The organism is Tsukamurella sp. NPDC003166, assembly GCF_040611135.1.
Classification (GTDB): Bacteria; Actinomycetota; Actinomycetes; order Mycobacteriales; family Mycobacteriaceae; genus Tsukamurella.
The window spans coordinates 1-82,928 of record NZ_JBEXNL010000021.1 but is presented as its reverse complement, the minus strand read 5'-3'; the positions used below and the strand labels follow the sequence as shown (position 1 = coordinate 82,928).

Annotated in this window: 81 protein-coding genes, 1 tRNA gene and 2 pseudogenes; 44 read left to right on the top strand and 40 right to left on the bottom strand. The window is 70.3% G+C overall.

Features of this window, described 5'->3' with window-relative positions; genetic code table 11:
- Nucleotides 1–228: 228 nt before the first annotated feature.
- Nucleotides 229–1,541 (bottom strand): annotated as a pseudogene (locus ABZX10_RS19760) (alanine/glycine:cation symporter family protein).
- A 309-nt stretch (nt 1,542–1,850) separates the two neighbouring features.
- Between ABZX10_RS19760 and ABZX10_RS19755 the strand changes: the two are divergent.
- From ABZX10_RS19755 to ABZX10_RS19745, 3 genes are all read left to right on the top strand, one after another.
- Entirely contained in the window at nt 1,851–2,621 is a 771-nt protein-coding gene (locus ABZX10_RS19755; protein WP_355543861.1) for an SDR family oxidoreductase, read from the top strand.
- A 45-nt stretch (nt 2,622–2,666) separates the two neighbouring features.
- The gene (locus ABZX10_RS19750) at nt 2,667–4,307 is read left to right on the top strand and encodes a long-chain fatty acid--CoA ligase (RefSeq protein ID WP_355543858.1); all 1,641 of its coding nucleotides are present in this window, start codon (nt 2,667–2,669) and stop codon (nt 4,305–4,307) included.
- A gap of 253 nt (nt 4,308–4,560) precedes the next feature.
- Entirely contained in the window at nt 4,561–6,147 is a 1,587-nt protein-coding gene (locus tag ABZX10_RS19745) for a molybdopterin-dependent oxidoreductase (protein ID WP_355543855.1), read from the top strand.
- A gap of 15 nt (nt 6,148–6,162) precedes the next feature.
- Here the strand turns inward: ABZX10_RS19745 and glsA are convergent, their stop codons facing one another.
- Nucleotides 6,163–7,431 (bottom strand): glutaminase A, encoded by a 1,269-nt coding sequence (gene glsA / locus ABZX10_RS19740; protein ID WP_355543852.1) that lies wholly within the window; start codon nt 7,429–7,431, stop codon nt 6,163–6,165.
- Between the two features lie 156 nt (nt 7,432–7,587).
- Between glsA and ABZX10_RS19735 the strand changes: the two genes are divergently transcribed.
- Nucleotides 7,588–8,973: an aspartate aminotransferase family protein gene (locus tag ABZX10_RS19735; RefSeq protein ID WP_355543849.1), complete on the top strand. Its 1,386-nt coding sequence runs from the start codon at nt 7,588–7,590 to the stop codon at nt 8,971–8,973.
- Nucleotides 8,974–9,016: 43 nt separating this feature from the next.
- Nucleotides 9,017–9,508 (top strand): SRPBCC family protein, encoded by a 492-nt coding sequence (locus ABZX10_RS19730; RefSeq protein ID WP_355543846.1) that lies wholly within the window; start codon nt 9,017–9,019, stop codon nt 9,506–9,508.
- Between the two features lie 34 nt (nt 9,509–9,542).
- On the opposite strand, the gene ABZX10_RS19725 is transcribed toward ABZX10_RS19730, so the two are convergent.
- Together ABZX10_RS19725 and ABZX10_RS19720 are read right to left on the bottom strand one after the other, a co-directional pair.
- Entirely contained in the window at nt 9,543–10,364 is an 822-nt protein-coding gene (locus ABZX10_RS19725; RefSeq protein ID WP_355543843.1) for an S-methyl-5'-thioadenosine phosphorylase, read from the bottom strand.
- Complete coding sequence (locus ABZX10_RS19720; RefSeq protein ID WP_355543840.1) at nt 10,361–10,684, bottom strand: hypothetical protein; 324 nt, start codon at nt 10,682–10,684, stop codon at nt 10,361–10,363. Before ABZX10_RS19720 ends, ABZX10_RS19725 begins: the two co-directional genes overlap by 4 nt.
- A 76-nt stretch (nt 10,685–10,760) precedes the next feature.
- On the opposite strand from ABZX10_RS19720, the gene ABZX10_RS19715 reads away from it, so the two are divergent.
- Entirely contained in the window at nt 10,761–11,132 is a 372-nt protein-coding gene (locus ABZX10_RS19715; protein WP_355543837.1) for a PLD nuclease N-terminal domain-containing protein, read from the top strand.
- A 44-nt stretch (nt 11,133–11,176) separates the two neighbouring features.
- On the top strand, nt 11,177–12,019 hold the full coding sequence (locus ABZX10_RS19710; protein WP_355543834.1) for a hypothetical protein: 843 nt from the start codon (nt 11,177–11,179) through the stop codon (nt 12,017–12,019).
- A gap of 11 nt (nt 12,020–12,030) precedes the next feature.
- Here the strand turns inward: ABZX10_RS19710 and ABZX10_RS19705 are convergent.
- Both ABZX10_RS19705 and ABZX10_RS19700 read right to left on the bottom strand, forming a co-directional pair.
- A tRNA-Gly gene (locus ABZX10_RS19705) sits at nt 12,031–12,104 on the bottom strand.
- A 77-nt stretch (nt 12,105–12,181) separates the two neighbouring features.
- Nucleotides 12,182–13,543: an amino acid permease gene (locus tag ABZX10_RS19700; protein WP_355543831.1), complete on the bottom strand. Its 1,362-nt coding sequence runs from the start codon at nt 13,541–13,543 to the stop codon at nt 12,182–12,184.
- A 66-nt stretch (nt 13,544–13,609) separates the two neighbouring features.
- Between ABZX10_RS19700 and dcd the strand changes: the two genes are divergently transcribed.
- Entirely contained in the window at nt 13,610–14,176 is a 567-nt protein-coding gene (gene dcd / locus ABZX10_RS19695) for a dCTP deaminase (protein ID WP_355543828.1), read from the top strand.
- A gap of 57 nt (nt 14,177–14,233) precedes the next feature.
- Here dcd and ABZX10_RS19690 read toward each other — a convergent pair whose 3' ends face one another.
- Genes ABZX10_RS19690 through ABZX10_RS19680 form a run of 3 tightly spaced genes read right to left on the bottom strand, consistent with a single transcriptional unit; the run spans nt 14,234 to nt 18,451 of the window.
- A complete protein-coding gene (locus tag ABZX10_RS19690) occupies nt 14,234–16,063 on the bottom strand; it encodes a YibE/F family protein (RefSeq protein ID WP_355543825.1) in 1,830 nt (609 codons plus the stop codon).
- Between the two features lie 9 nt (nt 16,064–16,072).
- Nucleotides 16,073–17,329 (bottom strand): pyridoxal phosphate-dependent aminotransferase, encoded by a 1,257-nt coding sequence (locus ABZX10_RS19685; protein WP_355543822.1) that lies wholly within the window; start codon nt 17,327–17,329, stop codon nt 16,073–16,075.
- A 33-nt stretch (nt 17,330–17,362) separates the two neighbouring features.
- Nucleotides 17,363–18,451 carry an ABC transporter permease gene (locus ABZX10_RS19680; RefSeq protein WP_355543819.1) on the bottom strand — a complete coding sequence of 363 codons (1,089 nt, stop codon included), beginning with the start codon at nt 18,449–18,451 and terminating at the stop codon, nt 17,363–17,365.
- Nucleotides 18,452–18,550: 99 nt separating this feature from the next.
- Between ABZX10_RS19680 and ABZX10_RS19675 the strand changes: the two genes are divergently transcribed.
- Entirely contained in the window at nt 18,551–19,132 is a 582-nt protein-coding gene (locus tag ABZX10_RS19675; protein ID WP_355543816.1) for a TetR family transcriptional regulator, read from the top strand.
- Nucleotides 19,133–19,206: 74 nt separating this feature from the next.
- Here the strand turns inward: ABZX10_RS19675 and ABZX10_RS19670 are convergent, their stop codons facing one another.
- Both ABZX10_RS19670 and ABZX10_RS19665 read right to left on the bottom strand, forming a co-directional pair.
- The gene (locus ABZX10_RS19670; RefSeq protein ID WP_355543813.1) at nt 19,207–19,887 is read right to left on the bottom strand and encodes a hypothetical protein; all 681 of its coding nucleotides are present in this window, start codon (nt 19,885–19,887) and stop codon (nt 19,207–19,209) included.
- Between the two features lie 46 nt (nt 19,888–19,933).
- Nucleotides 19,934–23,137, bottom strand: coding sequence for a (Fe-S)-binding protein (locus tag ABZX10_RS19665; protein WP_355543810.1), 3,204 nt, complete (start codon nt 23,135–23,137; stop codon nt 19,934–19,936).
- A 209-nt stretch (nt 23,138–23,346) separates the two neighbouring features.
- Here ABZX10_RS19665 and ABZX10_RS19660 point away from each other — a divergent pair, with 209 nt between their 5' ends.
- Together ABZX10_RS19660 and ABZX10_RS19655 are read left to right on the top strand one after the other, a co-directional pair.
- Nucleotides 23,347–23,868, top strand: coding sequence for an ElyC/SanA/YdcF family protein (locus ABZX10_RS19660; protein ID WP_355543807.1), 522 nt, complete (start codon nt 23,347–23,349; stop codon nt 23,866–23,868).
- Nucleotides 23,869–24,309: 441 nt separating this feature from the next.
- Nucleotides 24,310–24,816, top strand: coding sequence for an FBP domain-containing protein (locus tag ABZX10_RS19655; protein ID WP_355543803.1), 507 nt, complete (start codon nt 24,310–24,312; stop codon nt 24,814–24,816).
- Nucleotides 24,817–24,822: 6 nt separating this feature from the next.
- Here the strand turns inward: ABZX10_RS19655 and ABZX10_RS19650 are convergent, their stop codons facing one another.
- Together ABZX10_RS19650 and ABZX10_RS19645 are read right to left on the bottom strand one after the other, a co-directional pair.
- A complete protein-coding gene (locus tag ABZX10_RS19650) occupies nt 24,823–26,079 on the bottom strand; it encodes an oxygenase MpaB family protein (protein ID WP_355543800.1) in 1,257 nt (418 codons plus the stop codon).
- Between the two features lie 69 nt (nt 26,080–26,148).
- On the bottom strand, nt 26,149–27,045 hold the full coding sequence (locus ABZX10_RS19645; RefSeq protein ID WP_355543797.1) for an exodeoxyribonuclease III: 897 nt from the start codon (nt 27,043–27,045) through the stop codon (nt 26,149–26,151).
- Between the two features lie 60 nt (nt 27,046–27,105).
- Here ABZX10_RS19645 and ABZX10_RS19640 point away from each other — a divergent pair, with 60 nt between their 5' ends.
- The 3 genes from ABZX10_RS19640 (at nt 27,106) to ABZX10_RS19630 (ending at nt 29,425) form a co-directional block, all read left to right on the top strand.
- The gene (locus ABZX10_RS19640) at nt 27,106–27,924 is read left to right on the top strand and encodes a squalene/phytoene synthase family protein (RefSeq protein WP_355543794.1); all 819 of its coding nucleotides are present in this window, start codon (nt 27,106–27,108) and stop codon (nt 27,922–27,924) included.
- A gap of 179 nt (nt 27,925–28,103) precedes the next feature.
- A complete protein-coding gene (locus ABZX10_RS19635) occupies nt 28,104–29,102 on the top strand; it encodes a hypothetical protein (RefSeq protein WP_355543791.1) in 999 nt (332 codons plus the stop codon).
- Complete coding sequence (locus tag ABZX10_RS19630) at nt 29,099–29,425, top strand: PadR family transcriptional regulator (RefSeq protein WP_355543788.1); 327 nt, start codon at nt 29,099–29,101, stop codon at nt 29,423–29,425. Before ABZX10_RS19635 ends, ABZX10_RS19630 begins: the two co-directional genes overlap by 4 nt.
- A 220-nt stretch (nt 29,426–29,645) precedes the next feature.
- On the opposite strand, the gene ABZX10_RS19625 is transcribed toward ABZX10_RS19630, so the two are convergent.
- The 4 genes from ABZX10_RS19625 to ABZX10_RS19610 are packed head-to-tail and all read right to left on the bottom strand — an operon-like array spanning nt 29,646 to nt 33,487.
- Entirely contained in the window at nt 29,646–30,554 is a 909-nt protein-coding gene (locus ABZX10_RS19625) for an alpha/beta fold hydrolase (RefSeq protein WP_355543785.1), read from the bottom strand.
- Nucleotides 30,551–31,447, bottom strand: a complete 897-nt coding sequence (locus tag ABZX10_RS19620) for an alpha/beta fold hydrolase (protein ID WP_355543782.1) — start codon at nt 31,445–31,447, stop codon at nt 30,551–30,553. The genes ABZX10_RS19625 and ABZX10_RS19620 overlap by 4 nt, the downstream gene beginning before the upstream one ends.
- A 10-nt stretch (nt 31,448–31,457) precedes the next feature.
- Complete coding sequence (locus ABZX10_RS19615) at nt 31,458–32,594, bottom strand: PDR/VanB family oxidoreductase (protein ID WP_355543779.1); 1,137 nt, start codon at nt 32,592–32,594, stop codon at nt 31,458–31,460.
- Complete coding sequence (locus ABZX10_RS19610) at nt 32,591–33,487, bottom strand: metal-dependent hydrolase (RefSeq protein WP_355543776.1); 897 nt, start codon at nt 33,485–33,487, stop codon at nt 32,591–32,593. The genes ABZX10_RS19615 and ABZX10_RS19610 overlap by 4 nt, the downstream gene beginning before the upstream one ends.
- A gap of 157 nt (nt 33,488–33,644) precedes the next feature.
- Here ABZX10_RS19610 and ABZX10_RS19605 point away from each other — a divergent pair, with 157 nt between their 5' ends.
- The 3 genes from ABZX10_RS19605 (at nt 33,645) to ABZX10_RS19595 (ending at nt 34,836) form a co-directional block, all read left to right on the top strand.
- Nucleotides 33,645–33,995, top strand: a complete 351-nt coding sequence (locus tag ABZX10_RS19605) for a metalloregulator ArsR/SmtB family transcription factor (protein ID WP_355543773.1) — start codon at nt 33,645–33,647, stop codon at nt 33,993–33,995.
- Between the two features lie 20 nt (nt 33,996–34,015).
- Nucleotides 34,016–34,498, top strand: coding sequence for an SRPBCC domain-containing protein (locus ABZX10_RS19600; RefSeq protein WP_355543770.1), 483 nt, complete (start codon nt 34,016–34,018; stop codon nt 34,496–34,498).
- A gap of 128 nt (nt 34,499–34,626) precedes the next feature.
- Entirely contained in the window at nt 34,627–34,836 is a 210-nt protein-coding gene (locus ABZX10_RS19595) for a hypothetical protein (protein ID WP_355543767.1), read from the top strand.
- Between the two features lie 61 nt (nt 34,837–34,897).
- On the opposite strand, the gene crtI is transcribed toward ABZX10_RS19595, so the two are convergent.
- Nucleotides 34,898–36,421: a phytoene desaturase family protein gene (crtI, locus tag ABZX10_RS19590; protein WP_355543764.1), complete on the bottom strand. Its 1,524-nt coding sequence runs from the start codon at nt 36,419–36,421 to the stop codon at nt 34,898–34,900.
- Nucleotides 36,422–36,503: 82 nt separating this feature from the next.
- Between crtI and ABZX10_RS19585 the strand changes: the two are divergent.
- The 6 genes and pseudogenes from ABZX10_RS19585 to ABZX10_RS19560 form a co-directional block, all read left to right on the top strand.
- Nucleotides 36,504–36,755, top strand: a pseudogene (locus ABZX10_RS19585) (heavy metal translocating P-type ATPase); the annotation flags it as partial.
- Between the two features lie 242 nt (nt 36,756–36,997).
- Nucleotides 36,998–39,328: an endopeptidase La gene (lon, locus tag ABZX10_RS19580; protein WP_355543761.1), complete on the top strand. Its 2,331-nt coding sequence runs from the start codon at nt 36,998–37,000 to the stop codon at nt 39,326–39,328.
- Between the two features lie 324 nt (nt 39,329–39,652).
- The gene (gene dnaK, locus ABZX10_RS19575; protein WP_355543758.1) at nt 39,653–41,488 is read left to right on the top strand and encodes a molecular chaperone DnaK; all 1,836 of its coding nucleotides are present in this window, start codon (nt 39,653–39,655) and stop codon (nt 41,486–41,488) included.
- Nucleotides 41,488–42,060, top strand: coding sequence for a nucleotide exchange factor GrpE (gene grpE, locus ABZX10_RS19570; protein WP_355543755.1), 573 nt, complete (start codon nt 41,488–41,490; stop codon nt 42,058–42,060). The genes dnaK and grpE overlap by 1 nt, the downstream gene beginning before the upstream one ends.
- A 17-nt stretch (nt 42,061–42,077) precedes the next feature.
- Nucleotides 42,078–43,328: a molecular chaperone DnaJ gene (gene dnaJ, locus ABZX10_RS19565; RefSeq protein ID WP_355543752.1), complete on the top strand. Its 1,251-nt coding sequence runs from the start codon at nt 42,078–42,080 to the stop codon at nt 43,326–43,328.
- Nucleotides 43,329–43,330: 2 nt separating this feature from the next.
- Entirely contained in the window at nt 43,331–43,729 is a 399-nt protein-coding gene (locus ABZX10_RS19560; protein ID WP_355543867.1) for a helix-turn-helix transcriptional regulator, read from the top strand.
- Between the two features lie 48 nt (nt 43,730–43,777).
- On the opposite strand, the gene ABZX10_RS19555 is transcribed toward ABZX10_RS19560, so the two are convergent.
- A complete protein-coding gene (locus ABZX10_RS19555; protein WP_355543749.1) occupies nt 43,778–44,926 on the bottom strand; it encodes an FAD-binding oxidoreductase in 1,149 nt (382 codons plus the stop codon).
- Between the two features lie 229 nt (nt 44,927–45,155).
- On the opposite strand from ABZX10_RS19555, the gene ABZX10_RS19550 reads away from it, so the two are divergent.
- The 3 genes from ABZX10_RS19550 to clpB all read left to right on the top strand — a co-directional run bounded on the left by ABZX10_RS19550 (nt 45,156) and on the right by clpB (nt 49,719).
- Nucleotides 45,156–45,953 carry an SGNH/GDSL hydrolase family protein gene (locus tag ABZX10_RS19550; protein WP_355543746.1) on the top strand — a complete coding sequence of 266 codons (798 nt, stop codon included), beginning with the start codon at nt 45,156–45,158 and terminating at the stop codon, nt 45,951–45,953.
- 89 nt (nt 45,954–46,042) lie between these two features.
- Nucleotides 46,043–46,666, top strand: coding sequence for an SGNH/GDSL hydrolase family protein (locus tag ABZX10_RS19545; RefSeq protein WP_355543743.1), 624 nt, complete (start codon nt 46,043–46,045; stop codon nt 46,664–46,666).
- 500 nt (nt 46,667–47,166) lie between these two features.
- The gene (gene clpB / locus ABZX10_RS19540) at nt 47,167–49,719 is read left to right on the top strand and encodes an ATP-dependent chaperone ClpB (protein ID WP_355543740.1); all 2,553 of its coding nucleotides are present in this window, start codon (nt 47,167–47,169) and stop codon (nt 49,717–49,719) included.
- Between the two features lie 154 nt (nt 49,720–49,873).
- Here the strand turns inward: clpB and ABZX10_RS19535 are convergent, their stop codons facing one another.
- Both ABZX10_RS19535 and ABZX10_RS19530 read right to left on the bottom strand, forming a co-directional pair.
- Nucleotides 49,874–50,803: an alpha/beta hydrolase gene (locus ABZX10_RS19535; RefSeq protein ID WP_355543737.1), complete on the bottom strand. Its 930-nt coding sequence runs from the start codon at nt 50,801–50,803 to the stop codon at nt 49,874–49,876.
- 109 nt (nt 50,804–50,912) lie between these two features.
- Nucleotides 50,913–52,385 carry a 4Fe-4S binding protein gene (locus ABZX10_RS19530; RefSeq protein ID WP_355543734.1) on the bottom strand — a complete coding sequence of 491 codons (1,473 nt, stop codon included), beginning with the start codon at nt 52,383–52,385 and terminating at the stop codon, nt 50,913–50,915.
- A 64-nt stretch (nt 52,386–52,449) separates the two neighbouring features.
- On the opposite strand from ABZX10_RS19530, the gene ABZX10_RS19525 reads away from it, so the two are divergent.
- A complete protein-coding gene (locus ABZX10_RS19525) occupies nt 52,450–53,478 on the top strand; it encodes an alpha/beta hydrolase (protein ID WP_355543731.1) in 1,029 nt (342 codons plus the stop codon).
- On the top strand, nt 53,475–53,849 hold the full coding sequence (locus ABZX10_RS19520) for a PPOX class F420-dependent oxidoreductase (protein ID WP_355543728.1): 375 nt from the start codon (nt 53,475–53,477) through the stop codon (nt 53,847–53,849). Before ABZX10_RS19525 ends, ABZX10_RS19520 begins: the two co-directional genes overlap by 4 nt.
- On the opposite strand, the gene ABZX10_RS19515 is transcribed toward ABZX10_RS19520, so the two are convergent.
- Complete coding sequence (locus tag ABZX10_RS19515; RefSeq protein WP_355543725.1) at nt 53,850–54,128, bottom strand: hypothetical protein; 279 nt, start codon at nt 54,126–54,128, stop codon at nt 53,850–53,852.
- Nucleotides 54,125–54,511: a DUF202 domain-containing protein gene (locus ABZX10_RS19510; RefSeq protein ID WP_355543722.1), complete on the bottom strand. Its 387-nt coding sequence runs from the start codon at nt 54,509–54,511 to the stop codon at nt 54,125–54,127. Before ABZX10_RS19510 ends, ABZX10_RS19515 begins: the two co-directional genes overlap by 4 nt.
- A 95-nt stretch (nt 54,512–54,606) precedes the next feature.
- On the opposite strand from ABZX10_RS19510, the gene ABZX10_RS19505 reads away from it, so the two are divergent.
- The 4 genes from ABZX10_RS19505 to ABZX10_RS19490 are packed head-to-tail and all read left to right on the top strand — an operon-like array spanning nt 54,607 to nt 57,033.
- Nucleotides 54,607–55,068: a hypothetical protein gene (locus ABZX10_RS19505; RefSeq protein WP_355543719.1), complete on the top strand. Its 462-nt coding sequence runs from the start codon at nt 54,607–54,609 to the stop codon at nt 55,066–55,068.
- Nucleotides 55,069–55,100: 32 nt separating this feature from the next.
- Nucleotides 55,101–55,790 carry a hypothetical protein gene (locus tag ABZX10_RS19500; protein ID WP_355543716.1) on the top strand — a complete coding sequence of 230 codons (690 nt, stop codon included), beginning with the start codon at nt 55,101–55,103 and terminating at the stop codon, nt 55,788–55,790.
- The gene (gene pyrE, locus ABZX10_RS19495; protein ID WP_355543713.1) at nt 55,787–56,326 is read left to right on the top strand and encodes an orotate phosphoribosyltransferase; all 540 of its coding nucleotides are present in this window, start codon (nt 55,787–55,789) and stop codon (nt 56,324–56,326) included. Before ABZX10_RS19500 ends, pyrE begins: the two co-directional genes overlap by 4 nt.
- A 59-nt stretch (nt 56,327–56,385) precedes the next feature.
- On the top strand, nt 56,386–57,033 hold the full coding sequence (locus ABZX10_RS19490; protein ID WP_355543864.1) for an RNA methyltransferase: 648 nt from the start codon (nt 56,386–56,388) through the stop codon (nt 57,031–57,033).
- A 2-nt stretch (nt 57,034–57,035) separates the two neighbouring features.
- Here ABZX10_RS19490 and ABZX10_RS19485 read toward each other — a convergent pair whose 3' ends face one another.
- Nucleotides 57,036–57,407 carry a type II toxin-antitoxin system VapC family toxin gene (locus ABZX10_RS19485; protein ID WP_355543710.1) on the bottom strand — a complete coding sequence of 124 codons (372 nt, stop codon included), beginning with the start codon at nt 57,405–57,407 and terminating at the stop codon, nt 57,036–57,038.
- Entirely contained in the window at nt 57,404–57,643 is a 240-nt protein-coding gene (locus ABZX10_RS19480) for a type II toxin-antitoxin system prevent-host-death family antitoxin (protein ID WP_355543707.1), read from the bottom strand. The genes ABZX10_RS19485 and ABZX10_RS19480 overlap by 4 nt, the downstream gene beginning before the upstream one ends.
- Before the next feature lie 117 nt (nt 57,644–57,760).
- On the opposite strand from ABZX10_RS19480, the gene ABZX10_RS19475 reads away from it, so the two are divergent.
- Both ABZX10_RS19475 and ABZX10_RS19470 read left to right on the top strand, forming a co-directional pair.
- Nucleotides 57,761–58,876, top strand: coding sequence for a glycoside hydrolase family 76 protein (locus ABZX10_RS19475; protein ID WP_355543703.1), 1,116 nt, complete (start codon nt 57,761–57,763; stop codon nt 58,874–58,876).
- 4 nt (nt 58,877–58,880) lie between these two features.
- Nucleotides 58,881–59,105, top strand: a complete 225-nt coding sequence (locus ABZX10_RS19470; RefSeq protein WP_355543700.1) for a type II toxin-antitoxin system RelE/ParE family toxin — start codon at nt 58,881–58,883, stop codon at nt 59,103–59,105.
- Between the two features lie 124 nt (nt 59,106–59,229).
- Here the strand turns inward: ABZX10_RS19470 and ABZX10_RS19465 are convergent, their stop codons facing one another.
- From ABZX10_RS19465 to ABZX10_RS19450, 4 genes are read right to left on the bottom strand one after another with little or no spacing between them, the layout of a single operon-like run.
- The gene (locus ABZX10_RS19465) at nt 59,230–60,891 is read right to left on the bottom strand and encodes an ABC-F family ATP-binding cassette domain-containing protein (RefSeq protein ID WP_355543697.1); all 1,662 of its coding nucleotides are present in this window, start codon (nt 60,889–60,891) and stop codon (nt 59,230–59,232) included.
- A 31-nt stretch (nt 60,892–60,922) separates the two neighbouring features.
- Nucleotides 60,923–61,558 (bottom strand): DedA family protein, encoded by a 636-nt coding sequence (locus ABZX10_RS19460; protein WP_355543694.1) that lies wholly within the window; start codon nt 61,556–61,558, stop codon nt 60,923–60,925.
- An 8-nt stretch (nt 61,559–61,566) separates the two neighbouring features.
- Nucleotides 61,567–62,283, bottom strand: coding sequence for a VTT domain-containing protein (locus ABZX10_RS19455; protein WP_355543691.1), 717 nt, complete (start codon nt 62,281–62,283; stop codon nt 61,567–61,569).
- 31 nt (nt 62,284–62,314) lie between these two features.
- The gene (locus ABZX10_RS19450; RefSeq protein WP_355543688.1) at nt 62,315–64,186 is read right to left on the bottom strand and encodes a Na+/H+ antiporter; all 1,872 of its coding nucleotides are present in this window, start codon (nt 64,184–64,186) and stop codon (nt 62,315–62,317) included.
- A gap of 50 nt (nt 64,187–64,236) precedes the next feature.
- On the opposite strand from ABZX10_RS19450, the gene fbaA reads away from it, so the two are divergent.
- Nucleotides 64,237–65,265 (top strand): class II fructose-bisphosphate aldolase, encoded by a 1,029-nt coding sequence (fbaA, locus tag ABZX10_RS19445; protein ID WP_355543684.1) that lies wholly within the window; start codon nt 64,237–64,239, stop codon nt 65,263–65,265.
- An 18-nt stretch (nt 65,266–65,283) separates the two neighbouring features.
- Here fbaA and ABZX10_RS19440 read toward each other — a convergent pair whose 3' ends face one another.
- Both ABZX10_RS19440 and ABZX10_RS19435 read right to left on the bottom strand, forming a co-directional pair.
- The gene (locus ABZX10_RS19440) at nt 65,284–65,775 is read right to left on the bottom strand and encodes a hypothetical protein (protein WP_355543681.1); all 492 of its coding nucleotides are present in this window, start codon (nt 65,773–65,775) and stop codon (nt 65,284–65,286) included.
- Nucleotides 65,772–67,847, bottom strand: a complete 2,076-nt coding sequence (locus ABZX10_RS19435) for a hypothetical protein (protein ID WP_355543678.1) — start codon at nt 67,845–67,847, stop codon at nt 65,772–65,774. The genes ABZX10_RS19440 and ABZX10_RS19435 overlap by 4 nt, the downstream gene beginning before the upstream one ends.
- A 98-nt stretch (nt 67,848–67,945) precedes the next feature.
- Between ABZX10_RS19435 and ABZX10_RS19430 the strand changes: the two genes are divergently transcribed.
- Complete coding sequence (locus tag ABZX10_RS19430; protein ID WP_355543674.1) at nt 67,946–68,365, top strand: DUF3151 domain-containing protein; 420 nt, start codon at nt 67,946–67,948, stop codon at nt 68,363–68,365.
- Nucleotides 68,325–69,506, top strand: a complete 1,182-nt coding sequence (locus ABZX10_RS19425; RefSeq protein WP_355543671.1) for an FUSC family protein — start codon at nt 68,325–68,327, stop codon at nt 69,504–69,506. Before ABZX10_RS19430 ends, ABZX10_RS19425 begins: the two co-directional genes overlap by 41 nt.
- On the opposite strand, the gene ABZX10_RS19420 is transcribed toward ABZX10_RS19425, so the two are convergent.
- The gene (locus tag ABZX10_RS19420; RefSeq protein WP_068574019.1) at nt 69,499–70,134 is read right to left on the bottom strand and encodes a hypothetical protein; all 636 of its coding nucleotides are present in this window, start codon (nt 70,132–70,134) and stop codon (nt 69,499–69,501) included. The genes ABZX10_RS19425 and ABZX10_RS19420 overlap by 8 nt on opposite strands.
- Before the next feature lie 81 nt (nt 70,135–70,215).
- On the opposite strand from ABZX10_RS19420, the gene ABZX10_RS19415 reads away from it, so the two are divergent.
- Nucleotides 70,216–71,502: an adenylosuccinate synthase gene (locus ABZX10_RS19415; RefSeq protein ID WP_355543667.1), complete on the top strand. Its 1,287-nt coding sequence runs from the start codon at nt 70,216–70,218 to the stop codon at nt 71,500–71,502.
- 2 nt (nt 71,503–71,504) lie between these two features.
- Here ABZX10_RS19415 and ABZX10_RS19410 read toward each other — a convergent pair whose 3' ends face one another.
- The 3 genes from ABZX10_RS19410 to ABZX10_RS19400 all read right to left on the bottom strand — a co-directional run bounded on the left by ABZX10_RS19410 (nt 71,505) and on the right by ABZX10_RS19400 (nt 74,435).
- The gene (locus ABZX10_RS19410; RefSeq protein ID WP_355543664.1) at nt 71,505–71,909 is read right to left on the bottom strand and encodes a hypothetical protein; all 405 of its coding nucleotides are present in this window, start codon (nt 71,907–71,909) and stop codon (nt 71,505–71,507) included.
- A gap of 161 nt (nt 71,910–72,070) precedes the next feature.
- Nucleotides 72,071–73,021, bottom strand: coding sequence for a PfkB family carbohydrate kinase (locus tag ABZX10_RS19405; RefSeq protein WP_355543661.1), 951 nt, complete (start codon nt 73,019–73,021; stop codon nt 72,071–72,073).
- 1 nt (nt 73,022) lies between these two features.
- Nucleotides 73,023–74,435: a sugar porter family MFS transporter gene (locus ABZX10_RS19400; protein WP_355543658.1), complete on the bottom strand. Its 1,413-nt coding sequence runs from the start codon at nt 74,433–74,435 to the stop codon at nt 73,023–73,025.
- A 142-nt stretch (nt 74,436–74,577) separates the two neighbouring features.
- Here ABZX10_RS19400 and purT point away from each other — a divergent pair, with 142 nt between their 5' ends.
- Complete coding sequence (gene purT / locus ABZX10_RS19395) at nt 74,578–76,338, top strand: formate-dependent phosphoribosylglycinamide formyltransferase (protein ID WP_355543655.1); 1,761 nt, start codon at nt 74,578–74,580, stop codon at nt 76,336–76,338.
- Nucleotides 76,339–76,358: 20 nt separating this feature from the next.
- Here purT and ABZX10_RS19390 read toward each other — a convergent pair whose 3' ends face one another.
- Entirely contained in the window at nt 76,359–77,081 is a 723-nt protein-coding gene (locus tag ABZX10_RS19390; RefSeq protein WP_355543652.1) for a siderophore-interacting protein, read from the bottom strand.
- Between the two features lie 9 nt (nt 77,082–77,090).
- Nucleotides 77,091–77,789 carry an SDR family oxidoreductase gene (locus ABZX10_RS19385; RefSeq protein WP_355543649.1) on the bottom strand — a complete coding sequence of 233 codons (699 nt, stop codon included), beginning with the start codon at nt 77,787–77,789 and terminating at the stop codon, nt 77,091–77,093.
- A gap of 93 nt (nt 77,790–77,882) precedes the next feature.
- Between ABZX10_RS19385 and ABZX10_RS19380 the strand changes: the two genes are divergently transcribed.
- Both ABZX10_RS19380 and ABZX10_RS19375 read left to right on the top strand, forming a co-directional pair.
- Nucleotides 77,883–78,194 carry a helix-turn-helix domain-containing protein gene (locus tag ABZX10_RS19380; protein ID WP_355543646.1) on the top strand — a complete coding sequence of 104 codons (312 nt, stop codon included), beginning with the start codon at nt 77,883–77,885 and terminating at the stop codon, nt 78,192–78,194.
- 75 nt (nt 78,195–78,269) lie between these two features.
- A complete protein-coding gene (locus ABZX10_RS19375) occupies nt 78,270–78,650 on the top strand; it encodes a hypothetical protein (protein ID WP_355543643.1) in 381 nt (126 codons plus the stop codon).
- On the opposite strand, the gene ABZX10_RS19370 is transcribed toward ABZX10_RS19375, so the two are convergent.
- A complete protein-coding gene (locus ABZX10_RS19370) occupies nt 78,629–78,781 on the bottom strand; it encodes a hypothetical protein (protein ID WP_355543640.1) in 153 nt (50 codons plus the stop codon). The two genes, ABZX10_RS19375 and ABZX10_RS19370, sit on opposite strands and share 22 nt — an antisense overlap.
- A gap of 109 nt (nt 78,782–78,890) precedes the next feature.
- A complete protein-coding gene (locus ABZX10_RS19365) occupies nt 78,891–80,279 on the bottom strand; it encodes an FAD-dependent oxidoreductase (protein ID WP_355543637.1) in 1,389 nt (462 codons plus the stop codon).
- Nucleotides 80,280–80,423: 144 nt separating this feature from the next.
- On the opposite strand from ABZX10_RS19365, the gene ABZX10_RS19360 reads away from it, so the two are divergent.
- Genes ABZX10_RS19360 through ABZX10_RS19350 form a run of 3 tightly spaced genes read left to right on the top strand, consistent with a single transcriptional unit; the run spans nt 80,424 to nt 82,507 of the window.
- On the top strand, nt 80,424–80,885 hold the full coding sequence (locus ABZX10_RS19360) for a hypothetical protein (RefSeq protein WP_355543634.1): 462 nt from the start codon (nt 80,424–80,426) through the stop codon (nt 80,883–80,885).
- The gene (locus tag ABZX10_RS19355) at nt 80,882–81,295 is read left to right on the top strand and encodes a rhodanese-like domain-containing protein (protein ID WP_355543631.1); all 414 of its coding nucleotides are present in this window, start codon (nt 80,882–80,884) and stop codon (nt 81,293–81,295) included. Before ABZX10_RS19360 ends, ABZX10_RS19355 begins: the two co-directional genes overlap by 4 nt.
- A 9-nt stretch (nt 81,296–81,304) precedes the next feature.
- Nucleotides 81,305–82,507 (top strand): O-succinylhomoserine sulfhydrylase, encoded by a 1,203-nt coding sequence (locus ABZX10_RS19350; protein ID WP_355543628.1) that lies wholly within the window; start codon nt 81,305–81,307, stop codon nt 82,505–82,507.
- Nucleotides 82,508–82,545: 38 nt separating this feature from the next.
- On the opposite strand, the gene ABZX10_RS19345 is transcribed toward ABZX10_RS19350, so the two are convergent.
- Nucleotides 82,546–82,821, bottom strand: a complete 276-nt coding sequence (locus tag ABZX10_RS19345; RefSeq protein ID WP_355543625.1) for a hypothetical protein — start codon at nt 82,819–82,821, stop codon at nt 82,546–82,548.
- Nucleotides 82,822–82,928 lie beyond the last annotated feature (107 nt).

Here is an 82,928-nt window from a genome sequence, read left to right as displayed (position 1 = left end):
CGCCTTCAACTCAGCCGGATACCGATTCGATGTGCTCCCTGCCATGACTCCAACCTTCCAACATTCGGAGTCTCCGGACTACCCGGGGCGGTTCACCCCACCGTCGTGTGAGGAGCGGGCGAGCCGTATGGCGAGACTTCTGCCGCCAACCTCCGGTGATGTGTCCCAGAAGCGGTGGTTTCTGGGACAGGGGCAGTGTGGCCATCGACGGGTCTGCTGAGTCGCCAATCAGCGGGCGGTGATGGTCGCCTCGTCGACGGGGTCCCACACATCACCCGGGAGGTCGCCGGGGAGGTTCGGGTTGCCGCGGCCGACGAACCGGTCGTCCACGCCGCGCTTGGTCATCGCGTCGTAGTCCCGCAGCGCGCCGAAGGCCCACTTGCCGAGCAGGGCGATCGCGATCAGGTTCACCGTGGCCATGAGCGCCATCGCCACGTCGGCGAGCATCCAGACGGTGTCGAGCTCGGCGAGGGTGCCGACGCCGACGGCGGCGAGGACGAGGGTCGGCAGGACGCGCAGGCGCTGCCCCTCTAGGCCGAGGAAGTTGACGTTGATCTCGGCGTACGAGTAGTTGCCGATGATCGACGAGAACGCGAAGACGAAGACCAGCAGGGCCATCGGCACCGTCGTCCAGGTACCGAGGACGGCCGAGATCGAGTCCTGTGTGAGGACGGCGCCGCCGGACTCCGGCGTCGTTCCCGGCGCGCAGATCCCGGAGACCAGCACGATGAAGGCGGTCGCGGTGCACACGACGATGGTGTCGACGAAGACGCCGAACGACTGGATCAGGCCCTGCTTCACTGGATGCGAGACGGTGGCGGTCGCCGCGGTGTTGGGCGCGCTGCCCATGCCGGCCTCGTTCGAGAACAGGCCGCGCTTCACGCCGTTGAGCAGGGCGGCCAGGATGCCGCCGGCGGTGCTGGCGAGGGCCTCGTCGAGCCCGAACGCCCCGGCCACGATCTGCCGGATCACCTCGGGGAAGGCGGTGATGTTGAGGGCCACGATCACCAGCGCGATGGCGACGTAGATCAGCGCCATGACGGGCAGGATCACCTCGGCGACCCTCGCGATCCGTCGCACCCCGCCGTAGAGGATCGGTGCCGTGATCACCATGAGGCCCACGCGATCCACGCACTGTCGACGTGGAATGTGGCGGCGAGGGAGCCGCCGATGGTGTTGGCCTGCACCATGTTGAAGGCGAAACCGAAGGCGAAGATCAGCAGCACGGCGAAGACCATGCCCCACCGACGCGAGCCGAGTCCGCGCTGGATGTAGTACGCCGGTCCGCCGCGGAAGCTGCCGTCGGCGTTGCGCACCTTGAACATCTGCGCGAGCGTCGCCTCGACGAACGCCGTCGCCATGCCGACCAGCGCCACGACCCACATCCAGAACACCGCGCCCGGGCCGCCGAGGACGAGCGCAACGCTCACGCCCGCGATGTTGCCGGTGCCCACGCGCGAGGCGAGGCCCACGCAGAACGCCTGGAACGACGAGATGCCGCCCTCGGCGTCCGAGCGGGACGAGCCGATCGCGCGGATCATCTTGGGCAGCAGTCGGACCTGGACGAACCGGGTGCGGATCGTCATGTAGGCGCCGACGCCCAGCAGCAGGTAGATCAGCACGTAGTTCTACAGGTTCGTGCTGAGCCAACCGATGCCGGCGTTGACGTGGTCGAAGAGCGAGGTCATCCGTTCCTCTCGTGGAGCGTGCGGTGAAACGATGGTTTCACGCGCGCGACGGCGGCACCGTCGAACCACCCGAACGCGGGCCGAGGGCCGGTACGCACCGCTAATTGAGTGCTGTTCAGTAGGGGGTTTACGGAGGCCTGACCAGCGGGTAGGTTAGGGCGCATGCCATCGATCTTCATCTCCGGCGGTGCTTCCGGCATCGGCCGGGCCACTGCCCTGCGCTTCCTGTCCGAGGGGTGGACGGTGGGCGTCTACGACGTCAACGAGGTCGCGCTCGCGGAGCTGCGGTCGGCGCACCCGGAGATCGTGACCGGCACGCTCGACGTGACCGATTACGACCAGTGGGAGGCCGCGCTCGCGGACTTCACGCAGCACACGGGCGGCGGCCTGACGGTGCTCGACAACAACGCGGGCGTGCTCTTCGGTGGCGACCTCGAGGAGATCACGCCGCAGCAGATCAAGCTGCAGATCGACATCGACGCGCTCGGCGTGACCTACGGCGCGAAGGCGGCGCTGCCCTACCTCAAGGGGCAGCCGGACGCGCACCTGGTGAACATCAGCTCGGCCTCGGCGATCTACGGCCAGCCCGGCATCGCGACGTACAGTGCCGCCAAGTTCTACGTCTCCGGCTTCACCGAGGCGCTGGAGCTGGAGTGGGAGAAGCACGGCATCCGCGTCGTCGCGATCTGGCCGCTGTGGGCGAAGACGGCGCTCGCCGAGACCGACGCCAAGAGCACGCGCACCCTCGGCGTGAACATCACGCCCGAGGAGGTCGCCGAGCAGGTGTGGAACTCCGTGCACCCGGGGATCCAGGTGCCCTTCCTGCCCCGGATCCACTATTCCGTCGGAACCCTGACCACGCTGCTGTCCAATTCGAGTAAATTCGCCCCGAGGTCGGTCGTGCGGCTGATCAACCAGATCACCAGCCAGTAGTACCCGCCGGCTGCATTTCCCATCCGAGAAGGAGTCTCCACCACCGTGATTGCGACCACCATGCAGGACGGCGAGCTGACGATCGCTCGTCTCGTCGAGTACAGCCGCCGCGTCTTCCCCGAGGCGAAGATCACCACGTGGACCGGTGACGGCCTGCGCGATCTCTCCTTCGCCGAGGTCGGCGACAAGGCTGCGCAACTCGCGCATGCGTTGACCAAGCTGGGTGTGCAGCGCGGTGAGCGCGTCGCCACGTTCATGTGGAACAACAACGAGCATCAGGTGGCCTACGCCGCCGTGCCCGCGATGGGCGCCGTCCTCCACACCCTGAACCTGCGCCTCTCGCCGGAGCAGGCGGTGTTCATCATCAACCAGGCCGACGACAAGGTCATCCTCGTCGATGCCTCGGTCGCGCCACTGCTCGGCAAGTACCTCGCCGGCACCCCGAACGTGCAGCACGTCATCGTCGTGAACGGTCCGAAGGAGGCGCTCGAGGCGCCCGCGGGCATCACCGTGCACGGCTTCGACGAGCTCATCGCGGGTGAGCCGACCACGTTCGAGTGGCCCGAGATCTCGGAGCGCGACGCGGCGGTCATGTGTTACACCTCCGGCACCACGGGTGATCCGAAGGGCGTCGTGTACAGCCACCGGAGCATCTGGCTGCACTCGATGCAGGTCAACTCGAGCTCGGGCATGGCGCTCGGCAACGCCGATTCCGTGCTCGCGATCGTGCCGATGTTCCACGTCATGTCGTGGGGTCTGCCCTACGCCGCGATGATGGGCGGCATCACGCTGATCATGCCCGACCGCTTCCTGCAGCCCGAGCCGCTGCTGCAGATCCTCGACGCCACGAAGGCCACCTTCGCCGCCGCCGTGCCCACCATCTGGGCCGGTGTTGCCGCGCAGCTCGCCGCGAAGCCGCAGGACATCTCGCACCTGCGCGAGGTCGTCGTCGGCGGCGCCGCCGTGCCCCCGTCGATGATCCGCACCTTCGATCAGCTCGGCACCCGCATCGTGCACGCCTGGGGCATGACGGAGACGTCCCCGCTGGGCTCGGTCTCCCGGCCTCCGTTCGGGGTGTCCGACGATGCCGAGTTCGGCTACCGCGTCACGCAGGGCCGCTTCCCCGCGTCGGTGCAGGCCCGCCTCATCGACGACGAGGGCAACGAGCAGCCCTGGGACGGCGAGGCTTCCGGCGAGCTCGAGGTGCGCGGCCCGTGGATCACCGGCGCCTACTACTCGCCCGAGGGCAATGTCACCGATCCGTCGAAGTTCCACGACGGCTGGCTCCGCACGGGCGATGTCGCATCGATCAGCCCCGATGGGTTCATGACCATCCGCGACCGCACCAAGGACATGATCAAGACCGGCGGCGAGTGGATCAGCTCCGTCGAGCTCGAGAACACGGTCATGAGCAACCCGACCATCGCCGAGGCCGCCGTGGTGGCCGTGCCCGACGAGAAGTGGGACGAGCGTCCCTTCGTGCTGGCGGTGGTCAAGGATCCCGCCGACGCGGATGTCGAGAAGCAGCGCGCCTACCTCACGGACCTGCTGCCGAAGTGGCAGATCCCCGAGCGCTGGGCCTTCGTCGCCGAGGTCCCGAAGACCTCGGTCGGCAAGTTCGACAAGAAGCTCATCCGCGCCGAGTACGCCGACGGCACCTACCCGGTGGTCGACGCGCGCGCCTGACGCACCTTCCGCGTTCGACGGGGCCGTAATCGCCCCGCTCGTCGGCTCGGGCGCCGTCAGGGTTGCCGCTCTTGCGTGACACTCGGATTCCGGCCGTATCGGACACGCTGTCCGTATCGGTCAGAATCCGAGTGTCGTCCGCAGGTCGGTCACGTCCTGCACGGACGCAGCCGAGACGACGCGAATTCTTACGGATCGGTGAGCTGTCCGGACGATCGCCCCGGGCCGGGCTGCGAGGTGCCAATCTAGAACCGTGACGCAGACGACCGAGAGACCCGCCGCGAGCCCAGCGGCTGGTCGCGCGCCCGCGTGGGTCACCGCGCTGGCGGGCGTGCTGGCAGGCGCCGTCGGGCTGGCGGTGGCGGAACTCGTGGCGGCGGTCGTCGCGCCGGGCGCGAGCACGTTGTTCGCCGGCGGCGCGGCGGTCATCGACGCTGCCCCGCCGTGGCTCAAGGACCTCGCGGTCGAGTTCTTCGGCACCGCCGACAAGGCGGTCCTGCTCGGATCGATGGGGGCGGTGCTCGCCCTGGGCGCCGCGGCCGCCGGTCTGCTCGAGCGCCGGCGCCCGCCCTGGGGTGCAGTGTTGATCGCGGCGGTCGGGATCGTCGGGGCGATCACGGCGGCGCTGCGCCCGGACGCCACGGCTCTGTGGGCGGCGCCGAGCGTGGTGGGCATCGGCGCGGCGGTTCCGGTGCTGCGCACGTTGATCCGACGGCTGCCAGCGGCCGAGTCCGTCGACGCGTCGAAGCACGGCCGGCCGGCGGAGCCCCCGACGATGGACCGCCGCGGCTTCCTCGTGGCCTCGGGGCTCGCCGCCGGCGTCACCGTGCTGGCGCTGGCCGGCGCCCGCGTGCTGTCCGCGGGGACACGCGCCGTGCAGGCGGCTCGGGAGACGCTGCGACTGCCGGTGCCGCGCAGCCCGGCACCGTCGGTCCCGACCGGCGCCGACCTGCGGATCGGCGGCCTGACGCCCTACATCACGCCCGCCGCCGACTTCTACCGCATCGACACCGCGCTGCGCGTTCCGCAGCTCGACCCCGCGCACTGGTCGCTCGAGGTCCACGGCCTGGTCGACGCGCCCTTCACCCTCACGTGGGACGAGCTGCTCGCGCTGCCGCTCGAGGAGCACCACGCCACCCTCGCCTGCGTGAGCAACGAGGTGGGCGGCGATCTCATCGGCAACGCGCTGTGGCTCGGCTACCCGATCCGCGCGCTCCTGGAGCGGGCGAAACCGCGGGCCGGCGCCGACATGGTGCTCTCGCGCAGCCACGACGGCTTCACCGCGGGAACGCCGCTCGACGTGCTGCGCGATCCCGCCCGCACGTCGTTGCTCGCGATCGGCATGAACGGTGAGCCGCTGCCCGTGGCGCACGGCTTCCCCGCCCGGATCGTCGTGCCCGGCCTCTACGGCTACGTCTCGGCGACCAAGTGGGTCACCTCGCTCAAGGTCACCACCTTCGCCGCCGACCAGGGCTACTGGACCCCGCGGGGCTGGTCCGCGCTCGGCCCGGTCAAGGTGTCCTCGCGCATCGACGTGCCGGGCGGATCCGTCTCCGCCGGGGCGGTGACGGTGGCCGGGGTCGCCTGGGCGCAGCACACCGGGATCGGCAAGGTCGAGGTCCGCGCGGATTCCGGCCCGTGGATGCAGGCCGAGCTCGCGGACACCGTCGGTCCCGATACGTGGCGGCAGTGGCGGACGTCCCTCCCGCTGGCCCGCGGCGCGCACACCCTGGAGGTCCGCGCCACCGACGCGAACGGGCGGGTGCAGTCGGAGACGGAGGCGCCGCCCGCCCCCGACGGTGCCACCGGGTGGCACCGGGTCGTCGTCAGTGCTCGGTGAAGACGCCCGAGACCCTCAGTCCCGCAGGTGTTTCGTGCCGCACAGGCTGGACGGGTCCTCCATCACCACGCGCACGCCGTAGCCCACGTCGGAGGCGAGCTGGGTCAGGAGGTAGGCGGACACCGTCGAGATGCGGGTGACGTCGGTGAGGTCGAGGACGATGGTGCTGCCGTTGTGCGCGCGCCCGAGGCTCAGCGCCTCGTGCACGACCTCCTCCACCGCCACGAAGTCCACCTCGCCGCGCAGCCGCAGCACCGTCCGCCCGGACGACGGATCCGTGGTGACCGAGGCGACCGCGCTCACCGGGGTCATCGGCCGGTTCAGCAGGTGCAGACCGAACTCGCCGCTCATCCGCTGCAGCACCGCGACGCCGCGGCTGGAGTTGCCGGCCTCGTCGAGCGGCGGGCTGAAGACGCCGATCCCGTACTCGCCCGGCGTCGCCGCCACGATGCCGCCGCCCACCCCGGACTTGGCGGGGATGCCCACCGAGACCATCCACGCGCCGGACCGGTCGTACATGCCGCAGCCGGTCATCACGGACAGGACGTGCCGCGCGACGTCGGCACTGACGACGCGCTCCCCGGTGATCGGGTTGACGCCGCCCGCCGCGAGGGTGCCACCCATGACGGCGACGTCGTGTGCGTCCACGAGCAGCGAGCACTGCCGGAAGTACGGGTCCAGCGCGTCCTCGATGGGGACGCGCAGCGCGTCGGTCGAGCGGGCGAGCGCGGCGAGGGCGAGGTTGCGGAAGCCGGTCTCCGACTCCGACCGGTAGACGGCCTCGTCCAGCTCCAGCTCGCGGCCGGCGAAGCGGGACAGGCCCTCCCGGATCGCGGCGAAGCGCTCGGCACCGTCGGCGCCCGGGATCAGCGAGGTCGTGACGATCGCGCCCGCGTTGATGAGCGGGTTCTCCGGCCGGCCCGACGGGTCGAAGCTGATCGCGTTGAAGGCCTCGCCGCTCGGCTCGACGCCGATGCGCTGGCACACGGCCGCCACGCCCAGTTCCTCCAGCGCCAGGGCGTAGACGAAGGGCTTGCTCATCGACTGGATCGTGAAGGGCGTGCGGTAGTCGCCGGTGCCGTACGAGTGGCCGTGCACCGAGACGGCGGCGATGCCGAAGGCCTCCGGATCCGCCGTCGCCAACTGCGGGATGTAGTCGGCGACGGCGCCGGGATGATCCCCACGGCGCACGTCGTCGAGCACGCGGGCCATCGCCGCGTTGACGGGGTTGTCGGTGAACCCCGTGACGCCGCCGGGCTGCTCGTCCGTGCTCGTCTCGCTCATACCCGCCAAGCTATCCGACGGTCCGCCGCCGCGCCCGGCTCCGCGAATCGGCGGCGGGTATCGTTGCAGTCACCGTGACGTGACCAGGTGAGCAGCGCATACCCGCGGACATCGCCAGTGAAGCATTGCCGCAGACATCTTCTTGGAGTAACAGCTATGACGAACACGCTGCCCGACGGCCGGACCGTCGACGACGCCATCGCCGCAGGGGCCCGCGCCTACGAGCTCGACCGCGCCCACGTCTTCCACTCGTGGTCGGCGCAGGCGCAGATCACCCCCATGACGGTCATCGCGAGCCAGGGCTCGTACGTGTGGGACGGCGAGGGGCGCAAGCTCCTCGACTTCAGCTCGCAGATGGTCAACACCAATATCGGCCACCAGCACCCCAAGGTCGTCGCCGCCATCGCGGAGCAGGCCGCCCGGATCTGCACGATCGCGCCCCAGCACGTGAATGAATCCCGCAGCGAGGCCGCGCGGCTCATCGCCGAGCGCACCCCGGGCGACCTGAACAAGGTGTTCTTCACCAACGGCGGCGCCGACGCGGTGGAGCACGCCATCCGCATGGCCCGCGTGCACACCGGCCGCCGCAAGGTGCTCAGCCGCTACCGCAGCTACCACGGCGGCACCGAGCTCGCGATCAACGTCACCGGCGACACCCGCCGGTTCGCCAACGACTTCGGCGGCGAGTCCGTCGCCCACTTCGACGGTCCCTTCCTCTACCGGAGCTCCTTCTACGCGGAGACCGAGGAGCAGGAGAGCCGGCGCGCGCTCGAGCACCTGGAGCGCACGATCGTGCTCGAGGGCCCGAACACCATCGCCGCGATCATCCTCGAGGCCATCCCCGGTACGCCCGGCATCATGGTCCCGCCGCCCGGCTACCTGGCCGGCGTCCGCGAGTTGTGCACGAAGTACGGCATCGTCATGATCGCCGACGAGGTGATGTCGGGCTTCGGTCGCGCCGGGAAGTGGTTCGCCATCGAGCACGCCACCACCGCCGCCGGGCCCGTCGTCCCCGACCTGCTGACCTTCGCCAAGGGCTCGAACAGCGGCTACGTGCCGCTGGGCGGCGTCGCGATCAGCGGTGAGATCGCCGCCACCTTCGCCGACAAGCCCTACCCGGGCGGCCTGACCTACTCCGGCCACCCGCTGGCCACGGCGGCGGCGGTCGCGACCATCACTGCGATGGCCGAGGAGGGCATCGTCGAGAACGCCGCGACGATCGGCGAGGAGATCATCCGGCCCGCGCTGGAGGAGTTCAAGGCCAAGCACCCGTCCGTCGGCGACGTGCGCGGCGAGGGCGTCTTCTTCGCCATCGAGCTGGTGCGCGACAGGGAGACCCGTGAGCCGCTCGCGCCCTACGGCGGCAGCAGCCCGGCGATGAACGAGACCGTCGCCGCGCTGAAGAAGGGCGGCCTGCTGCCGTTCGCCAACTACAACCGGATCCACGTCGTCCCGCCGTGCAACATCTCCGCCGAGGAGGCGCGCGAGGGTCTCGCCATCATCGACGAGGCGCTGAACGTCGCGGACGCGCACACCGTCTGACCCGTCACCGCCCGACCCGTCATCCCGAGGCCGAGGAGGCCCCATGCCCGCTCTCAAGCCCGTCCTGCCCGCCGAACTGCAGGCCGGCCGTCCCGGCGTGTACGAGTTCTCCGTGCGCTCGGCGCGCCCCGTCGACTGGGTGTGGGGTGAGCTGACCTCGGACCGGCCCCTGCACTGGTGCAAGGGGATCCGCAAGATCGAGTGGACCAGCCCGCGGCCCTTCGCCGCGGGTTCCACCCGGCGGGTGCACATCGGCCCGGGCGTCAGCGCCGACGAGCTCTTCTACTCCTGGGAGGAGTCGGAGACGCTGTGCGAGAAGGCCTTCTACGTGCAGTCCGCCACGGCCCCCGGGCTGTCCCGGATGGCGGAGAAGTACCGCGTCGAGGCGCACCCCGACGGCGGCTCCGTGTTCACCTGGACGCTGCTCATCGAGCCCGTCGGTGGTGACCGGGTGATCGGCCTCAGCGCCTTCCCGGCCGGCTTGATCGTCAAGTGGCTGCAGCGCGACACCGAGCGCTACCTCGGCTCGGCGTAGCCCCGACCATCCCGGCTGACCCCGGCAGGCCCCGTCAGACCCGGACCGGACCGGCGTCGAGGCCGTCGGGGAGGTCGTGGTCACCCCGGGCGCAGTCGCACGGGGCGGCCGGGTCGACGGTGGCGATGGTCCGCGCGAGCACGTCCGTCAGGCGCGGAAGGTTCGCGCGGAACTGCGCGAGCACGTCCTCGGTGTGCACGCCCTCGCCGGCCTCGATGCCCGCGTCCAGGTCGGTGACCAGCGCGATCGAGGCGTAGCAGAGCTTCAATTCCCGGGCCAGGGCGGCCTCGGGCAGTCCGGTCATGTTCACCAGGTCCCAGCCCTGCGCCGCGTACCAGCGGCTCTCCGCGCGCGTCGAGAACCGCGGGCCCTCGATGACCACCATGGTCCCCGAGGTGCGGTCGGCTCCCGGCGCGGCGGCGGCCCGAAGGACGGGACAGTACGGATCGGCGAAACTCACGTGCACGCCGTGCCCGTCGAAGAAGGTCGTGGCCCGTCCTCCGCCCTGCGGCCCGCTCACTCCGTTCCCGGCGCCGGTCGTGCGGTCCACGAGCTGGTCCGGGACGGTGATCGTCCCGGGCCCGGCCGCCGGGTCGAGACTGCCGACGGCGCACGGCGCGAGCACCTTCGTCGCCCCGAGCCGGCGCAGTGCCCACAGGTTCGCTCGGTACGGCACGGTGTGCGGCGAGTACTCGTGGTTCCGGCCGTGCCGCGGCAGGAACGCCACCTCGCGCCCGGCGATCTCGCCCAGGGTCACCGGGGCGCTCGTCGGCCCGTACGGGGTGTCGACGGTGACCTCCTCCGTCGCGCCGGACAGGAAGCGGTAGAGCCCCGTGCCCCCGATGACGGCGATCATGCGCGGCCGCCGAGTCGGCTACGGACGGCCTCCGCGACCTCAACAGGTCTGCTCACCTCGAAGAACTGCTCCGATCCGTCGCCGAGGGTCACGCACAGCCGCTGCCGCGTCCGCTTGAACACGCCGACCACGTCCTCGACGGTGCCGGCGCCCACGATGTGCCGGAACTGGACGGCGAACGGCGTGCCGTCGAGCTTCGAGGCGAGCCCGGCCGGGCGGAACCGCAGGTGCGTCTGCGTCAACTCCAGGTGCCCGCGAACGGCGCCGGAGCGCTTCCCGATACTGAGTAGACGGGTCGCGGGCCAGCTGAGATCAGTCACGGTGACACACTATGTCGAGACCGCGTGAGGTTCGCGGTAGCATCTGTTATCCGTTTTCCTATGGTGGGAGTTTGAGATGCCGTACTTCGGTGCGATCGTGATGCTGCTGTGGGTAGCGGCGCTCGTCGACGTGATCGCCTCGGACGAGTTCCGGGTGCGCCACCTGCCCAAGGTCGGTTGGCTGATCATCGTGATCATCATCCCCTTCGCGGGTTCGTTGATCTGGTTCCTGATGGGCCGGCCCGTGGGCGGCGGCGGGCGGGGCGGCGCACCGTCGCGCACGGCGGGGTTCCCCGAGTACGAACGCCCGGGACGCCACATCGCCCAGTACGCCGACGATGACGACGAGTTCCTCCGGCAGTGCCGCGAGCGGGCCGAACAGCAGCGTCGCCGCGCGAAGGAACTGGACGCGCGCAACCCGTCCGACGCGCCCGAGGACAAGGACTGAACGCCGGCCCGCCCCGCCGGTTGGGAGAGATCTACCGATCCGCGGTGGGCGTGATCCGCGCGAATCCCACGCCCACGCTGGTGCTGGCCGCGGTGTCGGTCGGCACCATCGCCGGCCTCGGAGTGCTCGCGCGCCTGCCGCTGCTCAGCGGTGAACGGGTCGCGCCCGACGCGGACCGCGACATCCGTCAGGTGGTCGTGACGCTCGGTTTCTACCCGGCGAGCACGATGCTGGTGACGCTGGTCTGGATGCTCGCCAGCGTCGGCGTCACGGCGATCGGGTCCATCGTGGCCCACCGGTACGCCACGGACCGCACGACCTCCCTGCGACGCGCGTGGGCCGACGCGCGCCCGCGGCTCGCTGCAGCGGTCGGGCTCGGCGTGCTCGATGTCGTCGTCGTCCTCACGCCGATCGTGTTCGCCGCCGCGGCCGCGATCGGTCTCGCGGTCCGGACGGGTCCGGACGTCGCGCGGTTCACGACGACGGTGCTCTTCACGCTCGCGGGGCTCGCTGTGCTCGCGGTGCTCCCGACGCTGGTGATCGCGGGGCCGATGCTCGTGATCGAGAAGCTGCGGCCCGTCGACGCGCTGTGGCGTGCCGCAGCCCTGCAGCGCACGGGTTACTGGCGGCTGTGGCGCCGGGTGATCTGCACGTACCTGGTGCTCACCGTGGTCTCGACCCTGGTCGCGCTGCCGTTCTCCCTCGCCGCCAACGCGACGCGCCCCGCGGACGGCGACGTGGCCGCGCAGACGCTTGCGAGCCTGTTGTTCTCGACCAGCGGGTGGGTGCTCGGCCAGATCGTGGTGCTGCCCTTCCTCATTGTGACGAACGCACTGCTGTACAGCGATCAGCGGCTGCGGGCCCAGGCCGCCGGTGTGACGCCGTAGCGGAGGAACTGTGGAGCCGATGACGGGAATCGAACCCGCGCTACCTGCTTGGGAAGCAGGAGTTCTACCATTGAACTACATCGGCAGTCGCGGCACCGTCGTCCGACGGAGCCGCGCGTACTGGCAACACTAGCACGGCGCACCGTCGGACCACGGGACCGGTCAGGGCTTCGCGGACGCGCGCGGGACCACCCACAGGCGGTACGCGACGAGGAGCGCCGCGAGCCACACGAAGCCCACCACGAGCGCGACGAGGGTGTCGTGCTCGAAGGCCATGAGCACGGTCACGAACAGCAGGAATCCGATGGCGAACAACTGCCCGTAGGGCCACAGCGGCACGGGGAAGCGCAGCTGCGCGACCTCCTCGGCGGGGAGCGAGACCCGCTGGCGGTACTGGGAGGCCAGGATCATCAGCCACACGAAGACCGTCGCGAAGGTGGCGATCGAGGCGATCACCACGAACACGTTCTCGGGGATCAGGTAGTTGAGCAGCACACCCACGAGCAGCGCGCCGGTCATGATCACCACGGTCATCCAGGGCACGCCGTTCGCGGTCGTGCGCCGCATGATCGCGGGCGCCTGCCCCTGCTGGGCCATGCCGAACATCATCCGGCCGGCACCGAAGATGTCGCTGTTGATCGCCGACAGCGCGGCGGTGATCACCACGACGTTGAGCACGTGCGCCGCGGGCGCCACACCGAGGGCCTGGAAGATCTGCACGAACGGGCTGGACTCGCTGCTGATCTGCGTCCAGGGGATGACGGCCATGATCACCGCCAGTGCGAGGACGTAGAACAGCCCGATCCGCACCGGCACAGTGTTGATCGCCTTCGGGATCGTCCGCTCCGGATCCTCGGCCTCCGCCGCGGTGAGGCCGATGATCTCCGAGCCGCCGAAGGCGAACACGACGAGCACGAAGCAGCTCAGGAAGCCGCCGAAACCGGTCGCGAAGAAGCCGCCGTGCGCGTACAGATTGCTCACGCCCTGACCGGTGTCGTGCAGGCCGAAACCGAAGATCAGCACCGCGACGCCGCCGGCGATCATGGCGACGATCGCCGCGATCTTGACCAGCGTCAGCCAGAACTCGACCTCGCCGAACACACGCACCCGCAGCAGGTTCAGCGCGGCGATGAAGAAGATCACCGCGAGCACCCAGATCCACTTCGGCACGTGCGGGAACCAGGTGCCCATGTAGACCGCGAACGCCGTGACGTCCGCGATGCACACGAAGACCATCTCGAAGACGTACATCCAGCCGGTGACGAAACCCGCCCCCGGGCCAAGCGCAGACGAGGCGTAGTCGCCGAACGAGCCCTGCGGCCGGCGCACCGCCATCTCGCCGAGGGCCCGCAGCACGAGGTAGATCACCACGCCGCCGATGAGGTAGGCGAGCAGGACCGCAGGGCCGGCCGCCCGGATCGCGGCGGCGGAGCCGTAGAACAGGCCCGTCCCGATCGCCGAGCCGAGCGCGATGAACCGGATGTGCCGCGCGGTGAGTCCGCGGCGGAGGGGAGAGTCGGTCACGAAGAGGCAGTATCCCCGATCCGGGGTGCACTCTCGCGCACCGCCGCCCTGCCCTACGCTGAACCCGTGCTGCTCTCCGATCGCGACATCCGCGCCCACGTGGAATCCGGCCGCCTGGGGATCGACCCGTTCGACCCGCAGATGGTGCAGCCGTCCAGCGTGGATGTGCGGCTCGACGGCCTGTTCCGGGTGTTCAACAACACCCGCTACACGCACATCGACCCCAAGCAGCGGCAGGACGAGCTGACCTCGCTGGTCGAGCCCGCTGAGGGTGAGCCCTTCGTGCTGCACCCCGGCGAGTTCGTCCTCGGCTCCACGCTCGAGGTCTGTTCGCTGCCCGACGACCTGGCGGGCCGCCTCGAGGGCAAGTCCTCACTCGGCCGGCTGGGCCTGCTCACCCACTCGACCGCCGGTTTCATCGACCCGGGCTTCTCCGGCCACATCACGCTGGAGCTGTCCAATGTCGCGAACCTGCCGATCACGCTGTGGCCGGGCATGAAGATCGGCCAGCTGTGCCTGTTCCGTCTCACCAGCCCCGCGGAGAACCCGTACGGCAGCTCGGCTGTGGGCTCGAAGTACCAGGGCCAGCGCGGCCCGACCCCGTCGAAGGCGTACCTGAACTTCCAGAGCTGATTCCGCGGTCGGTTTCCGACGGATACCGCAGGAAACCGACCGCAGTCGCGGGCCCGGTCAGTCCGCGGAGTGCCTGCCCCGGCGGCGCGGCACCTGCGGATCCTGCTGCGGCGGGACGGACGGCGGGTCCGGCAGCACCGGTGGGCGCGGCTGCGGGCGCGGGGGAGCGGGGATCGGCTCGTCCGGCAGCCGTCGGCGGCCGGACCCCGGCGCCTCGGGCGCCTGCTGCTGAACCGGACGCGGAGCCGGGCTCTGCGCCGGAACCCGCCGGGTCGGGTTCTGCGCCGGACCGGGCTGCGGGCGCACCGTCGGGTCCGAGGGACGCAGGACGGGCAGGTGACCGGTCTCGGGGCTCGACGGTCCGCCGTCGTCCGGATCCGCCTCCGCGGCGGCCTGGGCCGCCGCGGTCGCGGCCCCGTCGAGGTTCTGCGTGGCCGCCGCCGTCGACCGGGTGGTGCGACGCTCCCGGACGCGGATCTCCGACGGGTCGGTATCGGGGTGGCTCTCGGTGTACCGCTTGGCGGCCTCCGCGCTGACGGCGGCCCGCTTGGGCTTCGCCAGCAGCACCGCGATCGCGGTGGTCAGCGGCACGGACAGCGCCAGGCCGATGCCGCCGACGAACGCGCGGACCAACTCGATCGCCACGGAATCGGACGTGAGGACCTCACCCAGCGGCCGGCCCGCGATGGAGAACAGCAGGAGCAGCGGCAGCGCGGTGCCGACGTAGGCGAACACGAGTGTGTACACGGTCGAGGCGATGTGGTCGCGGCCGACGCGCATGGCCGCGAGGAAGGTCCGGCGCCGCGAGGACTTGGGCGAGAGCTTCGCCAGCTCGAAGGTCGCCGAGGCCTGGGTGATGGTCACGTCGTTGAGCACGCCCAGGGCGCCGATGATGAAGCCGGCCAGCAGGATGCCGGAGATGGACACGGTGGTCGCGTACGCCTGCAGGTTCGTCGAGTCCTCATTGCTCAGGCCCGTGACCTGCGTGGTCAGGGTTGCCAGCCACGCGAGCACGCCGCACACGGCCAGCGCGCACAGCGTGCCCAGCAGCGCCGCCGAGGTTCTCAGCGACACCCCGTGCGCCAGGTAGAGCACCACGTACAGGATCACCGCGGAGGCCACCATCGCGACCCACACGGCGGAGTTTCCGCCGAGGATCGAGGGCAGGGCGAACAGCACGATCACGGCGCCCGACAGCGCGAGCCCGATGAGTGCGCGCAGGCCGCGCCACTGCGCGACCGCGATGACGACCGCCGCGAAGACCAGGCCCCACACCCACAGCGACACGCCGCGCGAGTAGTCGTAGAAGGCGTAGTTCGAGGGCGAACCCGCCACACCGCCGCCGTTGGCGCTGATGAGGATCTTGGTGCCCGGCGACAGGTCGGGCTGCCCGGTGCCCGGGGTGGCCGGACGCGTGAGGTCGATGCCGGACGGCTGCCCCGACGAGCTCTGGCCCGGCACCGCGGACACGTTGGTGCGCTGCGTGCCGATCGAGAACATCGTCCACTTGCCCGAGTCCGGGCCGCTGGTGATCTGCACCGAGCTGTTGAGGCAGCCACCGTCGGCGTTGAGAAGCGGATGCGGCTGCGTCTCAATGACCTGGCCGTTCCCGGCCGGCGTGAAGTCGCAGTCGCCGACCATCTGCTCCGCGACGACGCCCTTCGACAGGTTCGGCGCCTGCGGGCCGCCGGGCACGCTGACTCGCAGGTGCGACGGCCACAGCACGATCAGGCCGGCGAGGACGGCGACGCCGACGACCGCGAGCATGCCGACCACGATCCGTGAGGCCCATTTGCCCAACGAGATGTTGGCCAGCGAATGGCTGTGCACGTGCGCGGCGGCCTCGTGCACGTCGTCGTGGGCGTCGTGATCGTGGTCGGCTGTCACGCCGCCACCCTACTTCTGCTTGTACGAACTCAGGAAGTTGCCGAACCGATCGAGCGCCTCGGCCAGGTCACGGGCCCAGGGGAGCGTCACAACGCGCAGGTGGTCGGGCGTGGGCCAGTTGAAGCCGGTGCCCTGGACCAACAGGATCTTCTCCTGGTTGAGCAGGTCGAGGACCATCTGCTCGTCGTCGCGGATCTCGTGGACGTTGGGGTCCAGCTTGGGGAAGGCGTACAGCGCGCCCTGGGGCTTGACGCAGCTCACGCCGTCGATGGCGTTGAGCTTCTCGTAGGCCACGTCGCGCTGTTCCAGCAGCCGCCCGCCGGGCAGGATCAGGTCGTTGATCGACTGGTAGCCGCCGAGCGCCACCTGGATCGCGTGCTGCGCGGGGACGTTGGGGCACAGGCGGGTCGACGCCAGGAGGGTCAGGCCCTCGATGAAGCCGGAGGCGTGGTCCTTGGGGCCCGTCAGCACCATCCAGCCGGCGCGGTAGCCGCACACGCGGTACGCCTTGGACAGGCCGTTGAACGTGCACACCAGCAGATCCGGGGCTAGCTCGGCGATGGAGATGTGCTGCGCGCCGTCGTAGAGGATGCGGTCGTAGATCTCGTCGGCGAGGACGAGGAGCGAGTGCTTGCGCGCCACCTCGACGATCTGCTGCAGCGTCTCGCGCGAGTAGACGGCGCCCGTCGGGTTGTTCGGGTTGATCACGACGATCGCCTTGGTGCGCGGTGTGATCTTCGCCTCGATGTCCTCGACCGACGGGTTCCAGCCGTTGTCCTCGTCGCACAGGTAGTGCACGGGGGTGCCGCCGGAGAGCGACGTCATGGCGGTCCACAGCGGGTAGTCGGGCGCGGGGATGAGCACCTCGTCGCCGTTGTTCAGCAGGGCCTGCAGCGTCATGGTGATCAGCTCGGAGACGCCGTTACCGAGGTAGACGTCGCCGATGTCGAAGTACGGGAAGTCCTGGACCTCCTCGTAGCGGGTCACCACGGCCCGTCGGGCGGAGGCGATGCCCTGCGACTCGCTGTAGCCCTGCGAGGTGGGCAGCGCGTGGATCATGTCGCGGACGATGGAGTCCGGCGCCTCGAAGCCGAAGCTGGCCGGGTTGCCGATGTTCAGCTTGAGGATGCGGTGCCCCTGCGCCTCGAGTCGAGCCGCCTGTGCCACCACGGGGCCACGGATCTCGTACAGCACGTTCTGCAGCTTGGCGGACTGCTCGAGCGGCTTGAGTTCGGTGCGGATGTGGGGCACATGCGGTCGGCTCATGGGTTATATCGTCGCAGGCTGCAGCAAATCCATTTATTGGGGCACGGCACTGACCGGGGTCGCGGCGGTGACGATCGCCGGCGTGGCCGCGGAATTCGTCACCTCGCCCTTGTCCGACGGTGCGCCGCTGGTCGCGCCCTGCGCCGATGCGTGGCTCGCGCCACGGTGCTTCGCCGCGCCGATCACGAGCAGGGCGTAGCCCACGACGATCCAGGCGCCCAGCACCGCGAACGCCGCGCCGGCCCCGGCGCCGACCAGGGAACCGTCGGCGAAGAAGCCCGCGCTGCGCAGCGCGGTGCCCGTCGCGCCGATCGGCAGGCTCTGGCCGAGGACCGCCCAGACGTGCGGCAGGAACTCCGGCGGGGCGCCGATTCCGGCGAGCGGCATCCCGACCAGCATGAACAGCAGTGCCGCGGGCGCGATGCCCTTGGTGCCGAGCAAGGAGACCAGGCCGGCCACCGTCGCGCCGATGGCGAGCATGCCCGCACTCATCGCGAGCCACTGGGCCTGGAAGCCGCCGGGCAGGACGCCGATCCACATCGCCGCGCCCACCGCGGCTGCGCCCACGACCGCCGCGCCGATGGGCAGGGCCACGGCGACGATCTTCGGGTGGCCGCCGATCATCACGGTGGCCAGCGCCAGCACCATCCCCGAAAGGAAGACCGGCATCACGATGGAGCCGAAGCCGGCCCCGCGCGGATCGTCGGCCGACAGCGGCGCCACCTCGACGGTCTGGACCTTCTGGCCCTGCGCCGCGGCCGTGGCGAGCTGGGTGATCATCGGCGCGACCGCGGGGGAGGCGCCGCTCGCGACGACGGCCGTGGTCCGCGCGCCCGACGTGGCCGGACTCGCGGGCACGATGCCGCCGTAGACCTTGCGGTCCTTCGCGGCCTGCACCAGGTCGGCTTCGGTGCCGTAGGAGTGCACCTCGAACCCGCCCGGCTGCTGCGCGTCGAGCTTCTGCTGCAGCTGCGCGGCGGCGGCCTGCGGCCCGACGACGCCGATCGGCAGGTCGTGCGGCTTGCCGTGCGACGCGGGGCCGGTGAACAGCAGGACGATGAGCGGGATGGCGATGGCCAGCCCGGCGAACACCGCGGCCAGCTTGGCGTGGGACTTGCTCATGAGAGCCTCCGAGAACATTTCAACGAGTGATGAAACCGAGCTTACGACCGCCCCGCAGAAGAAGTCAACACGTGTTGAAATACTGCTACGATCGACGCCATGGCATCGGGTAGACGGGCGGGCACCAGCACGGCGAAGGCCGATATCCTCGAGGCGGCGCGCGTGCGTTTCGGCGAGTCGGGCTACGACCGGACCACCATCCGGGCGATCGCGGCCGACGCCGGGGTCGACGTGGCTCTGGTCTCGTATTACTTCGGGAACAAGGCCGGGCTGTTCCGGGAAGTCATGAGCCTGCCGATCGACCCGACGGCCGTGTTCGGCGCCGCCTTCGAGGGACCGCGTGCCCAGCTCGGGGAGAGGCTGGTCCGCGCGGGTCTCAGCATCTGGGAGGGCGAGGAAACGGCGGCGGCGGTGCAGGCGGTGCTCCGCGCCGCCGTGTCGGTCGAGGACGGCCGCAGCAGCATCTTCGGCGAGTTCGTGGCCCACGAGATCTTGCCACTGCTCACCCAGAAGGCGCAGGTGTCGATCGAGGTGGGGCGCGTGGTGGCCAGCACCCTGTTCGGGCTCGCCTTCATGCGCTACCTGGTGGCCTCGCCCATCTACACGGCGCCGTCGCGCGAGGAGCTGGCGCGGTCCTACGGCGGCGCGATCCAGCGGATCATCGACGCCGAAGCCTCGTGAAAACGGCCGAATCCGGCGTCACGAGCCTTCGGAGGAGCTCGTAGCGCCGGATGCGGCCGTCTTCACGACTGACGTCAGTCGGTGCGACCGGGCGGGTCGACGATCCCGATGACCTCCACGACCTCACCCGGCACGTCCGGGGTCGACCCTGCCGGCAGGGCAGGGCCCGACGGCGTCGGCGGGACCGGCTCGTCGTCACCGAGGTTGTGGAAGGCGCGCCCCAGCTCCTCGGAGACGTTGATGATCCGCGCCTTCTTGACCTCGGGCTTGTCGATCTCCTCGGCCACGTACTGCGCGATGAACCGCCGGATCTCCGCATCCACGCTGGCCACGACCCGCACGATCGAGCCGCGGATCGTCCGTGACTCGACGTCGACCCACACGTCCTTGGGCTTGGGTGGGTCGACCTCGATGCGCAGCTCCAGCGGCGCGGCGGCGCGCACCGTGAGCGGCAGCGTGATCAGGCCGGCCACGTCGTAGCGGATCCGGTCGACCTTGAGGTCGATGAGCAGGCCGATGCGCAGCGGGATCTTCACCGTGAAGGTGATGAGCTCGCCCACCTGGCGGGTGAGCTGCGGCTCATCGATCTCCACCTGCGCCCACACCTTCGCCATCCCACCGGGGCCCGACGGGATCGGGCCCACGGTGAAATCGCCGCCGGCGATGTCGGCGAACGCGGAGCCGACGCGCTCCTCGTTCACGGCGATCTCGAAGAAGCGCCGCCCGAACTCCTCGTAACTCACGTACTCAGGCACGGGACCATCCTGCCCTATCGGTTGATAGCGATTCGCTCGGAGTCGATCACTTCCGGCCGCCGGGACGCTTCGCGCCCGCGGCGATCCCGAAGCCCTTGGCCTTGGACTCGCCCTCCGTCGTCAGCGTCCGGTCGTTCCCGCCCGACGGTGCCGGGCTCGCGGGGGCGTCCTGAACTGCGGTTTCCGGGGCCGACGGTGCGCCGTCCGCGGGAGCCTCCGCGGCGGGGGCCGGGGCCGCGGGAGCCTCCGGTGCCGGGGCGGGCTCAGCCGGAGCAGGTGCCGCGGCCCGAGGGGCGCCGGGCTTCTTGGCGCCCGGTCGCTTGGCGCCGGCGGCGATGCCGAACCCCGCCGCCTTGGACTCGCCCGCGGTCTTCAGCGTGCGATCCTCGGCCGGAGCCGCGGGTGCTTCGGTCGCGGGTGCTTCGGTCGCGGGAGCTTCGGCCGAGGGGGCGGCGGCAGCGGGGGCCCCCGCCGGTGCGGCCGCGGGCTTGGGCGCCCCGGGCTTCTTGGCGCCCGGTCGCTTGGCCCCGCCGGCGATACCGAGCCCGACCGCGGGCTTCGCGGGCGCTGCCGGCGCTTCGGCCGCCGGAGCGGTCTCGGCGGCGGGCGCAGCAGGGGCAGCAACCGGAGCGGCGCCGGGCTTCTTCGCACCGGGACGCTTGGCGCCGCCGGCCATACCCAGTCCGACCGCGGGCTTCGCGGGTGCCGCCGGTGCCTCTGCCGCAGGAGCGGCGTCAGCAGCGGGAGCGGCCGGAGCAGCAGGCTTGGGCGCGCCCGGCTTCTTCGGTCCGCCCGGGCGCTTGCCGCCACCGGCGAGGCCGAGACCGACCGCGGGCTTCGCGTCCTTCTTCTCCGCAGGTGCGGCCGGGGCGGCAGCGGGGGCCGCCGCGGCAGGCGCGGCCGCCGGAGCCGCGGCAGGGGCCTCGGCGAGGGCGGTGGCACCGTCTTTCACCTTGCGGTTCGGATTGCCGACGACGATGCCCTCGGGGAGTCCACGCTTGACGGACTCGAGGAGCATCTGCGCGACGTCGACGACCTCGGGTGCGGGGGCATCGGATTCGGCGGTCTGCGCGGTCACACCGTCGGAGAGCATCACGCGGCAGAACGGGCAGCCGGTGGCGATCTTCTTCGGAGTGGCCTCGGGCGACGACGACAGGGTGTTCAGGGCCTCGTCGACGCGATCGATGTTGATCCGCTTGCCGAGCTGCTCCTCCATCCACATGCGCGCGCCGCCGGCGCCGCAGCACATGGACCGTTCGAGGTGCCGCGGCATCTCCTTGAGGGTGGCGCCGGAGGCGCCGATGAGCTCGCGCGGGGCCTCGTAGACCTGGTTGTGCCGGCCGAGATAGCAGGGGTCGTGGTAGGTGACGTCCTCGCTCGGGGGCGCCACGGGAACGAGGCGCTTCTCGCGGACCAGCTTGTTGAGCAGCTGCGTGTGGTGCACGACCTCGTAGTCGCCGCCCACCTGCGGGTACTCGTTGCCGAGCGCGTTGAAGCAGTGGGCGCAGGTCACGACGATCTTGCGCTGTTTCTGGGGAAGACCACTGAACACTTCATCGAGCTGCTCGATGTTCTGCTGCGCCAGCATCTGGAACAGGAACTCGTTGCCCGCGCGGCGGGCGGAGTCACCCGTACAGGTCTCGCCCTGGCCGAGGACCAGGAAGTTCACGGCGGCAACGTCGAGGAGCTCGGCGACGGCCTTGGTGGTCTTCTTGGCGCGGTCCTCGAAGGCGCCGGCGCAGCCGACCCAGAAGAGGTACTCGAAGCCGTCGAAGGACTCGACGTCCTGGCCGTAGACCGGGATGTCGATGTCCATCTCGTCGATCCACGCGGTGCGCTGGCTGGGGCTCTGGCCCCAGGGGTTGCCCTTGTTCTCGAGGTTCTTGAACAGGCCGGCCAGCTCGTGCGGGAACTCCGACTCGATCAGCACCTGGTAGCGGCGCATGTCGACGATGTGGTCGACGTGCTCGATGTCGACGGGGCACTGCTCGACGCAGGCGCCGCAGGTGGTGCAGGACCACAGGACCTCGGGGTCGATGACGCCGCCCAGGGCGCCGTCCTCGCCCGCGGGACCGACCAGCGAGCGCTCGGCCTCGGCGCGGGCCTCGGCGGGGATCTTCTCCAGCGCGGCCTCGTCGACGGTGCCGTCCTTGCCGACCAGTCCGATCTGCTCGCCGGCCGGGTCCGTGCGGCCCCCGGCCAGGAGGTACGGCGCCTTGGCGTAACCGTGATCACGCAGGCCCATGATCAGCAGCTTCGGGCTCAGCGGCTTGCCGGTGTTCCACGCGGGGCACTGGCTCTGGCAGCGACCGCACTCGGTGCAGGTGGTGAAGTCCAGCCAGCCCTTCCAGGAGAAGTCCTCGATCTTGCCGGCGCCGAGGTTGTCGACGTCCGGGTCCGTGTTCTCCATGGTCAGGACCTTGCCGTTGGACACCATCGGCTTCGCGGCGCCCAGTGCGCGGCGGCTGCCCAGCTCGCGCTTGAAGTAGATGTTGAAGAACGCCGAGAAGCGGTGCCACGCGACGCCCCAGGTGAGGTTGCTGCCGACGCAGATCAGGAAGGTCACGCCCGACATCAGCTTGATGAAGGCGAAGACCGTGACCATCGCCGGGCTGTTGGGGAGCAGCTCGGCGACGTGGCGCGTGAAGAAGTCGGTGACGGGGCTGGACTCGCCGGTCATGGCGATCTTGCCGGCCTTGACCATGATCATGCCGAGGCCCTCGAACAGGACGATGGCCTCGATCGTGTACGCGGGCAGGAACTTACTGCCGGCGAAGCGCGAGAAGAGTGCGGGGTTGCGCGGGTGCTTGACCTGCCGGACCACGATCAGCACCAGGATGCCGACGAACGTCGCGATGCCGAGGATCTCGTCCACGAGGTGGTAGACGGGCCACGCGCCGATGACGGGCCAGTGGAACGACGGGTCGAAGGTCTGCGGTAGCGCCTCGAACCAGAGGACCATGCCGAGCAGGAAGCCGACCATGACGAACCAGTGGGCGATGCCCACCGTGCGGTTCTTGATCATCTTGGTGTGGGCGAGGAACTCGACCACGACCTCCGCGGCACGCGGGATGAACGGGAGCCAGCGGTCCTTCGCCGACTGTCCCTGGGCGATGATCCGCACCATGCGGAACGCGCCCCGGAAGAAGATCGCCCAGCCGACCACGAAGGCGATCGCCCCGATCGTGCCGAGGGTGATATTCAGCGGGGTGATGTCGGACTCGGCGGCGGCCAAATACGTCTGGTCCACGTCGTGCACCTTTCTGCCTCGCGGGCTGGTGACCGACTATGTTACCCGTCAGTAACATGGTCGCGAAACCACTGCGTCTGGCATAACGGTAGAACGCGGATATATGTGGTCGTGCGAGAAGGTTCACCTAACTCGCCGCTCGGTAGGGTGAACGCATGAGTTCTGCCGTCCGGGGGCGCCGAAATCCCAGCGCACGTGCGCGTTCGGTAGTGACCGGACTCACAGGAACGGGGCCGCTGTACCCGCCGGAAACCGCGCCCGCCGCCCCCGTCGCCATCGCCTTCGGCGCGTCCGTGCGGGGCGGGCGCCCGGGGTCCTTCGTCGAGGGCCGACTGGAGGCGTCGCTGCAGCTCCTGCGGCTCGGGAAGGTGGAGAAGATCCTGGTCTCCGGCAACGCCGGCGGTACGTCCGGCGACGAGATCGCCGTCATGACCGGGTGGCTGCGCGACCGGGGCGTGCCGGAATCGGCCCTGCTCACCGACGGTGCCGGCCTCGACACCTATCTCGCCTGCCGTCGTGCGCGCGACGAGTTCGGAGTGCGGCGTGTCCTGCTCGTCTCCCAGGGATTCCATGCCCGACGGGCCGCCGCCCTCGCCCGGCATCTCGGCCTCGATGCCGACGCCGTCCGCGCTTCGTGTGGATGCACGAGGCGCGCGTGGGTCCGCAATCTCGCCCGCGAGTACCTCCTGTCCCGCCCGAAGGCCGCTCTGGACATCGCCCGCAACCGCTGATGCACTTTAATCACGCGCGGGCGTAATTGACTGCATTGTCGCCGTGGCGAGTGAGCAAGGCGCCCGAGACGGGTGGGCCCAGCCATCCGCACGGCGCATGACCTGATCGCCGGAAACAGCCTCGGATCAGCGGATTCGCAGCCGTGCGTTTCTCGCATGGCTATCGGGAGAACGTGTGCCCCGGCGGCAGGATCCGGTCGGGTCCGACGGGCTCGCCGCCGAGAACCGCCCGTCGGTCTCGATCGGACGTGGTCGGAGCTCGCTGCGAAATTCGGGTGACGGCGCGCGTAGGGTGGAGTGCATGAACCGAGGAGGAGTGTCCGGCGCCCTGCGCCACGGCAGATGACCCCGCCCCGCAGCCGATCCGCCAGGACCGGCTGCGCAGCTCTGCCCACACACCTCACCCCGCGCCATCGCGGGTTCAGCGAAACAGGTTCATCCATGGATTCCGTATCCCAGCAGCAGATCGTCGACGCCTTCCGCGGCGCCACCAAGAGCGAGGTCAAGAGGGTCACGTTCCCGGCCGACTTCGACGACATCGATTTCGGCAGGCTCGAGTACCTCGGCTGGCGCGACAGGAAGATCCCGCGCCGCGCCTACGTCGCCGTTCCGACCGACGGGCCCGACGGTGCCGAACTGGTCACCATCCTGCTCACCCAGGCCGAGGCCAAGCCGAAGGCGAAGGCCATGTGCTCCTGGTGCCGCGACGTGAACATCACCAGCCAGGCGGTCCTCTACACCGTCCGACGGGGCGGCGCCGCCGGCCGCAAGGGCGACACCATCGGCATGCTCGTGTGCGAGGACTTCAGCTGCGCCGCGAACGCGCGCAAGCTGCCGCCCGCGTTCCACAAGGGCACCGATGTCGAGCAGATCCGCGAGCAGAACCTCGCTGACCTGCGGACCCGCGTGAACGGATTCGTCGCCGAGGTGCTCAGCACCGAGGAGTAGCGGCCGTCACTTGTACAGGGGCTTACCGTAGTTCGGGTTGTTCCCGGTAGGGATCTCGATGTTGATCGGCCGGAACTCGCCGAGGTACACCAGCTCCAGCGTGTTCGCGAGCTGATCGAACTGGTGGTAGATCTCCGGCGGCATCGCGGTCCGCGTGAGGACGCCCTCGCGGATCGCGATGTAGGTCGGCCAGCCCGCGACGAGCAGGCCCTGCAGCAGCGGCTGCGGCGGCAGTTGCATCCAGTCGGTCAGCTTGTTGCCCAACGAGTACCGGGTGAACGCCTCCAGGGAGGGACGGGAGAGGATCGTGCCGTCGACGGACCTGCCCAGGTCCATCAGCATGCTCGCGATCTTCACCCCCTCCGGTGTCGGGCCCATGATCGAGTCGAGGTCCGCCCGCGCCTGCTTCTCCGCTTGGTCCCAGCTCGACGGGATGTAGGCGTCGTGGATGCCGAGCATGTGGCCGTTCACCTGCCACGAGTGCAGCAGACCGTCGACCTCGTTCTGCGGCAGGTGAACGCCCCAGTTGCGCATGATCCGCATGCCCATCGTCGCCAGCGAGTGCCAGGTGACCATCATGTCGGCCTGCGAGATGGGCTTGGGCTGCTTGTTGACCCGACGCCAGTGCGGCGACTGCGGGAGCAGGTGCCGGACCGCGCTGTGCGTGAGGCGCACCTTCACCGCGGTCGTCGCGGCGCGACCGCCGGGCCCGTACGCACCCACCGCGATCTGGTCGTAGACCAGGCGGTAGGTCTTGGCGATGCGGTCCTTCATGTCCGCGCCGCCTGCCGACCAGTACACCGCCTGCGACTCGCGGGGGATCACCGACATCATCACGCCGCCCGAGAAGCCGATGATGATCGACAGGTACAGGCTGCGGGTGGTGTAGAACGTGTCCGCCCCCTTCATCAGCCGCCAGTCGATCCAGTCCGGGAGCTTCCGCGCCTCCTCGATGAAGTCCCGCACGTCCGAAGGCATTCCGGCGGGCACGGGCTGGTTGTTCGTCTGCCATTGCGCGAGCGCGCGGTTGACTCGCGCCGCGTCGCCCCGGTCGAGGACGGACTTCATCAGTGCGTCGCAGTCGCCGTCCCACGTCTTCTGCGGGTCGGGGGCACCGTCCGCGCGGACGCCCGGCGCGGCGGAGACGATGCGCGTCCCCAGCGTCCCGGCAAGGGCCGCGACGCCCGCCCCGGCCGCTCCTATCCCCGCGGCGTGCAGCACGTCGCGCCGCGAGATGCCCTCCGGTCGCTCGATCTCGCCCATGCCCACTCCCTCTCGCCGGTGACTCGGCGTAGGGTAGCGAGACGGTGTTGCTATCGCAATATTTGCTGGTCAGTCCTTCGACTGAGGCAGTTTCGCACCCTTGGGGCTCACCCGCCCGGCCGACGGTGGCGGCACCATCGGGCCGATGTCACCGTCGGGAGCGGTGTCCAGGTCGAGCATGACGGGGGCGTGGTCCGACGGCCCCTTGCCCTTGCGCGCCTGCCGGTCGATCCAGGCGGCCGCGGTCCGGTCCGCGACGGTGCCGCTGGCCAGGATCAGGTCGATGCGCATGCCGAGGTTCTTGTTGAACATGCCGGCGCGGTAGTCCCAGTACGAGAACACCTGCTCGTGCGGCCAGCGCTCGCGGACCACGTCGCGCAGGCCCAGGGCCTCGAGTGCGGCGATCGCGTCGCGCTCGGGGGCGGTGACGTGCGTGTGGCCGGCGAAGGCCGCGGGGTCGAAGACGTCCTCGTCGGTGGGCGCGATGTTCATGTCGCCGCAGACCAGCTGGGGCACGGTGTCCGTCTTGACCTGCGCGACGAGCGCGACGAGCCACTCCAGTTTGTAGGCGTAGTGGTCGGAGTCGATCTCGCGGCCGTTCGGCGTGTACAGCGAGTGCACGCGGATGCCGGGGTCGTCGGCGCCGCGAATTCCGGCGCCGCAGACGCCCGAGATCGCACGCCCCTCGACGACGCCCTCGTACTCGGGCGCGCCCGGGATTCCGACGACGACGTCCTGCAGGCCCACCTTCGACAGCAGCGCCGAGCCGTTCCACTGCGGCTGGCCCGCAGTGGCGAACGCGTAGCCGCGCTCTTCCAGGTCCGGGCCGATCAGGGTGGCGAAAGCGTCGTCGGTCATCTTCAGTTCCTGCAGGCAGACGACGTCGGGCCGACGCTGGTCCAGCCATTCCAGCAGCCGCCCGTGCCGCTGCTTGACGGAGTTCACATTCCAGGTGGCGACGCGCATGCCCCCACCGTATCGGGGTGCCCTGACAGGTCCGCCGACGCGGTCGGGACACTGGAGGGCATGGATTCGAGCGAGCGGTACCTCCACGCCGCGGTCGCGGCCTCCGCCGTCGTGATCCGCGAGTACTCGACGTCGTTCTCCCTCGCCGCGCGGATGATGCCGCGTCGAGTACGCGACCACATCACCTCCATCTACGCGCTGGTCCGGGTGGCGGACGAGATCGTCGACGGTGCCTGCCCGACCGATCCGCGGGCCCACCTCGACGCCCTGGAGGTGTCGGTCGAGGCGGCGATCTCGGAGGGGTTCAGCGCGAACCTCGTGGTGCACGCCTTCGCCGCGACGGCCCGCGCGACCGGCTTCGGCGCCGAGCTGACCAGGCCCTTCTTCGCGTCCATGCGCGCGGACCTGACCCCCGTGCCGCACACCCCGGAGTCGCTCGCCGCGTACATCCACGGCTCTGCCGAGGTCGTCGGCCTCATGTGCCTGCGCGCCTACCTGGTGGGGGTGGCGCCGTCGGACTACGACCGGCTCGCGCCCGACGCCCTGCGCCTCGGCGCCGCGTTCCAGAAGGTCAACTTCCTGCGCGACCTCACCGACGACGAGCTCCGCCTCGGCCGCGCCTACCTGCCCGAGCTCACGCAGCACGCGTTCGACGGTGCCCTCGACGACGCGGCCGCCGACCTCGCAGCCGGCCGCGCCGGGATCGCGGAGCTCCCGCGGGACGTCCAGCGCGGCGTCCGCGTCGCCGCCGACCTCTACGGGGAGCTCGTGCGCCGCCTCCGGTCCGCCGGGCTCGACGGTGCCCGGTCCGGCCGCGTCCGCGTCCCCGGGCCGCGGAAGGCGGCGGTCCTCGCCCGCTCGGTCGTCGCTCGGCGATGACGGTGTAGTCGCTCGCGCAGGGTGTGCGGCTGCCGCATACCCCGGCGTCACGCCTGGTCAGATCGTGTTTTGCTCCTGGAGGATATTCATTTCATGCATACCCACACCGTCAGCGGTGTTGTCCCTTGCCGTCGCGAATGGTATATCTAGATTCAAATTCGATCTAGGTAGGAGTCGAGATGGAAGCGAAGGACTTCGCTGAGCGGGATGAGAAGTGGGGCAAGCGTTACGTCGTCACCCTCGCGTGGCAGGACGGCGTCGATCGTGAGCTCGTCGTCGCTCGGCAGAACGAGCTCGTCGACTCCATCGCCGCGGCCGGAGTCCCCGCTGACGAGTTGTTCGGCGATCCCGTGGAGCTCGCCCGGGCCGATGCGATCGAATACGGGAGTCCGGACGCCGATGCGGAGGCGGCGGAAGGGCTGGGCATGCGTGACGTCTTCGCCCTGTCTGCGGTGATCCTGCTGATCATGGGAATCGGTGTGGGCGGGATGTTCCTGTTCGACGAGGCGGGCCCCGTCGACATCGGCCTCGGTCCGCTCGCACTCGGGGTCGCCGTCGTGGCGTGCATGATCGCGGGTTCTGCGGCGGTGGCCTTCTACACCGCTGGGCGGGTGCGTTCGGCGACCCGCTTCGCCGTGGGTGCACTCGCGTCCGTTGCCGCCGGCGTCGTCGTCGCTGGAGTAGCCGAGTCGGACTCCGTACTGATCGAGGGAGCGCCCAGGTGGTTGGTCGCGATCTCCTTCCTGCTCCCGAGTGTGCTCGCGGTCGTGGCCTGGCGGCTCGTGCCGGCACGGAAGCCGCAGAGCGCATGGACCGACGACGAGTGGTTCGAGCGATTCCGTGGGGCCTTGCGTGCCAAGGGGGTTCACTGGAGGAATGCGGCGGACTACGAGAGCAACCTGCGAGCGGAGCTGACGACCACCGCGTTCGACGACTTCGGGGCGCCTGGTGCGATGGCGCGACGTCTCGCGGGTGATGCCTCCGGTGCATCGGGTCGATACTGGTGGCGGATGCCGGCCTTCTACCTCGTCCTCGCACTCTTCGCAGCGTTCATGGCGGTCGACGCCGAGGGGAGTGCGAGGGCGTTGAACATCGCTCTGAGTGTGATGCTCGCGATAGGCGTCGTCACGAGCAGCCCGCGGGCATGGCGGGAGCGGACGCGGAAGGTGCCCGGATGAGCACCGCTGCATGGCAGCGGGCGACGTTGCAGCTCTTGATACTCGGCGTGCTCGAGTCGGCGCCGCGGCACGGCTACGGCGTCTCCGCGGCGCTGGTGGAAGTGGGGCTGCAGCCGATCAAAGGCGCGCAGCTGTACCCGGCGTTGGTGAAGCTGGAGAACGACGGCTGCATCGCCGCCGAGTGGCAGCAGAGCGAGTCCGGGCCGGCGCGGAAGGTGTACGAGCTCACCGGCGCCGGCCGCACCGAGCTGGCGCGCCTGCGCGAGGAGTGGCGAGTCTTCACCGCGGCCGCTGCGGCGCTCGGTGCGGCGGCCGCGCACTGAGTCGCTGCGATCAGCCCTTCCCGCTGACGTTTCTGCTTCCTTATAGCGTTGCAACGGTATGAGGAAGCAGAAACGGGCTGAGGACCCCGGTCCGGTGTGGGTGCGACACACGTTCCGCAGGCGCATGCGCCAACGCTGTTGAGGCACTACGAAAACGGAGGGTATGCGTCGGACGCATACCCTCCGTGAACGACTACCACCCCGCGGCGGCGCCGGCGGTCTACTGCGACGCGGCCTTCGGCAGCTCCGCCACGGGATTCCGCTGCAGGAACGCCGTGATCAGCGCGGAGAACTCGCGCGGGCTCTCCAGCTGCGGCATGTGGCCGACGCCGGGAATGAGATGCGTCTCGGCGTGCGGGATCAGCCTCCGCGCGGCCTCGAGATGCGCGGGCGGAAGCACCTTGTCGCGAGCGCCCCAGAGCACCATCGTGGGCCGCGGGGTCCGAGCGATGGTGCGGTGCAGCTCGTCGCGCCAGTCCTGGCGCACGCCGCCGAGCACGGAACCGAGTTCGTCCGCGGTCTTCCACGCGGTGAGGCCGGCGTCGGTCTCGCGGGCGATGGCCATCGCGTGGTCGACCCGTGCGCGGGTGGCGTAGGACTTGTCGGCGAAGATCAGCCGCTCCTGGATGATCGCCCCCGGACGGCTCGGCGTGGTCGCGATCAGCTTGCCCAGCACGGGAACTCCGAGCAGGCGCAGCAGCGGTGTGACCTCCTTGCCGAAGCCCGCGGGGTCCACCAGCGTCATCGACGCGACCAGCTCAGGGTGCCGGGCGAGCAGCGTCATCGTCACCGCACCGCCCAGCGAGTTGCCCGCGACGTGCACGGGGCCCGCGACGTCGAGCGCGGCCAGCGTCTCCGCCACCCCGTCGGCGAGCGCGGTGAGCCCGGCACCGTCGGGATGCGGGGCGGACCAGCCGTACCCTGCGAGGTCGAGTGCGATCAGCCGGTACTCGCCGCGGTGCTGAGCCGGCCCGCTCGGTCCACTCCCGGCGCCGAGCGCCTCGAAGGTCGGGTCCCAATCCTCCAGGCTGCGGGTGATGCCGTGCAGCAGAACCAGAGTGGGCAGCGACGCGTCGCCGGAGGTGCGCACGCGCACCCACCGGCCGCGCACGGGGATCCGAGTGATCATCGGTTGGTCTCGATCCACTCGAAGGTCGCATCCGCCAGCGGACCGGGGTTCTGCGCCACCACCCAGTGCCCGCCGGGCACCGAGACGTGCCGTGACTTCGGCGACTTGTCCAGGCCGGCCAGCTGCAGCGGCGGCGTCACGAACAGGTCGCCCTCGGGCGTCACCACCTGCACCGGCACGGAGGTCGTCGCCTCCGCCGGCTTGAGGAACGGTGCCGGCATGTTGGCGCGGTACAGGTTCAGGCCGTTGGTGAAGTCGCGGTCGCTGCGCGCGTAGCCCTCGGCGACCCTGCCTCCGGTGCCGCGCTTCTCCAGCGTCTCGATCAGCTTCTGGCCCCAGCCGCGCTTGTACAGCGAATCCGCCAGTCCCGGAACGAGGAAGAACGGGATGTACGTCGAGCCCGCCGCCTGGCGCAGTCGTGCCGGCAGATCCTTCGCGCTGCGCACACCCTGCAGGTATTCGCCCGCGTGGTTCAGGTTCGGACCCGACACCGACGTGTACGAGGCGGTCTCGTCCGCCACCGCGGGATCGACGACGGCGTGCCAGCCCTGGATCGAACCCCAGTCGTGGCCGATCAGGTGCACCTTCGACCGGTCGCCGCTCACCTCGCGCACCGCGTCGATCACGCGCGAGACGTCGGAGATCAGGCGGTCGAACCGGTATCCGGCCTTGCCCGCCGGCGCCTCCGACTCGCCCGCGCCGCGCACGTCGTAGGTGTAGACGTTCGCGCGACCGTCCAGCGCCGCCGCCACGCCGTCCCACACGTGGTGGTTGTCGGGGTAGCCGTGGATGGCGACCACCGTGGGGAGCGCGGAATCGTGGGCGCCGTAACGGAAGCCCGCCAGGGTGAGTCCGTCGGAGGTGGTCACGTCGAAGCGGTGCTGGTCAGTCATGGTGTGCGCCTTACAGATCGATGGTCAGATGCGAGCCCGCTGCGCGCGAGACGCAGGTCAGCATCTGGCCCTGCTCCCGCTCGAAGGGCGTCAGGGTCTTGTCGCGGTGGTCGACGGTGCCCTCGGTCACCGTCATCCGGCAGGTGCCGCAGAAGCCCTGCTTGCAGGAGTACGGGGCGTCGGGCTTGGCCTTGAGAATCGCGGCCAGCAGCGTCTCGTCCGCGGCCACGTCGAGCGTGATGTCGGAGGCGGACAGCGTTGCGGTGAACGGCTTACCGTCGACGACGGGCGGTGCGGAGAACCGCTCGTAGTGCAGCTCGACATCCGTGCGGCCGATCAGGCCGACGCGCAGCGACTCGAGCATCGGGATCGGTCCGCACGCGTATAGCGCGGTGGGGCCGGGGGTGTCGCCGATGAGGACGTCGGCGGTGGGGATGCCGTGCTCGTCGTCGGTGCGGACCTCGACCTTGTCACCGAACGTCGCCACCTCGGCGATGAACGGGATGGTGTCCGTGGACCTTCCGGTGTACAGCATCGACCAGCTCAGGCCCAGGCGCTCGGCGGCGATCATCATCGGCAGGATCGGCGTGATGCCGATACCGCCGGCGACGAACCGCAGGTGCTCGGCGGACGATCCGTGGCCGGGCACGGCCATCGGCATGCCGTTGCGCGGGCCCTTGACGGTCACCGTCGCGCCGACGTGCAGGGTCTCGTGCACCTCGACGGAACCGCCACCGCCGCCGGGGATCCGGCGCACGGCGATGCGGTAGGTGTCGGAGTCCGCGGGGTCGCCGCACAGGGAGTACTCGCGCATGCGGCCCGAAGGCAGCAGCAGGTCGAGGTGCGCGCCGGGCGTCCAGCGGGGGAGCGGTGAGTCGTCGGCGGAGACGAAGGTCAGCGCGACGACGTCCTTGTCGTGTGCGACGATCTCGCGGGAGACCACCCGCAGGTCGCGGGACGTGCTGGGCGCGGCGAGGTTCCGCGGCTTCATCAGGTGCGCGAACGCCGGGATGGTCACGCCGAAGAAGGCGTTGGCGAAGCGCAGCAGCGGGTCGTGCTTCCAGCGGCCGTAGAGGTGCGGAGGGACCTCGGTGACCGGTTCGCCCCAGGGGCGGAAGACCGACGGTGCCTTCTTCTCGCCCGTCATCCGTTCGCCGCCCGGGCGGCCGGCGACGTCGCGAGGTACGCCACGGCCTGCGCGGTCGACCCGATCGACGCCGGGTCGAAGTTCGGCTTGAAGTAGATGAGCGTGAACTTCACGACGTCCCGCAGCTTCGGCAGGATGTTCTTGTGCGAGCCCTTGAGGTACTCCCACCACAGCCGCGGGTAGGAGTAGCTGAAGTTCGGGTCCTTGCGCAGCATGTACCCGGAGGTGCGGTGCAGCGCGAGGATGAGGAAGACGATGCCCACGATCATCGCGCGGCAGCGGTGGAAGTAGCTGGGGTCGAAGTAGTTCGCCACGTCGTGCGCGACGGACCGGTGCTCGACCTCTTCGGCGCCGTGCCAGCGACAGATGTCGGCCATCGTCGGGTCGACGTCGAACTCGTCCCACGCGTTGTTGAGTGCGAAGACGCCCAAGATGGCCGTGTAGTGCTCGACGGCCGCGATCAGCCACAGCCGCTGGACCATGTCGTTGTACTGGGCGCGATCGGAGTGGTAGGTCCGCGGCGCGAGGATCTTGCGGAAGATGTACTCGAACTGCCGGGCCACGGGCTTGGTGTCGATGCCGCACCGCTCCAGGTACTCCGAGAGCGCGCGGTCGTGCGACTCGGCGTGCATGGCCTCCTGGCCGATGAAGCCGCGCATCGTCCGGGCGAGGTTCTCGTCCTTCACGAAGGGCAGCGCCTCGGTGTAGACCTCGCAGAACCAGCGCTCGCCCTCGGGGAGGACGGAGTGCAGGATGCTGCTGATGATGTCGCTGGCCACGGGCTCGCCGGGGATCCATTCGAGCGGGACGTTCTCCCAATCGAAGCTGACGTTGCGAGCATGGATCTCGACCTCGGCGGGCTCGTGCTGTGCAGCCTTGGCGCGCGAACTCATCGGTGTGACTCCTTCCGCGGGTGTCCTGACGTTCAACACCCTGGTGTCAAGTGTGCGCCATCCTGCGGTGAGAGCGCCCGGCACGAAATCTATCACTTTCCTGCACCGGTGCAGAACCGCTTGCGCCGTCATTGTGACGGCCGTAACGTACAACGTGATGGTTGTAGATGAACTGGCGCCGGACGAGGTGGACCGCCTCTTCCACGCCCTCGCGGATCGCACCCGGCGCGACATCGTGGTCCGGGTGATCGAGCGGGAGTGCTCCGTCTCGGAACTCGCCCGCGGTTACGACATGAGCTTCGCGGCGGTGCAGAAACATGTGGCGGTGCTCGAGCGGGCGGGCCTGGTCACGAAGCTGCGACGGGGCCGCGAGGCCCTGGTCCGCCCCGACATGCAGACCATCGCGCGCGGCGCCCGCCTGCTGCGCGGCTACGAGGACCTCTGGCGGGGACGGGTCGCGCGGATGGATGCGCTGCTCGAGCCGCCACGGACCGAACCGACCGACTGACTCGACCAAGGAGTTCCGCCATGCCCGTGCTCACCACCGGCGCCGATCGCGACGCGCTGACATTCACCCTCGAGGCGGAGTTCGCCGCCTCGCCCGAGAAGGTCTGGCAGCTCTGGGAGGATCCCCGACTGCTGGAGAAGTGGTGGGGCCCGCCCACGTGGCCGGCCACCTTCGTGCGGCACGAGCTCCGCCCCGGCGGCGAGTCGCGCTACTACATGACCGGCCCGGATGGGACGAGGGCCGCGGGGTGGTGGTCCACCGACTCGACGGAGGCCCCGTCGACCTTCACCTTCCGCGACGGCTTCGCCGGAGACGACGGCGAGCCCGTCGACCCCGAGGACTACTCCGTGAACACGGTCGTCCTCACGGCCTCGGGGAGATCGACGCGGATGGAACTCGTCGCCGTCCACCGCACGCTCGAGCAGCTCGAGCGGGTGCTGGAGATGGGCATGGCGGAGGGGATGACCGAGGCGATGAACCAGATCGACGCCCTCCTCGCCTGAACGTGTGTGCGATCGTCCCCGCTCGGCGAGGACGATCGCACACGGCCGCCGGCCCGATAGGTCCGCCCGACTGTGCGCTCAACTGAATATCGCTTGGCCCGTGTTCCGCGACAGCGCAGAATGGACGGGTGTACCTGACCGTCTCCACGACCCGTACCCCCGCGACCGACCTGGGATTCCTGCTGCACAAGCATCCCGATCGGGTGCAGCAGTTCTCGCAGCCCTTCGGCACGGCCACGGTGTTCTACCCCGAGGCGTCGGAGGAGCGGTGCACGGCCGCGCTGCTGCTGGAGGTGGATCCGATCGCGCTCGCGAAGCGCCGTCTTCGTGACGGCTGAGCCCTTCGCACTCGACTTCGACCCTGTGGAGCTGCTGGAGTGGTCCGCGCGGTAGGTCGCGTCACCGTGCGGTGATCGCCTCCGCTGCCAGCCGGCCGGAGATGAGCGCCGGCGGAACGCCGACGCCGGGGTGCGTCATCGACCCGGCGAGCACCGCGTTCGCGATGCCGGGGACGCGCTGGGGGCGGCGCAGCGGCCCGGTCTGGCGCAGGGTGTGCGCCGCGGCGAACGGGGTACCGGCGGACATGCCCTGGCGCGCCCAGTCCGCGGGCGTGTCCACCCGCAGGATCTCCCCGGAGTCGATGCCGCGGTAGCCGCGGCGCGAGAGGGTCCGCAGCACGTCGCGCACGTAGTCGACGCCGATGGAATCCCAATCCAGCGGGGCTGATTCGAGGTTCGGGCAGGGGGCGAGCACGGACACGACGGAGCCCTCGCCTGTCTCATGCGGCCCGCTCGCCGCGCTCGCGCCGCCGATCGTGATCGACGGTCTGGTGACGAGGAACGACGGGTCGCTCATCAGCCGCCCGCGGCCCCGCGTCGCGGTGATCTCGGCGAACGTCCGCTCCCACGCGGCGCCGAAGTCGAGCGTGTGGTGCGCCTGCGTCGGCCAGTGGTCCTGCAGGTCCGGGTCCACGTCGAGATGCGCGACGACCGCCGACGGCGAGAGCCGCACCCGCCGGGGCGCGCGTCCGCCGAGCGGCGCGAGGAGCCGGTCCGTCACGGGGGAGTCGGCGGTGAGCACCACCCCGTCGAACGGCAGTTGGTGCACGCCTGCGCTCGTCCGATCCGCCCCGCTCGTTCCGCGCCCGGCGCCGAGCGAGCGTGCGCGGAGCCCGGTCACGCGCCCGCGCCGGCCGTCGAGGCCGATCACCTCGTGGTCGAGCAGAACCGCGCCCCCGGCGCGCCGCACCTGGTCCGCCATCACGGACGCGACGCGGCCCATGCCCGCCCGCGGGTACCAGACGCCGAGGCCCACATCCATGTGCGAGATCACCGCGTACACCGCCCGCGCCGCCGACGGCGCGACGCCCGCGTAGAGCGCCTGGAAGGTGAGCATGCGGCGGGCGCGCGAGTCGTCGACGCGGCGGTCCACCTGGTGCTGCATCGAGCGCAGCGCACCGAGTCGCACCAGCTTCCCGAGCCGGGCCAGGTCCCGCGGGTTCGCGTACGAGCGCCACGCGGCGTCGCCGCCGATGAACCGCTCGTAGGCGGCGTCGAACATCGCCTGCTGCCAGCGCATGTGCTCGTCGACGGCGAGGTCGTCGGGCACGTGCAGCACGCTCGGCGGCAGACCGTCCAGCGCGGGGAAGCGGCCCGCGTACGCGGGCGTGACGGGAAGGAGGTCCAGCTCGTCCTCGGCGGCGAAGCGGTCCAGCCCGCCCGCGGCGAGGGCGTCGAAGACGAGCTCCGGCATCGTCAGCACGCTGGCTCCGGGGTCGACGAGGTGCCCGCGGATACGCTCCGTCCCCGCGCGCCCACCGACCTGCGGCGACCGCTCCACGACGGTGACCCGATGGCCCGCCCCGAGCAGGTGCAGCGCCGCCGACAGTCCGGACAGTCCCGCCCCGATGATTCCGATGTGCACGGGACGAGTCTAGAAAGGCTGCACAGAAATAGATTGCAATGCATGCATATGTGGCATGCGCTCAAGACATGAGCGCAGGGCGTTCGCGGTGCGGCTGAGCCGGCGGACCAGCCGGATCATCCGGCAGAACCTCATCGCCGCGCTCGGCATCGTCGTCTTCTTGGTGACCGTCACCTTCTTCGGCATGCCGATGGGGCCGGTGGTCTTCATCCACGAGCGCTCGACGCTCATCGTCGTGGCCAACGCGCGGCGGCTGCTGCGCTTCGAGGTGGGTAGGGAGCACGAAGGGGGCGAGCACGAGGCGCGCCCCGAGCGGGAGCCCGTGGCCGCCTGATCGGGGGAAGCGCAGCGGAGCACGAGGCGCGCCCCGAACGCGAGCCGGTGGCCGCGTGACGCCCGGCTGAATGTCCGGTCATTCCTTCTCACGATGATGAGAAGGAATGACCGGACATTTTTGTGGCCGCCCGCCCATCGCTCAAAGGGGCTGTCCCGGCGCGCTTTCGCCGACGGCGAACGCGCGGAACAACCCGGGCCGGCGCCGACGTTGAGCGGGGCAGACTGAACTTTGGAGGTCCCATGTCTGAGCAGATGACTCTGCCCGTTCTCTTCGTTCCCGACCTCGTGGTGCTGCCCGGCATGGTCGTCCCGATCACGCTCGACGATGCCGCGCAGGCCGCCGTCGATGCCGGCCGCGCCAGCGAGCGCGGCAAGCTCCTCATCGCCCCACGGCAGGGCGACGGTTACCCCACGCACGGCGTCGTCGCGTCGATCGTGCAGGTCGGCCGTGTGCAGGGGCAGTCCGAGTTCGTCGCGGTGCTCCGCGGCGAGCAGCGCGCCCACATCGGGTCGGGCACCACCGGCCCGGGTGCGGCGCTGTGGGTGGAGGTCGACCTCATCGAGGACTCGCCCGTCACCGAGCGCACCAAGGAGCTGGCGGCCGAGTACCGCAAGGTCGTGCTCGCGATGCTGCAGCGCCGTGAGGCGTGGCAGCTCATCGACGCGGTCAACAAGCTCACCGATCCCGCGGCCCTCGCCGACACGTCCGGTTACTCCTCGTGGCTGACCAACGAGCAGAAGCGTGAGCTGCTGGAGACCGGCGACGTCGACGAGCGGTTGCAGCGGCTCATCGACTGGACCGGTGAGCACCTCGCCGAGACCGAGGTCAGCGACAAGATCGCCTCGGATGTGCGCGAGGGTATGGAGAAGCAGCAGAAGGAGTTCCTGCTCCGTCAGCAGCTGAACGCGATCCGCAAGGAACTCGGCGAGGGTGAGCCCGAGGGCTCGGACGACTACCGCGCCCGCGTGGAGGCCGCAGACCTGCCCTCGACGGTCCGCGAGGCCGCGCTGCGTGAGGTCGCCAAGCTCGAGCGCGGCACCGACCAGAGCCCCGAGGCGGGCTGGATCCGGACCTGGCTCGACACCGTGCTCGACCTGCCGTGGAACACGGTGACCGAGGATGCGAGCGACCTCAAGGGCGCCCGCGCGATCCTCGACGCCGACCACCACGGCCTGGACGACGTGAAGGACCGCATCGTCGAGTACCTGGCCGTCCGGACGCGGCGGGCGGAGCGCGGGATGTCCGTGGTCGGTGGCCGCGGGTCGGGCGCCGTCATGGTGCTCGCCGGTCCTCCCGGCGTGGGCAAGACCTCGCTGGGCGAGTCCGTCGCGCGTGCCCTCGGCCGGAAGTTCGTGCGCGTGGCCCTCGGCGGCGTGCGCGACGAGGCGGAGATCCGCGGCCACCGTCGGACCTACGTGGGTGCGCTGCCCGGCCGGATCGTGCGCGCGATCGGCGAGGCGGGATCGATGAATCCCGTTGTGCTGCTGGACGAGATCGACAAGGTGGGCTCCGACTACCGCGGCGATCCCGCGGCGGCGCTGCTCGAGGTACTCGACCCGGCTCAGAACCACACCTTCCGCGACCACTACCTCGACCTCGACCTGGACCTGTCCGACGTGGTCTTCCTGGCGACGGCCAACGTGGTCGAGAACATCCCGTCGGCCCTGCTCGACCGGATGGAGCTCGTCACCATCGACGGGTACACGGAGGACGACAAGGTCGCGATCGCGCGGGACTACCTGGTCCCGCGGCAGCTCGAGCGCGCGGCCCTGACCGCCGACGAGGTGACCGTCACCGACGACGCCCTGCGCGAGATCGCGGCGAACTACACCCGCGAGCCCGGCGTCCGGCAGTTCGAGCGGCTGCTCGCCAAGGCCCTCCGCAAGGTGGCCGTCGAGCAGTCCGACGGTGCCGAGCGCATCGTCGTCGATGTGGACTCGCTCGTCGGCTACCTGGGCCGGCCCCGGTTCACCCCGGAGACTGCCGAGCGGACCGAGGTCCCGGGCGTGGCGACGGGTCTGGCCGTGACCGGTATGGGCGGCGACGTCCTGTTCATCGAGGCGCTGCACACGCCCGGCGATTCCGGGCCCGAGCTGAAGCTGACGGGCCAGCTGGGCGACGTGATGAAGGAGTCGGCGCAGATCGCCCTGTCGTACGTGCAGGCGCACGCCGCCGACTTCGGTATCGAGCCGACCGCGCTGACCGGCACGGTGCACATCCACTTCCCGGCCGGCGCCGTCCCCAAGGACGGCCCGTCGGCGGGCGTCACGATGGTCACCGCGCTGGTGTCCATGTTGACGGGGCGCCGCGTGCGCAGCGATGTCGGGATGACCGGCGAGGTCACGCTGAACGGTCGGGTGCTGCCCATCGGCGGCGTCAAGCAGAAGCTGCTGGCCGCGCAGCGCAACGGACTGAAGACGGTCTTCGTGCCCCAGCGCAACGAGACCGACCTCGACGACGTCCCGGCCGAGGTGCTGGATGCGCTCGAGGTGAAGCCGATGGTCGACGTGGCGGAGATCGTCGCGCTGGCACTGGAGCCGGTGACGGAGGGCGCTCAGGTCGCTGCGTAACAGGTTCGACGGTGCGGGCGGGTCGCTTCGGCGGCCCGCCCGCTGTCGCGTCCGTCGTGCGACGCGAACTGTGAGTGAGGTCACAGTGCATCGTCGAGCCCTCTGACCTGCAGAAACAAGACTTGCGCGGAATGGGCTCAACTTTCTCGCGAAACGGGGAACATTCCCGTCCATCCGCCCGTTGGACATGACGTACTACTTGAGCGTGCTTCGCTCAATGGGGTAGAACTGAGGTGTTCGCTCCTTGAGTCGGGGGCGCTGAAGTCTTGTCAGCAGGAAGTAACCATCGGCCGCACGCGGCCGGCAATCAGGAGGCAAATCAATATGGGACGTGCAGTAGGCATCGACCTCGGCACCACCAACTCGTGCGTCGCTGTCCTCGAGGGCGGCGAGGCGGTCGTGATCGCGAACGCCGAGGGCTCGCGGACCACCCCGTCGGTGGTGGCCTTCGCGCGCAACGGTGAGGTGCTGGTGGGTCAGCCCGCCAAGAACCAGGCCGTCACGAACGTCGACCGCACCATCCGCTCGGTCAAGCGCCACATCGGTACGGAGTGGACGCAGAAGATCGACGACAAGGACTACACCAGCCAGGAGATCAGCGCCCGCACGCTGATGAAGCTCAAGCGCGACGCCGAGGCGTACCTGGGCGAGGACGTCACCGACGCCGTCGTCACGGTGCCCGCCTACTTCAACGACGCGCAGCGCCAGGCCACCAAGGAGGCCGGCCAGATCGCGGGCCTGAACGTGCTCCGCATCGTCAACGAGCCCACCGCCGCCGCGCTCGCGTACGGCCTGGACAAGGGTGAGAAGGAGCAGACCATCCTGGTCTTCGACCTCGGTGGCGGCACCTTCGACGTCTCGCTGCTGGAGATCGGCGACGGCGTCGTCGAGGTCCGCGCGACCTCCGGCGACAACAACCTCGGCGGTGACGACTGGGATCAGCGCATCGTCGACTGGCTCGTCGAGAAGTTCAAGGCGCAGCACGGCATCGACCTGACCAAGGACAAGATGGCCATGCAGCGTCTGCGCGAGGCCGCCGAGAAGGCGAAGATCGAGCTGAGCTCGGGCCAGAGCACGTCGATCAACCTGCCGTACATCACGGTGGACGCGGACAAGAACCCGCTCTTCCTCGACGAGAACCTCTCGCGCAGCGAGTTCCAGAAGATCACGGGCGATCTGCTGGAGCGCACCCGCAAGCCCTTCCAGGCGGTCATCAAGGACGCCGGCATCGCCGTGGGCGACATCGACCACGTCGTGCTCGTCGGCGGCTCCACCCGTATGCCCGCCGTGACCGAGCTGGTCAAGGAGCTCACCGGCGGCCAGGAGCCCAACAAGGGCGTCAACCCGGACGAGGTCGTCGCCGTCGGCGCCGCGCTGCAGGCCGGCGTGCTGCGCGGCGAGGTCAAGGACGTGCTGCTGCTCGACGTCACCCCGCTGTCGCTGGGCATCGAGACCAAGGGCGGCGTGATGACCAAGCTCATCGAGCGCAACACCACCATCCCCACCAAGCGGTCCGAGACCTTCACCACGGCCGACGACAACCAGCCGTCGGTGCAGATCCAGGTGTTCCAGGGCGAGCGTGAGATCGCCGCGCACAACAAGCTGCTCGGCAGCTTCGAGCTGACCGGCATCGCGCCGGCTCCGCGCGGCGTGCCGCAGATCGAGGTCACCTTCGACATCGACGCCAACGGCATCGTGCACGTGACCGCGAAGGACAAGGGCACCGGCAAGGAGAACACCATCAAGATCTCCGACGGCAGTGGCCTGTCGCAGGAGGAGATCGACCGGATGATCAAGGACGCCGAGGCGCACGCCGCGGAGGACAAGGCTCGTCGCGAGGAGGCGGAGACCCGCAACCAGGCCGAGTCGCTGGTCAACCAGACCGAGAAGTTCCTCAAGGAGAACGAGGACAAGGTCCCGGCCGAGAACAAGGAGAAGGTCGAGGCTGCGATCAAGGAGGCGAACGAGGCGCTGCAGGGCACCGACATCGCCGCGGTCAAGACTGCCGTCGAGAAGCTGTCGACCGAGTCCCAGGCTCTGGGCCAGGCGATCTACGCCGCGGCCGGTGCCGAGGCCGACGGTGCCGCGGCCGGCGCTCAGCAGGACGACGGTGTCGTGGACGCCGAGGTCGTCGACGAGGATCCGAAGGACGCCAAGTAATGACGAGCCCCGAGAATCCGGTGGAACCGGACGAGGTGACCCCCGAGGCCGTGGCGGAGGAGTCCGCCGCGGCCCCGGCCGGGCCGGACGACGCGGCGCAGGCCGAGGTCGTGGACGGGGCGCCGTCGAGCAAGGAGGCGGAACTCACCGCCGATCTGCAGCGCGTCTCGGCGGAGTTCGCCAACTACCGCAAGCGCACCGCGCGCGAGGTCGTCGACGCCCGCGCCGCGGGCAAGGCCTTCGTCGTGGGTGAGCTGCTCGTGGTCCTCGACGATCTGGACCGGGCCCGCAGTCATGGCGACCTCGAGGCCGGGCCGCTGAAGTCGCTGTCCGACAAGCTCGACGGGGTGCTCAAGGGACTCGGTCTCGAGCCCTTCGGCGCCGAGGGCGACGAGTTCGACCCGTCGATCCACGAGGCCGTGCAGCACGAGGGTGACGGTGCCGATCCCGTTGTGGGGACGGTGCTGCGCCAGGGATATCAGATCGATGGCAAGGTGATCCGCAACGCGATGGTCGCCGTGACGGACCGTCCGGCCGATGCGCCGGGTGAGCCCGCACAGGGCGACTCATAGAAAGGAGGTGATGCCCAGTGGCACAGAGGGAATGGGTCGAACAGGACTTCTACAAGGAGCTGGGCGTCAGCTCCGGCGCGACCGCGGACGAGATCAAGAAGGCCTACCGCAAGCTGGCCCGTGAGCTGCATCCGGACGCGAATCCGGGCAACACGCAGGCCGAGGAGCGGTTCAAGCGGGTCTCGGAGGCGCACGCCGTGCTGTCCGACCCGGCCAAGCGCAAGGAGTACGACGAGACACGGCGCCTGTTCGGCGGCGGTCGCTTCGGTTCCGGCGGGTCGGGCGGCTACGGCGGCGGCGCAGGCGGTTTCGGCACCGGAGGCTTCGGCAACGCCGGGGGCGGTTCGGGAGGCTTCTCCTTCTCGGACATCTTCGACGGTGCCGCCTCGGGTAACGGCGGTGGCGGGGGCTTCGGAGACATCTTCGAGGGCCTCTTCAACCGCGGCGGCGCGGCGCAGGGCGGGCCCGGCCCTCAGGCCACGCGGCCCCGCCGGGGCAGCGATCTCGAGTCGGAGATCACGCTCGGTTTCCGGGATGCGACGCTCGGCGTGACCACGCCGATCACGCTGACCTCGCCGTCGCCGTGCACCACCTGTCACGGTTCCGGCGCCAAGCCGGGCACCAGTCCGCGGGTGTGTCAGTCCTGCAACGGTTCCGGGCTCGTGAGCCGGAACCAGGGGGCGTTCAGCTTCTCCGAGCCGTGCCCGGACTGCCGTGGCACCGGCTCGGTGATCGACGACCCCTGCACCGACTGCAACGGCACCGGCGTCACCGTGCGCACCCGCACGGTGAACGTCAAGATCCCGCCCGGCGTCAAGGACGGCCAGCGCATCCGCCTGGCCGGCCAGGGACAGGCGGGCATGCGCGGGGCACCGTCGGGCGATCTGTTCGTGACCGTGCACGTGAAGGCCGACGAGGTCTTCAGTCGCAACGGAGACGACCTCCTGGTCACCCTGCCCGTCAGCTTCTCGGAGCTGGCGCTGGGCGCCACCGTCACGGTACCGACGCTGACGCAGTCCGTGGGTGTGAAGATCCCGGCGGGTACCACCGACGGCCGCACCCTGCGGGTGCGCGGTCGGGGTGTGCCCAAGCGGTCCGGCGGTCAGGGCGACCTGCTCGTCAAGGTACAGGTGGCGGTTCCGTCGTCGCTCGACGATCGGGCCCAGGAGGCGCTGCGCGCCTACACCGAGGCCGAGCGGGCGAGTGGATTCGATCCGCGCAGTGGCTGGGCCGGTGCGGCGGGCGGCGCGAGCGGTTCGGGGGCGTGACGATGAACGCCGACAAGCGGTTCCCCGACGATCCGGACGCGCACGTGTTCATGATCTCGGTGGCCGCGCAGCTCGCGGGGATGCACGCGCAGACCCTCCGCACGTACGACCGCCTCGGGCTCGTCACGCCCGAGCGGTCGGCGGGCGGGGGTCGGCGCTACTCCACGCGGGACGTCGACCTGCTGCGTGAGGTGCAGCGGCTCTCGCAGGACGAGGGCGTGAACCTCGCCGGCATCAAGCGGATCATCGATCTCACCAACCAGGTCGACGCGCTGCAGCGCCGCGTGGAGGAGCTCACCGCTCAAGTCGAGACCGCGCACCGCACCGGCACCGAGCTGGTGCACGTGCCGAAATCCTCTGCCATGGTGGTCTGGCAACCCCGGAGCCGCCGCCAGCGCTGAGCCGCCGACCCGACCGGCCCGCTCCCGCCAGGGAGCGGGCTTCTCGTGTCATAGCGGGTCGTGCAGCACGTCCTCCGGGGCGGCGCCGCGCGCGATGGCCGCGTCGCGGGCGGCCCGCAGCAGGCCCTTGGGGCCCGCGATCAGCACCTGCCGCCCGGCGAGGTCGAGGTCGGCCATGGCGTCGACCAGCGAGCCGTGCCGCAAGGGCAGGCCGCGGTAGGCGGTGGCGGGACGCTTGAGCCACCAGGGATCTCGACGTGCATCGGTCACCTGCGTGACTTTCAGCCACGGATTGGTGGCAGCGAGCGGCGCGAGCGAATCCGAGTCGTAGAGCAAGCCCGGCGATCGTGCCCCCACCAGGAGGTGCACGTCGGGGTTGTCGGCGTTCATGCCCATGGCGAGCAGGATCGATTTCATCGGCGCGAGGCCCGTACCCCCGGCGATCATGGTGACCGGACGGTCACCGTCGGGCCGGAGGAGCCCGTGGACCTGCCCGAAGTGCCACTGGTCCCCGATGCGGGTCTCGGCGAAGACGGTGCTCGAGACGTACCCGCCGTTGACCGACCGGATGTGGAACTCGACCTGCCCCTGCGTGTTCGGCGGCACCGCGATCGAGAGGGGGCGCCACTGCCGCGGGACCTGCGGGATCTGCGTCTCCACGTACTGGCCGGGCCGGAACAGGAGGGGCTCGTCGGTGACGAGCCGCACGACGGCGAGCCCGGGGTGCGGACGGAGCACCTCGACGACGCGGCCCGTGCGGCGGGCGGGCGTGGGATCGGAGTGGGCGCCGCCGCGCATCACGCCCGTCAGCAGCCGCACGCCCTGCTCGAGCACCTCGGCGTCTTCGGGATCCAACCCGCCGTGCGGACGGTAGACCGCCTGCACCTCCGCGATGAGCGCGTCGGTCATCGTGTCGTAGTTCGCCTCGGTGAGCCCGTACTTGCGGTGGTCGCGGCCGAGCTGTGCGAGGAACTCGATCAGCTCGTCGTGGCCCTCGGTCCGCGGGATCGCGGTGAAGACGTGGTCGAGCACCCGGTGGAACACGGCCCGATGCGCCGTCATGCTGGCGGGGAACAGGTCCCGCAGCGACGGATCCATCGCGAAGAGCCGGGCGAACAGGTTCTTGGTGAACTTGTCGGCCTCGGGGCGGATGTCGGCGGCGATCTGCGCCAGACCGTGCCGTGAATGCGAACCCACCTCGCGTCCGCTCCTGCCCGTCGGAACCCGTACCTGACCCGACCATTCTACGTGCAAGCGCATGCCGGGAGTCGGACGCGGATCACACGCGTCGAGGCGGGCCGGGTCGCCGGCGATCGAGTAGATTCCTTGCAGGAGCCCGCGGCAGCACGCCGCGGGTTCGTCCTGTGCGAGCCGCGAGCCGGATCGCCACCACGATCCACCGAGCTCGAGAGAAGGGCCCGCTGCCATGGCCGCACCGCGGAACCGTCATCACCTGCGTCGATTCGGATACGGTATCGCGCTCGGCGCGGGCATCGCGTTCGCCCCGTTCGCCATCGCGGCCGCGTCGGCGGACCCCGGCGCAGGGCACGGCGGCTCCGCGAACACGAGCGGCGCGCAGCCGGTGGCCACGCAGCGCATCGCGCTCGCGAAGCCCGTCGCCCTGGCGAAGCCCATGGTCCGGGTGGCGCCCCGCCTCGCCCCTGCCGGAGGTCGAACCGCGCCGCGCATCCAGTCGGCCGCGGACAGTCGCCCGGTCGTCGTGATCGGCGCGTCGGTCTCGGCCGGCAAGGAGGTCCCGAGCGTCGACGCCTACCCGCGCCAGGTCCGGGCGATCTCGGACCGTCCCGTCCTGGTCAGTGCCCGCAGCGGCGCCGGCTACGCGGACGGATCGATGGCCCAGCTCACCCGCGCCGCCGACCTCCCGCGCACGAATCCGTCGCTGGTGGTGTTGCAGGCCGGCACCAACGACGTGGGCGCGTCGCCCGGCGTCGTCGCCGGGCAGGTGCGGCAGGTCGTGTCGACGGTGCGCCGGCAGGCGCCCGGCGCCAGGATCGCCGTGGTCACCGTGTTCCCGTCCATCCACAACGGGGCCGCGGCCCGCAGCACCGACGCCGCGATCGTCGGCGCTGCGCGGGCGGTCGACCCCTCCGTCGCCGTCATCTCGCCGCTGAACGAGGGGTGGCGCTACCGCGCGTCCGCCGACGGTCACCCCGGCATCGCCGCGCACGAGCGCCTCGCCGAGCGGGTTTCCGCACTCGCCTGAATCACCGTGCGCGTCCGACGGGGCCCGCCTCTGCGCAACAAGAGTTGCGGAAGTTATGCATGTGACTTCTGTTGTGTCAAGATGTCGGCATGAGCGTGTCGCGTTTCGGGGTGATCGTCGGGATCGGTGTCCTTGTGGCGTCCGTGGGCGCGGCGCCGGTCGTCGCCGTGCCCGCCGCGCAGGGCGCCGACGGGCGCCCGATCGTGGTGATCGGCGCGTCGATCTCGACGGGGTACGAGGTGGCCGGCGTCGTGGCCTACCCGCGGATGATCAGCGCCATCGCCGGCCGCTCGGTGTATCTCAGCGCGCGCAGCGGCGCCGGGTACAACGACGGTGCGATCGCCGGGCTCACGCAGGCCGCGAACCTGCCCGCGCATGATCCGTCGCTCGTCGTGGTGCAGGCGGGGTCCAATGACGTCGGCGCGTCGACGTCCGCGATCGACGCCCAGGTGCGGCAGGTCATCACGACGGTGCGCCGACAGGCGCCGAACGCCAGGGTCGCGCTGATCACGGTGTTCCCGACGGTCCGCGGCAGCGGCCCCGACGCTCGCGCCACGGAGGCCGCCATCGTGGGCGCGGCCCGGTCCGTCGATCCGACGGTGTCCGTCATCTCCCCGCTCAGCGAGGGCTGGGTGTACGGGTCCAGCGCTGACGGCCACCCCGATGCCGCGACCCATCAGAAGCTCGCGGAGCGCGTCGCCGCCCTGGCCTGACGGTGCCACTGGCCATACCATATGTGACATGGTGAAGACCACGCTGTGCGTCCCCGACGACCTGAAGCGGGCCGTCGAGATCGAGGCGTGTCGAGCATCGATTCCGGAGGCGGAGGTCATTCGGCGCGCCATCCGCGCGGCCACGCCGGCGGCCCCCGCGGCCGAGTGGTCTGTTCGTCGGGCGCGAGCCGATCGCCGAGCGGGTGGATGAGCTGCTGGACGGATTCGGCGAGTGATCGTCGATACCAGTGCGCTGCTCGCGTACTTCGATTCCGCTGAGCCCGCGCACGACCGGGTGACGGCGGTGATCGAGGCGGACTCCGGGCCCTTCCCGTTCGGCGCCGCCAGTCGCTGGAAGAGTGATGGGGATCACGGTCGAGGCTCGACTTGAGTGGAACAGACTCAAGGCTATGGCGGTTGAACATGTCAGTAGGCATACTTGAGTGGATAGCGCTCAGGTTGCACGACATGTTCCGTTTCGACCGCAGGAGGTCCAGTAAGTGGATTCGTTCAACCCCACCACCAAGACGCAGGCCGCGCTGACCTCGGCCCTGCAAGCGGCGTCGTCCGCGGGCAACCCGGAGATCTCTCCGGCGCACCTGCTGGTGGCGTTGCTCGACCAGACCGATGGGATCGCCGCGCCACTGCTCAAGGCCGTCGGCGTGGACCCCGTCACCGTGCGCAACCGCGCACAGGAGCTCGTGGACCGCAAGCCCAAGGCCAGCGGCTCCACCACGCAGCCGCAGCTCAGCCGCGAGTCGATCGCGTCCATCAGTGCCGCGCAGAAGCTCGCGACCGAGATGGGCGACCAGTTCGTCTCCACCGAGCACGTCCTGTACGGCCTCGCGGAGGCCGGCGGCGAGGCCGCGCAGGTCCTCGGCAATGCCGGCGCGAATCCGCAGGCCATCCGCGACGCCTTCACCGCGGTTCGCGGCAGCGCGAAGGTCACCAACGAGAACCCCGAGGGCCAGTACCAGGCGCTCGAGAAGTACTCGACCGACCTCACTGCGCGGGCCCGTGAGGGCAAGCTCGACCCGGTCATCGGGCGCGACAACGAGATCCGTCGTGTGGTGCAGGTGCTCAGCCGCCGCACCAAGAACAACCCGGTGCTCATCGGCGAGCCCGGCGTCGGCAAGACGGCCATCGTCGAGGGCCTCGCGCAGCGTGTCATCGACGGTGACGTGCCGGAGTCCCTGCGCGGCAAGACCGTGATCTCACTGGATCTCGGCGCGATGGTCGCCGGCGCGAAGTACCGCGGCGAGTTCGAGGAGCGGCTCAAGGCCGTGCTCGACGAGATCAAGGACTCGGCCGGGCAGATCATCACCTTCATCGACGAGCTGCACACCATCGTGGGGGCCGGCGCCACCGGCGATTCCGCGATGGACGCGGGCAACATGATCAAGCCGATGCTGGCCCGCGGCGAGCTGCGGCTCGTCGGCGCCACCACGCTCGACGAGTACCGCCAGTACATCGAGAAGGATGCCGCGCTCGAGCGCCGGTTCCAGCAGGTGCTGGTGGGCGAGCCGAGCGTGGAGGACACCGTCGGGATCCTGCGCGGCCTCAAGGAGCGTTACGAGGTGCACCACGGCGTGCGCATCACCGATTCCGCGCTGGTCGCCGCCGCGTCCCTCTCGGACCGCTACATCACGTCACGGTTCCTGCCGGACAAGGCGATCGACCTCGTCGACGAGGCTGCCTCGCGCCTGCGGATGGAGATCGACTCGCGCCCCGAGGAGATCGACGCCGAGGAGCGCCTGGTCCGTCGCCTCGAGATCGAGGAGATGGCGCTGTCCAAGGAGTCCGACGATGCGTCGAAGGACCGCCTGGAGAAGCTGCGCGGCGAGCTCGCCGACCACAAGGAGAAGCTGGCCCAACTGAACTCGCGCTGGCAGAACGAGAAGGGCGCCATCGACTCGGTGCGCGCGCTCAAGGAGCAGCTCGAGACGCTCAAGGGCGAGTCGGAGCGCGCCGAGCGCGACGGCGACCTGGGCCGGGCCGCGGAGCTGCGGTACGGCCAGATCCCCGCGCTGGAGAAGGAACTCGACGAGGCCGTCGCCCGCTCGGGCGCCGCGTCCGACGGTGAGGTCATGCTCAAGGAGGAGGTCGGTCCGGACGACGTGGCAGACGTGGTCTCCGCTTGGACCGGCATCCCCGCCGGCCGCATGCTCGAGGGCGAGACCGCGAAGCTGCTGCGCATGGAGGCCGAGATCGGCAAGCGTGTCATCGGCCAGACCGCCGCGGTCGAGGCCGTCTCGGATGCGGTGCGCCGCACCCGCGCCGGCGTCGCCGATCCGAACCGGCCCACCGGCTCGTTCCTGTTCCTCGGCCCCACGGGCGTGGGTAAGACGGAGCTGGCGAAGGGCCTCGCGGAGTTCCTCTTCGACGACGAGCGCGCCATGGTCCGCATCGACATGTCCGAGTACGGCGAGAAGCACTCCGTCGCACGGCTCGTCGGCGCGCCTCCCGGGTACGTCGGCTACGAGGCCGGCGGCCAGCTGACCGAGGCCGTCCGGCGCCGTCCGTACACGGTGGTGCTGTTCGACGAGGTCGAGAAGGCGCACCCGGACGTGTTCGACGTGCTGCTGCAGGTGCTCGACGAGGGCCGGCTCACCGACGGTCAGGGCCGCACGGTGGACTTCCGCAACACGATCCTGATCCTCACGTCCAACCTGGGCGCGGGCGGCACGCCCGAGCAGGTGATGGCAGCGGTGCGCGCGAAGTTCAAGCCGGAGTTCATCAACCGGCTCGACGACGTGCTGATCTTCGACGCGCTCAGCCCCGATCAGCTCGGCGGCATCGTCGACATCCAGCTGGACCAGCTGCGGGGGCGCCTGTCCCAGCGCCGCCTCGAACTCGAGGTCTCCGATGATGCCCGGGGCTGGCTCGCCGAGCACGGCTTCGATCCGCTCTACGGCGCGCGTCCGCTGCGTCGTCTGGTGCAGCAGGCCATCGGCGACCAGCTCGCCAAGGCGCTGCTCGCGGGCGATGTCCGCGACGGCGACACGGTGAACGTCAGCCTCTCGCCCGACGGCGACCGGCTGATCATCGGCTGACGACCCGCGGGCGATCGTGATGCCCATGGCCCCGTCCTCCCTTCGGAGGGCGGGGCTCTCGGCGTGCCGGCGTAACGGGCCTTGCCGACCGCCGACCGCCGACCGTTGTCGGCGTCCTGTAGTGCCACCCGTGCTGGGCGGCCCGGCGTGGATCTCAGGTGTTGAGCCACGTCCCGATCCGCGCGATCTCGGCGTCGACCTCGTCGTCGCGGCCCGCGAGCAGCGGGTACACGTGCTGCTGCCCCTCGGCGATCTCGAGCGTGACGTCGACCCCTGCCTCCTGCGCGCGGTCGGCGAGCCGCGTCGCGTGATCGAGAAGCGACTCCGCGCCCCCGACGTCGATGTACAGCGGCGGGAATCCTGCGAAGTCGGCGTACAGCGGATTGGCGAGTGGATGCCGGCGGCTGGTGTGGTCGCCGAGCACGCCCTGGATCATCATCTCCATGAGTTCGGGGCCCTTGTTGAGGGCGTCGCCCGCGGTGTGTGTGAAGAGCGTGCCGCCCTGGTTCTCCATGTCCAGCCAGGGCGAGAGCGCGACCACGTGCCCGGGGAGCGGCAGCCCCCGTTCCCGCAGCGCCAAGGGGACCGCGAGTGCGAGATTCGCGCCGGCGGAGTCGCCCACCGTCGAGATGTTCCGCGCGTCGACACCGGCCGCGAGCAGGGCTGAGAAGATGGCGATACCGTCGTCGACCTGTGCCGGGTGCTGATGCTCGGGGGCGAGCCGGTAGTCGGCGACGAAGGCTCGAGCACGGGCTGCCTTGGCGAGGTGCGCGGCGAGTTTGCGGTGGCTGGCCGCCGAGCCGACCGCGAAACCGCCCCCGTGCAGGAAGATCAGGACCCTGGCCGGATCTGCGTCCACCGGCAGGGCCCAGATCCCGGGCACGCCGCCAACGGACTCCTCCTTGTAGGTCACGCCCTCCGGCTCGACGGTGGGCTTGTGCCACTCGTCGAACAGGCTGCGGAAGAGCCGCATGTCGAGCTTTCCGGTCGCGATCAGGGCGGACCAGTCCTGATACAGGTCGCGAAGCGGGGTGTCCCGCACGGTCCCGTCGGCGATGGTGGTTCGAGTGGTCTCGGCGCTCAACGCAACCTCCAGCTATATTGTATTTTTCTGAAGAGGTACGACGCTACTTGTCGTAGGGGTGTCTTCGTCGGGAAATCGCCACTTGCCCGAGTATGTTCTCCCCGGCGCGCTACGCCTCGCGACCGCCGTGCAGCAGCCCGGCATGGAAGTCCGCCACCAGGGCGTCGACGGTGCCGCGAGCGTCGAAGCGGTTCGTTCCGATCACGCCCGTCGGGCCGCGCTTGCTCCACCCTGCCGTGTACACGCCGGGGAGGGCGGCGCCGTCGGGCCCGAGGACGCGACCGTCGGCGTTCGGGATGACCCCGCGCGCCTCGTCGTAGGGCACGCCCGGCACGGACGTGCCGCGCAGCCCGATCGACGCCAGTATCATGCCGCAGTCCAGGCTCGCCGGCGCGCCGTGGTCGTCGAAGGCGACGGACAGCGCACCGTCGGAGGAGGTGATACCGGTGGGCGGTGTGCCGAACCGGAGGACCACCCTGCGCTCGCCCGAATCCGCGGATGCCGGCGGAAGGGATTGCAGCAGCGTCAGTTTCTGTGTGCGGTAGAACCGCGCCTGGTCGTCGACGGCATCGTCGGAGGGCTCGACGAGGTCCCGGGGTTCGACGACCACCGGCACGGTGCGGGCGAGCCCCACCAGCTCCGGCGAGGTGAACGCGGCGTGCTCCGGGCCGCGCCGGCCCAGCACCACGACCTCGCGTACCTGCGAATCGCGCAGGGCTGCAACGGCCTCGTCGGTCATGTCGGTGCCGGCGAAGGTCTCGGGGTCGGCGGTGAGGATCCGCGCGACATCCAGCGCGACGTTCCCGTTGCCCAGCACCACGACCCGCTCGTGCGTGAGATCGACGGTGCGCCCGGCGAAGTCGGGGTGGCCGTTGTACCAGGCCACGAAGTCCGCGGCGGCGCTCACGCCCGGCAGGTCCGCGCCCGGCAGGCCCAACGCGCGCCCGTGCAGCGAACCCACCGCGTAGACCACGGCGTGGTGGGTGCGAGCGAGATCCTCGTGCGAGACCTCCTCGCCGACCCGCACCCCGAGGTGCGTCGTCACGCCCTTCTGCACACGGGATTTCGCGAACTGCTCCTGGACCTTCTTGGTATCGGCGTGATCGGGCGCCACGCCGAAGCGCACCAGCCCGCCGGGCTCGGGCAGCCGCTCGTACACGTCGATCTCGGCGCGGACGTCGATCCGGCTCTGCAGCTCGCTCACCACGTAGTGCCCCGCGGCGCCGGCGCCCACGACGGCGACACTCAGCGTCTCGGCGTCCGAGGCGGGGCGTTTGCGGCCGAGTCGCGGATCGGCGTACGGGTGATCGCGGTCCGCCGATGACCCCACCGCCCGGTAGTAGTCCGCGTTCATCGCCTCGAACGGCGCCATCTCCGTCGTCAGCTCGTAGTCGGTGGTGATCGCGCCCACCGGGCACGCGTCGATGCACGCGCCGCAGTCGATGCACACGTCCGGGTCGATGTAGAGCATCTCCGCGGTGGCGTACTCCGGCTCGTCGGGCGTGGGGTGGATGCAGTCCACCGGACACTCCGGCACACACGACCCGTCGTTGCAGCAGTTCTGGACGATCACGTGGGGCATACCTCGATAGTGGGCCGCGGGCCGCGCCGGGGCAAGGAATCGCGCCGCGTGTCAGTCTGTATTCATGACCGCGCTCACCCCGCACACCGTCCGGACCCCGCGCCACACCACCGCGTACCTCGCGTCCGGGCCGGTCGACGGTCCGCTGCTCGTGTTCGTGCACGGCTGGCCCGAACTCGGGTACACCTGGCGGCACCAGCTTCGCGCGCTGGGTGCGCTGGGCTTCCGGTGCGTCGCGCCGGACATGCGCGGCTACGGATCGTCGACGGTGCACCCGGAGAAGACGGCCTACCGTCGGGAGGAGGCGGTGACCGACATGCTGGAGCTGCTCGCGGCGCTGGGCCGGAGCAGCGCGATCTGGATCGGGCACGACTGGGGCGGGCCGGTGGTGTGGAACATCGCGACCCATCACCCCGAGGTCGTCGACGCCGTGGCCGCGCTCAACGTTCCGCATTTCCCGTCGACCGGGCCGACGCCCTTCGACCTCATCGACCGCGAGAAGTACCCCGCCGAGGAGTACCCGTACGGCCAATGGGACTACCAGGTGCACTACCTCAAGGCCTTCGACGAGGCGACGGCCCAGTTCGAGAGCGACCTGCCCGGCCTGTTCGCGGCGCTGTTCCGCCGCGGCGAGCCCCGGCATCTCGAGGGGCCGACGCCCACCGCTCTGGTCACCCGCAACGGAGGCTGGTTCGGCGGCGGCCCCGTGCCCCAGCTACCGCTCGACCCGGCGGTGCTCACCGAAGAGGACCACGCCGTCTACGTCGCGGCCTTCGAGCGGAACGGGATGGCCGGCCCCAACTCCTGGTATGTCAACACCCCCGCCGACGCGGCATATGCGAAGACCGAGCTGGGCGGCGGCCGGATCGACAAGCCCGCGTTGTTCCTGCACGGCCGCTACGACGCCACTCTGGACACCGTCGGGACCGGGCTCGCCGACCCGATGCGGGAAGCGTGCACCGACCTCACCGAGGTGATCGTCGACTCCGGGCACTGGATGGGCGAGGAGAAGCCCGCCGAGGTCAACGCCGCGATCGCCGGCTGGATCGCGCGCAGCGTGCCCGCGGCCTGGCCGGTTATTCTGGGTGTATGAGCAGCGTTGCTGATGTTGCGGACGCCAAGTACGTCCTCCTGACCACTTTCCGTAAGGACGGCACGCCCGTCGCCACCCCGATCTGGGCCGTGCGCGACGGCGCCGACCTCGTGGTGTGGACCGTCGCCGATTCCTGGAAGGTCAAGCGGCTGCGGCGCAACCCCTCGGTCCTGGTCCAGGCGTGCGATACCCGCGGCAAGAAGACCTTCGGGCCCGAGGTCGCGGGCACGGGCGAGGTCTTCGACGGCGGAGAAGCCGGAGGCAAGATCGCCAAGAAGTACGGGGTGCTCGGCTGGCTCACCGTGACCGGTTCCAAGCTCCGGCGGGGCGCCGACGGCACCGTCGGGATCCGGGTGCGCGACGTGGCCTGATCAGGGCCGCACCGCGACCAGCCCCACGGCCGCCAGCAGGGCCACGAGCACCGCGAACACCAGCGCGCGATTCGGGCCCAGCGGGGCCCGGTGCAGGCGGGTGCCCACGGCGATCGCCGCCACCGGCACGCACGCCAGTGCCGCCGCGGGCCGGCTCGGCAGGGCGGCGCGCGCCACGATCGCGCAGGTCATCAGCACCGCGACGACGGTCCGTACGCGCGCCAGCCGGGTCCGCTCGGCCGCCAGGCCCGACGGTGCGCCCGCCCCGCCCGCGCTCACGTCACCAGCATAGCGACGGCGAGCACGGCCCCGGCGAGCGCGATCAGGGCCGCCAGCACGATCGTCGCGGGCGACCCGCGAAGGTCGCGCCCGGTGCGCATCGCGCCCTCCACCGACAGCCACCGTCGGAACGCGTACCCGGCCAGCCCCGCTGCGACGACCAGGAGCACCACCACGAGCGGTGTCCGCACCGCATCCGGCGCGACCGACGGCGCGAAGGCCTCCAGGCCCACCGCCGCGGCGACCAGGCCCAGCGAGGTCCGGATCCAGGCGAGGAAGGTGCGCTCGTTGGCGAGGGTGAAGCGCGCGTCCGGCGCCTCACCCTCGGTGAGGTCGCGCGGCGGCCACAGACGTCCCACGCCGACAACGCTAGCGGGGGTCATAGAGATTCGCTCGCCGCATTCACAGGCGCGTCTCAGCCATGCCGAATAGGTTCGCGCATGGTGTCGTCGGGGCGCCGCGATGGTACGGAACGGACGTGAGGGAGGTGGTCGCCGTGGGTGGTGACGCCCGCTCCCGCAGTCCGTGGCCCGCCGTTCTGCTGTGCCTCCTCGGCATCGGGGTGGTCGGTGCGGGCATCGCCTACGCGCTGCACGTGTCGTCCGAGCTGGGTGGTTCCCGGCGCGTCCTGCCCGCCGCGCAGTCCGCCGGCGTCCCGGTGAGCGACCCGAAGACCGTGGCCATCACGCCCGGTCGCGAGGTGATCGGCGCGGTCCTGACCGTCGGCGACGACGCCATCACCGTGCGTTCCGCGCCGGGCGGGCAGACCGTCGCGCTGAAGACCGGCCCCACCACCCAGGTGACCACGACGCACGGCAGCAGGCTCACCGACATCGAGGTCGGTGACGTGGTGATGATTCAGGTGAGTGCCGACGGCAGGGCGGCGCTCGCGATCTACTCCGGCCAGATCTCCGTCGCCGGTACCCCGTCGGTCGGGTGAACTCCCCGGTCGACCCGCTACTGTAGGTGTCGATGTCGTACGTAGTGTTCCTGGTCCTCGCGGTGGTGTGCGCGGCGCTCGCAGCCGCGCTCATCTGGTATGAGCGCACCCACTCGCCCAACATGCACTCCGAGCGCGCCGATTGGGCCGCGTCGCGGGAATTCGTCTACAAGGCGGCGGACCCGTCGCTGCACGACGAGTTCCACCGCGGCGGCATGGCCGTCGCCGGCGATCCCGCGATCATCGACGTGGCCCACGGCGCCTACTTCGGGGCCGCCGCCTACGTCTTCGACCTGCAGGACGTGCTCACGATCGCGGCCGTCAACCGCGGCGCGTCGTCCGGCGCGCTGCTGGACCTGCGGCCCGCGAACGCGCTCCCGCCCACCGAGCCGGGCATGGAGCCGCTGGGCTCGCTGGGCCCGCGGGTGCTGTACACGAACAACGCCGAGGTCGCGCGCCGCGTCGCCGACCGCCGGATGATCACCTTCGCCGAGCAGGTGCCCGAGCACATCGAGTCGCTCTGGAACGAGGGGGAGTGGACGCTGGCCGCGATGCCGACCACCGACGATCCCGAGGACCTCGACGAGGCGCTCGAGGCCGTCCGCCGGTTCGGTGACCTGCTGCGCGTGCTCCCGCCGGAGGGCCACGCCCGCGTGCTCACCTCGGGTGGTCCGCGCGACCCGGGCCAGCCGGAGCCCGTCCGTTCGGAGGGTCGACGGTGACCGATCAGGTTGCGAAGGCGCGGCTCGCCGAGCTGGTCCGTGAGCTCGCCGTGGTGCACGGCAAGGTCACGTTGTCGAGCGGCCGCGAGGCGGACTACTACGTGGACCTGCGCCGCGCGACGCTGCATCACGAGGCCTCGCCGCTCATCGGTGGGCTCCTGCGCGAGCTCACGGCGGACTGGGACTACGCCGCGGTCGGCGGGCTGACCCTGGGTGCTGACCCCGTCGCGACCGCCGTGATGCACGCGCCGGGCCGTCCGATCGACGCGTTCGTGGTCCGCAAGGCCGCGAAGGCGCACGGCATGCAGCGCCAGGTCGAGGGGCCTGATGTGGTGGGCAAGCGCGTCCTCGTCGTCGAGGACACCACGACCACCGGCAATTCGCCGCTCACGGCGGTGCGCGCGCTCCGCGAGATCGGCGCCGAGGTGATCGGCGTCGCGACCGTCGTCGACCGCGCGACCGGCGCCGCCGATGTCATCGCCGCGGAGGGTCTCGAGTACCGGTCTGTGCTCGGCCTCGCCGACCTGGGACTGTGACCTCCGAGCCCGGCCCGGATGGGCTCGGGCAGGACGACGAGCTCGGGCCGACCGAATGGGTGACGGGCCTGCCCGGACCGCACACCGTCGGGCTGGGGCCGTGGGCTTCAGAGCATCCGGGAGAACCGCTGCCGGACGACCCGCGCTACGACCCGCAGCTACTCGCCGAGGGCGACCGCCGCAACGTGGTCGACGCGTACCGGTACTGGTCGCGGGAGGCGATCGTCGCCGACCTGGACGCCCGCCGGCACCCGTTCCACGTGGCGATCGAGAACCTGGGGCACGACGCCAACATCGGCACCGTCGTGCGGACCGCGAACGCCTTCGGCGCGCGGGCGGTGCACATCGTCGGGCGCAAGCGGTGGAACCGCCGGGGCGCCATGGTCACCGACCGCTACCAGCACCTGCACCATCACCCCGACACGGACGCCCTCGCGGCCTGGTGCGCGGCCGAGGGCCTGCCGATCGTCGCCGTCGACAACCTGCCGGGCTCCGTGCCGCTGGAACGCGCCTCCCTGCCCCGACGATGCCTCCTCCTCTTCGGGCAGGAGGGCCCGGGCGTCTCCGGGGGCGCACGGCACGTCGCGGATTCGACGGTGTCCATCGCCCAGTTCGGCTCGACCCGCTCGATCAACGTGGGTGTGGCGGCGGGCATCGCCATGCACGCCTGGATCCGCGAGCACGCCGACCTCGACGCGTCCTGGTAGTCCTACCGGACCTCGACCTCGTAGGCGCGGAATCGTTCGTCGACCGTCAGGACCGGTATCTGTTCCACAAGGCACTGCGCCACCAGCATGCGGTCGAACGGATCGCGGTGGTGCCAAGGCAATGCGCGGAGTGCCTGCGCATGCCGGACGCTCAACGGGAGCAGCGAGAACCCTTCTTCGGTCAAGAATTCCTCACTCATCTCGGGCGCGGCGAGCTTGCCGAGCGAGGCCTTGATCGAGACCTCGGCGACGGTGGCCGCCGACACCAGCACCGTGTTCGCGTCGTCAGCGATCAGCGATCGGTGTGCGGCCGACAGTCTCGGGCTGTCGTCGAGCCACCACAGGAGGATGTGAGTGTCCGCGAGGAGCCTCACTCTCCATACCAATCCCGAAGGTCGTCCTCGGACAGCGTGTCGAAATCGTCGGCGATCTCGATCCGACCTGCCCAGGTGCCCGGAGTGCGTACCGGCTGATCGGGGGTGAACGGGATGAGGCGAGCGACCGGACGGCCGTTCCGGGTGATCGTGAGCCGATCCCCGTGTTCGGCGCGCGCGACGAGCCGTGAGAACTGCGTTTTCGCGGTGTAGACGTTGAACTCGGTGCTGCCCATGGTTCCATCGTACCGACCTTGACCAGACCTGACCAGGTCTCATGGTGATTCCGAGCGTGAGGTGCTGTTGACCTGCCAAGGCGCGCACCTGTCGGTCCGTCGTGATGTGATGTCACCATGACGGTGGTCGAGTGGAATCAGCGTGCCGCCGCGGCGCAGGCCGCGGTGGTCGAGCGGCACCTGCGGCCCGTCTGGGGCGTCCCCGCCACGCGGCTCGGCACGCCCGCCTACCCGGCCTCGCGGCGGGACGCGCTGTTCGTCAGTTGGAACTACTGGTGGCAGGCCCACTTGCTCGACGTGGCCGTGGACGCCTACGTGCGGGACGGCGCACCGTCGACCAGGAAACTGGTGCTGCGGATCGCCCGCGGGCACCGGCTGCGGAACCTGTTGCGCGTCACCAACTCCTACTACGACGACATGGCGTGGATGGGGCTGGCGCTGGAGCGGGCGCAGCGGCACGCGGGCCTGAACGCCTCGCGGCGGCTGCGGGTGCTGCGCGACGAGCTGTACGACGCGTGGGTGCCCGAGGCCGGCGGCGGCATCACCTGGCGCACCAAGGGGCTGTTCCTCAACGCCCCGGCGAACGGTCCGGCGGGCATCTTCCTCGCCCGGATGGGCCGGTTCGAGCGCGCCGAGGAGACCTCGGACTGGCTGCACCGCAGGCTCCTCGACCCGGCCACGGGGCTCATCGACGACGGGGTCGACGGCGACTACGCGGACCCCGAGGGCGGGAAGCGCTACCCGGAGAAGTACTCGTACAACCAGGGCGTCACGATCGGGCTGGACACGGAGCTCTCGTCGGACCTGGCGCCGCGGCACGCCGCCCGCGCCGCCGCGCTCATCGCCGCGGTCGCCGAGCACATGACCGACGGTGGTGTCGTCACCGGCGGCGGCGGGGGCGACGGTGGCCTCTTCAACGGCATCCTCATCCGCTACCTGGCGTTGGCGGCGCTGCAGTTGCGCGGCCCGGGGGCCGACGATGCCCGCGAGGCGGCGGCCGAGATCGTCCTCGCCTCGGCCGAGGCCGCGTGGCACGGCACCCGCGAGATCGACGGGCGGGTCATCTTCTCCGCGGACTGGACCCGCGACGCCCGGATCCCGGGCTCGACGGACACCCCGGCCTACTTCACGGGCGGCACCGTCCGCGGCAGCAGCACCCCCGAGCGCGACCTGTCCGTGCAGATCGGCGGCTGGATGGCCATGGAGGCCGCCGCGGCCTTGGCGCGGAATTGAGAGGATGACTGGGCAGTCTGTTGGAGGATCAGGACACCTCGCCGAGATCCGTGCCGCATGCGAACGCATCGCCGAGGGGCCGGACCGTGGCCGGCGGTGCGACGATGTCCGCGAGGGCTATCGCCGTTACGGGATCGGGAGTCACGTGATCCATTACCGCGAGGGCGATCACGGGGTGGATGTCATCCGAGTTCTCCATCAGCGAATGGATCCGTTGCGCCACCTCTGATCGAGGTGGTGTTCGCTTCCGATCGGCACTCGGATCTTGTCCGGTGCGGACAGCGTGGCCGTACTGGACAGAATCCGAGTGCGAGCAGGAAGAGCGTCGCCTGGATCAGCGATCGCGCCTCGGATCAGTCCTCGCTGAAGACTCCGCCGTCCATCCGCCAGCGCCGCGTCGCGCGCACGGTGTCGAGCATCCGGCGGTCGTGGGTCACCAGGATCACCGTGCCGTCGAAGGACTCGACGGCCTGCTCGAGCTGTTCGATCGCGGGCAGGTCGAGGTGGTTCGTCGGCTCGTCGAGGACGAGGAGGTTCACCCCGCGGGCCTGTAGCAACGCGAGCGCGGCGCGGGTCCGCTCGCCGGGGGAGAGCGACGAGGCGGGGCGCAGCACGTGGTGCCCGCGCAGCCCGAACTTGGCGAGCAGCGTCCGCACGTCGGCGGGCGGCGTCTCCGGCACCTCCGCGCAGAAGGTGTCCAGCAGCGGACCGTCGGACAGGAAGCGCCCGCGGGCCTGGTCGACCTCGCCCACCTCCACCCCGGACCCGAGCGCCACGGTCCCGGCGGACGGCGCGATGCGCCCGAGCAGGAGCCCGAGGAGCGTCGACTTGCCGGCCCCGTTCGGGCCGGTCAGGAGGATCCGGTCGCCGTACTCGACGCTCACGCTCACGGGCCCGACGGTCAGCCCGGGGTACACGACGGTGGCCCCGGATGCGCTCACCACGACGGTGCCGCTCCGCGGGGCCGCGCGGATCGACATCCGCAACTCCCACTCCTTGCGCGGCTCCTCGACCACCTCGAGCCGTTCGATGGCGCGCTCGGTCTGCCGCGCCTTCGAGGCCTGCTTCTCCGTGGACTCGAGGCGCGCCTTCCGGCCGGCCTTGTCGGGGTCCCCGTTCTTCATCTTCCGGCGCGCATTGCGCACGCCGTGCTCCATCCAATTGCGCTGCATCTGCGCGCGGTCCTGCAGGCCCGACAGCTTCCCGGCGTACTCGTCGTACTCCTCGCGGGCGTGCCGGCGCGCGACCTCCCGCTCGACGAGGTACGCCTCGTAGCCGCCGCCGTAAACGCCGATCTGCTGTTGCGCGAGGTCCAGCTCCACGACGGTCGTCACGGTGCGCGCGAGGAACTCGCGGTCGTGCGAGACGAGTACCATCGCCGTCGCGCCCGAGCTCTCCGTGACGAAGCGCTCCAGCAGTTCGAGGCCCGCGAGGTCCAGGTCGTTGGTCGGCTCGTCCAGGAGCAGCACGTCGTACCGGGAGGCCAGCACCGCGGCCAGGCCCGCGCGGGCGGCCTGCCCTCCGGAGAGCCCCGTCATCTCGGCATCGGCGTCGCCGAGCCCGACCTCGTCGAGGATCGAGGCCAGCCGCTGGTCCAGGTCCGCGCCGCCGAGCGCGAGCCACCGGTCCAGCGCGGGCGTGAACCGATCCGAGTCCGGAGCCGGATCGGACTCGGAAGCGAGGGCGAGCGCGGCCGCGTCCATCGCCGCCTGCGCCGCCGCGACGCCCGTGCGCCGAGCGACGAACTGCGCCACCGTCTCCCCGGGCCGTCGTTCGTGCTCCTGCGCGAGGTACCCGACGGACGCGTCCGCGGGGGACAGGTCGACGGTGCCGGACACGTCCGGTCCGCCCTCCGGGCCGATCCCCGCGAGGAGCCCCAGAAGCGTCGACTTCCCCGCGCCGTTCGCGCCGACCAACCCGACCACCTCGCCCGGGGCGATCACGAGGTCGAGTCCGGCGAACAGGGTCCGGTCGGCGTACGCGACGGACAGGTCGCGGGCCGTCAGGACGGTCACCGTCGGGCCACCGGACGTGCGAGCGCGGCCATCAGTCCTCCAGATCGACGGTGACGTTCTGCTTGGACATCTCCCGTCGGTAACCGACGATCCCGATGATCGTGCCGACGACGAGCATGACGATCATCCCGCGCAGGGCCCAGTCCAGGACGAACTTGTAGTCCTTGAGTGCGGAGGACGCGTAGTAGCCCACGAGCAGGAGGAAGGGGGCCCAGATCAGCGAGCCGAGGACCGACGCGAGGGTGAACTTCCGCTTGTCCATCCCGACGGCGCCGGCCACCAGCGGGCACAGGGTCCGGACCCACGGGATCCAGCGGGCGATGAGCACCGAGAAGAAGCCGTGCCGGTCCATCAGCTCCTTGACGCGGTGCAGGTTGTGCGCGTTGAGGTAGCGTCCGTCCTTCTTGGCGAGCACGTGATCGCCCATCTTCACGCCGATCCGGTACCCCACATGGTTGCCGGCGATCGCCGCGAGGAACGCCGCCACCGCGAGGCCCCACACCGACATCGAGGAATGCCCCGTGGTGGCCATCGCGAGGCCGGCGGTGAGGAGCAGGGAGTCGCCGGGGAGGAACAGCCCGATGATGAACGCGCACTCGCAGAAGACGAATCCGGCCACGACGAGCCAGATCATCACCGGCCCGGCTTCCTGGACGAATGCGAGCACGCCGGGGCCTATGCGGCTGCGTCGGTGCGGCGGCCCGCGAGGTACTTCTTCACGGCGCCCAGGGCGATCGGGAGCACCGAGACCAGGACGATCACGATGAAGATGATGTCGATGTGGTTGCGCACGAACTCCACCTTGCCCAGCCACACCCCGAGCAGGAGAATGCCGTCGGCCCAGATGATGGCGCCGATCACCGTCCACATGAAGAACTTGGCGAAGGTCATCTTCGCCGCGCCCGCGGCGAGCGGCGCGAAGGTGCGGACGAACGGGACGAATCGGGCGAGCACCAGCGTGGCCGGGCCGTACTTCTCGAAGAACGCGTGCGACTCGTCGAGGTACTTGGTCTTGAGGAAGCGCGCGTCGGGCTTGAAGAACGCCGAGCCGCCGAACCGACCGATGAAGTACCCGACGACGCCGCCGAGGATCGCCACGATGGGCACCGTGATCAGCAGTACCGGCAGTGACATGGCCTTGCCGGTGTAGGTGGCTTCGCCGACCGCGACCCCGGAGCTGCCGGCGGACGCGAGCAGGCCGGCCACGAAGAGCAGCGAGTCACCGGGGAGCACCGGGAACAGCACGCCGGACTCGATGAACACCACCAGCAGCAGGCCCACCAGGGCGATACCGCCGAAGGCGTTGAGGATGGCCACCGGATCGGTGATGTCCTTGAGGGCGAACGCCTGCATGGTGGTCGAGGCGGCCAGAGTCAGGTCGTTGAGAGGCACGACGACCAGGATACCGGCCGGAGCGCCGGTTCTACTTCAACAGTTCGTCGATGTAGCACCACCGCCACGATTCCCCGGGCTCGAAGCTGCGGATCACGGGGTGGTTCGTCGTCTCGTGGTGCGCGGTCGCGTGCTTGCCCTCGGACGAGTCGCAGCATCCGACGTGCCCGCAGGTCAGGCACAGTCGGAGGGCGACGGGGTTCTGCCCGTCGGCGATGCACTCGAGGCAGGTCTCGCTCAGCGGCACCGGGTCGGCGAAGGCGTCCGAGACGCGGAGATGGTCACACTCCTCGTGCGACCACGGCGGGGTGAGCAGTTCCGCCACGGCGACGCGCTCGCTGCGGACCGCGGACACCGTGAGCATCGCCTCCTCCACGTCGAGATTGCTGAGGACCTGCTCGAGGACCTCGTGGTCGCCCTGGCCCGTGTCGCGCAGCCGCAGCACCTCGTCGCGCTCCGCTCCGATCATCTGCAGCCGGATCTCGCGGACCTGCGCCGCGGGGGTGTTGTGCGCCTCCGGGCCGAGGCGCTCCCAGAACGACCGTTCGCGGGTGATCGCGAGGTCGCGGATCCGGTCGATCACCGGCGCGGGGACCGTGTTCTGCGGACTCGCGGCGATCGTGTCCAGGCGCTCGATCCCGGCCGTGATCGCCGCGCGCATGACCACCGCCTGCTGCAGGGCGTCGGTACGGGCGTTCGGCCCCCGGACCTTGAGCAGTTTGGCCAGCCCCGGCAACGTCGAACCCTGGATCAGCAGACTGCCGGCCACGACGACCATGGCGGCGAACACCAGGACCTCCCGGTCCGGACAGTCGGTCGGGAGGATGAACGCGGCGGCGAGCGTCACGACGCCGCGCATGCCGGCCCAGGAGAGCACCGTCATCTCGCCGGCCGTGAGCCGTTGGCTCCGTTCGTCCACTCGGATCGAGATCAGGGCCGACGGTGCGCACCACACCACCCGCGCGACGATCACCGTCGCCATCACGGCCGCGCAGGTCGTGATGATCAGCGGCCAACCGACCGAGGATCGCGCGGCTCCCTCGAAGATCGTGCGCATCTGCAGGCCGATGAGGAGGAACACGGAGTTCTCCAACAGGAACTGGAGGGTGTTCCAGTTGATCCGCGCCGACATCCGGCCGATCGCGGTCTGATCGGTGGGCGCCTTGTACGCGACGATCAGCCCGGCGACGACCACGGCGACCACGCCCGAGCCGTGGATGTGCTCGGCGGGGAGGTAGGCCAGCCACGGGCTGATCAGGGTGATGCCGGTGGTCAGCACGGGGTCGACGAGGCGGCGCAGCAGGAAACGCAGGATCACCGCGATGACGACGCCCACGAACGCGCCGCCCACCGCGCTCAGCGCGAACGAGCCGAGGACCTGCCAGAACCCGACGGTGCCCGCGATCGCCGCGATGGCGGTGCGGAGAAGCACGATCGAGGTCGCGTCGTTGAACAGCGACTCGCCCTCGAGCAGCGTGGTCACCCGCCGCGGCAGGCCGATCCGGCGTCCGACCGCGGTGGCGGCGACCGCGTCCGGGGGCCCCACGATCGCGCCCAGCGCGAGCCCCGCGGCGAACGGGATGTCGAGCAGCCAGGAGGCCACCGCCCCGACCGCGGCGGCGGTGAACAGCACGAGCCCGACCGACAGCATGCCGATCGGGCGGATGTTCTCCTTGAAGTCGACCAGCGATGCCTTCGACGCGGCCGCGTAGAGCAAGGGCGGCAGCAGACCGAGCAGCACGACGTCGGGATGCAGCGGAACGTCGGGGATCTGCGGGACGAAGGACACGCCGATGCCCACGACCGTCAGCACGAGTGGCGCCGCCAGACCGAATCGATCGCACAGCGCGCTGACCACGAGAACGGTGGCCACGAGCGCGACCAACCCGACTGCGAGCTCCATGGGCGATAGTCTTTCACCTGGAACCGCAGAACCGCTCAGGAGGACACACCATGCCCATCGCAACCCCCGAGGCCTACCGCGAGATGCTCGATCGTGCGCGTGAGGGTGGGTTCGCCTATCCGGCGATCAATTGCACCTCCAGTGAGACGATCAATGCGGCGATCAAGGGTTTCGCCGACGCCGGTAGTGACGGGATCATTCAGTTCTCCACGGGTGGTACGGAGTTCGGGTCGGGTTTGGGTGTCAAGGACATGGTCGTGGGTGCGGTGGCGTTGGCGGAGTTCGCGCATGTGGTGGCGGCGCAGTACGACGTGACGGTGGCGTTGCATACGGATCATTGCCCGAAGGACAAGCTGGATGGTCTGGTGCGGCCGTTGCTGGAGATTTCGGCTGAGCGGGTCCGCAACGGGCAGAATCCGTTGTTCCAGTCGCACATGTGGGACGGTTCGGCGATTCCGTTGGAGGAGAATCTGGAGATCGCGCAGGAGCTGCTGGCCAAGTGTAAGGCGGCGAACATCATCTTGGAGATCGAGATCGGTGTGGTCGGTGGTGAGGAGGACGGTGTCGAGAACGAGATCAACGACAAGTTGTTCACGTCGGATGAGGATTTCGCGAAGACGGTGGATGCGCTGGGGACCGAGGGGTATCTGCTGGCGGCGACGTTCGGGAACGTCCATGGCGTGTACAAGCCGGGGAATGTGAAGTTGCGGCCGTCGGTGCTGGGGGATGGTCAGAGGGTGGCGTCGGAGAAGTTGGGGTTGCCGGCGGGGAGTAAGCCGTTCTCGTTCGTCTTCCACGGTGGTTCGGGGTCGTTGAAGTCGGAGATCGAGGAGTCGTTGTCGTACGGGGTGGTGAAGATGAACGTGGACACCGATACGCAGTACGCGTTCACGCGTCCGGTGGCCGGGCACATGTTCGCCAATTACGACGGTGTGCTCAAGGTCGATGGGGAGGTCGGGAACAAGAAGACCTACGATCCTCGCTCGTATTTGAAGAAGGCCGAGGCGTCGATGGCCGAGCGGGTCGTGGAGGCGTGTAACGACCTGCACTCCGCCGGGAAGTCCACCAGCACCAAGTAGCCGTAGGGAGCCCCGGCCTCAGGCCAGGGCCAGCCCGAGGATCACAGCGAGGACCAGCACGACCATGGCCGCGGCCGCCGCCCACTCCGGGCCGGTGAGTCGCGGCCCCGTGCGTTTCACCGACGGCGCGGGCTGCGGCGCCGCAGGGCGCACCGGTGCGACGGAGTGCGCTGGTGCCGCCGGGCGCACCTGGGCCGCCGGTCGTGCCTGCGGCTGCGGCGCGGGTTGCGCCTGGGCCGCCGGGTGCGGGGCCGGGGCCGCCGATCGCGGCTGCCCGGGATGGCCGTGCTGATGGTGCGGCCGGGGCGCCATCTGGTGCGGGGCCGCCATGGGCGGCGTGGCGGTGCGACGAGGCGGAGCGACCCGTCCAGCGCCCCGCGCGATCCGGTCGGTGCGCGGCGCGGGCGGGTTCGCGACCTCGGAGTACGCGAGCTTCGGTTCCGACGGTGCCGAGGCGGGCTTGAGCGGCTTCCCGTTCCGGAGCGTCGGCTCCTCGGACGGCGAGGTCATCGCGTACCGACGCGGGTGCACACCTTCCAGGCGTCCCCGTCCTTCTCCAGTGACAGCGTGTGGTTGACCTTCGCGCTGGGGTTCCCGGCGTAGTGCACCTCGACCTGGACCTCGGCGCGGTCGCCGCGCACGTCCACGGCCTGCAGGCCGTCGAGCTCCGGGAGCAGACCGTCGGCCTTGGCGTTGTCGTACACGCGCTGCCACTGGCCGTCGCCGATGCCGTCGTAGTAGGTCTTGGCGCCGCCACAGGTCTGCGCGCGCAGCGCGGTCAGGTCGCCCCGGTTCACGGCCCCCACGAACGAGGTGGTCGCGTTCGCCGCAGCCTGCCGGGGATCGCCCGACGTGTCCGAACCCGAACCCGAATTCGGAACCACGAGCAGCACGATCGCCACCACCGCCGCGATCACCACAACCACGGCCGCGATGATCCACTTCAGCTTTCCGCCGCCCGTGCGCTCGTCACCCCGCGGGGGAGTCGTCTGCGGGCCGGCCGGGGCGATGTACTCCGGTGATTGCCGAGCGACCGGCGTCTCCGGGGCGGGAGCGGCAGCAGCGTCGTTCGGCGCGGCCGGCGGAGCGGGCGGGGTCGGCAGCGGTGCCAGCGGCAGCGCCTCGGTCGCCGGAGTCGCGTCCGGCAGCTCGTTCTGCTCGGTGTCGATGATCGCCTGGTCCGGGCGCGTCGCGACGGGCAGGACCGTGGTGGACGCGTCGTCCTCGTCGGTGGTCGTGTCGGGCTCGGGAGCCTCGTCTTTCAGGGAGTCGCCCGACGGTGCGCCGTCGGTGGCCTCGTCGGCCGCCCCGCCCGCGAGGTCGGCGTCGGTCTCGTCCGCGTCGAGATCGTCCTCGTCACCCGACACGGCACGGTCGTCCGGATCGGCGGAGTCGACCTCGTCGGTAGCGGAATCCGCCTCCTCGTCAACGGTTTCCGAGTCCGATTCCTCAGCCTCATCGGTCGAGGCGGCCACGACGCCCACGGCTCCCACGGCGACCGCAGCAGCGGCGACGCCGGCGCCGGCAGCGCCGACGCCGGCCTCGTGCTCTGCGTCCTGCGGCGCTGCTGCGTCTTCCGGCGGGTCCTCGGCCGCGCTCCCGCCGTCGATGTCGGCCGACGCCTCGTCCGGCTCCGCGGACGCCTTGTCCGGCTCCGCGGAGGCGTCCGTCGGTGCCTCCGCGTGCACGTCCTCACCGTCCGGTGCCTCGGGGCTCTCCGCCTCGTCGGGCTCCACGACCTCGGTGTCCGCGGTGACGGCTTCCGCATCGCTTGCGTCGTCCGCGGTGACGGCTTCCGCATCGCCTGCATCGTCCGCGCCGCCGGTCTGCGGCGCGTCGGCCGTCTCAGCCTCGTCGCTCTCGACCTCGTCCGCAGTCGATCCTGCGGCCTCGGCCTCGGCCTCCGTAGCGACGCCCTGGGTCACGGCGTCATCGGCCGGCGCCCCATCCGCCGCCGCGGTGCCGGCCGGCACGGCGAACGCGGTGGTCTTCGCGGCGCTGGGCCGCACGGCGACGGGGAGAACGGTGGTCTCGGCGTCGGCGCCCTCGGGGACGGGCGGTGTGGTCACCACGGGACCCACCGTGCGCAAGGGCGACGCGGCGACCTCGCCGCTCGCGTCCGCATCGGAGGTGTCGTCCTCCGGGATCTCGTCCCCCGAGTCCTGGCCCTTCGTCGGGGCGTCATCGGCACCGTCGGCCGGTTCGGTGCCCGGACGGACGGCGACGGGCAGCACTCGGGTCTCCGCCTCGGACGGAGCGTCGCCCTCCGGGGCGGGGACAGCACCGTCGACGGGGAGCGCGGTGGTCTCCGCCTCACTGGGGGCGGTCGACGGTGCGGTGCCGACGAGCTGCGCGAGGGAGTCGGAGTGGGAGGGCGTCACGGCGTCGGCCGGCGCGCTGCCGAGCGTGCCGGCGGTGTCGCCGTGGTCGTGCAGCGGTGCCGCGGGCCAGGACGCGAGCCGTCCGCGCAGGTCGCGCAGCCGCGACAGGGGCCCCCGGTTGTCATCCCGCGCCATAGATCCCGCCATCCCCTCGTTCGTCTGCTCGGCCGCACCCGCGGCGGCGCGCCGCACACGGATCACCTGACAGACTAGCCGTCCGCAGCTGGACGGACCGGGCCGTGGCCGCGGCGATGCACGTCCCGGACCTCAGGTGCTCGCCGCGTGGAACACTGGAGTGCATGACGTCGTTCGGAGATCTGCTCGGTCCGCCCCCGGTTCTGCTCGACCTCGACGAGGAGCCGGAACTCCAGCTGAATCAGGGACGCGCAGCCGCCGAGGTGGCTGCGGACTTCCCGAGCTCGTCGCTGGCGTGGGCGACCCTCGCGGAGGCCGCGCTCGACGCGGATCAGGCGGTCACGGCCTACGCCTACGCCCGCACCGGGTACCACCGCGGCCTGGACCAGTTGCGCCGTCAGGGCTGGCGCGGTTTCGGCCCGGTGCCCTACAGCCACGAGAACAACCGCGGCTTCCTCCGCGCCGTCGCCGCGTTGGCCCGTGCCGCGCAGGCGATCGGTGAGGAAGACGAGTACCTGCGCTGCCTCGACCTGGTGAACGATTGTGACCCCGAAGCCGCGGGCGCTCTCGGACTCGGCGCGTAGGCGCCTGCTGCGGCGGCACGACGCGCTGCCGCAGACGATCCAGCGCCGGACCAAACGGCTCTGGAACGCGAAACTGCCGGTCCTGCAGTGCGCGGTCGCGGCGGCCGTCGCCTGGTTCATCGCGAACGACCTGATCGGGCACGTCTCGCCCTTCTTCGCGCCGATCGCGGCGATCATCTCGCTGGGGCTCTCGCTGCAGCAGCGGCTGCGGCGATCCCTGGAACTGGTCGGCGGTGTCACCCTCGGCATCGGTGTCGGCGATCTGCTGATCAGCGCGATCGGCACCGGTCCGTGGCAACTGGGCCTGGTCGTCGCCATCGCGATGTCGGTCGCGCTCCTGGCCGACCGCGGGCCGCTGGTGCCGATGCAGGCGGCGTCGTCGGCGGTGCTCGTCGCGACGCTCCTTCCGCCGGGGTCGACGGGCGGCTGGACCCGGATGCTCGACGCGCTCATCGGCGGCCTGGTCGGCGTGGTGATCGCCGCGATCATCCCGAACAGCCCGGCCCGGCGGCCCCGCAAGGACGCCGCGAAGGTGCTGGACACGATGCGACGGGTCGTGGCGTCGATCGCCGCGGGCCTGACCGACCGCGACATCTCGTCCCTGGAGTGGGCCCTGGAGACGGCCCGGGCGACCCAGCCGGACCTGGACCAGCTCTCGGCGGACTTGGCGGGCGGTCTGGAGATCACGAAGGTCTCGCCGATGTTCTGGAGCTCGCGGCCGCGGATGGACAAGCTGCAGGCGATCGCGGATCCGCTCGACAACGCCGTCCGCAACGTGCGGGTCATGTCGCGCCGGGCGGTCGCGTCGAATCAGAACGGCGAGCGGATCGACGCGGACCTGGTCCGGGAGATCGGCCGGTTGGCGGAGTCCTTCAAGATCCTGCGCGACGTGGTTCTGGCCGAGCCCGGCGCGCAGCCCGATCAGGCCGAGGCGGCGCGGGTCCTGCGCTCGGCGGCGCGGCGCGCGAACAAGCTGCCCATGCACGACGACATGGCGGACAGCGACTCGCTCAACGAGGTGATGATCTACGGCCAGCTGCGCTCGACCATCGTCGACCTGCTGCAGGTGGCGGGCCTGTCGCGGACCTCGGCCGTCGCGCAGATGCACGACGTGCCGAAGAAGTTCCCGGGCGTCAGCTGATGAGCAGCCAGTCGTCCGTGTTGCGGTAGAAGGTCGCGCGGGTCACGACGCTGGGGTCGGTGCGGCCGTCACGGGTCACCACCAGCTCGAGCCCGCCGGTCTGCGCGGCGCGGCCGGTCAGCCATTTGCGGCGCAGGCCCTTCCCGAGCCGGGCACGCACGCCGTCGCCCTCGCCGGTCGGCTCGACGATCACGGCCTTCGCCTGGCCGGTGAACAGCTTCTCCGAGTCGACGAAGGTCTCCCCGGTCAGCGGCCCACCGTCGGGGCCGGTGATCTTCGCCTTGCCGACGAGCACGAACCCGCGGTCGTCGCGGATCAGCGGCACGGAGCGCGGAGTGCCGGTCAGGGGGTCGCCGGGCGGGTAGATCGCCGAGGCGTGCGAGTTCTCGGTGGGCGTGTACGCCACCTCCACGTCGAGCCGTTCCGATGCCATCAGCCGGGCGATCACCGCCGCGAGCAGGTCGTCGGGACCTGCGACCACGATCCGTCGGGGGAAGGTCAGCTTCTGCTTCAGTTCCGCCTTGGCCGAGTCGAGGTCGACGGTGATCGTTTCGAGGTCGCGGAGGCTGCCCGGGATACGGACATCGGGGGCGCGCACCACGACGGTGCTCTGGGTCACGGAGCTCACCGCACCTACTGTAAGGTTGCGGCACGGCTCGACGTTATCCAGGTGAATCTTCGAGGAGTGCGGGCCGGAAGGAGATCGTCCATGCCTGCGATCGTGCTGATCGGCGCCCAGTGGGGCGATGAGGGTAAGGGGAAGGCCACCGATCTGCTGGGGGAGAAGCTCCAGTGGGTGGTCCGCTACCAGGGCGGCAACAACGCCGGCCACACCGTCGTCCTCCCGAACGGCGACAAGTTCGCACTGCACCTCATCCCGTCGGGCATTCTGACGCCCGGTGTGAAGAACGTCATCGGCAACGGCGTCGTGGTGGACCCGTCGGTCCTGCTCGCCGAGCTCGACGGTCTCGAGGCCCGCGACGTCGACACCTCGAACCTGCTGCTCTCGGCCGACGCGCACCTGCTGATGCCCTACCACGTGGCGATCGACAAGGTCACCGAGCGCTTCCTCGGCAACAAGAAGATCGGCACCACCGGCCGCGGTATCGGCCCGTGTTACCAGGACAAGATCGCCCGCGTCGGCGTCCGCGCGCAGGACGTGCTGGACGAGTCGATCCTCACGCAGAAGGTCGAGGCGGCCCTGGAGTTCAAGAACCAGGTGCTGACCAAGATCTACAACCGGCGCGCGCTCGACCCGCGCCAGGTGGTCGACGAGACCCTCGAGCTCGCGGAGAGCTTCAAGCACCGCATCGCCGACACGCGCCTCGAGCTCAATCTCGCGCTGGAGCGGGGCGAGACCATCCTCCTGGAGGGCTCGCAGGGCACGCTCCTCGACGTCGACCACGGCACCTACCCGTACGTGACCTCGTCGAACCCGACCTCGGGCGGCGCGTCGGTGGGCTCGGGCATCGGCCCCACCCGCATCACGACGGTGCTGGGCATCCTCAAGGCCTACACCACCCGCGTCGGCTCGGGCCCGTTCCCGACGGAGCTCTTCGACGAATGGGGCGAGTACCTCGCCAAGCACGGCGGCGAGGTCGGCGTCACCACCGGCCGCGCCCGTCGCTGCGGCTGGTTCGACGCTGTGATCGCTCGCTACGCGACCCGCGTGAACGGCATCACCGACTACTTCCTCACCAAGCTGGACGTGCTCAGCTCCATCGAGAACGTGCCGATCTGCGTGGCCTACGAGATCGACGGTGTGCGGTACGACGAGATGCCGCCCAACCAGACCGACTTCCACCACGCCACGCCGATCTACGAGACGATGCCGGGCTGGTGGGAGGACATCTCCGAGTGCCGCACGTTCGAGGATCTGCCGCAGAACGCGCAGAACTACGTGCTGCGGCTCGAGGAGCTCTCCGGTGCGCGCATCTCCTGCATCGGTGTCGGCCCGGGCCGCGACGAGACGATCGTCCGGCACGCCATCGTCTGACCTCAGGCCCCCGGCGCGGGTGTCGGGGTCGACGGTGCCGCGCTCGGCGTCGTCGGCACCTCGCTCGGCGAGGTGCGTGGATGCACGGTCACCGTCCGGCGTTCGGGCGATCCGTGCCGATGCGGCTGCGCGCCGCCGGGGCGATTCTGGTGCATCGAGTGGCCGCCGTGGTGGTCGGTGGCTTCGCTGACCCAGTAGCCGGCGGTGAAGCTCACGCCCGCGATGCCGACGAGCCCCAGCACCACGCCCCCGATGAGCAGCCCGCGCGACGGCCCGGAGCCGCTCGGAGCGAGGGGCGGCGTGGGCTCCGGGTTCGACGGTGCCGCCGCGGAGACTTCCGGGATCGGGGCGGTGGCCTGGGCCGGTTCGCCGCTCTCGGGCTGGGACGGGGTGGTGTGCTCGGTCATCGGGTGCTCGTTCCGGTTCGGTGCGGTCCTGCGGACCGCGCGTGGATCCGATCATGAGCGGCTCCGCTGGGGATCGGGTGTCAATCGCCTGCGAGGTCGGTTCGTTCCGCTCCGGACTGATGGGCGGCCTGTGCCCCGCGCCCACACGCGCGTGGACCTGCTCAGCGCAGCGAGGGATCCGTCGCCCGCACGGCCTGCACTTCGCCCATCGACGGTGCATACGCGCCGGCGCGGCTCACGGTGAGCGCGGAGGTGATCACGGCGCGGTGCAATGCGGGCTGGACATCGCTCCACTGGGCCGCCCGGAGCCGTCGGGCGGCGTACCGCGAGCCGAGGTACCCGGCGTCCAGGAGGCCGGAGACCAGCCCTGCCATGAAGGAGTCGCCGGCCCCGACGGTATCGTCCACCTCGACGGTCAGCTGGTCCACGTGCAGCATGTCGCGGTTCCCGGCGAGGAGGGCGTACGCGCCCCACGGCCCGCGGGTCACCACGACCATGGCGGGCCCCGCCGCGATCCAACGGCGCATGACGTCCTCGACCGGCTCGTCGGGGTGCAGCCAGGCGATGTCCTCGTCGCTGGCCTTGACCACGTCGGACAAGCCGATCATCTCCGTCACCCGCGGCAGCACCTGCGCGGGCGTGCCCATCAGTGCGGGCCGGATGTTGGGGTCGTAGGAGACGGTGGCGTGGTCGCGGATGCGCGAGACCACGTCGAACACGCCGTCGGCGCCGGGTGCCAGTGTCGCGGCGAAGCTGCCGGTGTGCAGGTGGCCGTAGCGCTCGAGGTCGGCGATGGGCGGCACTTCCCAGGTGAGGTCGAATTCGTAGGTCGCGCGGCCCTCGGCGTCGACGTGCGCGTAGGCGAGGGCCGTGTTCGGGGCGCCGTCGGACCCGGGAACGATGTCGACGCCCGCCCGGGCCGCCGTCTCGGCGATGCGGTAGCCGCGAACGTCGCGCCCCCACCACGAGAGGATCGAGGTCGGGTCGCTCAGTGAGGCGAGCCCGCACGCCACGTTGAACAGGCTGCCGCCCACGTGCTCGGTGGGGTCGGCACCGTCGCGCAGCACCACGTCGACGAGTGCCTCGCCCAGGCACAGCGTGCGGTCGGTCATCTCAATGTCCCTTCGGCGCAAGCGGATCGGTGGAGCCCACGGAATCCACCTCGAGCCCCAGCCGTTCGGCCATCTCCTCGAGCGGAATGCCCTTGGTCTCGGGCATAACCTTTATCGCCCACAGCAACTGCAGCACCATGAACCCGAAGAAGATGGAGAAGGCGACGCCGCCGCCGAACGCCCCGATGATCGGCGGGAAGGCGAAACTCGTGATGGCGGCCCACACCCAGTGCGTGAGGCTGCCGAGCGCCTGCCCGCGACCGCGGATGCTGTTGGGGAAGATCTCCGACAGGAACACCCAGATCACGGCACCCTGGCCGAAGGCGTGCGAGGCGATGAAGACCATCAACCCCAGCAGGACCAGGATCGACGACGTGCTGTCGAACGAGCGGTCGCCGCTCTCGTAGTAGAACATCACGGCGGCCATGAAACCGAGGGAGACCAGGTACCCCACCGACCCGATGAGCATCAGCCGGCGGCGGCCGAGCCGGTCGATCACCGTGAGCGCGGCCATCGTCGCGATCAGGTTCATCACGCCGACCGCGACCGACATCAGGTACGCCGCATTGGTGCTCGCGCCGGCGTCCTGCATCACGCGCGGCGCGTAGTAGAGGATCGCGTTGATGCCGGACATCTGGTTGAAGAAGGCGATCGCGACGGCCAGCAGGATCACCTTGCGATGACCGCGGGTGTAGAACCGCGTCTTCGCCTGTCCTTGTTCGGCGGCGAGCGATTCCTCGATCTCCGCCATCTGCGCGTCGGCTTCGGCCGTCGTCGAGCACAGTCGCTCGGAGGTGGCCCGCGCCGCGGCGAGATCCCCGTGCCCGGCGAGCCACCGGGGCGTCTCCGGCACCGTCGGGAGCATGACCAGGAACAACACTGCCGGCACGAGCATCACGCCGAGCATCCAGCGCCAGGAGTTCGCATCGTCGCCCAGGATCGTGCGGATGACGGCGTTCGACGCGTACGCCACCAGGATGCCCAGCACGATGTTGAACTGCACCAGCCCGACGAGCCTGCCGCGGAACTTCGGGGGCGCGATCTCAGCCGTGTAGATCGGGGCGCACACGCTCGACGCGCCGATGCCGAGCCCGCCGAGGAACCGGAACGCCTGGAGCACCTCGACCGACGACGTGGGCGCGAGTGCGCACCCGACGGCGCTGACGACGTACAGCACGCCGATCGCGTACAGCACCTTCTTGCGCCCGAAGACGTCCGCGAGCCTGCCGGTGACGAGTGCGCCGACGATGGTGCCGATGAGCGCGGTGGTCACGGTGAAGCCGAGAGCCGGGTCGGACAGGTGGAACTGCTCCTGGATCTGCTTCTCGGCGCCGGAGATCACCGCCGTGTCGAAGCCGAAGATGAGCCCACCGGTAGCGGCGACGACAGCGCTCCTGATCACGAGGGCTTTCATGCGTCCGAACACTGGCACGGTTGCTCGCGGCTCGGGTGAGAACGAATGAAACGCTCACCACCACAGAACGATCGGAAACAAACACGAATCGACGGGTCGGCGGCCGCACCGAAAGGCGTGCGGGTTTGCCAGAATGGACCTCATGACGAACCTCAGCGAGACCGGTGGCAACCCGCGGATCGGCACGGCGCTCACCCCCGGCGCCACCAAGGCACTGCTGCTGGGGTCGGGGGAGTTGGGCAAGGAGGTGGTGATCGCCTTCCAGCGCCTCGGCGTGGAGACGATCGCCGTCGACCGCTACGCCGACGCGCCGGCGATGCAGGTCGCGCACCGCAGCCACGTCATCGACATGACCGACGCCGCGGCGGTCCGCCGGGTCATCGAGGAGGAGAAGCCGGACTTCGTCGTTCCGGAGATCGAGGCCCTCGCCACCGACGCCCTGGTCGCGGTCGACGAGGACGGGCTCGCCGAGGTGATCCCGACCGCGCGGGCCGTGTCTCTGACGATGAACCGGGAGGGGATCCGCAAGCTCGCCGCGGAGGAACTGGGCCTGCCGTGCTCGCCGTACGCCTTCGCCTCGTCGCTCGACGAGGTGCGCGCCGGCACCCGGGAGGTCGGCTTCCCGTGCGTGATCAAGCCCGTGATGTCCAGCTCGGGCAAGGGACAGTCCGTGGTCCGGTCGGCGGAAGAGCTGGAGGCCGCGTGGGAGTACGCGGTCGAGGGGGCCCGGGTGCGCAACGAACGGGTCATCGTCGAGGGCTTCGTCGACTTCGACTACGAGATCACGCTGCTCACGGTGCGCGTGTACGACGCCGAGCGGGGCAAGGTGGTCACCCGGTTCTGCGAGCCGATCGGGCACCGGCAGTCCGACGGTGACTACGTCGAGTCGTGGCAGCCGCAGGCGATGAGCCAGTCCGCGTACGACGCGGCCACCTCGGTCGCGGGCCGGATCGCCACTGCGCTCGGCGACGGTGGTACCGGTGGCCGCGGCGTGTTCGGCGTGGAGTTGTTCGTCAAGGGCGACGACGTGTACTTCTCGGAGGTCTCGCCGCGCCCGCACGACACCGGTCTCGTGACGCTCGGTTCGCAGCGGCTCTCGGAGTTCGAGTTGCACGCCCGCGCGATCCTCGGTCTGCCCGTGGACACTTCACTGATGTCGCCTGCGGCGTCCGCGGTCATCTACGGCACGAAGGACAGCAGCTCCGTCGCTTTCGACAGCGTCGCCCGCGCCCTCGACGTGCCGGAGAGCGACCTGCGCCTGTTCGGCAAGCCGCGGGGCTACGCCAAGCGCCGGCTCGGCGTCGCGGTGGCTACCGCGGACACCGTCGAGGTCGCCCGGGCGAACGCCGCGGAGGCTGCGGGGCGCGTCGTCGTCGTGGACAGCACCGACCCGCTGGAGCAGGGCGCGCCGGAGACCACCGCCGTGCCGGTGCAGCGACCGCAACAGGCCGAGGACCTCTCGACCCGCGCGATGCCGGTGCAGCGTCCGGTTCCTCAGGGCCCGCCGTCACAGGGGCCGGGCCAGCCGCCGCGCGTCGCGCCGCCGCAGCAGGGGTCCGGGCAACCGGGACCCGGGCAGCCGCCGTCGCTGAGCAAGCCCGCACCGCACCAGGTGCCGCCGGGACGCGAGCCCGTCCCGCCGGCCCCGCCCACCTCCGCCTCGCCGGTGATTCCGCCCGCCGCCGCTCGTCCGGCGCCGCCCGCGCCGCCGAAACAGGGCGCACCGGGTGGCCGCCCGGAGCCGACGGGACAGCGCCCCGCCGCGCCGCGACCGATCCAGCCGGCGTCCCGCCAGCCCTCGAATCAGCCGCCCGCGCAGCAGAACCCGCAGTCGCCGGAGGAGTACGACCACAACCCGCCCACCTCGCTGGGGCTGCCGCCGCAGCGCCCCGATCAGGGCTAGCGAGCACGATCGTTGCCCCGTCAGCGGCGGTCGAGCCAGTAGGCCTGCGACTTGATCCGATCCTTGGGCAGGCCGAGGTCCCGCTTCGCGGCTCGGGTGATCTCGCGCGTCGCCCTCGTCTCGGCGACGACGAACAGGAAGGCGTCGGACGGGATCCCGGCCGCGACGACCGCCGATACCAGTGCCGCGCCGTGGTTTTCGCGTGCGATCCACGTGACCTGGTCGGCCCGTACCGGAAGGTCGCGTTCACCGTCGTGCTGATACTCGAGGAAGACGCGGCACGGAACCGGTGCGGTGTCCAGGATGCTGTTGATCGCGGGGATCGACGCGGTGTCGCCCACCAGGACGTACTCCGACGGTGCCGGACCCTCGGGGATGGTCAGATCGGCGCCCATCATGGTGGCCGCGATGCGATCGCCGGGCGCGGCGTCGAGGGCCCAGCGCGGCGCGGGACCGTCGTGGATCGCGAACTCGATGGTGAACGCCGAGCTCTCCGGCTCGATGATCGTGTAGCCGCGCTGCGCGAGGTCGCCGTCATTCTCGTCAGTCGTCGCGGTGCCGCTCTTCGGGATCCAGAGCCGCACCCACATGGTCGGAAACCAGGGGTTGCGCTGTAGGAACGGGCCGCCGTCGAAGCGCACGCGGTGGTAGTGCTCGGTGACGGCCTCCGTCGACAGCACCGTGAACACGTAGTCATCCGCCCGCATGGCCTTGAGAATCAGGCCGGTCACTCCTCTACCCATGAAATGAGGCTACCCTAAGTAGTCTGCTCCGCCCACGTACGTCGTGTGGCCCGACCGTGCGTCGGACTCGACGGCGTCGGCGATCGCCGACGCGAATTCGTCGATCGTGGGGAGTGGTCCGTGCGCGCGCCGAGCCTCCACCGCGGCGGGATCGCGGCGCTCCAGGAGGCGAACCACGATGGTGCCGTCGATCATGTCGCCCGAGACGACGCGGAGGTTTATGCCACTCGTCGCCGCCAGCTCGCGCAGTGCCTGTTCACCTGCGAGCTTGCTCGCCGCGATAGGCTCGTAGCCCGCGGGTACGGCGTGCGTGCGGGAGAAGTGCGCCTGATGGCTCGTCACGAAGACCACGCGACCGCCGGGGGAGAGGCGCTCCGCGGCGGCTCGTGCGGCCGCGACCTGCGCGTCGCGGTTCAGGCGCATCGCATAGCCCTCGTCCGCGCCCAGTTCCAGGCCGCCGGAGGCGTTGAGGACCACCGCGTCGAGTCGCCCGAACTCGGCGATCGCGGCGTCGAACAGAACTGATGGGCCGTGCTCGGCGGTGACATCGGCGCCGACCGCGATCGCGCGCCCGCCCGCGGCGCGGACCCGCTCGCACACCTGCTCCGCGCGGCGAACCTTTTCGCGGTAGTTCACGACCACGTCGTGTCCGCGGGCGCCGAGCGCCACCGCCGTCTCCGCACCCGATCCGCGGGATGCGCCCGTCACGACCACACCAGCCACTGTCGACCTCCATGCTTCTGATTTCGAACTGCAGCCAGCATGGCGCTTCGAATTCAGAAGCGCAAGTAGGCTCGGGCTGTGTCAGTGCGCGATGTGGTGCCCCAGCGGCGCGAGGAATCGGAGCCCGACGAGGTGCTGGCGGCCATGGAGCTGCTGGGCCAGCGCTGGGTGCTGCGCATCGTCTGGGAGCTCGAGCCGGGATCGCTCGGCTTCCTCGAATTGCGTAGGCGCATGGGCAATTGCAGCTCGAGCGTGCTCGCGACCCGGCTCGCGCACTTGGTCGAGAAGGGGATCGCCCGCAAGCTCCCGGACAAGCAGTACGAACTCACGTCGCGCGGCGAAGCGCTCGGCCGGGCGCTGTGGCCGGTCTGGGATTGGGCTCGGGAGTAGCGCACACACCTGCGAGCTGGAGTCGTCTCGTTGACCCTCGCTCGTAGGGACACGGCGTCGCCTACGATGTTGCGCATGCAGAATCGGAGGATTCGGACGTCTCGTATCGCTGCCGCGGCCGCGGCAGCTGCCCTGGCTCTGCCGGTGTTCGTTGCTGTGGGCTCGGCGAGCGCTGATCCGTCGCAGCCGGAATGCCGGATGTTCGAGACCAAGCCCGGCTACGAGTGTCGATTCGGGAAGTGGGAGCGCGACGTCACGCCGCCCTATCCGGGGAAGTCCTGCTCGATCGGCGAGACCGCCCAGCCGCTCCAGCGACTCACCTGTTCCGGTGGGATCTGGATCGTCAAGCCCGCAGACCCTAACGGCGAGAAGTGCACCGCGGTCGGCGCTCAGCGCGTCGGGCCGACCGGGCTGCAGACCTGCACGCACGGGCCTTACGGATTCACCTGGGAGTGAAGCGTCGCCAGCCGGTTGCGAACGACGAGGACGCGCACCACGACGGTGACCGTCACCGCGACCCGCACCAGGACCGCGGCGGACGCAGTCGCGCGGATGGCCACCGACCCGGCCGACGGTCCGGTGCTCACCGCGCGACCGAATTAGAATCATCGTGAGCGAAAAGTGCCGCCGCCCCGAAAATCGGGACGGCGGCACAACGCTTTTCCGGGGGTGCTCGGGGCGGAGCCCCCGGGGGAACTAGTCCTGCGCGACCTTGCCCGGCTCCGACGCGGCGAGCATGTCGTCGCGCTCGACGACCTTCACACGCTCGCGGCCCTCGGCCTCACCGAGGCTGCGCTCGTGCTCGTCGAGGCGGTACCAGCCGTCCCACGTGGTGTACGGGGTCCGGTGGTCGTCGAGCCAGTTCGTGACGCCCTCGGTCGACGGGTCCGACGGGGCGTTCAGCTTGCCGGCGTGGAAGTCCTCGAGCAGGCAGGCGATGGTCTCGTTGGCGTCGCCCTTGGTGTGGCCGATGAGGCCGACGGGTCCGCGCTTGATCCACCCGGTGGTGTAGACGCCGGTGATGTGCTGACCTGCGTCGATGACGCGGCCGGCCTCGTTGGGGATGACGCCGGCCTGGTCGTCGAAGGGGATCTCGGGCAGGTCGTTCGAGAGGTAGCCGACGGCGCGGTAGACGGCGCCGATCTCCCAGTCGGTGAACTTCCCGGTGCCGCGCACGTTGCCGGTGCCGTCCAGCTCGGTGCGCTCGGTGCGCAGGCCCGTGACCTTGCCGTTCTCGCCCAGGATCTCGACCGGCGACTCGAAGAGGTGGATGAACAGCTTGTGCGGGCGGTCGTTGGGCTCGCGGATCGCGTAGTTCTCGAGGATCGTGGCCACCTGGTCGGTGATCTTCGACTCGCGACGGGCCTTGGCCGAGCCCTCGTCGTATTCGATGTCCTCGGGGTTCACGACGACCTCGATGGTCTGCGAGTGGTCGAGCTCCTTGAGCTCGAGCGGCGTGAACTTCACCTGCGCGGGGCCGCGACGTCCGAAGACGTGCACCTCCTTGGCCTTGTTGACCTTGAGGCCCTCGTAGACGTTCGGCGGGATCTCGGTCGGGAGCAGCTCGTCAGCGGTCTTGGCCAGCACGCGCGCCACGTCCAGGCCCACGTTGCCGACGCCCAGGACGGCCACCTTCTCCTCGGTCAGCGGCCACTCGCGGGAGAAGTCCGGATGCCCGTCGTACCAGGCCACGAACTCGGCGGCGCCGTAGCTGCCGTCCAGGTCGATGCCGGGGATCTCCAGGTTGCGGTCGGCGACGGCGCCGGTGGAGAAGATCACCGCGTCGTAGTGGCGGCGCACGTCCTCGAGGGTGAAGTCCTTGCCGAAGTCCAGGTTGCCGAGCAGCCTGACCTGGGGCTTGTCGAGCACCTTGTGCAGCGCGGTGATGATGCCCTTGATGCGGGGGTGATCCGGGGCGACGCCGTACCGGATCAGGCCGAACGGTGCGGGCATCTTCTCGAAGAGATCGATGCTCACGCCCGGGTCCTTCGCCTCGTCGGACTTCATGAGGGCGTCCGCCGCGTAGATGCCTGCGGGGCCCGCGCCCACGATCGCTACGCGCAACGGTCGGTTCTGTTCGGTCATGTGAAGTCGGCTACCTTTGTCTGCATACGCGGTTGAAGTCCCCACCAGGTTAGTGCGGACTTATCGACCGTTCCTAGTGCGGGTGGTTCATTTCACCCGGCCAGGCACTGGAACACGTTCTAGTAGCAGAGGGTAGAGACTTCAGTGAGCGCAGACAAGAGCCCCGCCGATCCGGCGCCCGACCGCGGCACTACAGCCACTCCGTTCCTGATCGCCCTCGTGGTCGCGGTTCTGGTGATCGGCGGCATCATCGGCTGGAACGTCCTGCGGCCCGACCCGCTCAGCGACGAGGCGAAGGTGCAGCGCACCATCGGCCAGTACTACGGCGCGCTGAACAAGGGCCGCTACTCGGACCTCGTCGCCAACACCTGCGCCAAGGACCGGGCCGCCGCCGATTTCCCGAAGGAGGCCGGGTTCGTCGACGCGCGGAAGGCCGCCGTCGAGAAGGACGGCGAGGCGAAGCTCGACGAGAAGGACGTCAAGGACCTCACCGTCACCGGCGACGCCGCGACCGCGCAGCTCATCGTCCGGTACGAGAAGGCCGGCGAGCGCACCGAGCAGGCGAAGTTCGTCCGCGAGGACGGCGCGTGGAAGAAGTGCTCATGACCTACGCCGGAGACCTGACGCCCCGCGAGGCCTGGGAGCTGCTGCAAACCGAACCGGCCGCGATCCTCGTCGACTGCCGTACCGAAGCGGAGTGGAACTACGTCGGCATCCCCGAGCTCTCGCAGGTCGGGCGCCATCCGGTGCTCGTCGAGTGGCAGCGCTATCCCGACGGTGCGCTCAACCCCCGGTTCGTCGACGAGCTGCGCGCCAAGGGCGTCACCGACGACGTGCCCGTCGTCTTCCTCTGCCGCTCCGGGCACCGCTCGATCGGCGCCGCGGAGACGGCCACCGCAGCGGGTGTCGCGCGCGCGTACAACGTGCTCGACGGGTTCGAAGGCGCGGTCGACGCGTTCGGGCATCGCGGCGGCGCGGGATGGCGCGCCGAAGGGCTGCCCTGGCGGCAGTTCTAGACTTCGGGCATGGAGTTCAGCGACCTGCCCGAGGGTCTTTCGCCCGAGACCTACGCCGTCCGAGGCGGCGTCCTGCGCACGAACTACGAGGAGACGTCCGAGGCGCTGTTCCTCAACTCGGGCTACACCTACGAGAGCGCCGAGGCCGCCGAGGCGGCGTTCAACGGCGACATCGACCGGTTCGTCTACTCGCGGTACGGCAACCCGACGGTGGCCATGTTCCAGGAGCGTCTCCGTCTTCTGGAGGGCGCGGAGGCGTGCTTCGCCACGGCCTCCGGCATGTCCGCGGTGTTCACCGCGCTCGGCGCGCTGCTCAAGGCCGGCGACAGGCTTGTCGCCGCACGGTCGCTGTTCGGCTCCTGCTACGTCGTCTGCAACGAGATCCTGCCGCGGTGGGGCGTCGAGACCGTCTTCGTCGACGGCGAGGACCTCGCCCAGTGGGGGGAGGCGCTCAGCGTCCCCACCCAGGCCGTCTTCTTCGAGACCCCGGCGAACCCCATGCAGGGCCTCGTCGACGTGCGTGCCGTCGCCGATCTCGCGCACGCCGCCGGCGCGCAGGTCGTGCTCGACGCGGGGTTCACGCCCGTCGGCTATCAGGACTCGTTCGGCATGGGTGCCGATGTCGTCGTCCACTCGTCGACCAAGACGATGGACGGCCAGGGGCGCGTCATGGGCGGCGCGATCCTCGGCCGGTTCGACTACATCGACGGCCCCGTGAAGCAGCTGATGCGGCACACCGGTCCCGCGATGGCGCCGTTCAACGCGTGGGTGCTGCTCAAGGCGCTGGAGACACTGGACCTGCGCGCCGAGCGAGTGAGTGCGAACGCGCAGAAGGTCGCTGAGTTCTTGAGCGCCGATCCGCGCGTGTCGAAGGTGCTCTTCCCCTTCCTGCCCTCGCATCCGCAGCATGAGCTGGCGAAGCGGCAGATGAAGGCCGGCGGCACCGTGATCACGCTGGAGCTGTCGGATTCCGCGTCCGCGGTCGGCAAGGAGCGAGCGTTCGAGTTCCTCAACCGGTTGCGGGTCATCGACATCTCCAACAACTTCGGCGACGCCAAGTCGCTGATCACCCACCCCGCCACCACGACGCATCGCGCGACGGGGCCGGAGGGTCGCGCGAAGATCGGGCTCACCGATTCGATGCTGCGCCTGTCCGTGGGGCTGGAGAACGTCGACGACCTCATCGAGGACCTGGATCGCGCTCTCGGGTGATCCGGCGGAAATGTGCGGTCGTTCGGTCGCACGATCGCTCAGCCGGATGACGGCACATCCAGCGCAGCTCGCCACCGCCGGACGGCATCCTCGGAGACCGGCGCGCCCCATCCATGGGGCCGCGCGGCGGAGCCGATGTGGAAGGCGTCGACTCCTGCTCCGATGAGCCGCGGCAGATGACCGAGGCGCAGCCCTCCGCCGGCCAGGATCCTTTGCGGCCCTGCGGCTTCCGCGATCAGCGTCGCGATCCCGTCGTCGACGCCCGCGGCGGCACCCGCGGTGAGGAACCCGTCGAGCCCCGGCAGCTCCGCCACGGTGGCCCTTAGCCTCGGCCTTTCACCGGCGAGTTGATCAAGGCTGCGTGTTGGCATGAAGAAAGGTGCTCTGAGCTGGAAGAATAGGGGTTACCACACACCTTATT

What these genes read in the sequence shown, in the direction of transcription:
- ABZX10_RS19755 (WP_355543861.1), top strand. Translation starts at nt 1,851, where the DNA reads ATGCCATCGATCTTCATCTCCGGCGGTGCTTCCGGCATCGGCCGGGCC.
- glsA (WP_355543852.1), bottom strand. Translation starts at nt 7,431, where the DNA reads ATGAGCGAGACGAGCACGGACGAGCAGCCCGGCGGCGTCACGGGGTTC.
- ABZX10_RS19735 (WP_355543849.1), top strand. Translation starts at nt 7,588, where the DNA reads ATGACGAACACGCTGCCCGACGGCCGGACCGTCGACGACGCCATCGCC.
- ABZX10_RS19730 (WP_355543846.1), top strand. Translation starts at nt 9,017, where the DNA reads ATGCCCGCTCTCAAGCCCGTCCTGCCCGCCGAACTGCAGGCCGGCCGT.
- ABZX10_RS19725 (WP_355543843.1), bottom strand. Translation starts at nt 10,364, where the DNA reads ATGATCGCCGTCATCGGGGGCACGGGGCTCTACCGCTTCCTGTCCGGC.
- ABZX10_RS19715 (WP_355543837.1), top strand. Translation starts at nt 10,761, where the DNA reads ATGCCGTACTTCGGTGCGATCGTGATGCTGCTGTGGGTAGCGGCGCTC.
- ABZX10_RS19685 (WP_355543822.1), bottom strand. Translation starts at nt 17,329, where the DNA reads ATGAGCCGACCGCATGTGCCCCACATCCGCACCGAACTCAAGCCGCTC.
- ABZX10_RS19680 (WP_355543819.1), bottom strand. Translation starts at nt 18,451, where the DNA reads ATGAGCAAGTCCCACGCCAAGCTGGCCGCGGTGTTCGCCGGGCTGGCC.
- ABZX10_RS19675 (WP_355543816.1), top strand. Translation starts at nt 18,551, where the DNA reads ATGGCATCGGGTAGACGGGCGGGCACCAGCACGGCGAAGGCCGATATC.
- ABZX10_RS19655 (WP_355543803.1), top strand. Translation starts at nt 24,310, where the DNA reads ATGGATTCCGTATCCCAGCAGCAGATCGTCGACGCCTTCCGCGGCGCC.
- ABZX10_RS19650 (WP_355543800.1), bottom strand. Translation starts at nt 26,079, where the DNA reads ATGGGCGAGATCGAGCGACCGGAGGGCATCTCGCGGCGCGACGTGCTG.
- ABZX10_RS19645 (WP_355543797.1), bottom strand. Translation starts at nt 27,045, where the DNA reads ATGCGCGTCGCCACCTGGAATGTGAACTCCGTCAAGCAGCGGCACGGG.
- ABZX10_RS19640 (WP_355543794.1), top strand. Translation starts at nt 27,106, where the DNA reads ATGGATTCGAGCGAGCGGTACCTCCACGCCGCGGTCGCGGCCTCCGCC.
- ABZX10_RS19635 (WP_355543791.1), top strand. Translation starts at nt 28,104, where the DNA reads ATGGAAGCGAAGGACTTCGCTGAGCGGGATGAGAAGTGGGGCAAGCGT.
- ABZX10_RS19630 (WP_355543788.1), top strand. Translation starts at nt 29,099, where the DNA reads ATGAGCACCGCTGCATGGCAGCGGGCGACGTTGCAGCTCTTGATACTC.
- ABZX10_RS19625 (WP_355543785.1), bottom strand. Translation starts at nt 30,554, where the DNA reads ATGATCACTCGGATCCCCGTGCGCGGCCGGTGGGTGCGCGTGCGCACC.
- ABZX10_RS19620 (WP_355543782.1), bottom strand. Translation starts at nt 31,447, where the DNA reads ATGACTGACCAGCACCGCTTCGACGTGACCACCTCCGACGGACTCACC.
- ABZX10_RS19615 (WP_355543779.1), bottom strand. Translation starts at nt 32,594, where the DNA reads ATGACGGGCGAGAAGAAGGCACCGTCGGTCTTCCGCCCCTGGGGCGAA.
- ABZX10_RS19610 (WP_355543776.1), bottom strand. Translation starts at nt 33,487, where the DNA reads ATGAGTTCGCGCGCCAAGGCTGCACAGCACGAGCCCGCCGAGGTCGAG.
- ABZX10_RS19605 (WP_355543773.1), top strand. Translation starts at nt 33,645, where the DNA reads ATGGTTGTAGATGAACTGGCGCCGGACGAGGTGGACCGCCTCTTCCAC.
- ABZX10_RS19600 (WP_355543770.1), top strand. Translation starts at nt 34,016, where the DNA reads ATGCCCGTGCTCACCACCGGCGCCGATCGCGACGCGCTGACATTCACC.
- lon (WP_355543761.1), top strand. Translation starts at nt 36,998, where the DNA reads ATGTCTGAGCAGATGACTCTGCCCGTTCTCTTCGTTCCCGACCTCGTG.
- dnaK (WP_355543758.1), top strand. Translation starts at nt 39,653, where the DNA reads ATGGGACGTGCAGTAGGCATCGACCTCGGCACCACCAACTCGTGCGTC.
- grpE (WP_355543755.1), top strand. Translation starts at nt 41,488, where the DNA reads ATGACGAGCCCCGAGAATCCGGTGGAACCGGACGAGGTGACCCCCGAG.
- ABZX10_RS19560 (WP_355543867.1), top strand. Translation starts at nt 43,331, where the DNA reads ATGAACGCCGACAAGCGGTTCCCCGACGATCCGGACGCGCACGTGTTC.
- ABZX10_RS19550 (WP_355543746.1), top strand. Translation starts at nt 45,156, where the DNA reads ATGGCCGCACCGCGGAACCGTCATCACCTGCGTCGATTCGGATACGGT.
- ABZX10_RS19545 (WP_355543743.1), top strand. Translation starts at nt 46,043, where the DNA reads ATGAGCGTGTCGCGTTTCGGGGTGATCGTCGGGATCGGTGTCCTTGTG.
- ABZX10_RS19530 (WP_355543734.1), bottom strand. Translation starts at nt 52,385, where the DNA reads ATGCCCCACGTGATCGTCCAGAACTGCTGCAACGACGGGTCGTGTGTG.
- ABZX10_RS19525 (WP_355543731.1), top strand. Translation starts at nt 52,450, where the DNA reads ATGACCGCGCTCACCCCGCACACCGTCCGGACCCCGCGCCACACCACC.
- ABZX10_RS19520 (WP_355543728.1), top strand. Translation starts at nt 53,475, where the DNA reads ATGAGCAGCGTTGCTGATGTTGCGGACGCCAAGTACGTCCTCCTGACC.
- ABZX10_RS19510 (WP_355543722.1), bottom strand. Translation starts at nt 54,511, where the DNA reads ATGACCCCCGCTAGCGTTGTCGGCGTGGGACGTCTGTGGCCGCCGCGC.
- ABZX10_RS19500 (WP_355543716.1), top strand. Translation starts at nt 55,101, where the DNA reads ATGTCGTACGTAGTGTTCCTGGTCCTCGCGGTGGTGTGCGCGGCGCTC.
- ABZX10_RS19480 (WP_355543707.1), bottom strand. Translation starts at nt 57,643, where the DNA reads ATGGGCAGCACCGAGTTCAACGTCTACACCGCGAAAACGCAGTTCTCA.
- ABZX10_RS19475 (WP_355543703.1), top strand. Translation starts at nt 57,761, where the DNA reads ATGACGGTGGTCGAGTGGAATCAGCGTGCCGCCGCGGCGCAGGCCGCG.
- ABZX10_RS19470 (WP_355543700.1), top strand. Translation starts at nt 58,881, where the DNA reads ATGACTGGGCAGTCTGTTGGAGGATCAGGACACCTCGCCGAGATCCGT.
- ABZX10_RS19450 (WP_355543688.1), bottom strand. Translation starts at nt 64,186, where the DNA reads ATGGAGCTCGCAGTCGGGTTGGTCGCGCTCGTGGCCACCGTTCTCGTG.
- fbaA (WP_355543684.1), top strand. Translation starts at nt 64,237, where the DNA reads ATGCCCATCGCAACCCCCGAGGCCTACCGCGAGATGCTCGATCGTGCG.
- ABZX10_RS19440 (WP_355543681.1), bottom strand. Translation starts at nt 65,775, where the DNA reads ATGACCTCGCCGTCCGAGGAGCCGACGCTCCGGAACGGGAAGCCGCTC.
- ABZX10_RS19430 (WP_355543674.1), top strand. Translation starts at nt 67,946, where the DNA reads ATGACGTCGTTCGGAGATCTGCTCGGTCCGCCCCCGGTTCTGCTCGAC.
- ABZX10_RS19415 (WP_355543667.1), top strand. Translation starts at nt 70,216, where the DNA reads ATGCCTGCGATCGTGCTGATCGGCGCCCAGTGGGGCGATGAGGGTAAG.
- ABZX10_RS19410 (WP_355543664.1), bottom strand. Translation starts at nt 71,909, where the DNA reads ATGACCGAGCACACCACCCCGTCCCAGCCCGAGAGCGGCGAACCGGCC.
- ABZX10_RS19405 (WP_355543661.1), bottom strand. Translation starts at nt 73,021, where the DNA reads ATGACCGACCGCACGCTGTGCCTGGGCGAGGCACTCGTCGACGTGGTG.
- ABZX10_RS19400 (WP_355543658.1), bottom strand. Translation starts at nt 74,435, where the DNA reads ATGAAAGCCCTCGTGATCAGGAGCGCTGTCGTCGCCGCTACCGGTGGG.
- purT (WP_355543655.1), top strand. Translation starts at nt 74,578, where the DNA reads ATGACGAACCTCAGCGAGACCGGTGGCAACCCGCGGATCGGCACGGCG.
- ABZX10_RS19390 (WP_355543652.1), bottom strand. Translation starts at nt 77,081, where the DNA reads ATGGGTAGAGGAGTGACCGGCCTGATTCTCAAGGCCATGCGGGCGGAT.
- ABZX10_RS19375 (WP_355543643.1), top strand. Translation starts at nt 78,270, where the DNA reads ATGCAGAATCGGAGGATTCGGACGTCTCGTATCGCTGCCGCGGCCGCG.
- ABZX10_RS19365 (WP_355543637.1), bottom strand. Translation starts at nt 80,279, where the DNA reads ATGACCGAACAGAACCGACCGTTGCGCGTAGCGATCGTGGGCGCGGGC.
- ABZX10_RS19355 (WP_355543631.1), top strand. Translation starts at nt 80,882, where the DNA reads ATGACCTACGCCGGAGACCTGACGCCCCGCGAGGCCTGGGAGCTGCTG.
- ABZX10_RS19350 (WP_355543628.1), top strand. Translation starts at nt 81,305, where the DNA reads ATGGAGTTCAGCGACCTGCCCGAGGGTCTTTCGCCCGAGACCTACGCC.